Annotated in this window: 103 protein-coding genes and 1 tRNA gene (2 of these 104 cut by a window edge); 41 read left to right on the top strand and 63 right to left on the bottom strand. The window is 62.1% G+C overall.

Features of this window, described 5'->3' with window-relative positions:
* From ACLRDN_RS11570 to rpsB, 6 genes are all read right to left on the bottom strand, one after another.
* A protein-coding gene (locus tag ACLRDN_RS11570) for a phosphatidate cytidylyltransferase (protein WP_413460132.1) crosses the window boundary here: on the bottom strand, window positions 1-495 show its 5' portion. 333 nt of this gene lie to the left of the window's left edge; the window shows 495 of its 828 coding nt (coding positions 1-495); its start codon is at window positions 493-495; the stop codon falls past the left edge of the window.
* Window positions 495-1253 (bottom strand): polyprenyl diphosphate synthase, encoded by a 759-nt coding sequence (uppS, locus tag ACLRDN_RS11565; RefSeq protein WP_413460131.1) that lies wholly within the window; start codon window positions 1251-1253, stop codon window positions 495-497. Before uppS ends, ACLRDN_RS11570 begins: the two co-directional genes overlap by 1 nt.
* 192 nt (window positions 1254-1445) lie before the next feature.
* Window positions 1446-2006 carry a ribosome recycling factor gene (gene frr, locus ACLRDN_RS11560; RefSeq protein ID WP_039788280.1) on the bottom strand — a complete coding sequence of 187 codons (561 nt, stop codon included), beginning with the start codon at window positions 2004-2006 and terminating at the stop codon, window positions 1446-1448.
* 127 nt (window positions 2007-2133) lie between these two features.
* Complete coding sequence (gene pyrH, locus ACLRDN_RS11555; protein WP_088753856.1) at window positions 2134-2850, bottom strand: UMP kinase; 717 nt, start codon at window positions 2848-2850, stop codon at window positions 2134-2136.
* A gap of 292 nt (window positions 2851-3142) precedes the next feature.
* Complete coding sequence (gene tsf, locus ACLRDN_RS11550) at window positions 3143-4030, bottom strand: translation elongation factor Ts (protein WP_413460130.1); 888 nt, start codon at window positions 4028-4030, stop codon at window positions 3143-3145.
* 136 nt (window positions 4031-4166) lie between these two features.
* Window positions 4167-4907: a 30S ribosomal protein S2 gene (gene rpsB, locus ACLRDN_RS11545; RefSeq protein WP_088753854.1), complete on the bottom strand. Its 741-nt coding sequence runs from the start codon at window positions 4905-4907 to the stop codon at window positions 4167-4169.
* Window positions 4908-5248: 341 nt separating this feature from the next.
* Between rpsB and map the strand changes: the two genes are divergently transcribed.
* The 3 genes from map (at window position 5249) to ACLRDN_RS11530 (ending at window position 9627) form a co-directional block, all read left to right on the top strand.
* Entirely contained in the window at window positions 5249-6073 is an 825-nt protein-coding gene (gene map, locus ACLRDN_RS11540; RefSeq protein WP_034332956.1) for a type I methionyl aminopeptidase, read from the top strand.
* Between the two features lie 144 nt (window positions 6074-6217).
* Window positions 6218-8770 carry a [protein-PII] uridylyltransferase gene (locus ACLRDN_RS11535; RefSeq protein WP_413460129.1) on the top strand — a complete coding sequence of 851 codons (2553 nt, stop codon included), beginning with the start codon at window positions 6218-6220 and terminating at the stop codon, window positions 8768-8770.
* Between the two features lie 110 nt (window positions 8771-8880).
* Window positions 8881-9627: a pseudouridine synthase gene (locus ACLRDN_RS11530; RefSeq protein WP_034332946.1), complete on the top strand. Its 747-nt coding sequence runs from the start codon at window positions 8881-8883 to the stop codon at window positions 9625-9627.
* A 74-nt stretch (window positions 9628-9701) separates the two neighbouring features.
* Here the strand turns inward: ACLRDN_RS11530 and ACLRDN_RS11525 are convergent, their stop codons facing one another.
* Both ACLRDN_RS11525 and ACLRDN_RS11520 read right to left on the bottom strand, forming a co-directional pair.
* Entirely contained in the window at window positions 9702-10187 is a 486-nt protein-coding gene (locus ACLRDN_RS11525; protein WP_413460128.1) for a DUF1854 domain-containing protein, read from the bottom strand.
* A 3-nt stretch (window positions 10188-10190) separates the two neighbouring features.
* Complete coding sequence (locus ACLRDN_RS11520) at window positions 10191-12467, bottom strand: ABC transporter ATP-binding protein (protein WP_413460127.1); 2277 nt, start codon at window positions 12465-12467, stop codon at window positions 10191-10193.
* 224 nt (window positions 12468-12691) lie between these two features.
* On the opposite strand from ACLRDN_RS11520, the gene ACLRDN_RS11515 reads away from it, so the two are divergent.
* The 3 genes from ACLRDN_RS11515 to cphA (ACLRDN_RS11505) all read left to right on the top strand — a co-directional run bounded on the left by ACLRDN_RS11515 (window position 12692) and on the right by cphA (ACLRDN_RS11505) (window position 17935).
* Window positions 12692-12964, top strand: a complete 273-nt coding sequence (locus ACLRDN_RS11515) for a hypothetical protein (protein ID WP_413460126.1) — start codon at window positions 12692-12694, stop codon at window positions 12962-12964.
* Window positions 12965-13101: 137 nt separating this feature from the next.
* Window positions 13102-15300 carry a cyanophycin synthetase gene (gene cphA / locus ACLRDN_RS11510; protein WP_413460125.1) on the top strand — a complete coding sequence of 733 codons (2199 nt, stop codon included), beginning with the start codon at window positions 13102-13104 and terminating at the stop codon, window positions 15298-15300.
* 61 nt (window positions 15301-15361) lie between these two features.
* The gene (cphA, locus tag ACLRDN_RS11505; RefSeq protein ID WP_413460124.1) at window positions 15362-17935 is read left to right on the top strand and encodes a cyanophycin synthetase; all 2574 of its coding nucleotides are present in this window, start codon (window positions 15362-15364) and stop codon (window positions 17933-17935) included.
* 78 nt (window positions 17936-18013) lie between these two features.
* Here the strand turns inward: cphA (ACLRDN_RS11505) and def are convergent, their stop codons facing one another.
* The 6 genes from def to ACLRDN_RS11475 all read right to left on the bottom strand — a co-directional run bounded on the left by def (window position 18014) and on the right by ACLRDN_RS11475 (window position 28997).
* The gene (gene def, locus ACLRDN_RS11500; protein WP_413460123.1) at window positions 18014-18550 is read right to left on the bottom strand and encodes a peptide deformylase; all 537 of its coding nucleotides are present in this window, start codon (window positions 18548-18550) and stop codon (window positions 18014-18016) included.
* 93 nt (window positions 18551-18643) lie between these two features.
* Window positions 18644-19534 carry a UTP--glucose-1-phosphate uridylyltransferase GalU gene (gene galU, locus ACLRDN_RS11495; RefSeq protein WP_413460122.1) on the bottom strand — a complete coding sequence of 297 codons (891 nt, stop codon included), beginning with the start codon at window positions 19532-19534 and terminating at the stop codon, window positions 18644-18646.
* Window positions 19535-19659: 125 nt separating this feature from the next.
* Complete coding sequence (ligA, locus tag ACLRDN_RS11490) at window positions 19660-21732, bottom strand: NAD-dependent DNA ligase LigA (protein ID WP_413460121.1); 2073 nt, start codon at window positions 21730-21732, stop codon at window positions 19660-19662.
* Between the two features lie 24 nt (window positions 21733-21756).
* A complete protein-coding gene (locus tag ACLRDN_RS11485; RefSeq protein ID WP_413460120.1) occupies window positions 21757-23085 on the bottom strand; it encodes a cell division protein ZipA C-terminal FtsZ-binding domain-containing protein in 1329 nt (442 codons plus the stop codon).
* 400 nt (window positions 23086-23485) lie between these two features.
* Window positions 23486-27016, bottom strand: a complete 3531-nt coding sequence (smc, locus tag ACLRDN_RS11480) for a chromosome segregation protein SMC (protein WP_413460119.1) — start codon at window positions 27014-27016, stop codon at window positions 23486-23488.
* Window positions 27017-27224: 208 nt separating this feature from the next.
* Complete coding sequence (locus ACLRDN_RS11475; RefSeq protein ID WP_413460118.1) at window positions 27225-28997, bottom strand: methyl-accepting chemotaxis protein; 1773 nt, start codon at window positions 28995-28997, stop codon at window positions 27225-27227.
* Window positions 28998-29362: 365 nt separating this feature from the next.
* Here ACLRDN_RS11475 and dapC point away from each other — a divergent pair, with 365 nt between their 5' ends.
* The 8 genes from dapC (at window position 29363) to ACLRDN_RS11435 (ending at window position 37711) form a co-directional block, all read left to right on the top strand.
* Window positions 29363-30574 carry a succinyldiaminopimelate transaminase gene (gene dapC / locus ACLRDN_RS11470; protein ID WP_413460117.1) on the top strand — a complete coding sequence of 404 codons (1212 nt, stop codon included), beginning with the start codon at window positions 29363-29365 and terminating at the stop codon, window positions 30572-30574.
* 59 nt (window positions 30575-30633) lie between these two features.
* A complete protein-coding gene (dapD, locus tag ACLRDN_RS11465) occupies window positions 30634-31467 on the top strand; it encodes a 2,3,4,5-tetrahydropyridine-2,6-dicarboxylate N-succinyltransferase (RefSeq protein ID WP_198982090.1) in 834 nt (277 codons plus the stop codon).
* 106 nt (window positions 31468-31573) lie between these two features.
* On the top strand, window positions 31574-31933 hold the full coding sequence (locus ACLRDN_RS11460) for an ArsC family reductase (RefSeq protein ID WP_413460116.1): 360 nt from the start codon (window positions 31574-31576) through the stop codon (window positions 31931-31933).
* Between the two features lie 2 nt (window positions 31934-31935).
* Entirely contained in the window at window positions 31936-33063 is a 1128-nt protein-coding gene (dapE, locus tag ACLRDN_RS11455) for a succinyl-diaminopimelate desuccinylase (protein WP_154133527.1), read from the top strand.
* Between the two features lie 29 nt (window positions 33064-33092).
* Window positions 33093-33983 carry a 50S ribosomal protein L3 N(5)-glutamine methyltransferase gene (gene prmB / locus ACLRDN_RS11450; RefSeq protein WP_088753840.1) on the top strand — a complete coding sequence of 297 codons (891 nt, stop codon included), beginning with the start codon at window positions 33093-33095 and terminating at the stop codon, window positions 33981-33983.
* Between the two features lie 51 nt (window positions 33984-34034).
* Window positions 34035-36017 carry an ATP-binding cassette domain-containing protein gene (locus ACLRDN_RS11445; RefSeq protein WP_413460115.1) on the top strand — a complete coding sequence of 661 codons (1983 nt, stop codon included), beginning with the start codon at window positions 34035-34037 and terminating at the stop codon, window positions 36015-36017.
* Between the two features lie 135 nt (window positions 36018-36152).
* Window positions 36153-36956: a cystine ABC transporter substrate-binding protein gene (locus tag ACLRDN_RS11440; protein ID WP_413460114.1), complete on the top strand. Its 804-nt coding sequence runs from the start codon at window positions 36153-36155 to the stop codon at window positions 36954-36956.
* 95 nt (window positions 36957-37051) lie between these two features.
* Window positions 37052-37711 carry an amino acid ABC transporter permease gene (locus ACLRDN_RS11435; protein ID WP_413460113.1) on the top strand — a complete coding sequence of 220 codons (660 nt, stop codon included), beginning with the start codon at window positions 37052-37054 and terminating at the stop codon, window positions 37709-37711.
* Between the two features lie 113 nt (window positions 37712-37824).
* On the opposite strand, the gene ACLRDN_RS11430 is transcribed toward ACLRDN_RS11435, so the two are convergent.
* The gene (locus tag ACLRDN_RS11430; protein ID WP_413460112.1) at window positions 37825-38106 is read right to left on the bottom strand and encodes a hypothetical protein; all 282 of its coding nucleotides are present in this window, start codon (window positions 38104-38106) and stop codon (window positions 37825-37827) included.
* Window positions 38107-38295: 189 nt separating this feature from the next.
* On the opposite strand from ACLRDN_RS11430, the gene ompR reads away from it, so the two are divergent.
* The 3 genes from ompR to ACLRDN_RS11415 are packed head-to-tail and all read left to right on the top strand — an operon-like array spanning window position 38296 to window position 41018.
* Window positions 38296-39057 carry a two-component system response regulator OmpR gene (gene ompR, locus ACLRDN_RS11425; protein WP_413460111.1) on the top strand — a complete coding sequence of 254 codons (762 nt, stop codon included), beginning with the start codon at window positions 38296-38298 and terminating at the stop codon, window positions 39055-39057.
* Window positions 39058-39094: 37 nt separating this feature from the next.
* Complete coding sequence (locus ACLRDN_RS11420) at window positions 39095-40456, top strand: ATP-binding protein (protein WP_413460110.1); 1362 nt, start codon at window positions 39095-39097, stop codon at window positions 40454-40456.
* Window positions 40449-41018, top strand: a complete 570-nt coding sequence (locus ACLRDN_RS11415) for a flagellar protein FlhE (protein ID WP_413460109.1) — start codon at window positions 40449-40451, stop codon at window positions 41016-41018. Before ACLRDN_RS11420 ends, ACLRDN_RS11415 begins: the two co-directional genes overlap by 8 nt.
* Before the next feature lie 12 nt (window positions 41019-41030).
* On the opposite strand, the gene radA is transcribed toward ACLRDN_RS11415, so the two are convergent.
* On the bottom strand, window positions 41031-42416 hold the full coding sequence (gene radA, locus ACLRDN_RS11410; RefSeq protein WP_413460108.1) for a DNA repair protein RadA: 1386 nt from the start codon (window positions 42414-42416) through the stop codon (window positions 41031-41033).
* An 83-nt stretch (window positions 42417-42499) separates the two neighbouring features.
* Entirely contained in the window at window positions 42500-43579 is a 1080-nt protein-coding gene (alr, locus tag ACLRDN_RS11405; protein ID WP_413460107.1) for an alanine racemase, read from the bottom strand.
* 268 nt (window positions 43580-43847) lie between these two features.
* On the opposite strand from alr, the gene lplT reads away from it, so the two are divergent.
* A complete protein-coding gene (lplT, locus tag ACLRDN_RS11400) occupies window positions 43848-45119 on the top strand; it encodes a lysophospholipid transporter LplT (RefSeq protein WP_413460106.1) in 1272 nt (423 codons plus the stop codon).
* A gap of 33 nt (window positions 45120-45152) precedes the next feature.
* On the opposite strand, the gene ACLRDN_RS11395 is transcribed toward lplT, so the two are convergent.
* Genes ACLRDN_RS11395 through tsaB form a run of 4 tightly spaced genes read right to left on the bottom strand, consistent with a single transcriptional unit; the run spans window position 45153 to window position 48421 of the window.
* A complete protein-coding gene (locus ACLRDN_RS11395) occupies window positions 45153-46169 on the bottom strand; it encodes a DUF1853 family protein (protein WP_413460105.1) in 1017 nt (338 codons plus the stop codon).
* 13 nt (window positions 46170-46182) lie between these two features.
* A complete protein-coding gene (locus ACLRDN_RS11390) occupies window positions 46183-47211 on the bottom strand; it encodes a uracil-DNA glycosylase (RefSeq protein WP_413460104.1) in 1029 nt (342 codons plus the stop codon).
* Window positions 47208-47705: a ribosomal protein S18-alanine N-acetyltransferase gene (gene rimI, locus ACLRDN_RS11385; protein WP_413460103.1), complete on the bottom strand. Its 498-nt coding sequence runs from the start codon at window positions 47703-47705 to the stop codon at window positions 47208-47210. The genes ACLRDN_RS11390 and rimI overlap by 4 nt, the downstream gene beginning before the upstream one ends.
* Window positions 47702-48421 (bottom strand): tRNA (adenosine(37)-N6)-threonylcarbamoyltransferase complex dimerization subunit type 1 TsaB, encoded by a 720-nt coding sequence (tsaB, locus tag ACLRDN_RS11380; RefSeq protein ID WP_413460102.1) that lies wholly within the window; start codon window positions 48419-48421, stop codon window positions 47702-47704. The genes rimI and tsaB overlap by 4 nt, the downstream gene beginning before the upstream one ends.
* A 111-nt stretch (window positions 48422-48532) precedes the next feature.
* Here tsaB and ACLRDN_RS11375 point away from each other — a divergent pair, with 111 nt between their 5' ends.
* Window positions 48533-48961 carry a thioredoxin family protein gene (locus ACLRDN_RS11375; RefSeq protein WP_413460101.1) on the top strand — a complete coding sequence of 143 codons (429 nt, stop codon included), beginning with the start codon at window positions 48533-48535 and terminating at the stop codon, window positions 48959-48961.
* Between the two features lie 22 nt (window positions 48962-48983).
* Here ACLRDN_RS11375 and ACLRDN_RS11370 read toward each other — a convergent pair whose 3' ends face one another.
* Complete coding sequence (locus tag ACLRDN_RS11370; protein WP_413460100.1) at window positions 48984-49895, bottom strand: LysR family transcriptional regulator; 912 nt, start codon at window positions 49893-49895, stop codon at window positions 48984-48986.
* A gap of 256 nt (window positions 49896-50151) precedes the next feature.
* Between ACLRDN_RS11370 and ACLRDN_RS11365 the strand changes: the two genes are divergently transcribed.
* The 3 genes from ACLRDN_RS11365 (at window position 50152) to ACLRDN_RS11355 (ending at window position 52448) form a co-directional block, all read left to right on the top strand.
* A complete protein-coding gene (locus ACLRDN_RS11365; RefSeq protein WP_413460099.1) occupies window positions 50152-50430 on the top strand; it encodes a DUF4148 domain-containing protein in 279 nt (92 codons plus the stop codon).
* A 527-nt stretch (window positions 50431-50957) separates the two neighbouring features.
* Window positions 50958-52211, top strand: coding sequence for an aspartate kinase (locus ACLRDN_RS11360; RefSeq protein ID WP_088753824.1), 1254 nt, complete (start codon window positions 50958-50960; stop codon window positions 52209-52211).
* A gap of 143 nt (window positions 52212-52354) precedes the next feature.
* Window positions 52355-52448: transfer RNA gene (locus tag ACLRDN_RS11355), tRNA-Ser, on the top strand.
* 76 nt (window positions 52449-52524) lie between these two features.
* Here the strand turns inward: ACLRDN_RS11355 and ACLRDN_RS11350 are convergent.
* The 3 genes from ACLRDN_RS11350 to ACLRDN_RS11340 form a co-directional block, all read right to left on the bottom strand.
* Window positions 52525-52737 carry a helix-turn-helix transcriptional regulator gene (locus ACLRDN_RS11350; protein WP_413460098.1) on the bottom strand — a complete coding sequence of 71 codons (213 nt, stop codon included), beginning with the start codon at window positions 52735-52737 and terminating at the stop codon, window positions 52525-52527.
* Between the two features lie 311 nt (window positions 52738-53048).
* Window positions 53049-53597: a recombinase family protein gene (locus ACLRDN_RS11345; protein WP_413460097.1), complete on the bottom strand. Its 549-nt coding sequence runs from the start codon at window positions 53595-53597 to the stop codon at window positions 53049-53051.
* Window positions 53598-53892: 295 nt separating this feature from the next.
* Window positions 53893-54129: a helix-turn-helix domain-containing protein gene (locus ACLRDN_RS11340; RefSeq protein ID WP_413460096.1), complete on the bottom strand. Its 237-nt coding sequence runs from the start codon at window positions 54127-54129 to the stop codon at window positions 53893-53895.
* Between the two features lie 101 nt (window positions 54130-54230).
* Between ACLRDN_RS11340 and ACLRDN_RS11335 the strand changes: the two genes are divergently transcribed.
* Both ACLRDN_RS11335 and ACLRDN_RS11330 read left to right on the top strand, forming a co-directional pair.
* Window positions 54231-54695, top strand: coding sequence for a superinfection immunity protein (locus ACLRDN_RS11335; RefSeq protein ID WP_413460095.1), 465 nt, complete (start codon window positions 54231-54233; stop codon window positions 54693-54695).
* A gap of 70 nt (window positions 54696-54765) precedes the next feature.
* Complete coding sequence (locus ACLRDN_RS11330; protein WP_413460094.1) at window positions 54766-55239, top strand: hypothetical protein; 474 nt, start codon at window positions 54766-54768, stop codon at window positions 55237-55239.
* 1 nt (window position 55240) lies between these two features.
* On the opposite strand, the gene ACLRDN_RS11325 is transcribed toward ACLRDN_RS11330, so the two are convergent.
* The 10 genes from ACLRDN_RS11325 to ACLRDN_RS11280 form a co-directional block, all read right to left on the bottom strand.
* On the bottom strand, window positions 55241-55786 hold the full coding sequence (locus ACLRDN_RS11325) for a hypothetical protein (RefSeq protein ID WP_413460093.1): 546 nt from the start codon (window positions 55784-55786) through the stop codon (window positions 55241-55243).
* A 192-nt stretch (window positions 55787-55978) separates the two neighbouring features.
* Window positions 55979-57214: a primase-helicase family protein gene (locus ACLRDN_RS11320; protein ID WP_413460092.1), complete on the bottom strand. Its 1236-nt coding sequence runs from the start codon at window positions 57212-57214 to the stop codon at window positions 55979-55981.
* 160 nt (window positions 57215-57374) lie between these two features.
* Window positions 57375-57836, bottom strand: coding sequence for a hypothetical protein (locus ACLRDN_RS11315; RefSeq protein WP_413460091.1), 462 nt, complete (start codon window positions 57834-57836; stop codon window positions 57375-57377).
* A gap of 10 nt (window positions 57837-57846) precedes the next feature.
* Window positions 57847-58104, bottom strand: coding sequence for a hypothetical protein (locus ACLRDN_RS11310; protein WP_413460090.1), 258 nt, complete (start codon window positions 58102-58104; stop codon window positions 57847-57849).
* Between the two features lie 2 nt (window positions 58105-58106).
* Window positions 58107-58424, bottom strand: coding sequence for a hypothetical protein (locus ACLRDN_RS11305; protein ID WP_413460089.1), 318 nt, complete (start codon window positions 58422-58424; stop codon window positions 58107-58109).
* 197 nt (window positions 58425-58621) lie between these two features.
* The gene (locus ACLRDN_RS11300) at window positions 58622-59782 is read right to left on the bottom strand and encodes a tyrosine-type recombinase/integrase (protein ID WP_413460088.1); all 1161 of its coding nucleotides are present in this window, start codon (window positions 59780-59782) and stop codon (window positions 58622-58624) included.
* A gap of 262 nt (window positions 59783-60044) precedes the next feature.
* Entirely contained in the window at window positions 60045-61010 is a 966-nt protein-coding gene (locus ACLRDN_RS11295; RefSeq protein ID WP_413460087.1) for an XdhC family protein, read from the bottom strand.
* 13 nt (window positions 61011-61023) lie between these two features.
* Window positions 61024-61575: a hypothetical protein gene (locus tag ACLRDN_RS11290; RefSeq protein WP_413460086.1), complete on the bottom strand. Its 552-nt coding sequence runs from the start codon at window positions 61573-61575 to the stop codon at window positions 61024-61026.
* Window positions 61572-62027, bottom strand: coding sequence for a (2Fe-2S)-binding protein (locus ACLRDN_RS11285; RefSeq protein WP_413460085.1), 456 nt, complete (start codon window positions 62025-62027; stop codon window positions 61572-61574). The genes ACLRDN_RS11290 and ACLRDN_RS11285 overlap by 4 nt, the downstream gene beginning before the upstream one ends.
* Before the next feature lie 11 nt (window positions 62028-62038).
* On the bottom strand, window positions 62039-64189 hold the full coding sequence (locus ACLRDN_RS11280) for a molybdopterin cofactor-binding domain-containing protein (protein WP_413460084.1): 2151 nt from the start codon (window positions 64187-64189) through the stop codon (window positions 62039-62041).
* Between the two features lie 522 nt (window positions 64190-64711).
* Between ACLRDN_RS11280 and ACLRDN_RS11275 the strand changes: the two genes are divergently transcribed.
* Complete coding sequence (locus ACLRDN_RS11275; protein ID WP_413460083.1) at window positions 64712-65656, top strand: GlxA family transcriptional regulator; 945 nt, start codon at window positions 64712-64714, stop codon at window positions 65654-65656.
* A gap of 63 nt (window positions 65657-65719) precedes the next feature.
* Here the strand turns inward: ACLRDN_RS11275 and sodC are convergent, their stop codons facing one another.
* The 6 genes from sodC to rph all read right to left on the bottom strand — a co-directional run bounded on the left by sodC (window position 65720) and on the right by rph (window position 72656).
* Window positions 65720-66256, bottom strand: a complete 537-nt coding sequence (gene sodC, locus ACLRDN_RS11270) for a superoxide dismutase [Cu-Zn] SodC (RefSeq protein WP_413460082.1) — start codon at window positions 66254-66256, stop codon at window positions 65720-65722.
* A 257-nt stretch (window positions 66257-66513) separates the two neighbouring features.
* Window positions 66514-68595 (bottom strand): putative bifunctional diguanylate cyclase/phosphodiesterase, encoded by a 2082-nt coding sequence (locus ACLRDN_RS11265; protein ID WP_413460384.1) that lies wholly within the window; start codon window positions 68593-68595, stop codon window positions 66514-66516.
* 5 nt (window positions 68596-68600) lie between these two features.
* A complete protein-coding gene (locus tag ACLRDN_RS11260; RefSeq protein WP_413460081.1) occupies window positions 68601-69800 on the bottom strand; it encodes an EAL and HDOD domain-containing protein in 1200 nt (399 codons plus the stop codon).
* 142 nt (window positions 69801-69942) lie between these two features.
* Complete coding sequence (gene hemW / locus ACLRDN_RS11255; protein WP_413460080.1) at window positions 69943-71187, bottom strand: radical SAM family heme chaperone HemW; 1245 nt, start codon at window positions 71185-71187, stop codon at window positions 69943-69945.
* Complete coding sequence (rdgB, locus tag ACLRDN_RS11250; protein ID WP_413460079.1) at window positions 71184-71774, bottom strand: RdgB/HAM1 family non-canonical purine NTP pyrophosphatase; 591 nt, start codon at window positions 71772-71774, stop codon at window positions 71184-71186. The genes hemW and rdgB overlap by 4 nt, the downstream gene beginning before the upstream one ends.
* A 153-nt stretch (window positions 71775-71927) precedes the next feature.
* Window positions 71928-72656 (bottom strand): ribonuclease PH, encoded by a 729-nt coding sequence (rph, locus tag ACLRDN_RS11245; protein ID WP_413460078.1) that lies wholly within the window; start codon window positions 72654-72656, stop codon window positions 71928-71930.
* A gap of 315 nt (window positions 72657-72971) precedes the next feature.
* On the opposite strand from rph, the gene ACLRDN_RS11240 reads away from it, so the two are divergent.
* The 5 genes from ACLRDN_RS11240 to ACLRDN_RS11220 all read left to right on the top strand — a co-directional run bounded on the left by ACLRDN_RS11240 (window position 72972) and on the right by ACLRDN_RS11220 (window position 78603).
* Window positions 72972-73886 carry a YicC/YloC family endoribonuclease gene (locus tag ACLRDN_RS11240; RefSeq protein ID WP_084320194.1) on the top strand — a complete coding sequence of 305 codons (915 nt, stop codon included), beginning with the start codon at window positions 72972-72974 and terminating at the stop codon, window positions 73884-73886.
* 74 nt (window positions 73887-73960) lie between these two features.
* Window positions 73961-74599, top strand: a complete 639-nt coding sequence (gene gmk / locus ACLRDN_RS11235; protein ID WP_039788345.1) for a guanylate kinase — start codon at window positions 73961-73963, stop codon at window positions 74597-74599.
* Window positions 74600-74674: 75 nt separating this feature from the next.
* A complete protein-coding gene (gene rpoZ / locus ACLRDN_RS11230) occupies window positions 74675-74878 on the top strand; it encodes a DNA-directed RNA polymerase subunit omega (protein WP_008328299.1) in 204 nt (67 codons plus the stop codon).
* Between the two features lie 35 nt (window positions 74879-74913).
* A complete protein-coding gene (locus ACLRDN_RS11225; protein WP_121039895.1) occupies window positions 74914-77175 on the top strand; it encodes a RelA/SpoT family protein in 2262 nt (753 codons plus the stop codon).
* A 201-nt stretch (window positions 77176-77376) separates the two neighbouring features.
* The gene (locus ACLRDN_RS11220; RefSeq protein ID WP_413460077.1) at window positions 77377-78603 is read left to right on the top strand and encodes a DUF2252 family protein; all 1227 of its coding nucleotides are present in this window, start codon (window positions 77377-77379) and stop codon (window positions 78601-78603) included.
* A 7-nt stretch (window positions 78604-78610) separates the two neighbouring features.
* On the opposite strand, the gene ACLRDN_RS11215 is transcribed toward ACLRDN_RS11220, so the two are convergent.
* Window positions 78611-79579 (bottom strand): LysR family transcriptional regulator, encoded by a 969-nt coding sequence (locus tag ACLRDN_RS11215; RefSeq protein ID WP_413460076.1) that lies wholly within the window; start codon window positions 79577-79579, stop codon window positions 78611-78613.
* A 143-nt stretch (window positions 79580-79722) separates the two neighbouring features.
* Here ACLRDN_RS11215 and ACLRDN_RS11210 point away from each other — a divergent pair, with 143 nt between their 5' ends.
* Window positions 79723-80331 (top strand): FMN-dependent NADH-azoreductase, encoded by a 609-nt coding sequence (locus ACLRDN_RS11210; protein WP_413460075.1) that lies wholly within the window; start codon window positions 79723-79725, stop codon window positions 80329-80331.
* Between the two features lie 72 nt (window positions 80332-80403).
* On the opposite strand, the gene ACLRDN_RS11205 is transcribed toward ACLRDN_RS11210, so the two are convergent.
* Together ACLRDN_RS11205 and greB are read right to left on the bottom strand one after the other, a co-directional pair.
* Complete coding sequence (locus tag ACLRDN_RS11205) at window positions 80404-81744, bottom strand: DUF3422 family protein (protein ID WP_413460074.1); 1341 nt, start codon at window positions 81742-81744, stop codon at window positions 80404-80406.
* Window positions 81745-81865: 121 nt separating this feature from the next.
* Window positions 81866-82423, bottom strand: coding sequence for a transcription elongation factor GreB (gene greB, locus ACLRDN_RS11200; protein WP_413460073.1), 558 nt, complete (start codon window positions 82421-82423; stop codon window positions 81866-81868).
* A gap of 191 nt (window positions 82424-82614) precedes the next feature.
* On the opposite strand from greB, the gene ACLRDN_RS11195 reads away from it, so the two are divergent.
* Both ACLRDN_RS11195 and ACLRDN_RS11190 read left to right on the top strand, forming a co-directional pair.
* On the top strand, window positions 82615-83502 hold the full coding sequence (locus tag ACLRDN_RS11195) for a methylglyoxal synthase (protein WP_039788358.1): 888 nt from the start codon (window positions 82615-82617) through the stop codon (window positions 83500-83502).
* Window positions 83503-83509: 7 nt separating this feature from the next.
* A complete protein-coding gene (locus ACLRDN_RS11190) occupies window positions 83510-84124 on the top strand; it encodes a hypothetical protein (RefSeq protein WP_413460072.1) in 615 nt (204 codons plus the stop codon).
* A 90-nt stretch (window positions 84125-84214) separates the two neighbouring features.
* Here the strand turns inward: ACLRDN_RS11190 and ACLRDN_RS11185 are convergent, their stop codons facing one another.
* The 4 genes from ACLRDN_RS11185 to ACLRDN_RS11170 form a co-directional block, all read right to left on the bottom strand.
* Window positions 84215-85576, bottom strand: coding sequence for an EAL and HDOD domain-containing protein (locus ACLRDN_RS11185; RefSeq protein WP_413460071.1), 1362 nt, complete (start codon window positions 85574-85576; stop codon window positions 84215-84217).
* 150 nt (window positions 85577-85726) lie between these two features.
* On the bottom strand, window positions 85727-86614 hold the full coding sequence (locus ACLRDN_RS11180) for a 23S rRNA (adenine(2030)-N(6))-methyltransferase RlmJ (protein WP_413460070.1): 888 nt from the start codon (window positions 86612-86614) through the stop codon (window positions 85727-85729).
* 200 nt (window positions 86615-86814) lie between these two features.
* Window positions 86815-88551: a ClcB-like voltage-gated chloride channel protein gene (locus ACLRDN_RS11175; RefSeq protein ID WP_413460069.1), complete on the bottom strand. Its 1737-nt coding sequence runs from the start codon at window positions 88549-88551 to the stop codon at window positions 86815-86817.
* A complete protein-coding gene (locus ACLRDN_RS11170) occupies window positions 88544-88921 on the bottom strand; it encodes a winged helix-turn-helix domain-containing protein (RefSeq protein WP_413460068.1) in 378 nt (125 codons plus the stop codon). The genes ACLRDN_RS11175 and ACLRDN_RS11170 overlap by 8 nt, the downstream gene beginning before the upstream one ends.
* Before the next feature lie 415 nt (window positions 88922-89336).
* Here ACLRDN_RS11170 and modA point away from each other — a divergent pair, with 415 nt between their 5' ends.
* From modA to ACLRDN_RS11155, 3 genes are read left to right on the top strand one after another with little or no spacing between them, the layout of a single operon-like run.
* Window positions 89337-90107, top strand: a complete 771-nt coding sequence (gene modA / locus ACLRDN_RS11165; RefSeq protein ID WP_413460067.1) for a molybdate ABC transporter substrate-binding protein — start codon at window positions 89337-89339, stop codon at window positions 90105-90107.
* Window positions 90108-90128: 21 nt separating this feature from the next.
* Window positions 90129-90803: a molybdate ABC transporter permease subunit gene (gene modB / locus ACLRDN_RS11160; RefSeq protein WP_413460066.1), complete on the top strand. Its 675-nt coding sequence runs from the start codon at window positions 90129-90131 to the stop codon at window positions 90801-90803.
* Between the two features lie 46 nt (window positions 90804-90849).
* Window positions 90850-91518 (top strand): ATP-binding cassette domain-containing protein, encoded by a 669-nt coding sequence (locus ACLRDN_RS11155; protein WP_413460065.1) that lies wholly within the window; start codon window positions 90850-90852, stop codon window positions 91516-91518.
* 153 nt (window positions 91519-91671) lie between these two features.
* Here the strand turns inward: ACLRDN_RS11155 and aceA are convergent, their stop codons facing one another.
* Both aceA and ACLRDN_RS11145 read right to left on the bottom strand, forming a co-directional pair.
* The gene (aceA, locus tag ACLRDN_RS11150; protein WP_413460064.1) at window positions 91672-92976 is read right to left on the bottom strand and encodes an isocitrate lyase; all 1305 of its coding nucleotides are present in this window, start codon (window positions 92974-92976) and stop codon (window positions 91672-91674) included.
* A gap of 146 nt (window positions 92977-93122) precedes the next feature.
* A complete protein-coding gene (locus ACLRDN_RS11145) occupies window positions 93123-93350 on the bottom strand; it encodes a hypothetical protein (RefSeq protein WP_413460063.1) in 228 nt (75 codons plus the stop codon).
* A gap of 122 nt (window positions 93351-93472) precedes the next feature.
* Between ACLRDN_RS11145 and ACLRDN_RS11140 the strand changes: the two genes are divergently transcribed.
* The gene (locus tag ACLRDN_RS11140; RefSeq protein ID WP_413460062.1) at window positions 93473-95704 is read left to right on the top strand and encodes an FUSC family membrane protein; all 2232 of its coding nucleotides are present in this window, start codon (window positions 93473-93475) and stop codon (window positions 95702-95704) included.
* Window positions 95705-95779: 75 nt separating this feature from the next.
* On the opposite strand, the gene rraA is transcribed toward ACLRDN_RS11140, so the two are convergent.
* The 5 genes from rraA to ACLRDN_RS11115 all read right to left on the bottom strand — a co-directional run bounded on the left by rraA (window position 95780) and on the right by ACLRDN_RS11115 (window position 102606).
* Window positions 95780-96280: a ribonuclease E activity regulator RraA gene (rraA, locus tag ACLRDN_RS11135; RefSeq protein ID WP_413460061.1), complete on the bottom strand. Its 501-nt coding sequence runs from the start codon at window positions 96278-96280 to the stop codon at window positions 95780-95782.
* 51 nt (window positions 96281-96331) lie between these two features.
* Window positions 96332-98017 carry a diguanylate cyclase gene (locus ACLRDN_RS11130; RefSeq protein ID WP_413460383.1) on the bottom strand — a complete coding sequence of 562 codons (1686 nt, stop codon included), beginning with the start codon at window positions 98015-98017 and terminating at the stop codon, window positions 96332-96334.
* A 521-nt stretch (window positions 98018-98538) separates the two neighbouring features.
* Window positions 98539-101127 (bottom strand): ATP-dependent chaperone ClpB, encoded by a 2589-nt coding sequence (gene clpB, locus ACLRDN_RS11125; protein WP_413460060.1) that lies wholly within the window; start codon window positions 101125-101127, stop codon window positions 98539-98541.
* Between the two features lie 105 nt (window positions 101128-101232).
* Entirely contained in the window at window positions 101233-101607 is a 375-nt protein-coding gene (gene crcB, locus ACLRDN_RS11120) for a fluoride efflux transporter CrcB (RefSeq protein WP_413460059.1), read from the bottom strand.
* A gap of 18 nt (window positions 101608-101625) precedes the next feature.
* On the bottom strand, window positions 101626-102606 hold the full coding sequence (locus ACLRDN_RS11115; protein WP_413460058.1) for a LysR family transcriptional regulator: 981 nt from the start codon (window positions 102604-102606) through the stop codon (window positions 101626-101628).
* A 211-nt stretch (window positions 102607-102817) separates the two neighbouring features.
* Between ACLRDN_RS11115 and ACLRDN_RS11110 the strand changes: the two genes are divergently transcribed.
* The 4 genes from ACLRDN_RS11110 to ACLRDN_RS11095 all read left to right on the top strand — a co-directional run bounded on the left by ACLRDN_RS11110 (window position 102818) and on the right by ACLRDN_RS11095 (window position 107714).
* A complete protein-coding gene (locus tag ACLRDN_RS11110; RefSeq protein ID WP_413460057.1) occupies window positions 102818-104281 on the top strand; it encodes an efflux transporter outer membrane subunit in 1464 nt (487 codons plus the stop codon).
* Window positions 104278-106482, top strand: a complete 2205-nt coding sequence (locus ACLRDN_RS11105; RefSeq protein ID WP_413460056.1) for an FUSC family protein — start codon at window positions 104278-104280, stop codon at window positions 106480-106482. The genes ACLRDN_RS11110 and ACLRDN_RS11105 overlap by 4 nt, the downstream gene beginning before the upstream one ends.
* Window positions 106472-106672, top strand: coding sequence for a DUF1656 domain-containing protein (locus ACLRDN_RS11100; protein WP_088753796.1), 201 nt, complete (start codon window positions 106472-106474; stop codon window positions 106670-106672). Before ACLRDN_RS11105 ends, ACLRDN_RS11100 begins: the two co-directional genes overlap by 11 nt.
* A gap of 67 nt (window positions 106673-106739) precedes the next feature.
* Complete coding sequence (locus ACLRDN_RS11095) at window positions 106740-107714, top strand: HlyD family secretion protein (protein ID WP_134222228.1); 975 nt, start codon at window positions 106740-106742, stop codon at window positions 107712-107714.
* A gap of 55 nt (window positions 107715-107769) precedes the next feature.
* On the opposite strand, the gene ACLRDN_RS11090 is transcribed toward ACLRDN_RS11095, so the two are convergent.
* From ACLRDN_RS11090 to glp, 8 genes are all read right to left on the bottom strand, one after another.
* Window positions 107770-107955: a helix-turn-helix domain-containing protein gene (locus ACLRDN_RS11090; RefSeq protein ID WP_413460055.1), complete on the bottom strand. Its 186-nt coding sequence runs from the start codon at window positions 107953-107955 to the stop codon at window positions 107770-107772.
* A gap of 263 nt (window positions 107956-108218) precedes the next feature.
* Complete coding sequence (locus ACLRDN_RS11085; RefSeq protein ID WP_039788388.1) at window positions 108219-109565, bottom strand: Nramp family divalent metal transporter; 1347 nt, start codon at window positions 109563-109565, stop codon at window positions 108219-108221.
* A gap of 64 nt (window positions 109566-109629) precedes the next feature.
* Window positions 109630-110082 (bottom strand): molybdopterin synthase catalytic subunit MoaE, encoded by a 453-nt coding sequence (moaE, locus tag ACLRDN_RS11080; RefSeq protein ID WP_121039821.1) that lies wholly within the window; start codon window positions 110080-110082, stop codon window positions 109630-109632.
* Between the two features lie 67 nt (window positions 110083-110149).
* Entirely contained in the window at window positions 110150-111520 is a 1371-nt protein-coding gene (locus ACLRDN_RS11075) for a gluconate:H+ symporter (RefSeq protein ID WP_287019655.1), read from the bottom strand.
* A 131-nt stretch (window positions 111521-111651) separates the two neighbouring features.
* The gene (locus ACLRDN_RS11070) at window positions 111652-112305 is read right to left on the bottom strand and encodes a class I SAM-dependent methyltransferase (protein ID WP_413460054.1); all 654 of its coding nucleotides are present in this window, start codon (window positions 112303-112305) and stop codon (window positions 111652-111654) included.
* Window position 112306: 1 nt separating this feature from the next.
* Entirely contained in the window at window positions 112307-112564 is a 258-nt protein-coding gene (gene moaD, locus ACLRDN_RS11065; RefSeq protein WP_413460053.1) for a molybdopterin converting factor subunit 1, read from the bottom strand.
* Window positions 112565-112593: 29 nt separating this feature from the next.
* Window positions 112594-113436, bottom strand: a complete 843-nt coding sequence (locus ACLRDN_RS11060) for a DUF817 domain-containing protein (protein WP_413460052.1) — start codon at window positions 113434-113436, stop codon at window positions 112594-112596.
* 16 nt (window positions 113437-113452) lie between these two features.
* A protein-coding gene (glp, locus tag ACLRDN_RS11055; RefSeq protein ID WP_413460051.1) for a gephyrin-like molybdotransferase Glp crosses the window boundary here: on the bottom strand, window positions 113453-113945 show its 3' end. The gene runs 797 nt beyond the window's last position; the window shows 493 of its 1290 coding nt (coding positions 798-1290); the start codon falls outside the window, past its right edge; its stop codon occupies window positions 113453-113455.

Raw genomic sequence — 113945 nt, 5'->3', positions numbered from 1 at the left:
AATGGTCGGCGCCAGCTTGTGGCGGCCGAAGCCCTTGCCTGAGAAGTAGGCGCCGATATCAGCCACCCACACCACGGCCATCACCGAGAGCAGGTACAGCGGCGAATGCTGGAACAGGTCCACGATGGCCACAAAGCAGCCGAGGATGGAGAGCATGTAGGTGCCGTTGAGCAGGCGATTGCCGAAGGCCTCGATCTTGGGCAAGCCCAGCCCGAGCGCCGGAACGAAGCGCAGTGCCCACAGCAGCACGCACAGCACGTAGAGGGCGCGCACGCTGGGCAGGCCCGAAAAGAACAGGATCACACTGAAAACCAGCGTCCAACCCAGTGCCCACACCGTGGGACGCGGGCTCTTGAAAAGGCGGAAGCATTCCCAGGCGCCAGCTGCAAAGAACACCAGCACCGCCATGGCAAAGGCCGGGAAATAACCGAAATAAAGGATGGGCAACAGGATTGCCAGGAGGATCAACGCCGTGATGACACGCGTCTTGAGCATCAGGAAACCTTTTTCTGGTCCAGCACCTGGGCACTGGTGCGCCCGAAGCGGCGCTCGCGTTGTTGGTAGGAGCCGATGGCCTGGTCCAGCGCCTTGGCGTCGAAATCAGGCCAGAAGGTCTCGGTGAAATACAGTTCGCTGTACGCGAGCTGCCACAACAGGAAATTGGAGATGCGCTGCTCGCCGCCGGTGCGGATGAAGAGGTCTGGCTCGGGGGCGTAAGCCATGGCGAGATAAGGGGCCAGCTCTTCCTCGGTGTAGTCGGTCGCGCCCGGCTTGTCCTTGACCATTCTGGAGACGGCCTGCATGACATCCCAGCGGCCGCCATAGTTGGCGCAGACGGTCAGGGTCAGGCGGTTGTTGCCGGCGGTCTGCTCTTCTGCCTTGGCGGCCATCTCCTGCAGCTTGGGATCGAAGCGGCTCATGTCGCCGACGATGCGCAGGCGGATGCCGTTGTTGGCCATCTTGCCGACTTCACGTTCCAGTACCGTCATGAACAGGCGCATCAGGACCGAGACCTCGTCGGCCGGCCGGCGCCAGTTCTCGGAACTGAAGGCAAACAGCGTGAGGAATTCGATGCCGCGTTCGGCGCTGGCCTCGACGATGGAGCGCACCGCATCCACGCCCTTGGCATGCCCCGCCACGCGCGGCAGGAAACGTTTGGTCGCCCAACGACCGTTGCCGTCCATGATGATGGCAACATGGCGCGGAACCGCGGAAGTCTCCGGAACCGCCTGAGTTGAGCTTTGGTGCTTCATGTAAATGATTTATTACTTTTCCGTGCACGGGACGCGAAGCGCAACATGGTAACGGGCCGCAGCCGCTTTGACAAACCGGCACGTCTGCTTCTCCCTTGCCTCTCCCGCTCCCTGCCTGCACTTTTGCTGTCTTGGACTTGTTCGTGCAGCGCGGCCGCCATGGGCAGCCGCGCCTGGGACCTGCTGGACGGCTTACACCGTCATCACTTCCTTTTCCTTGTCGGTGACCATCTTGTCGATGTCGGCCACGAACTTGTCGGTCAGCTTCTGGATCTCGTCCTGGCCACGACGCTCGTCATCTTCCGAGGCAATCTTGTCCTTGACCAGTTTCTTCAAGCCTTCATTGCCTTCGCGGCGGATGTTGCGCACCGCGATCTTGGCGTCTTCAGCTTCGCTCTTGACCAGCTTGACCATTTCCTTGCGGCGCTCTTCGGTCAGCGCGGGCATCGGCACGCGGATCAGGTCGCCGTGGGTGGCTGGATTCAGGCCCAGATCGGCTTCACGGATGGCCTTCTCGATGACGGCAGCCATTTTCTTCTCGAAAGGCTGCACACCGATGGTGCGGGCATCAATCAGGGTCAGGTTGGCGACCTGCGACAGGCCGGTGGGCGAACCATAGTATTCGACCATCACTTGATCCAGCAGGCCGGTGTGGGCACGGCCGGTACGGACCTTGGCCAGGTTGGCCTTCAGGGTTTCGATGGACTTGGCCATCTTCTGCTCGGTATTTTTCTTGACGTCAGCGACACTCATGCTGCTCTCCTAACTTTGGTGCAATAACTTGGCTTGTCTTGATGGCAAATGCCTGAAAGACGGGCATTGTAAACGGGAATCCCGGCCTGCGGCCGGTTTCTGCACTGCAATATCGCAGCGCCCTGCTTCAGACGTGGACCAGGGTCCCTTCGTCGGCGCCCATGACCACGCTCTTCAACGCGCCCGGCTTGACGATGGAAAACACCTTGATCGGCAGTTTCTGGTCGCGGCACAGCGCAAAGGCGGTCGCATCCATCACCTGCAGGTGCTTGGCGATGGCTTCATCGAAGGAAATCGACTGGTAGCGGGTAGCTGCAGGATCCTTCTTGGGGTCGGCGGTGTAGACACCATCCACCTTGGTGGCCTTCAGCACGATCTGGGCGCCGATTTCCGAGCCACGCAGGGCGGCAGCGGTATCGGTGGTGAAGAAGGGGTTGCCGGTACCGGCGGCGAAGACCACGATCTTGCCTTCCTCCAGGTATTGCAGCGCCTTGGGGCGCACATAGGGCTCGACCACCTGTTCGATGCCGATGGCCGACATCACGCGGGCCGTCAGGCCGGCCTGGCGCATGGCATCGGCCAGGGCCAGCGAGTTCATGACGGTGGCCAGCATGCCCATGTAGTCGGCGGTCGCGCGATCCATGCCCTGGGCGCCCGGCGCCACGCCGCGGAAGATGTTGCCGCCACCGATCACGATGGCCAGTTCCACGCCCAGTTTGCTGATTTCTGCTACATCCGCGACCATGCGTTCGATGGTCGCGCGATTGATACCGTAGGCGTCGTCGCCCATGAGTGCTTCGCCGGAGAGTTTGAGGAGTACGCGCTTGTAAGCTGGTGTTGTCATTGCAGGGCTCCGTGTTCTGTCCGAGGTTGAATTACGTATTGACGCGCCGGCACTGGCCATCACCCGACGAAATGGCGCTGTTTCGTCATCAGGAGGTTGTCCGAACGCATGAGGGGATTGTGTTGCTGCGCCCTGTTGTTTCTTGCTGCTACTGCATGCTGTGCTGCTTGCCGGCGGCTGCACGTCAGCATTCATCCGACGGACGATCCTGACTGTAGATGCAGGCGACTCCGAAAGTTCCCGGAGCCCGGCTTAAAAAAACGGGCCTCTCGGCCCGTTTTTCCTGCGACGCTTACTGAGCTTGTTTCGCTGCAGCCACTTGCGCTGCCACTTCAGCTGCGAAGTCGTCCTGCTTCTTCTCGATGCCTTCGCCGACCACGTACATGGCGAACGACTTGACGGTGGTATTGGCCGCCTTGAGCATCTGTTCGACGCTTTGCTTGTCGTTCTTCACGAAAGCCTGGTTGAACAGGGACACTTCCTTGAGGTACTTCTGCACCGAACCGTCCACCATCTTGGCGACGATGTCAGCCGGCTTGCCGGATTCGGCAGCCTTCAGGGCGGCGACCGAGCGTTCCTTCTCGATCAGGTCGGCCGGCACTTGCTCAGCCGACAGGGCGACCGGCTTCATGGCGGCGATGTGCATGGCCACGTCCTTGCCGACTTGCTCTTCTGCGCCGTCGAACTCGACGATCACGCCGATACGGGTGCCGTGCAGGTAGGCAGCCAGCTTGCCGGTGGTTTCGAAACGCTGGAAGCGACGGAACGACATGTTCTCGCCGATGCGGCCGATCAGTTCGGTGCGCACTTCTTCCAGGGTCTTGCCGTCGGCCAGCTTGCAGGCGCCCAGGGCAGCCACGTCAGCCGGATTCTGCTCGACCACCAGCTTGGCAGCGGCTTCGACCAGACCGATGAACTCGTCGTTCTTGGTCACGAAGTCGGTTTCACAGTTCACTTCGACCAGGGCGCCGACGTTGCCAGCGATGTAGGCCGAGATCACGCCTTCTGCGGTGATGCGGGAAGAGGCCTTGGAAGCCTTGCTGCCCAGCTTGACGCGCAGGATTTCTTCAGCCTTGGCCATGTCGCCATCGGCTTCGGTCAGCGCCTTCTTGCATTCCATCATCGGCGCGTCGGTCTTCGCGCGCAGATCGCCCACCATTGCTGCGGTAATTGCCGCCATACTTTTCTCCTGACTTGGAGGCATCCCGCGCATGCGGCATGCCTGAAACTCGAAAATTGAATCAAAAAAAAGGGGCCACTGCGTCACTACCCGCTGTCACCCCTTTTTGGACTACCGTACTACCGGAAGAGCAGAATCAAGCCTGCTCGACCTCGACGAATTCATCGCCCTTGACTGCTTCGACGACGTCGTTGACGGCGTTGGCGCGGCCTTCCAGCACGGCGTCAGCCATGCCGCGAGCGTACAGAGCGATCGCCTTGGCGGAGTCGTCGTTACCCGGGATCACGTAGGTGACGCCTTCGGGCGAGTGGTTGGTATCGACCACGCCGATGACCGGAATGCCCAGCTTGGCGGCTTCGGTGATGGCGCCCTTGTGGTAGCCGACGTCGATGACGAAGATGGCGTCAGGAATGCCGCCCATGTCCTTGATGCCGCCGATGGCCTTCTGCAGCTTTTCTTGCTCGCGGCTGAACAGCAGGGCTTCCTTCTTGGACAGCTTCTCGACCGAACCGTCTTCCAGCGCAGCTTCCATATCCTTCAGGCGCTTGATGGAGGTCTTGATGGTCTTGAAGTTGGTCAGCATGCCGCCCAGCCAGCGCTGGTCAACGTAGGGCACGCCAGCGCGCTGCGCTTCGGTGGCCAGGATTTCGCGGGCTTGACGCTTGGTACCGACGAACAGGATGGTGCCGCGGTTGGCCGACAGCTGGCGCACGTACTTGACGGCTTCCTGGTACATGCCCAGGGTCTTTTCCAGGTTGACGATGTGAATCTTGTTGCGATGGCCGAAAATGAAGGGGGCCATCTTGGGGTTCCAGAAGCGGGTTTGGTGACCGAAGTGGACACCGGCTTCCAGCATTTCGCGCATGGTAACGGACATGAATTTCTCCAGGGTTAGGTCTGGAATCCGCTCGGTCATCCGGCTCATGCAGCCGGACACCCTTTTAGCGAACGGATTCGCGTTTCAAAAGATAATTTACGACATTTATTGCCAAAGAGACATGAAGAATCATTCCGCACACCGCATTCGACAACCGACCTGAGGTTTTCAGATCAGCCCGGCATTCTACTCGACCCATCACTTTTGTTCAAGTAGCACATGAAGATAAGCGATACAGCCATACTCAAGCCCCGGCAAGTCGGCCGGAGCCGGCAAAACAGAAAGCACCCCTGTCGTCTATAATCCGGACTTGACGATTTTCTAGCGAATTGCGATTCATCATGGGCAACATCACCATCAAGACCGCCGAAGACATCGAAGGCATGCGCGTGGCCGGCCGCCTGGCCGCCGAGGTGCTGGACTACATCACCCCCTTCGTGAAACCGGGCGTGACCACCGGCGAGATCGACCGCCTCTGCCACGAGTACATGACCAACGTGCAAGGCAGCATCCCGGCCCCGCTGAACTACTGCCCGCCGGGCTACACGCCCTACCCCAAGGCCATCTGCACCTCCCTCAATGACGTGATCTGCCACGGCATCCCGGGCGACAAGGTGATGAAGAACGGCGACGTGCTCAACATCGACGTCACCATCATCAAGAATGGCTACCACGGCGACACCAGCCGCATGTTCTTCCTGGGTGAGCCGTCCATCCTGGCGCGCCGCCTGACCGAAATCACCTATGAATGCATGTGGCTGGGCATCTCCAGGATCAAGCCGGGCGCCCACCTGGGCGATATCGGCCACGTGATCCAGCAGCACGCCGAAAAAGCCGGCTACAGCGTGGTGCGCGAGTTCTGCGGCCACGGCATCGGCAAGGTCTTCCACGAAGAACCGCAGGTCTTGCACTACGGCCGCCCCGGCACGCTGGAGAAGCTGGAAGCCGGCATGATCTTCACGGTGGAACCGATGATCAACGCCGGCCGCCGCGAAATCCGCGAAATGGGCGACGGCTGGACCATCAAGACCAAGGACCGCAGCCTGTCGGCCCAGTGGGAACACACCGTGCTGGTCACCGAGACCGGCTTCGAAGTGCTGACCGTCTCCCCGGGCATGCCGGCACCACCGGCCTTCATCCAGAACCAGGTCGCCACCCCGGCGTGATCCTGGCTGCCGGAACCATGTGCCCTCCACCCTGCGCACAGTTTCCGGCACGAAACCTGCTTGGGGCGCAAAGCCGCATGGGGATGCGGCTTTGTTCATATAGGCGCCGCCCCGCCGCCCTGCTTGCTCTGATTGCCTACCACGATGCCCACACTCGCCATCACGCTCAAGAAACAGCTCAAGGCCGCGCGCCAGCAAGCCATCGAGGTGTTCCAGTCCAACCACAAGACCGAGCAGTTGCTGGCCCAGTTGCGCCGCAACGTGGATGAGGCACTGACTACCGCCTGGGAAGAGCTGGGCATGTCCGGCAACGCCGCCCTGGTGGCCGTAGGCGGCTATGGCCGGGGCGAGCTGTTCCCGCATTCGGACGTGGATGTGCTGATCCTGCTGGACCAGGCCCCGGATGCCGCCAAGAAGGAAAAGCTGGAATCGCTGGTGCAGCTGTTCTGGGACATCGGCCTTGAAATCGGCCACAGCATCCGCACCATCGACGAATGCCTGGATGAATCGGCCGCCGACATCACGGTGCAGACCAGCCTCCTGGAAGCCCGCCTGGTGACCGGCAACCGCGCCCTCTTCAAGAAATTGCAGGAGCGCTACCAGGCCGCGCTGGACCCGCTGGCCTTCTTCCAGGCCAAGACCCTGGAAATGCGCCAGCGCCACGTCAAATATGAAGATACGCCCTACAGCCTCGAACCCAACTGCAAGGAAAGCCCCGGTGGCCTGCGCGACCTGCAGGTGATCCTGTGGGTGGCCAAGGCGGCGGGGCTGGGCAATTCCTGGGGGGAATTGGCCGAGCACGGCATGCTGACCTCCACCGAGGCGCGCCAGCTGCGCCAGAAGGAACGCGCCTTCAAGGACATTCGCATCCGCCTGCACATCCTGACCGACCGCCGTGAAGACCGGCTGGTCTTCGACATCCAGACCCAGATCGCCGAGACCTTCGGCTTCAAGACCACCGATACCCGCCGCGCCAGCGAATACCTGATGCAGCGCTACTACTGGGCGGCCAAGGCAGTCACGCAGCTCAACACCATCCTGCTGCAGAACATCGAAGCCCACCTTTTCCCCCAGCAGGCGGTACCGCGCCCGCTCAACGAGCGTTTCAACGAGGTCAACGGTTTCGTCGACATTGCCCACGACAAGGTCTTCGAGGAGACACCGTCGGCCATGCTGGAGGTTTTCCTGGTACTGGCAGAACATCCGGAATTGAAGGACATGTCGGCGCGCACCCTGCGTGCGCTGTGGCACGCGCGCTTCAAGATCGACAACGCGTTCCGCGCCGATCCGGGCAACCACCGCCTGTTCATGCAGATCATCCAGAGCAAGCGCGGCATCATCCACGCCCTGCGCGGAATGAACAGCAGCAGCGTGCTCGGACGCTACCTGCCGAACTTCCGCCAGATCGTCGGCCAGATGCAGCACGACCTGTTCCACGTCTACACGGTAGACCAGCACATCCTGATGGTGGTGCGCAACGTACGCCGCTTCACGATGAGCGAACATGCGCATGAATATCCGTTCTGCAGCCAGCTCATGGCCAACTTCGGCCAGCCCTGGGTGCTGTATGTCGCGGCGCTGTTCCACGACATCGCCAAGGGCCGGGGTGGCGACCACTCCAAGCTGGGCATGGCCGACGCCCGCGCCTTCTGCGAGCAGCACGGCATCTCGCCGGACAATACCGAGCTCATCGTGTTCCTGGTGGAGCAGCACCTGGCCATGTCGCACGTGGCGCAAAAGCAGGACATGTCGGACCCCGACGTCATCACCGCCTTCGCCCAGCTGGTCAAGGACGAGCGCCACCTCACCGCGCTCTACCTGCTGACGGTGGCCGATATCCGCGGCACCAGCCCCAAGGTCTGGAACGCCTGGAAGGGCAAGCTGCTGGAAGACCTGTACCGCATGACCCTGCGCGTGCTGGGTGGCGAAGCCCCCTCGGCCGACCGCGAACTGAAGAATACCCAGCAGGAAGCCATCAAGACCCTGCGCCTGTACGGCCTGCCGGCCGACGCCCACGAAGCGCTGTGGAAGCAGCTGGACGTGGCCTACTTCCTGCGCCACGACGCCTCCGACATCGCCTGGCAGACGCGCTGCTTCTACGACAAGGTCGACACCGGTGTGCCGCTGGTGCGCTGCCGCCTGGCACCCATTGGCGAAGGTGTTCAGGTGGCGGTCTACACGCCCGACCGCCCTGACCTGTTTGCGCGCATCTGCAGCTATTTCGATGAAAAAAGCTTCAGTATCTTCGACGCCAAGATCCACACCACCCGCAACGATTACGCGCTGGATGCCTTCCTCATCAATGCCCCGGTCTTCGCCAAGAACTACCGCGACATCATCAACCTGATCGAGCACGAACTGGGTGCCCTGCTGCAGTCCGACGCGCCGCTGCCGGCCCCGTCCAAGGCCCGCCTGTCGCGGCTGTCGCGCACCTTCCCGGTCAATCCCTCGGTGGACCTGCGCCCGGATGAACGCGGCCAGTACTACCTGCTGTCGGTCTCGGCCAATGACCGCGCGGGGCTGCTGTATTCGATCTCCAATGTGCTGGCCAAGTACCGCATCAACCTGCATACCGCCAAGGTAATGACCCTGGGCGAGCGGGTCGAAGACGTGTTCCTCATCGACGGCCCGGGCCTGTCCCAGCCGCGCAACCAGATCATGCTGGAAACCGAACTGCTGCAGACCCTGCGCATCTGACCCGCATTACCCTGTCCGCGCTGCCGCCCATGTCTGGCGCGGCGGCGCGGCTGGCCGTACAATCTCACCCTCGCCGCTGGCCGGCCTCCGTTTTTCGCAAGGCAATCCCCATGACTGAACCTGTAAGACTTTCCAAACGCATGTCCGAACTCGGCCTGTGCTCGCGCCGCGAAGCCGACGAATGGATAGAAAAAGGCTGGGTGCGCGTGGACGGCCAGGTGGTGTCGGTGCTGGGCAGCAAGGTGCTGCCGCACCAGAAAGTCACCGTGGAACGCCAGGCCAGCGCCGAGCAGGCCCAGCGCGTGACCATCCTGATCAACAAGCCCATGGGCTACGTCAGCGGCCAGGCCGAGGATGGCTACAAGCCGGCCATGGTGCTGGTCAACGAACAGTCGCGCTGGGCCGAAGACCAGACCGAGATGCGCTTCCACCCGCGCCAGTTGAAGAGCCTGGTGCCGGCCGGACGGCTGGACATCGATTCGGTGGGCCTGCTGGTGCTGACCCAGGATGGCCGCATCGCCAAGCAACTGATCGGCGAGGATTCGGCGGTCGACAAGGAATACCTGGTGCGCGTGCAATACACCCGTCCCGGCAAGCTGCCTGAATCCGATCTCAAGCGCCTGAACCACGGCCTCATCATGGATGGCAAGCCGCTGCGCCCGGCCAAGGTGGTGTGGCAGAACGAGGACCAATTGCGCTTTACCCTGCGCGAAGGCAAGAAGCGCCAGATCCGCCGCATGTGCGACATGGTCGGGCTGAAGGTGATCGGCTTGAAGCGCGTGCGTATCGGTGGCGTGAAGCTGGGCGAGCTGCCCACGGGCCAGTGGCGCTACCTGCGGCCGGACGAGAAGTTCTGAACGCGATTTCCTGAATGAAAAAACGGCCCTGACTCACCATCAGGGCCGTTCTTTTTTGCCGCAGGCAAAAAGGATCAGAGGAAACGATCCAGGATCTTGCGACTGTGCTTGTCCAGCGCCTTCTGGTCGCGGATCAGGAACTGGATGCCGTGGCTGTCGGCAATGAGCAGCGCCGGCGCGGCCAGGCGGCGGATATCTTCCTCGCCCTTGAGCGTGAAGGTGGTGGTGCCGCGCGTGGTCTGCACGGTCCAGTCGCTGGGCGTGGCGAAGGTCGACACGCTGACGATGCGCTGGATCTCCGGCATGAACTCGCGGCTGGCCAGTTCTTCCTCGATCAGGCGGCGCGTGGGCGCATCCACTTCCTCCAGGGTATCGATCCAGGCCAGCTCGTGGCCGTCGCTGCTGACCAGGGACAGGCCGCGATCGGGCGAGGTGACCGGAAATGCACGTACCGGAATCACGTGCTCGTGCAGGCCGCCCTGGGCGTCGGTCAACACCAGGCGTCCAAAAGCGTTGCGCTCCAGCGTGAAGCTTTGGGCTGAATGGTTGGTGGTGCTCATGGCTTATTCGCCCTTCTCTTCTTCGCTCACCGAGACCTCGGCATCGCCATCAGGGTTACGCGCCTGGGCCTGGTAGAGCTTGTAGTAATGCCCTTCCCGGGCCATCAGTTCCTCGTGGTTGCCGACCTCGACCACCTGGCCGCGATCCAGCACCACCAGGCGATCGGCCTTGCGCAGGGTCGACAGGCGGTGCGCGATGGCAATCGTGGTGCGGCCCTGGACCAGGTTGTCCAGCGCCTTCTGGATTTCCTTTTCGGTGGTGGTATCGACCGAGGAAGTGGCCTCGTCCAGGATCAGGATGCGCGGGTCGATCAGCAGCGCGCGCGCAATCGAGATGCGCTGGCGCTCACCGCCCGACAAGGCCTGGCCGCGCTCACCGACCAGCGAGTCATAGCCTTGCGGCAGGCGCAGGATGAACTCATGCGCATGGGCCGCACGGGCCGCGGCGATGATTTCCTCGCGGGTGGCTTCCGGCTTGCCGTAGGCGATGTTCTCGGCAATGGTGCCGAAGAACAGGAAGGGTTCCTGCAGCACCAGGCCGATGTTGCGGCGGTATTCGGAAATGGGCAGCGAACGGATGTCCACGCCATCGATGCGGATCGCCCCTTCGGAGACATCGTAGAAGCGGCAGATCAGGTTGACCATGGTGGACTTGCCCGAACCGCTGTGACCGACCAGGCCGATCATCTCGCCCGGCGCAATGGACAGGCTCATGTTGCGGATCACCGCGCGGTTGCCGTAGCGGAAGCCGATGTTGCGCACTTCGATGGCGCCCTTGACGTTTTCCAGGTGCACCGGGTTGGCCGGTTCTGGCACGCTGGAGACGTGGTCCAGGATGTCGAAGATGCGCTTGGCACCGGCGGCGGCCTTTTGGGTCACCGAGACGATGCGGCTCATCGAATCCAGACGGGTATAGAAGCGGCTGATGTAGGCCAGGAAGGCGGTCAGCACACCAACCGTGATCTGGTTGCTGGAGACCTGCCAGATCCCGAACACCCACACCACCAGCAAGCCCACTTCGGTCAGGAAGGTGACCGTGGGCGTGAAGAGCGACCAGATCTTGTTGACCCGGTCATTGACCATCAGGTTGTGGCGGTTGGCTTCGCGGAAACGCGCCACTTCGCGCTTTTCCTGCGCAAAAGCCTTCACCACGCGGATGCCGGGGATGGTATCGGCCAGCACATTGGTCACCTCCGACCAGATGCGGTCGATCTTCTCGAAACCGTGGCGCAGGCGATCGCGTACCACGTGAATCATCCAGGCGATGAACGGCAGCGGCAACAAGGTCACCAGCGCCAGCCAGGGATTGATCGAGATGAGGATGGCCGCCGTCATGATGATCATCAGCACGTCGATGGCGAAATCGAGCAGGTGCAGCGACAGGAACACGCAGATGCGGTCGGTTTCCGAGCCGATGCGCGCCATCAGGTCGCCGGTGCGCTTGCCGCCGAAATATTCCTGCGACAGCCGCAGCAGGTGCGCATAGGTGGTCGTGCGCAGGTCCGCGCCGATGCGCTCGGACACCAGCGCCAGGATGTAGGTGCGCGCCCAGCCCAGCCCCCAGGCCAGCACCGCCGCGCCCAGCAGGCCCGACAGGTACAGCGTGGCCAGGTGGGTATCGATGGGGGTGCCGTTCTGGAATGGGATCAGCACATTGTCCATCAGCGGCATGGTCATGTAGGGCGGCACCAGCGTGGCGGCGGTGGAGGCCAGCGTCAGCAGGAAGCCCAGCAGCAGCGAGCCCTTGTAGGGCTTGGCGAAGCGCGAGAGGCGGAACAGCGCCCAAGTCGACGGTGGCGCTTCCTTGGTTTCCGGGCAGATGGCACAGGTTTCCTGGCCTTCGGGCAGCACGGCCTTGCAGGTCGGGCAGACGTCGCCCTCCTCTTCGGCCTGCACCCCCGAGGCCAGCAGGTCGCGCTGCTGCTCGAAGAGCTTGATCAGGCGCAGCGCCTGCGGATTCTGGGCCAGGGTATAGCGCCAGGCGGCCAGCCGGCTGGCAGCGTCGCACAACTCCAGGGTACCCACACCGGCGTGGTCGACATGCTTCAGTTGCAGGTCGGGGCGATAGGCCCACTCTTGCCATTGCTGGCCGTCCGGGGACAGGGACAGCAGGCGGCGGTCGGTGGCCAGCACCAATGAAGGCTTGAATTGCAGCTGGGCGTCCAGGTCCAGTTCCAGCCAGGCCAGCACGGATTCCCCCTGGGCCAGGCGGGCAGCAGTTTCCGTTTGCCAGCGCTCGGGCAGGCTGGCGGTCGCGGAAGGAGTTGAGTCAGTAGTCATGTAACGGCAGCGTTGAGGCCCGAAGTGAGCAGTTTGGCTATTGTTTTAGGAGGTGCAGGTCTCGCCGGACCTGTTGTCTTGATGCCTGCAAGGATGTGCCAGCGGGCAGCGCGCGATTATAGCGCAGCGTCCCCCGCTGCCAATCCACGATCTGCCCACCCAAACGCCAGCGGCCTTGCGATAACGCGAGAGGTGGTCAAATGGTGTACCGGAGGTTTCACTTGATGGAACATCGAGGTGATCTTTCCCGCATGATGCGAATGGCTGATCTGCCAAAGGGTTCATCTCATGCGCAGGCCGCCGGATTTTTCGGCCGCATGGCCACGGCAGCGGGACAGTCTGCGACAATATCGTTCATCTCCATCCCAGCCTGCCCGCATGCATCCAGCCTTCCTCCCGTTGCGCCCTGCCCGTCTTTGCCGGTTCAAAGCGTTCATTTGATTGCCGCAGGACAACATCATTTTTCATTCAGTTCTGCCATCTGGCAAATGCAGTAAACCAAAAACCATCCTGCGCGTTAGTGAACCATGCGTTATTCTGACAGAGCGCTGACCGGCGTGCGCAGGGCGGCACGAGCGATGCAGCCAGCATCGGCATCCTGGCTTGGGCAATTACAGCGGACTATCCACCACACATGAAAAACATCGAATTCCTCCGTTTTCTGAACCTCAAGGGTCCCAACATCTGGACCTACCGCTCCGCCCTCGAAGTGTGGATCGATATCGGGGAACTGGAAGATTTTCCCTCCAATACCATTCCCGGCTTCGTCGACCGCCTCACCACCTGGTTGCCCACCCTGATCGAACACCGCTGCAGCTACGAAGAGCGCGGCGGCTTCGTGCGCCGTCTGCACGAAGGCACCTGGCCCGGCCACATCCTGGAACACGTCACCCTCGAACTGCAGAATCTGGCCGGCCTGCCCGGCGGCTTCGGCAAGGCGCGCGAGACCAATGTGCGCGGCGTCTACAAGGTGGTGGTGCGTGCCCGCCATGAAACGGTCACCCGCGCAGCGCTCTTTGCCGCCCGCGACCTGGTGATGGCCGCCATGGAAAACCAGCCCTTCGACCTCGACACCACCCTGCGCAAGCTGCGCCGCATGGTCGACCGCCTGTGCCTGGGCCCCAGCACCGCTTGCATCGTGGACGCCGCCGACGAGCGCCGCATCCCCACCATCCGGCTGTCCGAAGGCAACCTGGTGCAGCTGGGCCACGGCTGCAAGTCGCGCCGCATCTGGACTGCCGAATCCGACCAGACCGGCGCGATTGCCGAAGGCATCTCCCGTGACAAGGATCTCACCAAGTCGCTGCTGGAAACCTGTGGCGTGCCGGTGCCCGAAGGCCGTCTGGTGGACAGCCCCGCAGACGCCTGGGATGCCGCCCAGGACATCGGCCTGCCGGTGGTGGTCAAGCCCTGCGATGCCAATCATGGCCGCGGCGTGTTCATCGACCTGAACACCCAGGAAGAAATCGAGACCGCCTACAAGGTCGCGCTGGAAGAAGGCAGCGGCGTGCTGGTCGAGCGCTTCGTGCCGGGCCTGGAACACCGCCTGCTGATCGTCGGCGGCAAGCTGGCCGCCGCCGCCCGTGGTGAACCGATCTTCATCGTCGGCGATGGCAAGTCCACCGTGCAGGACCTGCTGGATGAACTGAACCGCGACCCGCGCCGCGGCCTGCTGGAAGAACACCTGCTGGACCCGGTGCTGCTGGACCGCGAACCGGCCGCCGTGCTGGAACTGCAGCGCCAGAACCTGACCACCGAGTCGGTCCCCGCCGCCGGCCGCCGCATCCTGCTGCTGCGCAATGGCAACGTCTCCTCCGACATCACCGACCTGGTCCACCCCAGCGTGGCAGCCGCCGCTTCCCTGGCCGCCCGCATCGTCGGCCTGGATATCGCCGGTGTCGACATCGTGGCCGAAGATATCTCGCGCCCGCTGCAGGACCAGGGCGGTGCCATCGTCGAGGTCAATGCCGGTCCCGGCCTGCTGATGCACTTGAAGCCCTCGGACGGCAAGCCGCGTCCGGTCGGCGAGGCCATCATCGACAACCTGTTCGGCCCGGAAGAAAACGGCCGCATCCCCGTCGTCGGCGTCACCGGCACCCATGGCAAGACCACCATTTCGCGCCTGATCGCACGCATCGTGCACCTGTCGGGCAAGCACGTGGGCCTGGCCTGCGGTGAAGGCCTGTACTTCGGCGAACGCCAGATTGAGCGCGGCAACCGCGCCACCTGGGACGCCGCCCATCGCGTACTGTTGAACCGTGCGGTGGAAGCTGCCGTGTTCGAGAACGGCAGCGCCGCCATCCTGGCCGAAGGCCTGGCTTATGACCGCTGCCTGGTCGGCGTGGTCGCCAATATCGATCCCAACGACAGCCTGCCCGAGTTCTACATCGAGAACGCCGAGCAGATCGCCACCAAGGTCAAGCGCACCCAGGTCGACCTGGTGCTGCCGGAAGGCGCTGCCGTGCTCAATGCCGACGACCCGCTGGTGGCCGACATGGCCCAGCTGTGCGATGGCGAAGTCATCTTCTTCAGCACCGATCCGGCGTCCGAACTGCTGGCCAGCCACCTGAAGGAAGGCGGCCGTGCCGTGTTCCTGCGCGGTGGCGACCTGATCCAGGCCGAAGGCGAGCGCCAGTGCAAGGTCAGCTCGGTGGATGCCATCCCCCTGACTGAAAACGGCGCGGTGGCCTACCAGGTCGAGAACGTGCTGGCCGCCGTCGGCGCCGCCTGGGCCCTGGGCATCGGCCCCGAAGTGATCCGTGCCGGCATCGAGCTCTTCGGCACCGAGCGCGCCGAGGAGCAAGGCCTGAAGTTCAAGAGCCAGGCCGCCTGAACCGGCGTGACCTGCAAGACCGACTGAATCAAGATCAAGAGACATCTAGGAAAACGAGTCCATGGACGTATCCCGCATTCGCGCCCTGCGCGGCCCCAATCTCTGGAGCAGACACACTGCCATCGAGGCCATCGTTTCCTGCCCGGAAAACGAGCGCGTCATCGATGACATGCCCGGCTTCGAACTGCGCCTGCGCGCCCGCTTCCCGCAGATCGGCTTCCTCGAACCCGATGGCGGCAAGCAGGTCGTCTCCATGGCGCACGCCCTGGCCGCTGCCGCCCTGGCGCTGCAGAACCAGGCCGGCTGCCCGGTGACCTTCAGCCGTACCGTCTCCACCGTCGAGACCGGCATCTACCAGGTGGTGGTGGAATACAGCGAAGAAGAAGTCGGCCGCCTGGCCTTCGACCTGGCACTGGAACTGGTGCGCGCCGCCCAGGCCGACACCCCCTTCGACCTCACCGGTGCGCTGGCCCGCATTCGAGAACTGGATGAAGATGTGCGCCTGGGCCCCTCCACCGGCTCCATCGTCAATGCGGCCATCAAGCGCGGCATCCCCTATCGCCGCCTGACCCAGGGCAGCATGGTGCAGTTCGGCTGGGGCAGCCGCCAGAAGCGCATCCAGGCTGCCGAGACCAGCAACACCAGCGCCATCGCCGAATCGATTGCCCAAGACAAGGACCTGACCAAGATGCTGCTGCATGCCGCTGGCGTGCCGGTCCCCAACGGCCGCGTGGTCGAGACCGTGGAAGATGCCTTGAAGGCCGCCGAGGAAATCGGCTCGGCGGTGGTCATCAAGCCGCTGGACGGCAACCAGGGCAAGGGCGTGGCCGTCAACATCAGCACCCCCGAACAGATCACCCGCGCCTTCAACAACGCCGCCCTGATCAGCGATGAAGTCATCGTCGAGCGCTACCTGCCCGGCCACGACTTCCGCCTGCTGGTCATCGGCAAGACCCTGGTGGCTGCGGCCCGCCGCGATCCGCCGCAAGTCATCGGCGACGGCGTGCACACCATCCGTCAATTGATCGACCAGGTCAACGCCGATCCGCTGCGCGGCGACGGCCACGCCACCTCGCTGACCAAGATCCGCCTGGACGATATCGCCCTGTCGGTGCTGTCCGGCCAGAACCTGGACCCGGAAGCCATTCCCGCCCAGGGCGTGCGCGTGGTCCTGCGCAACAACGCCAACCTCTCTACCGGCGGCACCGCCACCGATGTCACCGACGACGTGCATCCGGACGTGGCCGCACGCGCGATTGCGGCCGCGCAGATGGTCGGGCTCGACATCTGCGGCGTGGACGTGGTCTGCAATTCGGTGCACATGTCGATGGAAGAACAAGGCGGCGGCATCGTCGAAGTCAACGCCGCGCCCGGCCTGCGCATGCACCTCTCGCCGTCCTACGGCAAGGCGCGCGATGTCGGCGAAGCCATCATCTCGACGATGTACGACGATGGCGACGATGGCCGCATCCCCGTGGTGGCCGTGGCCGGCACCAACGGCAAGACCACTACCGTGCGCCTGATCACGCACCTGCTGGCCAAGACCGGCCTGCGCGTGGGCATGACCAATACCGATGGCGTCTACATCGACGGCCAGCGCACCGACACCGGCGACTGCAGCGGTCCGCGCAGCGCCCGCAATGTGCTGTTCCACCCGGATGTGGATGCCGCCGTGCTGGAAACCGCCCGTGGCGGCGTGCTGCGCGAAGGGCTGGGCTTTGACCGCTGCGCCGTGGCCGTGGTCACCAACATCGGCATGGGCGACCACCTGGGCCTGTCCTACATCAGCACCGTGGAAGACCTGGCCGTGGTCAAGCGCGTCATCGTCGAGAACGTGGCGCCGACCGGCACTGCCGTGTTGAATGCGGCGGACCCGATGGTGTCCAAGATGGCCTCCTCCTGCCCCGGCTCGGTGACCTTCTTCGCACTGGACCCGACCCACCCCATCATGGCCACCCACCGCGCGCAGGGCCACCGTATCGTCTATCAAGACGGCGACGCCATCGTGGCCGCGCAAGGTACGTTCGAAAAACGCCTGAAGCTGTCCGGCATTCCCCTGACCCGCAGCGGCGCCATCGGCTTCCAGGTCGAGAACGTGATGGCTTCCGTGGGTGCAGCCTGGGCCCTGAACCTGGACTGGGAACAGATCACCGGCGCCCTGGCCAGCTTCATCAGCGACAGCGGCACCGCCCCGGGCCGCTTCAACCTGTTCGACTACAAGGGTGCCACCCTGATCGCCGACTACGGCCACAATCCGGATGCCATCCAGGCCCTCATCAAGGCCGTCGACAGCCTGCCCGCCAAGCGCCGCTCGGTGGTCATCAGCGGTGCCGGTGACCGCCGCGACGTCGACATCACCCGCCAGACTGAACTGCTGGGCGATGCCTTCGATGAAGTGGTGCTGTACCAGGATCAGTGCCAGCGCGGCCGTGAAGACGGCGAAGTCATTGCGCTGCTGCGCCAGGGCCTCGAAGGAGCCAAGCGTACGAAGGATGTGAAGGAAATCAACGGCGAATTCGTCGCCATCGACACGGCCCTCGCTACCCTGCAGCCAGGCGACCTGTGCCTGATCCTGATCGACCAGGTGGAAGAGGCGCTGGCGCACATCGACCAGCGGGTGAAGGAAAACGCCTGATGGCCGATACGCGGTTTCATCGGTCCTGAAAAAAACATCCCGGCCTGGTGCCGGGATGTTTTTTTGCAGCGTCGTTGTTCAGTCGTCCTGGTTGGGATCCAGGTCCGGGAACAGCACTTCCGTGAAGCCGAACTGGCGGAAGTCGCGGATGCGCATCGGATACAGGATGCCCTGCAGGTGATCGCATTCATGCTGCACCACGCGGGCGTGGAAACCGTCGACGGTGCGGTCAATCTCGTTACCGTGCAAGTCCAGTCCCTGATAGCGCAAGCGGCTCCAGCGCGGCACCACGCCGCGCATGCCGGGCACCGACAGGCAGCCTTCCCAGCCCTCTTCTTGCTCGTCCGACAAGGGCGTGAGCACCGGATTGATGAGCACCGTCTCCGGTACCGCCGGCGCCTCCGGATAACGCTGGTTGTGGCCGAAGCCAAAGATCACCAGCTGCAGGTCTACCCCGATCTGGGGCGCAGCCAGCCCGGCACCGTTGACGGCACGCATGGTCTCGAACATGTCGTCCACCAGCTGCGCCAGTTCAGGGGTACCGAATTGCGTGACCGGCTGCGCCTGGCGCAGCAGGCGCGGGTCGCCCATTTTGAGGATCTCGCGTATTGCCATTGAAGCTCTCCATGAAAGACGCCCGGCAGGAACCGGGCGTCATTGTGCAAGCGGTGCGCCGCGCAACATGCCGGCGCCGGACAGCAGCGGCGATCAGCGCGCCTTGCTGGCCATGTCCTGCAGGTATTCCGAGAAGGCCGGACCGGTTTCCGGGTGCTTCAGGCCCATGGCCACCATGGCCTTGAGGTAACCCAGCTTGGAACCGCAATCATAACGCTGGCCCTGGTAACGGTATGCCAGCACGGATTCGGCCTGCATCAGCTTGGCGATGCCGTCGGTGAGCTGGATCTCGCCACCGGCGCCGCGCGGGATGTTTTCCAGGTAGTGGAAGATGCGGCTGTTCAACACGTAGCGACCCACCACGGCCAGCGTGGACGGGGCTTCTTCGGGAGCCGGCTTTTCGACGATGGCGTTGATGCGCTCCAGGTCCGGCTGGTAAGGCGTGGCGCTGACGATGCCGTATTGGCGGGTATCGTTCTTGGGCACTTCCTGCACGGCCAAGAGGCTCATGCCTTCACGTGCGTAGATGTCGGTCATCTGTGCCAGCACCGGCTTGACGCCCTCGTCGGTATCCATGAAGTCATCAGCCAGCAGGATGGCGAAGGGTTCTTCACCCACCACCGGACGCGCGCACAGCACGGCATGGCCCAGGCCCAGCGGCTCGGACTGGCGGATGAAAATGCAATTGACGTTCTTGGGCACCACGTTCTGCACGATCTCCAGCAGCTTCTTCTTGCCGGCAGCTTCCAGTTCGGCTTCCAGCTCGTAGGCCTTGTCGAAGTGGTCTTCGATGGCGCGCTTGTTGCGGCCGGTGATGAACACCATTTCCGTAATGCCGGCGGCGACCGCCTCTTCCACTGCATAGTGAATCAGCGGCTTGTCGACGATGGGCAGCATCTCCTTGGGCTGGGCCTTGGTGGCGGGCAGGAAGCGGCTACCGAGACCGGCGACAGGAAAAACGGCTTTCTTGATCTTCTTGATCATCATGACTCCGAGGTAAGGATGGGTCTTGTTATGTTGTTATGGTGTTATGCGGTGAATCCTGCTCCGCAGTCCGGGAACGGGACTGCTTACGGGCGGCATTCTATATGAATAAAAAGACAATGTGATTACGTTTCTGACGGATCCTGACCGGTGCAAAGTGCTTTCAATGCGTCCTCGTCGAGGATGGCGATGCCCAGCTCCTCAGCCTTGGCCAGCTTGCTGCCGGCTTCGGCCCCGGCGACCACGTAACTGGTCTTCTTCGAGACCGAACCGGAGACCTTGCCACCGGCTGCTTCGATGAGCTGCGAGGCTTCATCGCGGGACAGGTTGGGCAAGGTGCCGGTCAACACGAAGGTCTTGCCAGCCAGATGCTTGGCACCGGCCTCGACGCCCTCGCTTTCGGGCCAGTGCACGCCGACCGCGCGCAATTGCTCGACCAGCTCGACATTGATCGGATCATTGAAGAAGGCACGGATCGAGGCGGCGACCACCGGACCGATATCGGCCACTTCCAGCAGTTGTTCTTCGCTGGCGGCGAGCAGCTTGTCGATGCCGCCGAAATGGCGCGCCAGCTCCTTGGCCGTGGCCTCGCCCACGTGGCGGATGCCCAGCGCATAGATGAAACGTGCCAGCGTGGTGGTCTTGGACTTCTGCAGGGCGTCCAGCACGTTCTGCGCCGATTTCTCGGCCATGCGGTCCAGTTCGGCCAGGGCCGACAGCCCCAGGCGATACAGGTCAGCCGGCGTGTTGACCACCTGGCGATCCACCAGTTGCTCCACCAGCTGTTCGCCCAGGCCTTCGATGTCCATGGCGCGGCGTGAAGCAAAATGCTGCAGACCACCCTTGCGCTGAGCTGAACATTTCAGCCAGCCGCCCGAGCAGCGCGCCACTGCCTCATCTTCGGCCCGCACAATGGGCGAGCCGCACACCGGGCAGTTGGCCGGCATGACGAAGGCGCGCGCATCGGCCGGACGCTTCTCGGGCACGAAGGCCACCACTTCCGGAATCACGTCGCCGGCGCGGCGCACGATGACGGTGTCGCCGATCTGGATGTCCTTGCGGCGGACTTCATCTTCATTGTGCAGGGTGGCGTTGGTGACCGTGACCCCACCGACGAAGACAGGGTTCAGGCGCGCCACCGGGGTGATGGCGCCGGTGCGGCCGACCTGCACTTCAATGTCCTGCACCACGGTCAGGGCTTCCTGGGCCGGGAACTTGTGGGCCAGCGCAAAGCGCGGGGCGCGCGAGACGAAACCCAGGTGCTTCTGCTGGTCCAGCCGGTCCACCTTGTAGACCACGCCATCGATCTCGTAAGGCAGGCTCTCGCGCTTGGCACCGATGCTGCGGAAAAAGTCCAGCAGACCGGCAGCCCCCGTCACCACGGCGCGCTCCTTGCACACCGGCAGACCGAGTTGCTGGTACCAGTCCAGCAGGGCCGAGTGCGAAGCCGGCATCTCGGCCCCTTCCAGCACGCCGATGCCATAGGCGAAGAAGCGCAGCGTACGTTGCGCGGTGATGCGGGAATCCAGCTGGCGCAGGCTGCCGGCGGCGGCATTGCGGGGGTTGGCGAATTCCTTCTGCCCGGCATCGCGCTGGCGCTGGTTCAGGCGCGCGAAGTCATTTTTGTACATCAGCACTTCGCCGCGCACATCGATCACCTGCGGCAGGTTGTCCCCGTGCAGACGCAGGGGAATGGCGCGCACGGTACGGATGTTGGCGGTCACGTTCTCGCCCGTGGTGCCGTCGCCGCGCGTGGCAGCCTGCACCAGCACGCCGTTTTCGTAACGCAGGCTGATGGCAAGGCCATCGAACTTCAGTTCGGTGGCGTAGCGCACTTCCTGCAAGGTTTCCAGGCCATCACGCACGCGCTTGTCGAAGGCTTCGATGTCTTCGTCGGCAAAGCCGTTGCCCAGCGAGAGCATGGGGATGTCATGGCGCACCGGTTCGAACTGCGGCAGCGGACCGGCCCCCACGCGCTGTGTCGGCGAATCGGGCGTGAGCAATTCGGGATGCGCGGTTTCCAGTGCCTGGAGTTCCTGGAACAGGCGGTCATACTCGGCGTCCGGAATGCTGGGCTGGTCGAGTACGTAATAGCTGTGGTTGTGGCGGTTCAGTTCGTCGCGCAGCACACGGGCGCGCGACAGCCAGTCCGGCTCCCCTTGCGGGGGCCGTCCGGCGGAAAACAAGTCGTCTTGCATCGTAGGGGGAGTAAAAACGCGGCCTTAGCTGAACAAGCGCAAGGCACGGGTGGAGCCGGCGGGGATCTCGGCCGATTCCATGGCGCTGTAGAACGCGGCCACCTGTTCGGCGATATCGGAGAGGGCTTCATCGGTCAGGGGCTGGTCGCTGTCATCGACGATGACGCCACCCAGGCGGGCCGACAGCGACTTGGCGCAGGCCACCAGAGCACCGTAGCCATCGCGCGACGGGGCCACGCGGGGCACGTCCAGCAAGAGCGTGAGGCGATCGGTGGTTTCATCGGTCGGCGTGGCATTGGTGGAGAGGGCGAAGAGCACTTCACCTTCGCCATCCTGCATCACCAGATAGCCTTCAGTGCGGCGATCGAAGCCCTGGCGGGTCAGCGCAGCCAGCAAGGTCGCCAGGCTCCAGGGCGCGCCTTGCGAGCGCACGTTCACCGACAGTTGCGCATCATGGTCGATGATGAACTGATGCAGCGCCTGGGCGGTGCGGATGACGTCCGGCATGTCCGGCAGTTCCGGCTCGCCCGAGAGCGAATCGGTCAGGTCGCGCAGGCGCATGACCAGTTCCGAATACTCGATCTCGTTGATGGCATTGCTGCGGTTGGCCAGTTGCGCACCGGCCAGCAAGGCGTTGTAGATGCTGCCGTGGGCGATGGCTTCCCAGTCGCCGTCGGTGGTGCGGCCGATGAAGTGCACCGGCTTGTTGCCGACATGGCGCAGGCCTTGCAGCATGGGCAGCAGCTTTTCGCCGCGCAGCGGATTGTCCAGGGCGATGGGGATGTTGCAGTCGATCAGTTCATCCACCGGCAGTTCGCGCTTGGGGGCCAGGCGGGCCTGCATCTCAGGCGGGGGCGTGAAGGCCGGGACGGCATCGCCCTGCTCTTCGGCACCGGCGATGACCTGGGCCACGGTCGATTGCGGCGCCTGCGCCAGGGCCTCACCCAACACGGCGTCCTCGGCTGCCGCCGTGGCAGGCGCGGCCGACACCGGCGGCTCGCCCAGGAAGGGTTCACGCGGCTCGAACTCGGCCTGCTCCTGATAGGCCTTCACCGGAGCCGGTACCGGCTTGCGTTCGGGCAGGTCATACAGGGACGGCTCGGTGCGCTCGGCACCGGGGTCGAGCACGGGCTCGGCCGTGCGCGGTACGGGCGCGCTGCGTTCGGCGGGCGGCACGAAGACGGGTTCGGCAGCCGGCTCGTCCGGCGACATCAATACGTCATCATGGGACGAAGAAAAGGCGCGCTCCACGGTCTTGCGCGCCTTGTGCTCCTGCCACTTGTTGTAAGTGATGACCCCGGCGACGAAGACGCCGCCCAGGATGATCAGGCTGGTCTGGAGATCCATCATCATGCTGCACGACCTTTCAGGCTGGCGGGCTGGAGGGCGCCATCATGGGCGCCGCGTGGCATGGTCGACTGGGAAAAGCTGCTCATCGAAGAAATCCGAATCCTATCAATCCAAGAAAGCCTGGACCGCGCGGGCCGCTCACACGGCGCTCCGTCGATGCTGCCACAGCGCTGGCAGCCGCCTGCACCGGCTCAGCGGAGCCATGCAGGGCAATCGGACGAATCGGGTACGGCAAGTGCGCGGTCAAGATATTGTTATTTTTCCATGGCCCGTGGGGGCCGAATCAGAACGGTTCCAGCTGGGGCTTGCGCCCGCTGCGGGCTGGCCGGCAAGGCTTTCAGGGTACGGTCACACCCCTTGCTTGTCAAGCCGACAAAGCCGCAGGCCGCTGCCGCACAAATCATCAGGCGGCCTGCTCGGCGCTGGAGAAGTTGGCGGCCGACTCCATGTCCACCGCCACGATGCGCGAGACGCCCTGTTCCTGCATGGTCACCCCGATCAACTGCTGCGCCATTTCCATGGCGATCTTGTTGTGGGAGATGAAGAGGAACTGGGTGTACTCCGACATGCGCTTGACCATGTTGGCGAAGCGTTCGGTGTTGGCATCGTCCAGCGGCGCGTCCACTTCGTCGAGCAAGCAGAACGGGGCCGGGTTCAGCTGGAACATGGAGAACACCAGGGCGGTAGCGGTCAGGGCCTTCTCGCCACCGGAGAGCAGGTGAATCGTGGCGTTCTTCTTGCCCGGCGGCTGCGCCATGACCTGCACCCCGGAATCGAGGATCTCGTCGCCGGTCATGATGAGCTTGGCCTGGCCACCACCGAAGAGCACCGGGAACAGTTCCGAGAAGTGGTGGTTGACCTTGTCGAAGGTGTCCTGCAGCAAATCCCGGGTTTCCATGTCGATCTTGTGGATCGCATCCTGCAGCGTGGTGATGGCTTCGTTCAGGTCGGCGTGCTGGGCATCGAGGAAGTGCTTGCGCTCGGAAGCCGTAGCCAGTTCGTCCAGCGCGGCCAGGTTGACCGCCCCCAGCGCCGCGATGGCATTGGTCAGTCGCGTCACTTCGCCTTGCAGGTAGGACGGACGCATGTCACTGGTCAGTTTTTCCGACAGCGCTGCCTCGTCGGCCTGGGTCTGCGCCAGCGCTTCGGAGAATTGCTCCTGGTTCAGGCGCGCGGCCTGTTCCTTCAGTTGCAGTTCGGTGATGCGGTCACGCTGGGGCTGCAGGCTGCGCTCGGCCTGCATGCGCGATTCTTCATGTGAACGAAGTTGCTGGGACAGCTGATCCAGCTCATGGCGGGCATCGGCCAGCGCACGCTCCTGTTCGCTGCGGCGGTCCAGCAATTCCTGCAGGCCGGCCTGCGCGGCCTGGTCATCCAGGCTTTCCAGTTCCAGCGAGCCTTGCTGCATGCTGGCAAACAGTTGCGCCGCCTGTTCCAGGGCGGTGGCGATGCCACGCTTCAATTCCTCGATCTTGTTACGGTGCGACTTCTCGGCGAACTCGGTTTCCTGGGCGGCGCGTTCCAGCTCGCGCAGGCGGGTGCGGGCGTCGTTGAGCTGCTGTTCCTTGTTCAGGTAGTCGGTCTGACCATTCTCGTGCTGCTCCTGCAGTTCGGCCAATTCGATGTCCAGCTCTTCGAAGCGAGCCTCGGATTCGGCTTGCACCTGCTGTTGTTCAGCCTCCTGCATGGAGATTTCTTCGAGGTCGGTGGCGATCTGGGTGCTGCGCTGGTTGAAGCGCTCCTGCACTTCGGACAGCTTCATCACCTCGATCTGAAGGCTGTGTGCCGATTGCGTGAGCGAATTGACGCGCTGGCGCAGTTCCTGCAGGCGCTGCGATGCGCCCGACAGGGCTGCCTCGGCGCGCACGGCGCGGCCCTTGGCCTCCTCGGCCAGCATCGACTGAGCACGTTGCTGCTTGGTGATGTTCTCGATTTCCTGCTGGCGCGCCAGCATGCCGTCCTGCTCCGAATCCGAGGCATAGAAACGCACGCTGGCATTGCTCACCACATGGCCCTGGCGGGTCACGAACAAGCCGCCCAGCGGCAGCTTGGAGCGCTCGGCAAAGGCGGTGGCCGTGTCGTCGGCGATGTAGATGTGATTGAGCCAGTCGTTCATCAGGGCGCGCAGGCCCGGATCATTCAACTGCAGGAGCGTGACGAAGGGCTTCAGGCCCGCCACCGGCTGGGCTTCGGGCTGGGCCAGGCCGGCATTGGGGGCGTACAGCGCCAGCTTGGCCGGCGGGGCATCGCTGAAGAAGGCCTTGGCCCAGTCCAGGTTGGACATTTCCAGGGCCGACATGCGCTCGCGCAGCACCGCTTCCAGCGCGGTTTCCCAGCCGGATTCGATGTGCAGCTTCTGCCACAGGCGCGGCAGCTCGGCCAGGCCGTGCTTTTCCAGCCAGGGCTGGACCTTGCCCTGGGCCTGCACACTTTCCTGCAATTGCTTCAGGGCGGAGAGACGGGCTTCCAGCTGGGCGTTGGCCGAGGTTTCCTTGCTGACCAGTTCCTGGGCGGCGCGGCGCTCTTCTTCCAGGCGCGGCAGTTGCTCCTGCGCCTCTTCCAGATACATGCTCGCCTCTTCCAGCGAGGCCTGCTTTTCTTCCAGCTGCATGCGCAGGTTGGACAGGTGGGTCTCGTCAGGCAGGGCCATGCCGCTCTTTTCCTGCAGCAGGCGTTCGCGGCGCACGGCCAGGCCCGAGAGGATGTTGGAGGCATTGCGCTGGTGCGTGGACTGCAGTTCGATCTGCTGCTGCACCTGCATGATCTTGCCGCGCGACTCGGTGGTCTTGACCTGCGATTCGCGCCAGGCCGATTCCAGCGAAGGCAGGCGGTCGCTGGTGTCCTGCACGGCGTGCTGGGCTTGCTCCACGCGCATGCCGAATTCTTCCAGCTGAATCTCGGCTTCGGCCAGTTCTTCCTGCTGCTGCGTGCCCTGGCGCTGCCACTGGTCGCGCTGCGCGCCCAGCGAGTTCAGCTGCGCCTGCAGGCGGTTGCGCGATTCGATGACGAACTTGATCTGCGCTTCCAGGCTGCCGATCTCGGAATTGGTCTGGTACAGGTGGCCCTGCGCCTGGTGCAGGCGGTCGCCGGCGGCGTAGTGCGCCTGGCGCATGTGCTCCAGTTCGGTTTCGACGTGGCGCAGCTTGGCGGTCTGCTCTTCCAGGTCGATCTGGGCGCGTTCGATTTCCTTGAAGAAGCGCTCCTGCTCGGCCTTGGCCTCGTTCTTGCGCAGCAGCCACAGCAGCTTCTGCTTTTCTTCCTGGTCGTTCTGCAGCTCGTGGAATTTCTTGGCCACGGCGGCTTGCGCTTCCAGCTTTTCCAGGTTGGCGTTCAGTTCACGCAGGATGTCTTCCAGGCGCGTGAGGTTTTCGGTGGTGTCGTGCAGGCGGTTTTCAGTCTCGCGGCGGCGCTCCTTGTACTTCGACACGCCAGCGGCTTCTTCCAGGAAGATGCGCAGCTCTTCAGGACGCGCCTCGATGATGCGCGAGATCATGCCCTGGCCGATGATGGCGTAAGCGCGCGGGCCCAGGCCGGTACCGAGGAAGATGTCCTGGATGTCGCGCCGGCGCACCGACTGGTTGTTGATGTAGTAGGAGGACGTGCCGTCGCGGGTCAGCGTGCGCTTGACGGCGATTTCGGCGTACTGGCCCCACTGGCCGGCCGCCTTGCCGGCGGAGTTGTCAAACACCAACTCGACCGAGGCGCGCCCGGCCGGCTTGCGGTGGGTGGAACCGTTGAAGATGACGTCCTGCATCGACTCGCCGCGCAGCTCGGAGGCCTTGGATTCACCCAGGACCCAGCGCACGGCGTCGATGATATTGGATTTGCCGCAGCCATTGGGCCCGACCACACCCACCAGCTGCCCCGGAACCTGGAAGTGCGTAGGCTCGACGAAGGACTTGAATCCAGATAATTTGATGGAAGTTAGACGCACGTTATCGACAAATTGAATCAGTTAAGAGGAAGCGGGATTTTTGCTTCCGGAACGGCCGGTATCATAACATCGCACAGGGCCGGACAGACCAAAAACCGCGCCAGAATGCCTGCTTCCGCCCTTTTATCCCATGCCCCCTGGCGCATGAAAAACGCCGCACCGAGCGCACCCGGTACGGCGTCCATTTCTTCATTTCAACAAGAGATAATCAGAAGGTTTCCCAATCCCCATCATCGTTTGCGGGCGATGGCCTGGCCGCAGAGGCCGGTTTGGCGGGGGCTGCAGGCTTGCCCGGTGGCGGGAGCGGCGCTGCCGCCTTGTCCAGGGGCTTGGCCGCAGGCTTGGGCAGCGGCTTGACCGGACCCGGCGCCTTGGCCGCCACGGTTGCCGCCTTGAAGGCTGCCATCGGCGCGGGCGCGGCTGCAGTCTCCTCGCCGTCGACGCGGAAAGTCGCCACGGCGGCCTTCAGGCGCCTTGCCTGCTCTTCCAGCGAACCGGCGGCAGCGGCCGCCTCTTCGACCAGGGCTGCGTTCTGCTGGGTGACCTGATCCATTTCACCGATGGCCAGGTTGACCTGCTCGATGCCCCGGCGCTGCTCTTCGGAGGCCGCCGAAATCTCGCTGACGATGTCGGTCAGGCGATGCACCGCCGACACCACCTCGCCCATGGTCTCGCCGGCGCGGGCGACCTGGTCCGAGCCATCGCCCACGCGCTGCACCGAATCCTCGATCAAGGCCTTGATTTCCTTGGCCGCCTGGGCGCTGCGCTGGGCCAGCGAGCGCACTTCCGAGGCCACCACCGCAAAGCCGCGCCCCTGCTCGCCGGCGCGGGCGGCTTCCACCGCCGCATTCAGGGCCAGGATATTGGTCTGGAAAGCAATGCCATCGATCACGCCGATGATGTCGGAGATCTTGCGCGAGCTTTCCGTGATGCCTTCCATGGTCTGCACCACCTGTCCCACCACTTCGCCGCCGCGCTTGGCGATTTCCGAGGCATTGTTGGCCAGTTGGCCGGCCTGGCGGGCGTTGTCGGCGTTCTGCTTGACGGTGGCGGTCAGGGTGTCCATGTTGGAGGCCGTGGTGGCCAGCGAACCGGCCTGCTCTTCGGTGCGCGAAGACAGGTCCAGATTGCCCGCTGCAATCTCGCGCGCGCCGATGTCGATGGCATCGGTACCCTGGCGGATGCCCTTGATGACGCCGCCCAGCCGCTCGCGCATGGTGGCCATCTCGAAGAGCAGGCTGCGGTTGTCGCCGGCACGGGTATCGACCCGCACCGTCAGGTCGCCGTTGGCAATACGCGTGGCGATGGCCACCGCATAGGCCGGCTCGCCGCCTAGGCTACCGGTGATGCGGCGGATGATGGCCAGCATCATCACCGACACCAGCACGCCGACGGCGACCAGGATGCCGAGCAGCTTGAAGAGGTCAGAGCGGAACTGGGCCTGCACATCGGAGAGGAACACACCGGTGACGATGAACCAGTCCCAGGTCTTGTTATGCACCACGTAGCTCATCTTGGGCGTGCGGTTGCTGTCATCGGTGCCGGGCAGGCGGCCCATGTATTGCACGAAGCCCTGCCCCTTCTCCTGGCCGACCTTCATCATCTCGACGTAATAAGCCTTGCCTTCGGAATCCTTGCGGTCGGCCACGTTCTTGCCGATCATCGACTTGTTGGACGGCAGCATCAGCACCACCGGGCGGGAGTCGAAGATGAAGAGATAGTTGTCGCCGTCGTAGCGCATGGCGGCGATGCGTTCCAGGGCGTTTTGCTGGGCCTCTTCCTTGGAAATCTTGCCGGCCGCGACATCGGCCACATAGCTGTTGACCACACCGTTGGCGGCCTCCACCACGCGGCGCAGGCCGTCCTTGCGTTCATCCATCATGTTTTCACGGGCGCTGAAGGCAGACCAGGCGGCCAGCGCCAGCAAACCGATCCACATCACGACCAGCGCAGACAATAGCTGCGCCTTGAGGCTTTTCATTCTTGTTCTCCGGGAATGGGTGGGCCGCCTGGTGAACGGTCCCGTTTTGGCGAGCGTCCACAATACTCCCTGACTCTCCCTGACAATCCCCTGAATACACCGCGTAACTGTCCCTGATTTTTCGGATTGCACCTTTTCTTTGCCGGCATGCGGGAAGATGAACACGCGCCCGTTCAGGATCACCACAGCCGTTTTCTTGTCAGCCAGGCATGTCAGGGACTCAACATCGGACCGACCGGGAGCGCGGCAATGCCTTCAAATGACGGTATAATCGCAAGCTTTCCCAGCCCTTTGCCGTGGCCGCCCGATCTCGCTGACGCCCTCGCGAGACGCTGGCCCGGAAAGCTTTACTCCAGCCCAGCGACGTGAATCCCCTACTCGACAAACTGCAGCCCTATCCCTTCGAAAAGCTCAAGAAGCTCTTCGCCGGCATCACGCCCGACCCTGCTTATCGCCCGATCAGCCTGGGCATCGGCGAGCCCAAGCACCCGACACCCGCGTTCATCCAGCAAGCGCTCACGGACAACCTGTCCGGCCTGGCCTCGTATCCGGCCACCCTGGGCAGCGACGCCCTGCGTGGGGCGATTGCCGACTGGCTGCAGAAACGTTATGACATCCCACGCCCGGACCCGGCCACCGAGATCCTGCCGGTGATCGGTTCGCGCGAGGCCCTGTTCTCGCTGACCCAGACCGTGGTCGATCCGACCCGGCCGGGTGCGCTGGTGATGTGCCCCAACCCGTTCTACCAGATCTATGAAGGCTCAGCCTACCTGGCCGGTGCCGAGCCCTACTTCGTCAATTCGGACCCGGCCCGCAACTTTGCGCCGGATTTCAGCCAGGTACCGCAAGAGGTGTGGGAACGCGTACAGCTGCTGTTCGTTTGCTCGCCCGGCAACCCCACCGGTGCCGTGCTGACGCTGGAAGACTGGAAGGAACTGTTTGCCCTGTCCGACCGCTACGGCTTCGTGATCGCCTCCGACGAGTGCTATTCCGAAATCTACTTCAAGCAGGATCCGCCGCTGGGCGGCATGCAGGCCGCGCGCCTGTTGGGCCGCGACTATTGCAACCTGGTTTCCTTCTCCAGCCTGTCCAAGCGCTCCAACGTGCCGGGCATGCGCTCGGGCTTCGTGGCCGGGGATGCGGCGATCCTCAAGAAATTCCTGCTCTACCGCACCTACCACGGCGCGGCCATGAGCCCGGTGATCCAGGCCGCCTCCGTGCTGGCCTGGCAGGACGAAACCCACGTCCAGGACAACATCGCCAAGTACGTCACCAAGTTCTCCCAGGTCACGCCGCTGCTGCAGGAAGTGATGGACGTCGCCCTGCCTGATGCCGCCTTCTACCTGTGGGCCAAGGTCGACAAGCTGACCAACATCAGCGACACCGAATTCGCCCGTCGCCTCTACGCCGAATATAATGTGACGGTGCTGCCCGGCAGCTACCTGGCGCGCGAGGCGCATGGCGTCAATCCGGGCGCCGGCCGCATCCGCATGGCGCTGGTGGCCGAAGTCGAAGAATGCCTGGAGGCGGCGCACCGCATCGTCGCCTTCACCAAAAAACTGGCCAGCCAGGCTTGAGCCCGGCGACAACAAGCCAGTTTTATCCCTCTTTCACCCAACCGTTCATAGATATCAACATGACACAGTCCATTCAGCAAATCATCGATCAGGCGTGGGAAGACCGCGCCAGCCTGTCCCCCAAGAGCGCCCCGGCCGACATCCGCAATGCGGTGGCCGAAGTGATCGCAGGCCTGAACGATGGCACCCTGCGCGTCGCCAACCGTCAAGGCGTCGGCCAGTGGGAAGTCAATCAATGGGTGAAGAAGGCCATCCTGCTGTCCTTCCGCCTGGAAGACAACGTGCCGATGTCGGCTGGCACCGGCTACCCGCAGTTCTACGACAAGGTTCCGACCAAGTTCGCCAACTACACCGCTGAAGATTTCGCCCGTGGTGGCTTCCGCGTGGTGCCGCCCGCAGTGGCCCGTCACGGCTCCTTCATCGGCCGCAACGTGGTGCTGATGCCCTCCTACGTCAACATCGGCGCCTATGTCGATGAAGGCACGATGGTCGATACCTGGGCCACCGTCGGCTCGGCTGCCCAGATCGGCAAGAATGTTCACCTGTCCGGCGGCGTCGGCATCGGCGGCGTGCTCGAGCCGGTGCAGGCCGGCCCCGTCATCATCGAAGACAATTGCTTCATCGGTGCCCGTTCGGAAGTCGTCGAAGGCGTCATCATCGAAGAAAACTCGGTGCTGTCCATGGGCGTCTACATCGGCCAGTCGACCAAGATCTATGACCGCGAAACCGGCGAAGTTCACTACGGCCGCGTGCCGGCGGGCTCGGTGGTGGTGCCGGGCAACCTGCCCTCCAAGGATGGCAAGTACAGCCTGTACGCCGCCATCATCGTCAAGAAGGTCGATGCCCAGACCCGCTCCAAGACTTCCATCAACGAACTGCTGCGCGGCGAGTAATTTCGCCCCGGCGGCTTGCCTGAAGTCCTGAAGCACCCACGCGCCGCGCCGGTCGTCCTGTCCGGCGCGGCGTCGTATTCTAGTGGCCTGTTTTGTGAGAATGAGCATGAGCGACAAGATCACCCTTTTCGGCATCCCCAACTGCGACACCGTCAAGAAAGCCCGCGTGTGGCTCGACGAGCAAGGGATCGCCTTTGACTTCCACGATTTCAAGAAGGCCGGCCTGACCGCCGAACAGGCACAAGCCTGGCTCAAGGACGTGGAGCGCGACGTGCTGGTCAACCGCAAGGGCACCACCTGGCGCGCCCTGCCCGACGAGCGCAAGGCCGCCATCAACGATGACGCCGCTGCGGTAGCCCTGATGGTCGAAAACCCCTCGGTGGTGAAACGCCCGGTGCTCTTCGATGGCAAGCAGTATCACGTCGGCTTCAAGGCCGATCAGTATCAACACATTTTCGAGAAATGATCATGAGCAAGACGCTGGCCCTGACCCAGGAATTGATGTCCCTTTCTTCCGTCACCCCCGAAGACAAAGGCTGCCAGGCCAGGCTGGCGGAATTGCTCACACCGCTGGGCTTCGTCTGCGAGACCATCCAGTCCGGCGACGTGACCAACCTGTGGGCGCGCAAGGGTACGGCACAGCCGCTGGTGGTCTTCGCCGGCCACACCGACGTGGTGCCCACCGGCCCGCTGGAGAAGTGGCAGTCGCATCCCTTCCAGCCGACCCTGCGCGACGGCCGCCTGTATGGCCGTGGCGCGTCCGACATGAAGACCTCGATTGCCGCCATGGTGGTGGCTTGCGAAGAGTTCACGGCGGCCCATCCCGAGCACAAGGGTTCGATCGGCTTCCTCATCACCAGCGATGAAGAAGGCCCGGCCATCGATGGTACGGTCGTCGTCTGCAATGCCCTCAAGGCGCGCGGCGAACAGCTGGATTACTGCATCGTGGGCGAACCGACCTCGGCCAAGACGTTGGGCGACATGATCAAGAACGGCCGCCGCGGCACCATGTCGGGCAAGCTGACCGTCAAGGGCATCCAGGGCCATATCGCCTATCCGCAACTGGCGCGCAACCCCATCCACCAGGCTGCGCCGGCACTGGCCGAACTGGTGGCCGAGCAGTGGGATGCGGGCAACGAATACTACCTTCCGACTTCCTGGCAGATTTCCAATATCCATGGCGGCACCGGTGCCTCCAACGTGATCCCGGGCGAAGTGGTGATCGACTTCAACTTCCGTTTCTCCACCGCCAGCACCGTGGAAGGTTTGCAGCAGCGCGTGCATGCCATCCTCGACAAGCACGGCCTGGAATATGACCTGAAGTGGACCGTTGGCGGCCTGCCCTTCCTGACCCCGCGCGGCGACCTGTCGGATGCGCTGTCCAAGGCCATCAAGGACGAGACCGGACTGGATACGGAACTGTCGACCACCGGTGGCACGTCGGATGGCCGCTTCATCGCCCAGATCTGCCCGCAGGTGATCGAGTTCGGTCCGCCCAATGACAGCATTCACAAGATCGATGAGCACATCGAAGTGCGCTACATCGATCCCCTGAAAAACATCTACCGCAAGACGCTGGAAAACCTGCTGGCCTGAGCGGCCAGCCTTGCATTGAAGAGAACATCATGACCCCCAACAATTTCTCCACCGTGCGCGACCTGCTGCGCTACGCCGTGACCCGCTTCAACACCGAGCAGCTGTTCTTCGGCCATGGCAGCAGCAATGCGCTGGACGAGGCGGCCTACCTGATCCTGCATACCCTGAAGCTGCCGCTGGATCAGCTCGATCCCTTCCTCGATGCACGCCTGCTACCAGAGGAAATCGCCTCCGTCATGCGCGTGATCGAACGCCGCAGCAAGGACCGCGTCCCGGCCGCCTACATCACCAATGAAGCCTGGCTGGGTGCGTATCGCTTCTACGTGGATGAACGCGTGATCGTGCCGCGTTCCTTCATCGCCGAATTGATTCCGCAGCATTTCTCGCCCTGGATCCAGGATCCGGAAGCCATCGTCAACGCGCTGGACCTGTGCACCGGTTCCGGTTGCCTGCCGATCCTGCTGGCCGATGCCTTCCCGAACGCGCAGATCGATGCCGTCGACATCTCCGCCGATGCGCTGGCCGTGGCACGCAAGAACGTGGACGACTACCAGCTGCAGGAGCGCATCAACCTGGTCGAGTCCGACCTGTACACGCAACTGCCGCTGCGCAAGTACGACCTCATCATCAGCAACCCGCCCTATGTGAATTCCGGTTCCATGAGCAAGCTGCCCCAGGAATACCTGCGCGAACCGCAGCTGGCCCTGGCCGGTGGCGAGGATGGCATGGACCTGGTGCGCAAGATCGTGGCCGGCGCTGCTGAGCGCTTGACCCCCGAAGGTGTGCTGGTGGTCGAGATCGGCAATGAACGCGCCTTCGCCGAAGCCGCCTTCCCGGAACTGGAACTGACCTGGCTGACCACCAGCGCCGGTGACGATATGGTGTTCCTGGTCACGGCCGAACAACTGCAACTGGCCTGAACCTGAGCGTCAGCATCCGCGTTAGCGCGCTCCAACGATTGTGAATCACCGATGATCCGTTTCCAGCAAGTTTCCCTCCAGCGCGGCGTGAAGCCGCTTCTGGAAAATGTCGACCTGACGCTCAATCCGGGCGACAAGATCGGCCTGATCGGCGCCAATGGCGCCGGCAAGTCCAGCCTGTTTGCCATGCTGCGCGGCGAGCTGCATGCCGACCAGGGCAATGTCGATTTCCCCGCGCGCTGGCGCATGGCCTATGTCGCGCAGGAAACCCCGGCGCTGGACCGTCCGGCCATCGAATACGCCATCGATGGCGACGCTCACCTGCGCCAGCTGGAAGCCGATCTGGCCCGCGCCGAAGCGCAGCCGGATGACAAGCACGACGGCAACCATATCGCCGAGCTGCATACCGCCTTGGCCGATGCCGATGCCTATACCGTGCGCTCGCGCGCCGAGCAATTGCTGCTGGGCCTGGGGTTTTCGCTGGAACAGATGGCGCGGCCGGTGGCCAGCTTCTCGGGTGGCTGGCGCATGCGCCTGAACCTGGCGCAGGCGCTGATGTGCCCGTCCGACCTGCTGCTGCTGGACGAACCGACCAACCACCTGGACCTGGATGCCATCATCTGGCTGGAAGACTGGTTGAAGCGCTACGAGGGCACCCTGCTCATCATTTCCCACGACCGCGATTTTCTGGATGGCGTGGTGAACGTGATCGTTCATATCGATGATCGAAAACTGAAGCGTTATTCCGGCAACTACAGCAGTTTCGAGCGCCAGCGCTCGGCCCAGCTGGAACTCATGGCGGGCATGATCGAGAAGCAGCAGCGCCAGCGTGCGCACCTGCAATCCTTCATCGACCGCTTCAAGGCCAAGGCGACCAAGGCCAGACAGGCGCAGAGCCGCATGAAAGCCCTGTCGAAGATGGAAGAGCTCGCACCCCTGCGGGCGGCCGCCGAATTCTCCTTCGAATTCCGCGAGCCCTTGTCGGCACCGAATCCGTTGCTGGTGATGGAAAAGGTCAACGCGGGTTATCACATCGAGGGCAAGAATGGCGCGCCCGATGAAGACAAGATCATCGTGCATGGCATCGATTTCTCGCTGCAGAACGGCCAGCGCATTGGCCTGCTGGGTGTCAACGGTGCGGGCAAGTCCACGCTGATCAAGACCGTGGCCGGCGAGATCGATCCGCTGTCCGGTACGGCCCGCCTGGGCAAGGGGCTGGTGATCGGCTACTTCGCCCAGCATCAGGTGGAAATGCTGCGCCATGACGAATCGCCGCTATGGCACCTCACCCGTCTGGCACCGGATGTGCGCGAGCAGGAATTGCGCAACTTCCTGGGCAGCTTCAACTTCAACGGCACCATGGCCACCTCGTCCATCGCCCCCTTCTCGGGCGGCGAAAAGGCGCGCCTGGCGCTGGCCCTGATCGTTTGGCAGCGCCCCAACCTGCTGCTGCTGGATGAACCGACCAACCACCTGGACCTGGAAACGCGCGAAGCGCTCACCATGGCGCTGGCGCAGTTCGAAGGCACGCTGGTGCTGGTCTCCCACGATCGCCACCTGCTGCGCGCCACGACCGACCAGTTCCTGATCGTGGCCGAAGGCAAGCTGCAACCCTTCGATGGCGACCTGGACGACTACAAGGACTGGCTCTTCAAGACCAAGCTGGCCGCCCGCAATGATGCGGCGGCCGCCGCACCTCTGCCCACGGCCAGCCAGCCGGTGGCCGAGTCCCCGGCCTCGCTGGTGGACCGCAAGGAGCAAAAGCGCCTGGAAGCCGAGCAGCGCCAGAAGATGTCGGCCCTGAAGAAGCCCATTGAAGCCCGGATCAAGCGCCTCGATGAACAGATCGCCAAGCTCAATGCGCGCAAGGGCGAGATCGATGCGCGTCTGGCCAGCCCGGATATCTACGACGCCGCCAACAAGGAAGAACTCAAAACGCTCATCACCGACCAGGCCTATTGCAGCAAGGAACTGGACCAGCTCGAAAATGAATGGCTGGAGCAGCAGGAAGCGCTGGAGCAATTGCAGGCCTGAGCTGCGGGAACCGCGTCGGGCATAAGCTTTCTACATCAAAGTATTAAGCCAGCCCTTGCAGTTCGGCAAAACGAAGGCATCATTGCGGCCTGGCTGCAGTTTTTGTGGCGAAAGTTTTTATAAGGACATGAACATATGAAGAAGAACATCAAGCAATGGCTGCTGGCCGGTGTTGGCGCTACCCTGCTGGCGTCCAGCCTGAGCGTGTCGGCGGCGGACCTGCTGGAATCGGTCAAGAGCAGCGGCACCCTGAAGGTGGCGCTGGAGGGCAACTATCCCCCGTTCAACTTCAAGGATGCCAAGACGGGCGAACTGACCGGCTTCGAAGTCGATGTGGCCAAGCTGCTGGCAGCCAAGCTGGGCGTCAAGCCGGTCTTCACCACCACCGAGTGGAGCGGCATCCTGGCGGGCCTGGGTGCGGGCAAGTATGACGTCATCATCAACCAGGTCGGCATCACCGACGAGCGCCAGAAGGCTTTCGACTTCTCCGAGCCGTACACCCTCTCCAGCGCCCAACTGATCGTGCGCAAGGATGAAAAGCGCGAGTTCAAGAGCCTGGACGACCTGAAGGGCAAGAAGCTGGGCCTGGGTCAAGGCACCAACTTCGAACAGAAGGCCAAGGCCGTGGCCGGCATCGACGTGCGCACCTATCCGGGCTCGCCCGAGTACCTGGCTGACCTGGCTGCCGGTCGCATCGACGCTGCCTTGAACGACAGCCTGCTGGTGGGCTACATCCTGAAGTCGACCAACCTGCCGCTGAAGGCTGGCAGCCCGATCGGCACCGTCGACAAGATCGGCATTCCCTTCCGCAAGGGCAATCCGGAGTTCAGGGCTGCGCTGAACAAGGCCCTGGCCGACATCAAGGCCGATGGCAGCTTCAAGGCCGCTTCTGAAAAGTGGTTCGGCATTGACGTGAGCCAGCCGCCGAAAGCACAATAAGGCGCGCTCAACACAGCGCTGCACCCCGCCCGGGATGATCCGGGCGGACCGACTTATCCCCGCATCGCGGGGATAATTTTTTTATTCGAATGCTTATGGAAATCCTCGAACTGCTGCAGCAAGCTGCCCCGACCCTGGCCAAGGGCGTGGGCTACACCCTGCTCTTCGCGCTGGCCTCCATGGTCGGTGGCCTGGTGCTGGGCTTCGTGCTGGCGGTGGCGCGCATCGTTCCCTGGCGCCCCATCCACTGGCCGGCCGCCGTGTACGTCAGCATGATGCGCGGTACGCCCCTGCTGGTGCAGATCTTCGTGGTCTATTACGGCTTGCCGGGGATCGGGATCGAATTCTCTCCGCTGACGGCGGGTGTACTGACCCTGAGTCTCAATGCCGGTGCTTACCTCTCGGAAAGCCTGCGCGGCGCCATCCTGGGCGTGACGCACGGGCAGTGGAATGCTTCCTACAGTGTCGGGCTGACCTATTTCCAGACCCTGCGCTACATCATCGTGCCCCAGGCGGTGCGCATCGCGGTGCCGTCAATGAGCAATACGCTCATCAGCCTCATCAAGGATACTTCGCTGGTGTCGGTCATCACAGTGACCGAACTGATGCTGGCCACCAAGGAAGTCATTGCGGTCACCTTCCGCCCGCTGCCACTGTACCTGGCCGCTGCCGCCATCTACTGGATGCTGAGCCTGTGCTTCGAGGCCCTGCAGCACCGGCTGGAGAAGCGGCTGGGCAAGGCGCACCAGCACTGATCGCCGCCCCTTCTGATCACCCGTCCCAAAGCAAAAAGCCCGAATGCGATGCACTCGGGCTTTTTCGTTGGCTTTTTGTTCACTTGAGCGGGAATCTTTCACCCGTAGCGAACTCAACGCTTGACGCGGTAGATATCCTGGCCGACTTCATTGATCTGGCGACGCAGTTCGCGGCGTTCATCGGCACTGAGCTTGCCGTTGCGGCGCTGGTCCTGGTCGCTGGCGATCTGGTTGCGGTGATCTTGCGGGCTGAAGTCACCGGCATGCTGCCTGAAGTCGCCCGGCTGCCCCGGCATCGGCCGGCCGCCCTGCGGGGGGCCAGCCAGCGCGGCCGCTCCCACACCGAGCGCCAGCATCGCTGCCAGACATAGCTTGTTGACGACTGCAATCTTCATAATGCGATTTTTTCCGGAGACAGAGAATCAGGGAAGAGAAAGCGGTACCGACGTTGCTTTCCCGACGTGATTCCAGTTTAGGCCGCAGGCCGCGATGGTATAAGATGATTAAGGTAAGGTATGTAACAGTTTGTAATGGATCAACCGCCCCGACTTGCTCAAAATCGCCAAGACGCTACCATAGGCAACATGAATACGACCCACGGCAACAATACTAATACGACAACATCCGCCAATCAATTCAAAGTGTTGGTGGTGGATGATGACATCCGCTTGCGCGACCTGCTGCGCCGCTACCTGACCGAGCAAGGTTTCAATGTAGTCACGGCGGAAAACGCCCAGGCCATGAACAAGCTCTGGATCCGCGAACGCTACGACCTGCTGGTGCTGGACCTGATGCTGCCCGGCGAAGACGGCCTGGCCATCTGCCGCCGCCTGCGTGGTGCCGGGGACCAGACGCCCATCATCATGCTCACCGCCAAGGGTGAAGATGTGGACCGCATCATCGGCCTGGAAATGGGCGCCGACGACTACCTGCCCAAGCCCTTCAACCCACGTGAACTGGTGGCCCGCATCAATGCGGTGCTGCGCCGCAAGGGTCCGGATGAACTGCCGGGTGCCCCTTCGGAAACCCCGGAAACCTTCGAATTCGGCGATTTCATCCTGGACCTGGGTACCCGTACCCTGAAGAAGAACGGCGACACCATTTCCCTGACCACCGGAGAATTCTCGGTACTGAAGGTGTTTGCACGCAATGCCCGCCAGCCGCTGTCGCGTGAAAAGCTGATGGAAATGGCCCGTGGCCGCGAATATGAAGTGTTCGACCGCAGCCTGGACGTGCAGATCTCGCGCCTGCGCAAGCTGATCGAACCCGATCCGGCCAATCCGCTGTACATCCAGACCGTCTGGGGCCTGGGCTATGTGTTCATCCCGGAAGGGAAACCGCGCTGATCTCCCGCTTCACCCCTGACCTGCAGGCCGTTTGCCGATGAAAACCCGCCCTCAATCCGGATGGTTCAGCAACGGCCTGTTCTGGCGCACCTTCTTCCTCCTGACCTTCCTGATCACCGCCAGCATGGTGGCCTGGGTGGCCAGCTTTCGCATGGTCGAACGCGGACCACGTGCGGAGCAGCTGGCCGCACAGATCGTCTCGGTGGTCACCATCACCCGTGCGGCGCTGACGCACTCGGCCCCCGAGATGCGCCGGGAACTGCTGTTCGACTTGGCCAGCAATGAAGGCATCCGCATCTATCCGCTGGAGAAGAGCGACCGCATCGTGCCGCCCGAGGACTCACCCATCGTCCCGGAACTGGAGTACTACGTGCGCCAGTCGCTGGACGAGAACACCATCTTCGCCTCCAGCGTCAATGAAGTGGAAGGCTTCTGGATCAGTTTCAATATCGACGATGACCAGTACTGGCTGATGCTCGACCGGGGCCGGCTGGACCGCACGTCCGGGCTGCAATGGCTGGGCTGGGGGTCGATTGCGCTGTTCCTGTCGCTCATCGGGGCGGTCTTCATCTCCACCCTCATCAACCAGCCGCTGGCGCGGCTGACGGCGGCCGCTCGGGCCATCGCCAAGGGCCGGCAACCCGAGCCGCTGCCTGAATCCGGCCCGACCGAGATCGAGGAAGCCAACCGCAGCTTCAACCAGATGGTGGCCGACCTCAATCGCATCGAATCGGACCGTGCCCTGATCCTGGCCGGCATCTCGCACGACCTGCGCACACCGCTGGCGCGCATGCAGCTGGAAGTGGAGATGGCCAACCTGTCCGATGAATCGCGCGACGGCATGCATTCGGACCTGGCGCAGATGGACAGCATCATCGGCCAGTTCCTGGACTACGCGAAACCCTTCGATGCCAACAGCCTCGAAAGCATCGACCTGGCCGGCGTACTGGACGATGTCGCCGCCAAGTCTGCCCGCCTGTCGGATGTGAAGCTTTCTACCGAGATCACGCCCGCCACCGAAGTTGCGGGCAATGGCACCGAGCTGGCGCGCGTATTCAGCAATCTGATCGAAAATGCACGCCGCTACGGCAAGACACCCGGCACCGATTGCGCCGAGATTGATGTACGCAGCCGTATCGAGGGCCATCAGGTGGTCGTGGACGTGTTTGACCATGGTCCGGGCGTACCCGAGAGCGAATGCGAACGCCTGCTGCGCCCCTTCACCCGTCTCGACACCGCCCGCGGCCAGGCCAACGGCTCCGGTCTGGGCCTGGCCATCGTCAACCGCATCGTGCTCAAGCACAACGGCAAGCTGCTGTTGAAGGGCCATGAAGACACCCATGGCGGACTGCTGGTGCAAATTTCCCTACCCTTGAAGGGCCATCGCCGCCATGCCTGAGCGGGCATTCAACTGGCGTCGGCTGCCCTGGCTGCTGGGCGCCGCCCTGCCAGCCCTGGCCTGCGCCCAGACCCACGCGGACCGCAACCTGAGCATCACCGCTGCCGGCAGTGACGGCAGCAAGCGTCCCATCGTGATCATTTCACCGGTCATTCCGAACGGTCCCTCACCGCTCGCCATCGCGCCGCCCCAGGGCGGTCCGGCAGGCGCCTATGCCTCCGACGAGCCAGGCCCGGACATTCGCGCCCGCAACGCCGACTACATCACGCAATTCAAGGTGGTGGGACAGATACCAACCGGCGCGATCATCCGCAAGGTCAGCTGGCGCTATACGCTGGCCAGCAAGCCGCCCGGTTTCGAGGCCAAACTGTGCTGGAAGGATGCAGGGGTATGCTGGGACGTGAGCCAGGCCAATGCCGGCAGTACTGAATTCTTCAATGGCCGCGACGCCAGCCAGCCCTTCCAGCTGCATTACGGCGTGCGCGGTACGGCCCGCACGGGCGAGTCCCCCATCAAGGGCGAAGTCAACCAGGTCATCGTCACCTTCGACACGCCCGGCTGATCCGGTACAGGTTCAGCCGGCGTAGTCGTCGATCTCGCGCGCTTTCTGCAAGGCGTCGTCGATGCGTTCCACCGCGATCACCTTCAAGCCCTCGATGGCTTGCTTGGGTGCATTGGCCTTCGGGATCACGGCAATGGAGAAGCCCAGCTTGGCGGCCTCGCGCAAGCGCTCCTGGCCCCGCGGCGCCGGACGGATCTCTCCGGCCAGACCGACTTCCCCGAACACCACCAGGCCACGCGGCAAGGGCTTGTTGCGCATCGAAGAATTGATCGCCAAGAGCACCGCCAGGTCGGCGGCGGGTTCAGTAATCTTCACACCGCCGACTGCATTGATGAAGACATCCTGGTCGAAAGCCGCCACCCCCGCATGACGGTGCAGTACCGCCAGCAGCATGGCCAGCCGGTTCTGCTCCAGGCCGACCGACAAGCGGCGCGCATTGGGCACATGCGAGCTGTCCACCAGGGCCTGGATTTCCACCAGCAGCGGGCGCGTGCCCTCCTGGGTCACCATGACGCAGGAGCCCGGCACCTGGTTTTCGTGCTGGGAAAGGAACAGGGCCGAAGGGTTGGAGACCCCTTTGAGCCCCTTCTCGGTCATCGCAAACACGCCCAGTTCGTTCACCGCCCCGAAGCGGTTCTTGAAGGCGCGCACCAGGCGGAAGCTGGAATGGGTATCGCCCTCGAAGTACAGCACCGTATCGACGATGTGCTCCAGCACGCGGGGCCCGGCCAGCGCGCCTTCCTTGGTCACGTGGCCGACCATGATGATGGTGATGCCGGAAGTCTTGGCCACCCGCGTCAGTTGCGCCGCGCATTCGCGCACCTGGGCCACCGAGCCGGGGGCCGAGGTCAGGGCATCCGAGTAGACGGTCTGGATCGAGTCGATCACGGCCACTTCCGGCTTGTGCTCGGCAAGGGTCGCCAGGATCTTTTCCAGCTGGATCTCGGCCTGCAACTGCAACTCACGCGCATCCACCGCCAGGCGCTTGGCGCGCAAGGCGATCTGCGAGCCGGACTCTTCGCCGCTCACATAAAGCACTTTCTTCAGTTTGGAGATATTGGCCAGCGCCTGCAGCAGCAGCGTGGACTTGCCGATGCCCGGGTCGCCGCCGATGAGGGCCACTCCGCCCGGCACCAGGCCACCGCCCAGCACGCGGTCGAATTCCTCGATGCCGGTGCCAAAGCGCGGCACGTCGATCGCTTCGATATCGGCCAGGCTCAGCACCGGCGCGGTCTGCGCCAGGCTTTGCGGGGTCGACGAATAGCGATTGCCGCCAGCGGTCTCTACCAGCGTCTCGACCAGGGTATTCCACTGGCCGCAGGCCGGACACTGGCCGGCCCATTTGTTGCTGATCCCGCCGCATTCGGTGCAGGTGTAATTGGTCTTGACCTTCGCCATCGTCGCCTTGCTGCTTTCTGCTCTACCTGGGGTTGCCTGCTGAAACTTCCCGGAAATTTGCCAGGAGGTTCATCTTTTTTCGTTCAGTCCACTTCACGCACCGCCACCCGTGAGGCCAGTGCGCACATCAGTTCATATCCGATGGTACCCGCCGCAAAGGCGACCTCATCGATGGGTAATTGCTGGCCCCACAACTCCACGCGGCTGCCCACGCCGGCGCCAGGAAGCTCGGTCAGGTCCACGCACAGCATGTCCATCGAGACCCGCCCGACGGTGCCAGTCTTGATACCGTCGACCAGCACGGGCGTGCCGTTCGGTGCATGGCGCGGATAGCCGTCGGCATAGCCGCAGGCGACCACACCGACACGCATGGGCTTATCCGCCACGAAGCGGCTGCCGTAGCCGATGGCTTCACCCGGGGGGATGTCCTGCACGCCGATGATCTGGCTTTCCAGCGTCATCGCCGCGCGCAGGCCGAAATCGGCGGCACTGCCACCGCCCGGGGTGCCACCGTACAGCATGATGCCGGGGCGGACCCAGTCATGGGCCAGCTCGCCATGCATCAGGTCGGCAGCAGAATTGCAAAGACTGCGCGCACCGGGCAGCCCTTCGGTACCGGCCTGGAAGCGGCGCACCTGCTCCGAGAGCGGCAAGGACGGGTTGAGCGCATCGTCGGCATTGGCGAAATGGGTCATCATGGTGATGCTGCGCACGCTGGCGATCTTGCTCACGCGCGCATGGGCAGCGTGGAAGGCCTCGGGCTTGAAACCCAGGCGGTTCATGCCGCTGTTCATCTTCAGGTGCACATGGAAGGCGGCTTCGGTGACGAATTGTTCCAGGAGCGCAATCTGCTCTTCGCAATGCACGGCAAACTGGATGTCATGGCGGGCCAGCACCGGCAAGTCATCGGCCTCAAAGAAACCTTCCAGCAGCAGGATGGGCTTGGTCCAGCCCAGCTCGCGCAGGCGGACTGCATAATCCGGCTCCACCAGCGCCAGGCCGTCGGCATCGGCGAAGCCGCGCATGGCGCGTTCCAGCCCGTGGCCATAGCCATTGGCCTTGAGCACGCCCCAGACGCGGGCGTTGGGCGCATGGGCGCGGGCGACGGCAAGATTGTGTTGAAGTGCGGAAATGCTGATGGAGGCGACGATCGGTCTTGGCATGATATCCAGTGGCAGTAACGAGGGCAGATGGCTCACAGAGGGCCTTCGCGGGTAGGCGAACGGCCGATCTCGGCTGGCAATGCGCACGGCGAGCAGCAAGGCCGCCATGGGCCTGCCTGTCGCGGTTCGCCCGGAAGTTTTTGTCCAGCGGGGAACAAGCGGGCATTTTACCGGACGAACATCTTTATGGTTGGACTTATGACGGAGCGTGCATGGTTTCATGGTATAAAGCTACCCGGACATCATTTGTTATACATCTTGGACAGGGATGAATCGCGGTTTCTATACCATCATGGCGGCGCAGTTCTTTTCGTCGCTCGCCGATAACGCGCTGCTGATCGCCGCCATCGCCCTACTTGCCGAAATGCATTCGCCAGCGTGGATGACCCCGCTGCTGAAGCTGTTTTTCGTGCTTTCCTATGTGCTGCTGGCGGCCTTCGTGGGCGCCTTCGCCGACGCCTTCCCCAAGGGCAAGGTCATGCTGATCACCAACATGATCAAGATCGTCGGTTGTTCCCTCATGTTCTTTACCGTGCATCCCCTGCTGGCCTATGCCGTGGTCGGCTTCGGTGCGGCAGCCTATTCGCCGGCCAAGTACGGGATCCTCACCGAACTGCTGCCGCCGGAAAAACTGGTCGCGGCCAATGGCTGGATCGAGGGACTGACGGTGGGCTCCATCATCATGGGCACGGTCCTGGGCGGGGCGCTGGTCAATCCCAAGATTTCAGCGGTGATCTTGAGCTTCGATTTCCCGATGATTGACCTGCCCATCGATACCCCCACCGAAGCGGCACTGTGCATCATCTCCTGCATCTACATCGTCGCCGCCCTCTTCAATTTCTACATTCCTGATACCGGTGCCCGCTACGAGCACCAGCAACGCAATCCCATCCGCCTCATCGTCGACTTCGCCGGCTGCTTCACCACCCTTTGGAAGGACAAGCTGGGCCAGATCTCGCTGGCCGTGACCACGCTCTTCTGGGGTGCCGGGGCGACGCTGCAGTTCATCGTCCTGAAATGGGCGGAAAAGTCGCTGCACATGCCGCTGGACAAGGCCGCCATCCTGCAGGGCATCGTCGCCGTGGGCGTAGCCCTGGGCGCGGTGGCCGCCGCCCGCTTCGTGCCGCTGAAAAAATCACTGACCGTCATGCCGCTGGGCATCATCATGGGCATCGTGGTGATGCTGATGACCACCACCACCTCGGTGTGGGTGGCCTATCCGCTGCTGGTGATCGTGGGCGCACTGTCGGGCTACTTCGTGGTGCCGATGAACGCCCTGCTGCAGCATCGCGGCCACGTGCTCATGAGCGCAGGCCATTCGATTGCCGTCCAGAACTTCAACGAGAACCTCTCGGTGCTGACCATGCTGGTGCTGTATGCCTTCATGGTGCGCATGAACCTGGATGTCAATACCGTCATCATCATCTTCGGCTCCTTCGTGGCCGGCATCATGTATCTCATCATGCGCCGCCATGCCGCCAACCAGCGCGAGCACGACTCGCTGGCGCTGATTGGCGAGGACAAGCATCCCCACCACTGATTTCACGATGGATTGAAGGTCTGGACCGGCGGTTCAGACCGAGACCGGCACGATGGCGTGCTGAACCGTTGCGGCTGCACGCGCTTGCCACTGCGGCGGTACGACAAAGCCGCGCATGACTTCCAGCCAATGCGGCTCTGAACCTTCCTTCAAGCGGCATTGCGCCACCATGACAGGGTTGTCGTCAGCAGTGAAGATTTCTTCCAGGCGGCCGAGCAGCTGCGCCAGTGGGAGGCACTGCCCTGCCGGCAGGCGAGCCGGCGCCAGCCAGGACAGGCGTGGCAGGACGGCATAGCCGGTGGTGCCATCATCGATCTCCTGCAGCGCGGCTGCATCACACCAGAAGCCCCGGCAATGGTCGGCGGCAATGCCCATGGTCGGCGGCAGGTTCAGTGCCGCACCCAGCGGATAGAACAGCCATCCCTTGACCAGGGCGCGCGCCGCCACTACGGGAGCCGGCAAGACTGCCTGGGCCGCCGGATGTTCGGACAGCTTCAACTGCTGATCCATGATCTTGCGCATCTTGCGGCCGAGCGAGTCGGCCAGGTTGGGACCGACGAAGGCATCGGCCTGCGTTGCCGCAGTCAGCTCCCGTGACTGCAAAAGATAGAACTTGGTGGCGAACTCCCAATGCACGACGCCGGCATCGCTTTCCGCCTCGGGCGAACGGACCAGGAAATCGAATTCGCCCAGCGTCTCCCGCGTCGGTCCCTGATTGCGGACCTGCAAATTGGCGGCGACCAGGCAGTCCTGCTGGCGCAGATAGAAACCGAGCAGTTTTTCGGCGTACCGGCCCAGGCGTCCTGAGGGCTGTTGCGCCAGGTGGGCGTGCAAGGCCGCATTCATGGCCGGATCGTATTGCAGGTCATGCAGCCAGCCGGCCACCTCGGGCGAAAGCTGGCCCAGCGTGGCGAGCCTTCCCGCCCAGCAGGCCGCCGCCGGCGCCAGCAGATCAGGGGCATACAGCAGCCAGGCCAGGGCGCGCACGTGCGGGTCCCGCAGATCGGGCCAGCGCTGGTGGAAGCGCGCCTGATGCGTGCTCAGGTCCATGCCGGGCATCGTTTCAGCGGGCTTGCGCAGCGTAGGTGCTCATGACCAGGCACAGGTCGGCCCAGGCCTTGCTCTTGTCGCTGAGCGTGCGCAGCAGATAGGCCGGATGGTAGGTCACCACCAGCGGCAAGTCCTGATAACGATGCACCGTGCCGCGCAGGCGCGAAACCGGCGTGGCCGGATCCATGCCCAACAGCGAAATGGCCGCCGTCTTGCCCAGCGCCACCAGTACGGTCGGCTGGATCAGTTCGATCTGGCGCTGCAGGTAAGGCAGGCAGGAGGCCACCTCCTGCGGCGAAGGGGGGCGGTCGCGCCCGTTGTCATCCGTGGGTCGGCATTTGACGATGTTGGCGATATAGGCGTTCTCACCGCGCTTGACACCCATGGACAGCAGCATGTTGTCCAGCAGCTTGCCGGCAGGACCGACGAAAGGTTCACCCTGTTGATCTTCATTGCGGCCGGGGCCTTCGCCGATGAAGAGCCATTTGGCCTTTTCATCACCTACACCGAAGACGGTATTCTTGCGCCCTTCGCACAGCCCGCAGCGGCGACATTCGGAAACCTGCTGCTTGAGCTGCGGCCAGTCCATGGACTTGATGCGGGCAATCATGGGGTCGACGGCGGGCGCGTCTTCCTCGTCGTCGCCGTCGGGGATCAGTACGGGTTCGAGCGAAGTGCCGAAGTCCATCTCGTCCAGCCAGGAAGGCGGGCCACCTACTTCCTCGACCGGAGCACGCGGGCGGGCGGGCGCAGCGGGAGCCGGACGCGCAGCAGGAGCAGCAGGCGTGGACGGTTGCGCCACCGGAGCGGCGACGGGCGGCTTGGATCGGGCCACGACGGGTTCAGGCGCGATGACCTTGGGCGCATCGACAGGGGCAGCGGGCACGGCCGCAGCCGCTTCCTGAGCAGGCACTTCCGCCTGCGCGGTCTGCACCTCTTCCACCGCCAGTTCACGCCGCACCCAGACCGGGCCGATGCCCAGCGCATCCAGCAGGGCCAGGGAGGAGCCGAAGCCCGGATCTTGTTTCAATTCTTCACTCATAAGGGCAGGCTCATGACGATAGCCCCTTCTCGGGTCTGGTTGGCGGCGGGATAGTAATTCTTGCGCCGCCCGATTTCGGTAAAGCCATACTGGCGGTACACCTTGGCCGCATGCACGTTGGATTCACGCACTTCCAGCAGCATGGTGCGCATGTGGTGCTGGCGTGCCAGCCCGGTCGCCTGGTCCAGCAGCATGCGGCCCAGGCCCTGATGCTGATGCAGGGCGGCCACGCTGATATTGAGCAGATGGGCTTCATCCACGGCCAGCATCACCAGGAAGTAGCCCAGCAACTCGCCGTGGGCATCCCGCAGGGTCTGCGCCTGGTAGCCGCTGTAAAGCGAGTCCTGAAAATTGCCGCGCGTCCAGGGATGGGAGTAGACGGCCTCTTCGATCCTGACCACCGCATCCAGATCGCTCGCGCCCATGGCCGCAAACTGCAGCCGCCCGTAACGCGGATGCGAGACCGGCAGCGGCATGGCCAACTGCTCGCTCATGCCGCGCCCTTGGCGGCATCGCGCACTTCGCGCTCGGCCGTGGTCAGGGCCACCTTGTTGCGCAGGTAAAGCGGCTGCGCCTGCTGTGCCGGCAAGGCCACTCCGGCGCTGAAATGAACCTGGCCCAGCGTCGCCACCTGGCGCGCATGCGGCATGGCCTGCGGATGCAGGCTGGCGAAGGCGGCCGAGCAGAAATCGGTACTGAAATGCCCGGCATAGACCGACAAGCCGTTGCCGCAAGCATGGGGCCTGCCTTCAACCGGTACCTGGGCGGCCGAGGACAAGGCCGGTTCGGCCAGCACATCCCAGCCACCGCCGGTGCGGGCGCGGTAGCGCGCCCAATAGACTTCCCCCATGCGGGCGTCGAGAATGGCCAGCACATCGCCGGCCTGCGGGTTTTCATCACGGCAGGCCTGGGCTGCCGCTTCCAGGGTCACCACCGGGACCACCGGACGCTCGCAGCCAAAGGCCAGCCCCTGCACCACGCCGCAGGCGGTGCGCACGCCGGTGAAGGAGCCCGGGCCCACGCCAAAGGCCAGCGCATCGCATTGCGACAGCGCCAGGCCGGCATCGGCCAGCAATTGCTGGATCATGGGGAGGATGGCGTCGGAGTGGGTCTGGGCGCCGACGGACTGGCGCGCAATCAGTTCGCCCCGGTAGAGCAAGGCCGCCGAGGCCAGCTCGGTGGATGTTTCAATGGCAAGAATCGTGGACATCCCGCTATTTTACCGTGCGGCGCGCAATTGTTCGGTACGTTTGCCGCTATCGTGAGCCTTTATGCGGCAGCGCAAAACCCTTCGCGCCGAAGGGGGTAAAATAAGCGCGCCATGTCCTACCAGAAATTAGACCAAACCAACCGCCGCCCCCTCGCCGAGGCGCTTCGCAACGACACCTGGGTCGTGGCTTGCCTGTGCGCGAACTGGTGCGGCAGCTGCCGCGAATATGAAGTCGCCTTCCAATCCTGGGCGGCCCGCTATCCGCAGCATCACTTCGTGTGGATCGATATCGAAGACCAGGCTGACCTGGTCGGCGATCTCGACATCGACAACTTTCCCACGCTTCTGATCGAACGCGGCGCCACGGTGGCCTTCTTCGGCCCGATGGAACCGGATACCCGTCTGGCCGAGCGCATCCTGCTGGCCCAGGTCGACAAGAGCGACGCCGACCTGCAGCGCGAGGCCGCCAGTTCCGCCGAACGCCGTACCTGGCAGGAAGAATGCAGCCTGCTGGACAAGCTGGCTGATGTAATCGGCTAGGGTTTCCCTAAAGTGCTGTTGTTCAGGTCAGCCAGGGATCGGTTTCCGGGTGCGGGAAACGCGCACTGATGAAATCGGCAAAACTGCGCACCTTGGCCGACAACAGCCGGCGGCTCGGATACACCATCGAAATGACCACCTGGCCCATGTCAAAGCCCGGCAGCACCTGCACCAGCTTGCCGCAGCGCAGGTCGTCCCCCAGCGAATAGGAGGGACGCAGCACGATGCCCATACCGGCCAGCGCCAGGTCGCGCAGCAGCACGCCGCTGTTGGAGACCACCTTGCTGACGATGGGCACATCCATCACGCCGGCCTCGGTATTGACATGCCAGTGATGGCGCAAATATTCATGCGAGAAATTCAGGCAGCTGTGGCGCGACAGGTCTTCGGGCTGTTCGGGCGCACCGGCGCGCTCCAGGTAGGCAGGTGAAGCACAAAGGATCACCCGGGCTACACCCAGCTGCCGCACGATCATGCTGGCATCGAACTTTTGCATGCTGCTGAAGAATCCGATATCGATGCCCTCTTCCACCAGGTCGATGGAGCGGTCCGAGAGATGGATGTCGAGCCCGACTTCGGGATAGGCCTGGGTGTAGGCGGCCAGCATCTCGCCCAGTTGCGACTGGCCGAAACCGGCGTTGGAATAGATCGCCAGCGTTCCGGCCGGGCGCTTGGTCTCCAGCGAGACCAGGGCCTCGGCATCGTCGACCTCGGCCAGGATCATGTGGACCCGCTCCAGATAAGCCTGCCCGGCCTCGGTGAGCGAAAGACGCCGGGTCGAGCGGTTGAGCAGACGCGTGCCCAGGTGCGCCTCCAGGTCCGCGATGAAGCGGGTCGCTACGGCATTGGAAATGTCGAGCAACTCGGCGGCACGCACGAAACTGCCCTGCTCCACCACCTTGGCAAACACCCGCATTGATTGCAGCCGATCCATTTTTCAAGCCCCTGATTGTTCCAGAAAGAGAAATAGTCAATTCCGATTAAACCTATTTTTCTTTGTCTTCGCAATATTTACACTGCAGTCATCGGTTAGCGCAATGCAACAAAGCAACAAAGCAACAAACACCGCGCAAGCCGGCTTCGCCAGGTCGCCCACGAGTGGGCTTTCCCACAAGGAGAGCATGGATCCGTCCCACGACTCGCCGGCCCCTGGAGAAGAAGACCCATCAACCCAAACAGAGGACCTTATCATGAACATCAAGAACATCATCGTTGCCGCCTCCCTGCTCGCCGCTGCCGGTGCTGCCATGGCTGAAGCTCCGTTCCCCCCGGAAACCCCGTTCCACTCGACCCAGACCCGTGCTGACGTGAAGGCCGAACTGCAACGCGCCCAAGCCAACCACGAAATCGCTTCGCGCAACGAGTACCCCATCATCCATCAAGCTCCCTCGCAACTGAGCCGCCAGGATGTTGCCAACCAGGTGCAGCAAGCCAAGAGCCCGGCACAGAGCCTCTACACCGGCGCCTGATCGGAACCGCTCTGCATCCGAACCCCGGATGGACCGATTCCACCCCGGCAGCGTTCCGCACCGGCGCATCCCCCGCGTTACCTTGCATGAACGCGAACGAGTGCCTGCCGCCTGCGTCTGAACCACCGCGTTGGAAGCGCGCAAGACCGTAGCAGCTTCAAAGCAGTACCGCAGCAACACGTACCGCAGCACCATCTGCCATGCCGCCAGCAACTACCGGGCGCATGACAGCTGGTGCACCCACGCTTGACTCCCCTCCTCCACACGATCCCCCACTTTCTTCACCGGCCGTGCATTTGATGCATGGAGTGCGCATTCTCATCGCCCGAGTCTGGCAAATCGTGCGCGCAACGCTTCGATCGCGCTCTTTTTTGCTGCGATGCGACATGCAAAAATCCCCGCAAATGCTTGCCAGATCACGCTTTCCCTTGAGATTTTGGCGCACCGCATGTAAAGTCAAGGGTTTGTTCCCTCCGGCCTAGCTAAGGGTTTTCTTGTCAAAGTCGGGCCACCTTTTTTTATCCCCTATGGCTTTATACGTTCACAAATACGGCGGCACCTCGATGGGCTCGATCGAGCGCATCCAGAATGTCGCAAAGCGCGTTGCCAAATGGCACGACGCCGGCCATCAGATCGTTGTCGTGCCTTCGGCGATGTCTGGTGAAACCAACCGTCTCCTGGGCATGGCCAAGGAAATCATGGCCCAGCCCGACGGCCGTGAGCTGGACATGCTGGCCTCGACCGGCGAACAGGTCTCGGTGGCACTGTTGGCCATCGCCCTACAGGCGCTGGGCAAGCAGGCCGTCTCCTACGCCGGCTGGCAAGTCCCCATCAAGACCGATTCGGCCTTCACCAAGGCGCGCATCCGCTCCATCGATGATGCCAAGGTCCGCAAGGATCTGAACGCCGGCAAGGTCGTCATCATCACCGGCTTCCAGGGTGTGGACGCCGACGGCAACATCACCACCCTGGGCCGTGGCGGCTCGGACACCTCGGCCGTGGCCGTGGCCGCAGCCATCAAGGCGGCGGAATGCCTGATCTATACCGACGTCGATGGCGTCTACACCACCGACCCGCGCGTGGTGAGCGATGCGCGCCGCCTGAAGACCGTGACCTTCGAGGAGATGCTGGAAATGGCCTCCCTGGGTTCCAAGGTCCTGCAGATCCGCTCCGTGGAATTCGCCGGCAACTACAAGATGCCGACCCGCGTGCTGTCGTCGCTGACCGACCCGCTCACGCCGCTGGCCGAAGAAGCCGCCTCCGGCACCCTGATTTCGTTTGAGGAAGACAAGAACATGGAACAAGCAACCATCACCGGCATCGCCTTCAGCCGCGACGAAGCCAAGATCACCGTGCTGGGCGTGCCCGACCGTCCGGGCATCGCCTACCAGATCCTGGGCCCGGTGGCCGACGCCAACATCGAAGTGGACATGATCATCCAGAACCAGTCGGTGGAAGGCAAGACCGACTTCACCTTCACGGTACCGCGCGGCGAATACGCCAAGGCCGTGGAAGTGTTGAACAACAGCGTCAAGGCGCACATCGGTGCGGCTGCCATCAATGGCGACACCAAGGTCTCCAAGGTCTCGGTGGTGGGCGTGGGCATGCGCAGCCACGTGGGCATCGCTTCGCAGATGTTCCGCACCCTGTCCGAAGAAGGCGTGAACATCCAGATGATCTCCACCTCGGAAATCAAGATCTCGGTGCTGATCGACGAGAAGTACATGGAACTGGCCGTGCGCGCCCTGCACAAGGCGTTTGACCTGGACAGCGCCAAGTAAATCACGCACCGCGCAAAGCGAAGACCGCAACGGTGAAAAAACAGTGTTTATTTGCAAGACGACTGTTGACCGGATGCAAATGAGAAGATATTATCTCGGTCTTCGCTGAGGCAACGCAGCAATGCGAAAACAGCCTTCAGTGTGGAGACGTGGCCGAGTGGTCGAAGGCACTTCCCTGCTAAGGAAGCATACGGGCTTAAACCTGTATCGAGGGTTCGAATCCCTCCGTCTCCGCCAAGAATATGTGGTAAGAAACTGATTAATAAGGACTTTCCAGATTATTCAGCTTTCTTACCCACATTTCTACCCATCTTTAGTGAATCAGATGCTTTTCATCTCGCTGATTCATCACCCGATTCAAATACTCCTCAATCTCGTCGCCACACCACCTAGTGCACCTCTTTGAGAGTTTCACCGGCTTGGGAAATGACTTTCCCGTTTGACTATTCCACGCCCACACCGTACTAACCCCAATACCAAATTTCTCTGCAACTTGCTTAACGCTAAGCAACACTCCTTTCGACATAGACCCTCCTCAGCAAAATCCAGACGCAAAAAAAGCCCCATCTTTGTTCGATTGGAGCTTCAGTGGTCTGGCCTAAATTGTGTAGCTGTTATTTAATCAATAAGCACGCACGTTTTAGATAGTTAATAAAATGCCACCCGTTTAAGGCGGCGACATAAATTTATCTCAGCCCTTACGTTATCGCAAGGCGTATATTATAAAGTTGCAATAATACTACACAAAGAAACCAGCCTGTCAGAGTTGCAAGGGGTGCTGAACCTAGCCCCATAACCCGAAAATGGCAATTGATTGCTTTTGGGAAATATCTTGAACTAGTTGTCAGCCAAGGCTTTGTATAAGGTTGCCCTTGATACCTTGAACTCTTTGGCAAGATCGCTCTTGCTGGCCCCCGCTGTAACCCGCTCCCTGATTACTGCTACATCCGACTCCGAGAGGCTTCTAGCACGGCCTAGATGCTTCCCTACGCGCTTCGCAGCATCAATCCCTTCTCTCTGCCTCTCCTTAATCAATTCACGCTCAAACTCGGCAAATGCCCCCATCATCGAAAGCATGAGGGTGTTCATAGGGTTGGCCTCTCCAGAGAAGGTTAATCCCTCTTTAACAAAGGTGACGGTAATACCTTTGCCGGTGAGCTGATTGATGAGTGTTCTTAAATCAACAAGGTTACGCGCCAGTCGATCAATGGAGTGAGTAAATACGTGATCACCCTCCCGGACAAACCCGAGCATTTCTTGTAGAGCTGGACGATTGGCATTTTTTGCAGATGCCTTGTCAGTAAACGTTTTGTCCAGTGCTACACCTTCTAACTGGCGATTAGTGTTCTGATCGACCGAAGACACTCTGATATAGCCAACCCGCATTTGCAGCCCTCAATATGATGGTGTCTTTAAATGATAACCGACCTTTTGAGAAAAGTGTAAATAAATCGAATAATTGAGCTTTTAAGACGGCTGGAACGTGCTATTTATGGCGCTCTTGCACCTGTATAGAAAGCTACACCTTTGTAGACACGGGGGTGTGGAGCTAATGGCGAGGAGTTCGCAGCTAAGACCAGGGAGATAGGCACACTGGTTTGTTGAGCATTACGGGCTGTGTGCAGCCTCAAACTCTGTATTTGCGAGTATTTGCTCTTATTGTGCGGTGCTAGTTATTACATCAAGGTTTGAGCATTTCCCATAACTCTAGATTGACAGCCCGAGCTAATCTTTCCATATTGTCTACAGAGATATTTCGCTCACCTCTCTCAACCTGTCCTATGTACGTTCTGTGGAGTTCCGCAGCTTCTGCTAGCGCCTCTTGGGAGATACCCAGTCGTTCGCGAGAAGCGCGTAATACCAGCCCAAATCTCGTTCGAGCTGACAGTTTCGCAGGTGATTTTTCTCTAGCTTGCACATGCTGGAGAATGGATTTATGTAGACTTTGTATCTACAGAGTTTAAGTAGCAATGATATGCTGCGGGGTAATTCGCACCAAAACACTTTTCGGGGGAAATTATGTTTTTGCTTAGGCTTGCTGTAATAGGATTTTTAGTTTTCTACGGTTGGAATATGGGCCAATTTTCTGACTTGAATGACTTTGGGAAGGTGGTGGCGGGAAGCTTTTTCGTAACCGCACCCATCCTCTATTTTTTGCCCTCCTACGAAGCATGGCTGAATCGACATCCGAAAATCTACGCAGTCTTTACTTTGAATCTATTGCTCGGGTGGACTTTGATCGGATGGGTTGCTGCCATTGTCTGGGCGCTCACCCACAATCCAGGGGATGGCAATAAAAGAGATGTATTTGATTTATTCAAGGCATTTTATGGCGTGGACGAGCCTCCACCCTCGGGCCAACATATTGGCAATACAAAATCCGAAGGTAATGGCCTAAAAAAATGCCCTTACTGCGCAGAGGACATAAAAATTGAAGCAATTAAGTGCAAGCATTGCCAAAGTGAATTGTCTACGTCGGTATAACTCATTTCTTTGGCATCCGAACCATGCCCAACCTAACCCTAGCAATCACCCTCAATGGGCGAATTTAAAATTGAAAAAACTTATTGTCTTGTTTGCGATATTTTTGGCTGGTTGTGCCAACATGGCGCAGCCGTTATCAACCCCATCCGGTAGGCCGGAAGTGACAATTACTGGCTCAAATACTTCGGAGGTGAAGTCAGTAATTTCTAATGCAATGATGAATCGAGGGTTCTCGGTCAAGAATGATAGCGAGTCTCTCATTACATATGAAAAAACGATTGATGACGTATTGACTGCATCATTATTTGGCACAAGATTTAATACCAAACCCGCATCTCGTATTAGTTTTAGTTTTGCTTCGAGCGCGGGAACCGTCAGAGTGCTTGGAAGTATTGCAGTTATTAGCAACCCTGGCAGCGGGTTTGAACAAGCAACCGATTTCAGTCAGGGAAGCAAGGATGCTGAAAATATTCAAGCAATGCTGGAGCAGGTTAAGCGGGTAATTGTCAGTACTAATCAGGCTAGTCAACGCATGAAGGATTAACCTAAACGTATGCTTGCAGCTCCCTGTTGTAGATTAGCGGGGAGTCGCCTATGAGCTTGAAGCTGACTGCCAAACCTTTCCTATAGAAATGCTGGTAGGCGAGCCAGCTAGGCAAAGATTTTAGAGTTACAGCTACGATCCCGCGTTTCCGATACCGCTCCATATCCGGCCCGGTGATGGCTCCCTTGAATACGATTATGAAGTTGTCCGGGCCAATCTTCTCTTGCACCAATCCTTGCTTGTATGCCGAGTGAGACCAACAGTATTTAAGCTCATCAATTCGCTCAAGTGCTCCGCCACGCCACCTGCTTTGCGCCTCCAGTCTGTTGGCCGATGTTCGTTTGGTGGTCGTGCTATTTAACGCAGCACTCTTATATTCGATGTGTATCCCGGTAGCCTGGTGATAAAAATCAGCTTTTGCGCAAAACTCGGCTCCTTCCTTATCGAGGAACGTGGCTGGTAGGTAATCGTTGTAGCGGATACAGCCATACTTCTCGAAAAGTGGTGCTGCCGATGCCTCCGCTTGTGAATCAAATTTCTTGGTCATTATTTTCTAGTCCTCCTGTAAGTTCGCCTCCGTCAACTTCAGTCCCACAACAAGTTGTTGTACTTCGTATTTAGAAATAACTTTGAAGCATGGTTGTCATGGGTGTCACAATGACGGAAAGGCTTGTGTGCATTGGGTTTTAAGCTGACAGGCATCCCCATTGAAACCCTGTCACATGGGTGTTATTGGATGTCACAGTACGCTGGGAGCTGCTTCAAACTTGGCAAGCGCCGTTTCCTTTGATAGTGATCTCGGATGCCACAACGTTATCGAATTGCGTTTGAATCTCCCGCTTACGTAGCCAGACTCATTGAGAAGCCGCTTTATGTATGTGTCCTTTTGTCGGTTATATCCTTCACTAGCCAATGCCTCCTGGATGCCGTTATACGTAAAAACAGGCTCGTCCTCTAAGTACGCAGATAAAAACCCTTCAATAGGACTCTCACTCATCCCAATCATCGCTTTAAGGGTCTCGGTCTGATGGACGTATTTCCTATTAAACCCTTCCATCGAATAGGTCTTAAAGTAGTTGTAGACCTTGCTAAGACTGTCCGGCTCCTCCAGCCATTTAGCGAGCTTGGCGATGAAATCAGCCGTTTCTTCTAGAGATGTGCGATGCTCGATCCGCTGAGGCACGTACCATCTGCGTTCGTCCTTATCCAAGCGTAACGGGCGCAGCTCATTGCTTGCTAAAATTACTCGGGCATACGTATCTACCATCCGTGGCATTTCGTGTTTCGGCTCGATTGCCACCCTTGGCTCGGACAATGCAGATTTAAGTTTGGTCTGCATGTGATCGCTACTCGTCTTTGCATCGTCAAGCAATATCAGTAGATTGTGAGCAAGGGCAACTGAGTGCTTTCCCATCAGCCCGTCGTAGTCCTTTACAAGGTGCGTATGCCGGATGATGGGCGAAAGGATGTTATGAAACAAAAATCCTTTGCCTGTGCCTGCCGCTGATGACAGAAGCAGATGCCAAGAGGGCCGGTGCTGCGGATTCTGCACAATGTCTGCCATCCATTGCACGCAAACATGCCTTTCCTCGTTTATAGGGAATAGGCGCTCAAAGAACTCCAGGAAGAGAGGCGAGACTTCGCACGATTCGCTGCTTGTTTGGAATGGCTTGTGAAGATTTACCCATGTGCTACCGTAAGAAGATATATACCTACCGCCATCGGGTAGGAATACCTCCCCAGATATCAGCTCAAGAGAACACTTGATATAGTCAGTGATTCCGGTGGCATCCGATTTGGTATCGTCCCATCTCTTGAAGCGCAATGGCAATACTGATAGCGGCTCCGTCGCGTTGCTGATCCAGTTGTACAGAACCAGTTCTTTGAATTTGGTATTCACAAGCAGGCAAAAACCTTCTTGCTCTAAATGCTTTCTAAACTTTTGGAATTGCTGGTTTGATGGTACTGCTGTCAAGCTGGTCTCCTGCCGTGGTGGCGATAGTTAATAGGTAATCGAACAGTTCTGATTGGGTCATGCCGTACTGAGCCATAAGCCCAAGAAAAATCCCCCAAGATGGGGGATTCATGTACAGATACTTTCGAGCGAGTGGTTTGGTGTGGGCAGTTGGCATGTCTTAATTTGTCGTAGATGGCGTCAGATTCACTGCAAAACACCCAGGCGCGAAATACTGGACGTTATTGAGATCGATCATGTAACCCTTCTTGATCCAAGCCTGTAGCTGGCTCAAGAAGATTACAGGCACGCTTTCTACAATTTCTACCAGCGGCGGAGAAGAGTCCATAAAATCCAATCGAGCCTGTTCTTGAGCTGCAAGGATCAATTCCTGCTCTCTATTTTTTCGCTGTTTCTCGGCCTCTCGTTCTAAAGAATACTGGTAGTACTCTTCATCCGTCATCAGCCGACTTGCTTCGTATTCTTCTCGTACTTGTTGAGCCTTATCCTCCTGCTCTTGCTTAATGGCTTCCTGAAGAATACTGTCGTTATGTTGTCGAATTGCTTGCAGTTCTGCTGGTGAATAAAGCCTGCTGATATCTACGTGGTAGGTTACACCGGGTGTAAATGTGATTGCGCTCATGTTGTCCCTTTCAAATGTTTTTATAAATTTTCTCCGCCCGCAGGAGGATGGATCGGTACAGCTCTTCGCCACGTTCTGTGATGATGATCGGCGATGCGGTAGCTGATAACTTAGATAACTCTTCCTTGACTGCCCTTTCATCCCATTTTTGAAAAAGGTGTGGTAGAGAGAGGAGATTGAGCGAGATTGCTATGATGCTGAGATTACTCGTCAACACACTTAGAATTTTTAGAACTCGCTCTTTGTGAGCATGGATAATTTGACTCATTTTCAGTACGAAACTTTACGGCCACGCTTTTGGGGCATTAGTAGTAGTGCTGCATCGGCTGAAGTGATGATGCCTGCATTTATCAGCCGCAAAACATCCTTGTAGATGGCCGTGGGAGACACAGAGTTACGCCGCAGGCGGCTGAGCAAGCCTTTCACATGATCTGCTGACCAGGCCTTACCTGTCGCTGTCAGCAGGTAATGAGCGTTAAGCAAACTGGCAATGTCCCTAAAATTAATACCTGCTTTTAGAGACTGGACTAGAACCAAGATTGCTTTGGTAGGATTGAAAGTACGGATTTGTTCAAAATCTTCAGGCATAGAAAACTCCTTCAAAATAAATTGAATAATTAGTAAGTAAAGTTTGGGGAATGGTGTAAACAAAAAAGCCACCCCGAGGACGTACTGAGGTGGCTTATGGTGTTTGCGAGAAATGTATTTCTCACATTTATAATTATACTCTACTGAAGCTTATTTGTCAATATATTTTTTACAAAGTCAAGGGAAATTTTAAATAATTAAAGACTCTGCGAACAATAAGCTGCCCAGTCTTCCATAAGTCCTCTACGCTGCTCAAGCAAGTCAGTCCTGTCATAGGCCGCAGCCACTTTATCCGGGTTTGAATGTGCCAAGGCCAATTCACTGACTTGGTATGTATAGGCCGTCTCAGAAGAGCACCAGTCCTTGAAGGCCGAGCGAAATCCATGCACAGTGAATGTATAGCCATGCCTACGAAGCATCTGAGTAAGAGTCATATTGCTGTATGGCATACCTTTGGCATTTGCAAAAATGAACTCTGATCCATTGTTGCGCTGCTCCTCCAGAATTTCCATACATCTGGATGACAATGGGATTCGATGCTCTTTTCGACCTTTCATTCGCGCAGCTGGAATAACCCTAACCTTCCTCTCGAAATCAATTTCTGACCAAAGTGCGTTCAAAACCTCCCCCGAGCGAGCCGCAGTCAAAATCAAGAATTCAAGGGCGTTCTTGGTAGTATCCTCCGCACCACTCGTTTTAATCGTCCTGATAACACTCGAAACTTTGTCATAAGGACAGGCATCATGATGAGTGACCTTCTGCCTACCAGACGGTAATGCTTTAGCAATCTGATCCCAAAGGTTTGCCTCCAGTTCTGTGCGATAGTCTTTTGCAGAAGCCCAATCCAAAACGCACTTGATACGTTGCCGAACCCTCGATGCAGTTTCGCGCTTTTCATTCCAAATAGGCTGAAGCGCTGTCAATATGTCAGCCTTGTTGACGTTGCTGACAGACTTATTTCCAAATACCGGATAGGCATATGTTTCTAGAGTGCTGCGCCACTGAGCAATGTGTTTCCGGTTACTCCATTCGACTTTATGGAGTTCAATATACTGGATAGCACAATCTCTAAAGGTTAGATTACTTACAAGCGACCTCTCGGCCTTTCTCTGCTCAATAGGGTCTTTACCGCTCTTCACCATTAATCGATAGCGGGTGGCGTCCTCTCGCGCCTGAGCCAAGCTAACATCAGGATATGATCCAAGGCCCATATCTCGACGCTTACTATTCAAAGCGAATCTGTATATCCATGATTTGGCAGTTGGACTACTGACCTGCAAGTACAGCCCCTTACCATCAAGATACAGACCTGAATTAACGAGTTTGTTAATCTTGAGCACCGTCAATCTACCCATCATTCTACCCATCTTTTATTATTAGATTCTAGTGTATATGCTTAGACAAAGGTAGACAACCGGAAAGACTCCACTCCTTTAAAATCAAATACTTGCGTACTTAAACAGGCCACCTTAGACACAAGATAATACGGACTCCGTCTCCGCCAAAGCTTCAAATGAAAAACGGGTCCTGATGGACCCGTTTTTCATTTCTGCCCTTCCTGCCCTCCCCCCACCCCCCTCATCCAAGACATGCGCTTCGATTGGAAGGCCGGACATTCCATCACTCGGACCTGCGCGCCCTCCCGGACCCACTGTTACGCACGCGAATCATCTCGGCCAGGATGGAAATGGCGATCTCATGGGGAGTGCGGCTGCCGATGTCCAGGCCAACCGGCCCATGCAGCTTGGCGATCTGATGTGCATCGAGGTCAAGCTGCAGCAGCCGTTCGCGGCGCCGCGACTGGTTCAGCCGCGAGCCGATGGCACCGATGTAGAAGGCATCAGTCTTCAGTGCTTCCATCAAGGCCATATCGTCCAGCCGAGGATCATGGGTCAGTGCGACCACGGCACTGCGCCGATCCAGCCGCATCTCCAGCACCAGGTCATCGGGCATGGCGTGTAACACCGATACGCCCGGCAATGACCAGGCGAGCCGGTGTTCTTCACGTGGATCGCAGACGGTGACTTGATAATCGAGGGCACTGGCGATCTGCGCCAGGAACTGCGAGAGCTGGCCTGCACCGATGATCAGGAGGCGCAAGCGGGGACCGTGAATGGTGGTCAGCGCATGCTCGTCCAGGCGCAACTGTTCGTCCTCCCCGGCCTCTTCCAGCGTGACCTCGCCACTGCCCAGATCCAGACGGCGGCGGGTCAAGGACCGCCGCTGCAGCCGCGCCAGCAGTGCCGGCATCTGGCTGTGGGCAGCAAGCGGCTCGACCAGCAGTTCAACCGTGCCGCCGCACGGCAGGCCGAAACGATGCGCGTCATCGGCAGAGATGCCGTAGACGAGCCGTTGCGGCAGTCGGCGCACCAGGCCGTCGGCGCGTGCGTACGCGATCAGGTCATCTTCGATGCAGCCGCCCGAGACCGAACCCACCACCACACCATCGCCACGGATGGCCATGGTGGAGCCAGCCGGCCGCGGACTGGAGCCCCAAGTCCGCACGACGGTGACGTACTCGCAGGCCTGTCCCTGCTGCAACCATTGCACGCAGGCTTGCAAGACCTGCAGATCGATACTCTCCATGCGGGGTCCCGACTCAGCCGGGACAAGGCATGCCAGCGGCGGCCCACATTTCCAGCATCTGCACGAACTGTTCATGCGACATCGGCGGGATGGTCCGGTCCGCACCGGGCGACCACGCCCACAGCACCAGCGGATCAGTCTTCATATGCTCGATGACCTGGGCGCCCGTCTTGCGATTGCCGTTGCGTGCCGGGTCGCGCATCTGCTCGCACACCGCCTTCTTGTCCAAGCCCTGCCAGCGCATGGACAGCGGTGCCAGATGCCAGTTGGGTGCACCAGGGACTTTGCCCTGCGCGGTATTGGTGGCCTGATGGCAGGCTGCGCATTGGAGCACGGCCGATCCATGTCCATCCTTGCCACGCACCACCTGCTGGGCATGCAGCACGCCCATGTCCTTTTGGTGCGGGGCTTCTGCCTGGTGGCAGTTCAGACAGCGTGGCGACATCACTACGCTGGAAATCGGTTCGAACAGCGCACCATCGTCCCGTCCCCGGTTGCCGGCGGCCTGCGCCTGACCAAGGGCGCACAGGCCCACCAACAGCATTGCCGCGAGCGAGCGCATCATGATTGCCCCGCTGCTTTGTGGATCGCCGCGCGAATGCGGGGATAGGTGCCGCAGCGGCAGAGGTTGCCCGACATGGCCTGATCAATGTCCTTGTCGCTGGGTTTGGGGATGGCGCGCAGCAATGCCACTGCCGCCATGATCTGGCCCGACTGGCAATAGCCGCACTGTGGCACGTCGATCTCGGCCCAGGCACGCTGCACGCGCTGGCCCACCGGCGTGGCACCGACAGCCTCGATGGTACCGAGCTTCTTGCCCACCGCTGCCGATACCGGCATGACGCAAGCGCGGGTTGGCTGGCCGTCGACATGGATGGTGCAGGCGCCACACAGTGCTGCGCCACAGCCATACTTGGTGCCGGCCATGCCCAGTTCGTCGCGCAAGACCCATAGCAGCGGCGTATCGGCTTCGGCCTCTACCTTGACCAGCTTGCCGTTGATGTTCAGAGAAATCATATGTGCTCCTGTCAGCTTGACTGCAACGCTGCCACGATTGGCAACTTGCGGATTCGTATTCCGGTGGCCGCATGCACGGCATTGGCCAGCGCTGGCATGACGCCGGAAGTCCCCGGTTCGCCCATGCCGCCAGGGGCTTCCTGGCTGGCCACGATATGGGTTTCGATGCGCGGGGTTTCGACCATGCGCATGACCCGGTAATCGTCGAAGTTGCCCTGCTCGACGCGGCCGTTGCGCAGCGTGATCTGGCCCCAGAGGGCGCCTGAAATACCGAAGATCACCGCGCCCTCCACCTGGGCCTGCACGGTATCGGGATTGATCACCACCCCGCAGTCCAGGGCACAGACAACCCGCTCCACCTTGACCTCCCCTTGCTCAACCTTTGCATCGACCACCATGGCCATGTAGGTGCCGAAAGCAAATTGCACCGACAAGCCGCGCCCGGTGTTGCCATCGCGCGGCCCTCGCCAGAGCGCTTCGCGGGCAGCCACTTCCAACACCTTGCGGGCACGCGGATTGTCCTGGAGCAGGGACAAGCGGTATTGCAGGGGATCGATACCGGCGGCAAAGGCCAGCTCGTCGATGAAGCTCTCTACGACAAACACGTTGTGAGTGGGGCCAACGCCGCGCCAGAAAGCGGTCGGCAGCGGCGGCTCATGGCGGGTGTAATCGACCCGGATGGCGGGGAAGGCATAAGGCGGACGCTCGGCGCCATCCAGCGATTCTTCATCGTAGCCATCCTTGAACGCCGGCGGCAGGAAACGGCCCAGCACTGAAGATCCGGTCAGGTGGTGGAACCATGCGACCGGCATGCCCCGGGCATCGATACCCGCGCGCAGGCGGTCGAACCAGTAAGGACGGTACATGTCGTGACGGATATCATCCTGACGGCTGTAGATCACCTTGACCGGATGCTTGACCTGGGTGGCAATGCGCACGGCACGCTCGACACCATCGATTTCGAGCCGGCGTCCGAAGCCGCCGCCCAGCAGGAAGTTGTGCACGGTCACCTGGTCCAGGGACAAGCCGGTGACCTTGGCCGCCACGGCCCGTGCCAGCGTCATCACTTGTGTGCCCGTCCACACCTCGCAATGGTCAGGCCTCACATGGACGGTACAGTTCATCGGCTCCATCGCGGCGTGTGCCAGGAACGGAAGTTCATAGGTGGCCTCCAGTACCTTGGCGGCGCCGGCAATGCGTGCCTCGGGATCGCCCTCGCTGCGCACGCGCGCCGCGCCCTCGCCACTGGCGCGACGCATGTCGGCAACGATGGTGTCGGTCGACAGGTGCGCACGCGGTCCTTCGCGCCAGGTCGGCCGCGCCGCCAGCAAGCCCTTCTGGGCCGCGCCGTAGTGGTCTGCCACCACGGCCACACAGTCATCGAGCCGCACCACCTGCCGCACGCCGCGCACGCGCAGTGCGGCGGCTTCGTCCACGCTCTCCAGGCGCCCGCCGAGTGTGGGGGTGATGGCCAGAGCCGCCACCTTCATCCCGGGCACTTGTACATCGATGCCATAGCGCGCCGAGCCATCGAGCTTGCCGGCCGTATCCAGGCGACGCACCGGCTTGCCGATCAGGCGAAAATCGGCCGGCTGCTTCAGCGTGATGGCCTGCGGCGCTGGCAAGGGCAAGGCTGATGCTGCATCGACCAGGGAACCGTAAGCAAGCTTGCGGCCACTTGCCGGATGCAACACGGCCCCGCTGCGGGCCAGGCAGCCAGCAGGATCCACCTGCCAGCGCTGGGCAGCCGCCTGGACCAGCAGCATGCGGGCCGCCGCGCCGGCCTGGCGCATCGGCATCCAGGCCGCGCGCATGGTGGTGGACCCACCAGTCACCTGAAAACCCAGCGCCGGATTCATGTAGCGTTTATCGTCGGCACCGGCATGCTCCAGCACGACGTCATGCAGTTCGACTTCGAGTTCTTCGGCGATCAGCATGGGCACGGAAGTGTAAGTACCTTGCCCCATCTCCACGTACGGCATGGTCATGGTGATGCGGCCATCGGAGTCGATACGCAGCACTGCACTGGGTTCCCAGCTGCTGGCGGCGTGCGCAGGCAGTGCGGCACTTTCGCGCGCGCCAGCCTGGGGCAACAGCACGCCCAGCATGAGGCCGCCGCTGCCGGCTGCCAGGGTTTTGAGGAAAAGTCGACGGTCAGTCATGGGCGGTCCTGGCGTGTCCGTGCTGCGGCCGTCCCGATTACGGGAGGGCCACGTCAAGGCAAGTAGAAAAGAAGTCCAGAGGCAACCAGCGTGGTGAGGAGCCGCAGCGGGTGCCAATGGCGGATGAAAGACGGTCCAGGCGACACCGAAGCATCACATCGGCGTGTTGGCTCGCGTTTTGGACAAGCCAGATTATACGGAGCCGAACAAGCTGCAACTGCCAGGATCAACGCAAATCCGGCCATCCCGCCGAGCTTGCCTTGGCGATGCAAATGGACTGGTCGATGGCAGGAATGTGCAGGCTTCCTGTCCCTCCCTACCTGCTTGGGGATGCTATATTCCGGCGTCCCGTTCCGTTGGACCCTGCCCTGCTTGACTGCAGGCGGTCCCGGTGCGGATGACTTTGCGCTGCTTGCTCCATCGAAAGAACGCTGCTCCGTGCGCGGCCCATTGATGAGGTCTTGTAGTGGAAAGTTGGCACTTGTATGCTGGCGGGACCGAATTTTTCTTCTGTGAGGTCCCTTGGTCGCCCGTGTCGCATTGCTTGTCTATCCCGGATTCCACATCGTGGATCTGTCCGTTCTTTCCATCCTTGGAATTGCCAATCACTTTTCCCCGGGCAGCTACGCCGTGGAACTGGTCTCCATGGGCGGAGGATACGTCAACAGCAGATCCGGAGTGCCCATCGGCACGCAGGCCATCGACGATTCCCGCTACGACACCCTGGTCGTGGCCAGCACCCCCGGCGTGCCCACTGCCTGCCCCGGCATGCTGGAACACTTGCGCCATGCCAATGAAGACTGCCGCCGCATCGCCGGGATCTGCACCGCAGCCTTCCTGCTGGCCGAAGCCGGTTTGCTGGACGGCCGTGCCGTCACCACCCACTGGAGCTTCGCCGAAACCCTGGCCACGCGCTTTCCCCGGCTAAACGTGCGGCCAGACCAGATCTATGTGCGCGACGGCAAATTCTGGAGTTCGGCAGGCATGACGGCCGGCACTGACATGGTGCTGGCCATGGTGGAATCCGACCTGGGCCATGAGATCACGCGTGCCATCTGCAAGACGATGGTACTGAGTCACCGCCGCCCGGGCGGCACCAGCCAGTTCTCCATCCTGGCCGAGATCGACCCCAAGCAGGAACGTATCCAGCGCGTGCTCAGTTTCATCCGGGAAAATTTGCGGGAGCCACTGACCATCCAGCAATTGGCAGACCACGTGAATTGGAGCGCACGCCATTTCAGCCGGACTTTCCAGGCCGAGACCGGCCTGTCACCGGCCAAGGCGATCGAGAAACTGCGCGTACAAGCGGCGCAGTCACTGATGGAAAGTGGCCATTCGACGCCCTCCCGCATCGCCATGCAAACCGGTTTCGGTGACGACGAGCGGATGCGGCGTGCCTTTGCCAGGGTGCTGGGCGAATCCCCGCAAAAGATCCTGCGCGACATTCGTACCCGCAAGCAAGCCTGAGTCTGCCCGCGTTGAGCTGACGAACATGCTTCACGTCGCACAGGATGAGACCGCGCAGTTTCCTTACTGAATCACCCCGCACGCCAAGCGCACGCCCCCGCCACCGAGCGCAGCTGGATGATCCGAGTGATTATCCCCGCCCACGTGCACCATCAGCGCATGGCCTCGCACTTCAGCCAGCGTCTTCAGGCGCGGCGCCAGCACCGGGTACTCGGCCTTGCCGTCGGCATTCACGTACAGGGCCGGCAAATCGCCCAGATGGCCCTCGCCGTAAGGCCCTTCATGCTTGCCCGTCTTCTGTGGATCCCAATGGCCGCCGGCGGCCAGGGCAGGCTCCATCTTTCCATCCTTCTCCAGTGGTGCACAGGAAGCGTTCTGGTGCACGTGGAAGCCATGCACGCCCGCAGGCAAGCCCGTCAATGCCGGCTGGAACACCAATCCATAAGGAGTCTCGCTGATGGTCACCTCGCCCGCCAGCGCGGCTACTCCCTGGCCATTGACCAGGTTCAGCGCCACCTTGATGGGCGGCTCCGCCGCCACGGCCAGCGATGCTGCAGTGGCGCAGGCCGCCAGGGCCAGCTGTGCAATACGTCGTTTCATGATCGTTCTCCTTCGTGGGTTGAAAGGTGAAGAATAGGCACTGACACGGCCGTCGGCTGAAAAACAGCGAAATACGCGATGAAATCTGGACAACATTCTCTGGCCGGACCGAAATACTTCGAGAGAATGCCCGAAAGTATTACATTTCTCGCAATCTGGCCTCCAGCTCAGGACCGGATCCGGCACAGGACAACACGGAAATCGGGGAGAAACAGCAGGCGACCGGGCAGCGCGAAGGCACTTGCCGGCCAGCGTCATCATTGCTCGGGCAGACCTGCCGCAGGCAAGGCGGGCGATACCGCTTCCTGCATCACGTTGAGCTTGCGCCCTTCCAGCAGCATGGCATGGAAGTCCGCTGCCGGAATCGGGCGCGAGAAGAGGAAGCCCTGCAACTCGTTGCAGCCGGCTTCGCGCAGGAAATTGAATTGCTTTTCGGTCTCCACCCCTTCGGCGATGACCTTGTGGCGCAATTGCTTGGCGATGCCGATGATGGCGCTGGCGATGGCGCAGTCATTGGTATCGTCAGGGATGCCCATGGTGAAGGAGCGGTCGATCTTGAGCGTATTGATGGGGAAGCGCTTCAGGTAGGACAGGCTCGAATAGCCGGTCCCGAAGTCATCCAGCGAAATCGTGATGCCCAGGCTGCAGATCTTTTCCATGATGGAAATGACGCGATCGGTGCTGTGCATGAGCATGCTCTCGGTGATTTCCAGCTCCAGCCAGTCGCCGCTGAGCGAATGCCGGTTCAAGGCCGCCCGCACGCGGTCCGGCAGGGAGCGGGTGAATTCGCGCGCCGTCACGTTCAGGGCAATGCGGATCGGCGCCAGGCCGGCTTCTTTCCACGAGCGCGCCTGGCGGCACACGGCGTCCAGCACCCAATCGCTCAACTGCACGATCAGACCCGTTTCTTCAGCAATCGGGATGAATTCGCCCGGCAGCAGCAGTCCGCGCTCCGGATGCTGCCAGCGCACCAGCGCCTCGCCACCGGTGATGGCCAGGGTGTTCATATCCACCTTGGGCTGGTAGTACAGCAGCAATTCGTTGTATTCGAAGGCGTGCAGCAAACCGGTTTCGATGCGCAACAGGTCCAGCGTGTTGCGGTTCATCTCTTCGCTGTAATAAACGTAGCCGTTTTCGTTGTTGTCGCCGCCCTGCTTGGCCCGGTACATGGCGATGTCGGCCAGGCGCAGCAGGGTTTCGGTGTCGCCGGCGTCTTCCGGATACATGCTCACGCCGATGCTGGCGCCCACGCGCAGCTCGTGGCCATCGATGAAGAACGGATCATCGAAGACGGCCAGCAGCTTCTGGGCCACGAAGCCGGGATGGTAATCCTTGTCGATGTCGAACAGGGCCACAGCGAATTCATCGGCACCCAGGCGTGCCACCACATCCTGCTCGCGCAAGGCGCGGCGCAAGCGCAGGGCCACTTCCACCAGCAGCATGTCACCGGCCACGTGGCCCAGCGTATCGTTGATGGGTTTGAAGCGGTTCAAGTCGATGAACATCACGCAACCGTGCATGCTTTCATGGCGGGCTTCGGTGAGCGCCTGATCCACGGTGCGGGTGAGCAAGGTGCGGTTGGGCAGGCCCGTCAAGGCATCGTAGTAGGCCAGGTGATGGATCAGCTTCTCGGCGTTCTTGCGTTCGGTGATGTCGTTCAGATAACCGATCAAACCGATCGGATGGCCGCTCTGGTCGCGCATGACCGACAGCGACAGGCTGGCCCAGAACACCTCGCCGGACTTCTTGCGCCGGCGTACCTCCATCTCGCGCCCGCCCTGCTCCAGGAACAGGTCGTGCAGGGAATCTTCTTCCTCTTCGTTCTCGTAGAGGAAGAGCACGTTGCGGCCGATGGCCTCCAGCGCGCTGTAGCCGAAGAGCTGCTCGGCGCCGCGGTTCCAGCTGGTGATGAAACCGGCCGGGTCCATGGTGATGACCGACTCGTGCATCTGGTTCAGGATCTGGGCCTGCTGCTCCAGCTTGGCTTCGATCTGGTCCAGCGAACGGGCGCGCTTGTCGGTCTCGGCGCGGCGCTGCATCAGGCGGCCGAGGAAGGTCGCCAGCATGGCCAGGCGCGTACGCTCCAGTTCAGTGTAAGGACGGGTCAGGGCCGGGAAGACGAAATACCCGAACTGCGCGCCCTCATGCTCCACCACCTGGCACAGCCCATCGGGCGTGGCCGCTGGCAGGCTGACCACGTAGCGTCCGCCGGGACGCTTGAGCAAGCCGGATGCAATCCCTCCGAGCGCGGCGTGCAAGGCCATGCCCTGCAGGTTCTGCATGGCGTCCAGCAGTGCCGAACAGCATGCCAGATCGTCAGTGCCCACGGAGGAGATCATTGTAATCACGCCTCGCTGCTGACGCGTGTGGCCCAATTGAAGGCCTCGATGAGACAACGGCAATACACCTCGGCATCCAGGCCTGCGGCATCCAGATCGACATGGCGCAGGGGAATGCGGCCGTCTTCGGAGCGCTCTACCACGTCCAGCAGCTTGCCCAGGCGGCCGGTGCGGCGCACCAGCGCATTGACGATGTCTACCGGCAGCTTGAGCGGCTCGATGATATCGTTCAGGGGCATGCCCAAGAGGATGTCCAGCAGCGAGAACATGCCGATGATGAAGGCGCGGTCCAGCTCTTCCTGGGTGCAATCCACCTTCTGTGCCATCGCTTCCATCATCGCGGCACGGGCGGCTGCGCGCGGCAGCAGCGGATTGGCTGACTCGTCGCCGGGGAAGCGGGCATACAGCAGCAGTTGCAGCCAGCGCTGCAGCTGGCGGCGGCCCAGCAGGTTGATGGCCTGGGTGAAATTGGTGATGTGCGCCGAGAAACCGAAGGCAGCCGAACTGACCAGCTTGAAGAGCTGATAGGACAAGGCCGGGTCCTGCTTGAGCAGGGATTCCAGTTCGTTGGCATCGGCGTCGCGTGCTACCAGCTCCAGGAGCTTCAGCAGGCGGGCACGGGAAATCGAATTCTTCTGCGACAGGCGGCTATCCGGGTGCAGCGCATAATCGCCCGAGAACCAGCGGAAACCTTCAGCCCGGCAGGCATCAAACTGAATGGCGTCCCCGACGTTCTCCGCCAGATGCGGGCCGCGCAGGCGTTGCAGCCATTGTCCGGTTTCAGGCAGGTGGCCCACGCCGGCATCCAGCGCCATCGATTCGACAAAGGGGAACACGCTCGCGCCCTGCGCCGGCAAGCCGTCGGCGATGATGGCAAAGCCCCGGCTGTAGAGCCAGTCCAGCGCATCGATCTTGCCGGGGTCCACGCAATGTTCGACCGGCACCCGCAAAGCGAGCTGGCCCTGCGGAATCTCCTGCCGGAATTCCGGCGCGAAGACGGCCGGGTCGCGCACCGGGATGATGCAGCTCAGTCCGCCCAGTGCATCGTGCAGATCAAATTCGTTGAACAAGCGAGACAACAAGGCATTGTCATCTTCGACCGCAGGTGAAATATGCAGCGACAGCGCAGTCCAGACGTGGTGGACGTCCGCGACCGGCTGCAAAAACACGAGTGGGAATGGAACGCTTTTATCCTGAACAGCCATATTTTTATCGTGGCGCGTCGCATTGATTTGCTGAGACGCTCTGCAATGTTAAAAGAATATTAACAAGTTTCCCAGCAGAATACTTAATTAAAATTAAATTTTTTCTAAATATACCCGATAAAGAGCCGCTTGCAACACGGCTTTACTCTGACAAGAAAATTTCCTGCAAATCATTGAGGAAACGGCGTCCGAGATCGGTCGGCCGGATCAAAGCGTGATCGCGATACAACATGCCTTTTTGCTCTGCCAGATTCAGTGATTTTTCGATCTGGTTCAGGCTCATGCCGGTGCGTTCAGCAAAGAGATTTGGTGAGAATCCTTCCGTCAGGCGCAGGGCATTGAGCATGAATTCGAAGCCCAGGGCATCGCGGCCGATCTCGGCTTCCTCCTGGACGGGCGTACCGGCCTTGGCATGCTCCAGATAAGACTGGGGATGCTTGTAACGCATCTGGCGCACGATGCGGTGCGGGAACGAAAGCTTAGAATGCGCCCCGGCACCGATGCCGAGGTAGTCGCCGAATTGCCAGTAATTCAGGTTGTGGCGGGCGCGCCGCTTGGGCTGGGCGTAGGCCGACACTTCATAGTTGAGGTAACCGGCGGCCGTGGTCAGCTCGGCGATCATGTCCTGCATGTCGGCGCTGGCATCGTCATCCGGCACCGGCGGCGGATACTTGGCGAAGAGCGTATTGGGCTCCAGCGTCAGGTGATACAGCGACAGGTGCGGCGGCGCGAAGGCGATGGCCGTTTCGATGTCGTACCGTGCCTCTGCCAGGGTCTGCTGCGGCAGCGCATACATCAGGTCGAGGTTGAAATTGTCGAAGTTGGCCTGCGCGATCTCGACTGCCTTGCGCGCCTGGTCGCCATCATGGATGCGGCCCAGGGCGTGCAGGTGCTGGCCGTTGAAGCTCTGGATGCCGATGGACAGGCGGCTGATGCCGCTATCCCGGTAGGAACGGAACTTGTCGGCTTCAAAGGTGCCAGGGTTGGCTTCCATGGTGATCTCGATGTCGCCATCGAAGGGCAGCAAGGTACGGAGGTCCGACAGCAGGCGGTCCAGCCCGGCGGCCGACAGCAGGCTGGGCGTGCCGCCGCCGATAAAGATCGTATGGATCTTGCGGCCCCAGATCAGCGGCAGCGACTGCTCCAGGTCGCTGCGCAGTGCCTCCAGGTAGGCTTCTTCCGGGAAACTGCCCTTGACCTCATGGGAATTGAAGTCGCAATACGGGCACTTGCGCACGCACCACGGGAAATGCACGTACAGCGACAGCGGCGGCAAGGCCGTCAGTTGCAGGCTGCCGGGCTTCAGGAAGGCCAGCGCGGCCTGGGCCGGGCCGCTGGCCGCCTGGCCGGCAGGGAGGTCGGCCGGGATCGGCTTGATAGGGATCATGCCAGCTTCTCGACCAAGGCACGCAAGGCCTGGCCACGGTGCGAGATGGCATTCTTTTCGGCGGCCGTCAGTTCAGCGGCCGTCTTGCCCAGGGAGGGCAGCAGGAAATACGGGTCATAGCCGAAGCCGCCCTGCCCGCGCGGCTGGTCGATGATCTCGCCCTTCCAGACGCCATCGGCGATGACCGGTTGCGGATCATCGGCATGGCGCACGTAGACCAGTACGCAGTAGTAGTAAGCGGACTTGTCGGCATGGGCCGCCAGATCGGCGATGAGCTTGGCGTTGTTGTTGGCGTCCGACTTGGGTTCGCCGGCGTAGCGGGCGGAATAGACGCCGGGCGCACCGCCCAGGGCATTCACGCACACGCCCGAATCATCGGCCAGCGCCGGCAGCCCGGTGAGGCGGGCAGCATGGCGGGCCTTGGCCAGGGCGTTCTCGACGAAAGTGCCGAAGGGTTCTTCCGCTTCGGGCACGTCGAATTCGCCTTGCGGGCGCACGTCCAGTCCGATGTCGCCCAGGAGACTGGCGAATTCCTTCAGTTTGCCGGCGTTGTTGGACGCCATCACGATCTTTTGCTTGGGTTGCATGTCTGGTCCTGATCTTGGCGGGGCGCGCGGGATGGGCATGACAGCCGCTGCGCCCCAATGAAAAACGCCATGTCGGTGCGGCACATGGCGTTTTTGTTCATATCGCTTCTAGGCGGCATTGTACGGCGATTTGCGCCGGGACGTGGCCGCCGATTACAGGCCCAGGGCCTGCTTCTGCAAGCCGTTGAGCGTGGCGATGCCTTGCTGGGCCAGGTCCAGCAGGCTGTTGAGGGTGGCGCGGTCGAAGGCAGCGCCTTCAGCGGTGCCCTGCACTTCGACGAAATGGCCGCCATCGGTCATGACCACGTTCATGTCGGTATCGCAATCCGAGTCTTCCAGATAATCCAGATCGAGCACCGGGACGCCCTGGTAGACGCCTACCGAGATCGCCGCCACGAACTGCTTGACGGGGATGGTTTCGATCAGGCCGCGCGACTTCAGCACGCTGAAGGCGTCATAGGCCGCCACCATGGCACCGGTAATGGCAGCGGTGCGGGTGCCGCCATCGGCTTGCAGCACGTCGCAGTCCAGCTGCAGGGTGCGCTCGCCGAAGGCTTCCAGATCGAAGGCGGCGCGCAGGGCGCGGCCGATCAGGCGCTGGATCTCCTGGGTACGGCCGGACTGCTTGCCCTTGGCGGCTTCACGGTCCATGCGGGTATGCGTGGAGCGCGGCAGCATGCCGTATTCGGCGGTCAGCCAGCCCTGGCCCTTGCCTTTAAGGAAGCCAGGGACCTTTTCCTCGATGGAGGCGGTGCAGAGCACGCGGGTATCACCGAACTCGACCAGCACCGAGCCTTCGGCGTGCTTGGTGTACTGGCGGGTCAGGCGCACGTCGCGCAATTGCGAAACGCTGCGGCCGCTGGGGCGATGGGAAGCTGTCATGGTGATCCTTGTCTTGGTCTGGGCGAGGCTGGGCGGATGGCGGGCGGCCAATTGGCCCCCAAAACCGCCGGTTTGATGTTTTTGATAGCGCGGCGCCGCCAAACTTCATTAAAATGCGGGCTCCGACCGGGTGGCACCCGGGCAGGCCGCACAGGCGGTGCCGGAACGTTCAAGTCCGGCATTGTAAAGGAACACGATGTCCGCCGTCGCGGCATCCTCCATTTACCTCCCTGGCCACCCTGCCCGCCCCGCCCTCAACCCTGATTCGCCGGCGCGCCCTGCTGCGCCGCCCGCCCGCTTTATGGAGTCCCGACCTTGACCATCTACAGCATGACCGGCTATGCCGTCACCACCCGTGAAACCACTGCCGGCACGGTCACCCTGGAAATGAAGAGCGTCAATTCGCGCTTCCTCGACCTGCAGTTCCGCATCAACGATGACCTGCGCGCGGTCGAACCGATGCTGCGCGAAGCCATCATGGGCCGCCTGGTACGCGGCAAGGTGGAATGCCGCCTGTCCTTCGGCCGCAAGGTCGCCAGTGGCAACAGCCAGGCCCTGAACCACACCCTGGTAGGCCAGTTGGCCAGCCTGCAAGACCAGTTGCGCGCCCAGTTCCCCGACGCCGCGCCGCTGTCGATCAATGAACTGCTGCGCTGGCCGGGCGTGATGGAAGAAGCCGAAATCAGCCAGGACACCCTGCAAGCCGACATCCTGGCCACGATGCAGCAGACCCTGGACGCCTTCGTCGAATCCCGCGCCCGTGAAGGTGCGGCGCTGCAGGCCGTGATCCTGGCCCGGGTGGATGCGATGGAAGCCATCGTGGCCCGCATCACCCCGCTGGTGCCGCAACTGGTCGAGCAATTCCAGCAGAAGGCCACCGAACGCATGACCGAAGCCCTGGGCCTGGCCCTGCAGACGCAGAACGGTGCCGCGCCGGTGGCCACCCGGGAGGAGTCGCTGGAACGCATCCGCCAGGAAGTGACCCTCTATGGCATCCGCATCGACATCGCCGAGGAACTGGCGCGCCTGTCGGCCCACCTGGGCGAAACCCGCCACATCCTCAAAAAGGGCGGCCAGGTCGGCAAGCGCCTCGATTTCATGATGCAGGAGCTCAATCGCGAGGCCAACACGGTCGGCTCCAAGGCCGCCGTCAAGGAACTGGCCGATGCCTCCATGGAACTGAAGCTGCTCATCGACCAGATGCGCGAGCAGGTGCAGAATCTGGAATGATGCCGGCCGCACAGCCCCATTCCGACCGATATTGATTAGTTAATAGTTAAAAGACATTTTTCAGCGAGGACCCCATGCCCGTCCAAAAACCCACTTCCGGTAGCCTCTTCATGGTGGTTGCCCCGTCCGGCGCCGGCAAATCGACCCTGGTCAACGCCCTGCTCAAGCAGGAGCCGGCCATCAAGCTGTCCATCTCCTACACCACCCGCGCACCGCGCCCGGGCGAAGAGCATGGCCGTGAATATTATTTCACTGACGTGGAAGATTTCCTGAAGCGCCAAGCCGAAGGGGAATTCCTCGAATGGGCCGAAGTGCACGGCAACTACTACGGCACCTCGCGCCTGATGATTGCTGACCAGATCGCCAACGGCACCGACGTGCTGCTGGAGATCGACTGGCAAGGCGCGCAGCAGGTGAAGAAACAATTTACCAATGCGATCGGCATCTTCATCCTGCCGCCTTCCATTGCTGCGCTGGAAGAGCGCCTCAAGAAGCGCGGACAGGACGAACCGCACGTCATCACGCGCCGCATCCTGGCCGCCGGCGGCGAAATCGCTCACTCGCCGGAGTTCGAATATGTTATTATTAATCAAGAGTTTGCCGTCGCTTTGTCCGAACTGACGGCAATCGTCCAGGCCGCCCGCTGCCGCTTCCCGCAGCAAGCCGCCCGCAATGCCTACCTCTTCACCCAGCTGGGCATCCACGCGAGCTAAGCCGCACAAGCCAGACCAGCAACCCGGCGCCGGACCCATCAATCCACAAGCAAGACCGTCATTCAGGAGTATCACATGGCCCGCATTACCATCGAAGATTGCCTCAAGCAGATCCCCAACCGCTTCCAGTTGACCCTGTCGGCCACCTACCGTGCCCGCCAGCTGCTGCAAGGCCACACCCCGAAGGTGGAAGCCAAGGACAAGCCGACCGTGACCGCCCTGCGCGAAATCGCCGCTGGCAAAGTCGGTATCGAGATGCTCAAGAAGGTTCCGGCCTGATCCTGGTCCGTCCATGAAGCTGATAACGGACAAGTATGAGCCTCACCACTACCGACTCCACCTTATCAGCCGCTGCTAGCTCCAAACGTGCCGCCGGTTCCGGCCGCACCGCAACTCCCCTCGAAGTCGCCCCTGCCGCCCACAGCGGCGTGGCGACTTTCGCGCATCTGATCCCCAAGCTCGAAGAGTACCTGACCCCTTCCGAACTGAAGAAGGTCAAGGAAGCCTATCGCTTCGCCGACGAGATGCACCTGGGCCAGATGCGCAAGTCCGGCGAGCCCTACATCTCGCATCCGCTGGCAGTGGCCGAGATCTGCGCCGAATGGAAGCTCGACGCCCAGGCCATGATGGCGGCCTTCCTGCACGACGTCATGGAAGACCAAGGCGTCAAGAAGGAAGAACTGATCGAGCGTTTCGGCGCCTCCGTGGCCTCGCTGGTGGATGGCCTCTCCAAGCTGGACAAGATCGAATTCCAGAGCCAGGTCGAGGCACAGGCGGAAAACTTCCGCAAGATGCTGCTGGCCATGGCGCGCGACGTGCGGGTGATCCTGGTCAAGCTGGCCGACCGCCTGCACAACATGCGCACGCTGGGCTCCATGCCGCCCGAGAAGAAGCGCCGCATCTCGCGCGAGACCATGGAAGTCTACGTGCCCATCGCGCACCGCCTGGGCCTCAACAACATCTACCGCGAGCTGCAGGAGCTGTCCTTCGCCCACCTGCATCCGCTGCGCCATCGCACCCTGCTCAAGGCCGTCAAGGCGGCGCGCGGCAATCGCCGTGAAGTGGTGACCAAGATCATGGAATCGGTCACCAGCACCCTGATCGCCGCCGGCATCCCGGCCCAGGTCGATGGCCGCGAAAAGACCCTCTACGGCATCTACCGCAAGATGCGCAACAAGCACCTGAGCTTCTCGCAGGTGCTGGACGTGTACGGCTTCCGCGTGGTGGTGGACAGCTTCGCCAACTGCTATGTTGCGCTGGGCACCCTGCACTCGCTGTTCAAGCCCATGCCGGGCAAGTTCAAGGACTACATTGCCATTCCCAAGTTGAATGGCTACCAGTCGCTGCACACGACCCTGATCGGCCCCTACGGTACACCGGTCGAGTTCCAGATCCGCACCACCGACATGCACCGCGTGGCCGAATCCGGCGTGGCTGCGCACTGGCTCTACAAGGATGACGAAGGCAGCCTCACCGACCTGCAGCAGCGTACCCACGCCTGGCTGCAGTCGCTGCTGGACATCCAGAAGCAGACCGGCGATTCGGCGGAGTTCCTGGAGCACGTCAAGGTCGACCTGTTCCCCGATTCGGTCTACGTCTTCACGCCCAAATCGAAGATCATCGCCCTGCCCCGTGGTGCCACGGCGCTCGATTTCGCCTACAGCATCCACACCGACATCGGCGACCAGACCACTTCAGCCATCATCAACCACGAACCGGCCGCGCTGCGCTCGGAGCTGCACAACGGCGACATCGTCGAGATCATCACCTCGCCGACCTCGCGCCCCAGCCCCAACTGGCTGGGCTACGTGCGCACCGGCAAGGCCCGTTCGGCCATCCGCCACCGCCTGCGCACGGCCAACAAGGTCGAATCGCAAGCCGTCGGACGCCGCTTGTTGGGCAATGCTCTTCATACGCTGGGCATCGAACCTGAACTTCCTTCCCATATCGTCGAGCGCTTGCTGAACGAATCCAGCGCCAAGACCATGGATGACCTGTATGCCGAGATCGGCATCGGCACCCGCATGGCCCCGCTGGTAGCACGCCACATCATGACCATGATGGATACCGGCGTGAGCGTGCCGCAGCTCGATCCGGAAGGCCACATGCTGCCCAACAAGCCGGACCCGGTGGTCATCACCGGCAGCGAAGGGGCCTCGGCGCAGTTGTCGTCCTGCTGTATGCCGATCCCGGGCGATCGCCTGACCGGCTATTTGAAGCCGGACCAGACCCTGATCGTACATACCCAGGAATGCGAGACCGCCAAGCGCCTGCACGAGAAGGAACCGGACCGCTGGATCGACCTGGTCTGGGGCCATGACCTCAATCGCCGCTTCGATTGCCGCATCACCATCCTGATCCACAACGAGCGCGGCACGCTGGCGCGCATCGCTGCCGAGATCGGCGAGTCCGATGCCAACATCGTCTCGGTGGCCATGGATGACGAAGGCGGCAATGCTTCGATGAAGTATCTGCGCTTCACCATCCAGGTCGAAGATCGCGTGCACCTGGCGCGCCTCATGCGCGGCATCCGCAAGATCGACAGCGTCGCACGTATCCTGCGCGAACGCGGCTGATCCTGCCCCGCCCGCCTCTGCAAACGCCCGCTGATGCGGGCGTTTGTCTTTTCCGGCATTCGTTTTGAAGGCAGCGCATGGCCGGGAGTCTGACAAGGCAAGTCTCGCTTCTCTGATAGGCAAGCGACGAAGAGACGAGGAAACTCAACATTGGGCTTCATCCGCCTAAAAGAAAAATGAATATAAATAATATAAATCGCCATGCCAAAAAAACTGATCACGAGGACGCCTCGTCCCTCCGCGCGCCAGGACATCCTGAAAACCGCCCAGAACCTCAAAATGGCCCGCTCTGCCCACGCCTACGTGCGCGGCAGCACCCTGCGCTTCTACAACTGGCTCAATGAAACCCAGGCCAGCAGCTTGCCCGAAGGCCCGGCCATCTGGATCTGTGGTGACTGCCACATCGGCAACCTGGGCCCGGTGGCCAATGCCGAGGGCAAGATCGATATCCAGATCCGTGACTTCGACCAGACCGTCATCGGCAACCCATCGCACGACCTGATCCGCCTGGCGCTGTCGCTGGCCATGGCCGCGCGCAGTTCGGACCTGCCGGGCGTGATCACGGCCAAGATGATGGAGGTGCTGGTGGAGGGATATGAATCTGCCTTCCGCCCCGGTGACGACCTGCGCCTGGGCAAAAAACCGCAGTCCGTGCGCGTGGCCCTGAAGACTGCACATCGCCGCACCTGGAAGGAACTGGCACATGAACGCATGCAAGGCAAGACCGTGCATATCCCGTTGGGCAAACGCTTCTGGTCGGCCTCGCGACAGGAAAGAAAAGAGATCACGGCGCTGGTGGAGTCCGCTCCGGCCCGCGCATTGCTCACGGCCTTGCGGCATCGCGAGGACAACGCTGCCATCAAGATGCTCGATACCGCCTACTGGATGAAGGGATGCAGCTCGCTGGGCCTGCTGCGCTATGCCGTGCTGCTGGATGTGAACGAACAAGCCAGCGAAAGCAGCGACCTGTGCCTTTTCGATATCAAGGAAGCGGTCACCGCCGCCGCGCCCCGCTACCGCGATGCCGGCATGCCCCGCGACAACGCCGAACGGGTCGTCACCGGTGCACGCCATCTTGCACCGCACCTGGGTTCGCGCATGCTGGCCACGCGCCTGCTGGAGCGCCCGGTGTTCGTACGCGAACTGCTGCCGCAGGACCTGAAACTGGAGATCGATCACGTCAGCCAAGAGGAAGCCCTGCGCGCCGCCCGCTATCTGGCCCGCGTCGTCGGCCAGGCCCATGCCCGCCAGATGGATGAAGCAACTTGCCGCGCGTGGCACACCGAACTGGCGCGGCAACGGTCGAAGACGCTGGAAGTGCCGTCCTGGCTGTGGCGCAGCGTGGTCGACCTGGTCGCCAACCATGAGCGCGCCTATCTGGAGCATTGCCGGCGCTACGCCCTGGGCGAACAGGCGGTGGAATTCTGAGCCGCGCTCAGGCCGCTTTCTGCGGCAGGGAAAGCGCAGCAGTCTCGCGTTCCAGTTGCTCCTGGCAGGCCTGCGCGCCCTTGTCGGCAATGCCGCGCTCCAGCTTGTCGGCGAAGAATTCGATAAGCGCACTGACCGCACTGGGCAATTGCCGCCGGTGCACGTACACGGCATAAAAGCCCATGGTGTCGCGCTGGTAATCCGGGAGGATATTGATCAGGCTGCCATTGCGCAGGTCTTCGGAGGCCAGCATGGTCGGCAGCAGCGCAATGCCCAATCCTGCCCGCGCCGCACGCAACTGTCCTTGAGCGGTGTTGATGCACAGGCGCGGTACCACCCGCACGTTTTCCGGACCGTGCGGCCCTTCCAGTTTCCACACCGTATGCTGGGGTGCCTGCGACGTCGCCAGGCAGGCATGGCCCACCAGGTCGGCCAGCGCCTGGGGCGTGCCTTCGCGCTCGAGGTAGCGCGGACTGGCGATGAGAGCCATATGGCTCTGTACCAGCTTCCTGGCCACCAGGCTGGAGTCGGGCAGCACCCCGCCACGGAAGGCCAGGTCGATACCCTCGGCGATCAGGTCGGCGCGCCCGTCATTGAGCACGAACTCCAACTGCACCTTGGGATAGAGATGCATGAACTCATGCATCCACTCGATGGAGAAATTGTCGAAGAAGTCCACCGGCGCGGCCACGCGCAGGCTGCCGGACGGTTCGCCTTGGCTTTCCGTCAGGCTGGCGCTGGCGTGCTCGATGTCTTCCAGGCCCGGCGCGCAGCGCTCGAAGAATTCCCGCCCCGCCGCCGTCATGTTGAGCTGGCGCGTGGAGCGTTGCAGCAGCCGCACCCCCATGGCCGCCTCCAGCGCCTGCAGGCGGCGGCTGATGGTATTGGGCGGCATGGACAGCTTGCGCCCGGCGGCGGCGAAGCTGCCGGCCCGCACTACATGGACGAAGAGCCAGATATCGTTGAGGTCTAGCATGGCGATGTTCGATTCCCACCAAAAATGGATCAGTGAAATGCGATTCTCGCATCTATTGGAAGAAATGAAAACTGGGTATCGTTGACCCCAATGCAAAGGCGTTCACCGAAGGCCTTGCCCACCGAACAACGAAAGGACACACCATGAGCACTCTTCTGCATATCGACTCCAGCGCCCGCAACGGCGGTTCCATCTCCCGTCAGCTGACCGCTTCCTTCGCCCAGCAATGGCAAGCCAAGAACCCCGGCGGCAAGGTGGTGCACCGTGACCTGGCCGCCAACGCCCTGCCGCACCTGAGCGAATCGATGCTGGGTGCCTACTTTACTCCGGCTGATGCCCGCAGCGCCGAGCAGGCCGACGTCATCAAGCAATCCGACGCCCTGGTGGACGAACTGCTGGCTGCCGATACCATCGTCATCGGCGTGCCGATGTACAACTTCGCCCCGCCGTCCACCCTGAAGGCCTGGATCGACCACGTCTTCCGCGCCGACCGCACCTTCAGCTACACCGAAACCGGCCCGGTCGGCCTGGTCAAGGGCAAGAAGGCCGTCATCATCCTCTCGCGCGGCGGCAAGTATTCCGAAGGTCCGATGGAAGCACTGGACTTCCAGGGCAAGTACCTCAAGGGCGCACTGGGCTTCATCGGCATTACCGATGTGGAACTGGTGGTCGCAGAAGGCGTGTCGATGGGTGAAGAAGCCGCCAAGGCTGCTGTAGCCGGCGCTGAAGCCAAGATCAACGCCACCGTCTGATCCCCGCCTTCGCAACACTCTGCAACGGGGCGCGCCGCCAATGCGGTGCGCCCCGTTTGCTTTGCTGCGCCTTCAATGGTTGCCCAGGTCCTTGTGCATGCGGCGCAAGCCCAGCCAGACGCAGGCCGCCACCACCGGCACCACCAGCCCGGTGGCCAGGTCCGGATTGATGGGCAGGCCCGCCGCCTTGGCCGCCTTGCCGGCATAGCCCAGCAACCCGATCACGTAATACGAGATCGCCGCCACCGACAAGCCCTCCACGGCCTGCTGCAGCTTCAGTTGCTGGGCGGCGCGGGCATTCATGGATTCCAGGATCTGGCGGTTCTGGCGCTCCTGCACGATGCCGATGCGCGTACGCAACAGGTCGTTGGTATGGGCGATGCGCTCGGCCAGCGCTTCCTGGCGGCGGGCGATGGCCTGGCAGGTATTCATGGCCGGGGCCAGGCGACGTTCCATGAACTCGCCGATGGTCGGCACCCCTTCGATGCGCTGCTCGCGCAATTCCTCGATGCGCGCCTGCACCAGGCGGAAATAGGCTTGCGAGGCCGAGAAGCGATAGCTGTTCTCCAGCGACAGCTTTTCGATGCGCGCCGCCAGACCGGTGATCTTGCGCAGGATGCGCTCATCCTCGGCCATCTCTTCCGGGGTGCCGCTGGTGGATTGCTCGGACTGCACCATGGCGGCCGTCAGCGCGGCCAGGTCTCCTTCGATTTCGTTGAGCAGGGGGCCGGACTGCTGCGCATGCGGCAAGCCCAGCAGCGCCATCATGCGATAGGTCTCGATTTCAAGAATGCGCTGCGCCAGGCGTCCGCCCTGCAATTCGCGCAAGCCGATATCGCGCACCACGAAGCGCGAAAAGCCATCCGACTGGATCTGGAAATCGGTCCAGATCTCGCCTCCCTGCAAGACCTTGCTGGAACTCATCAGCTTGCCTTCGAAGATGTGCTGCATCTGGCGTGCAGTGGCAGCCGTATCGTCAGCGCCCGGCTCGACCACCACGTGCGCGGCCACCATCAGCTTGCCCTTCAGTCCCAGCAGCCACTGCTGCGGAATATGCGCCAGCGGCGCGCGGGCAAAGGCCTGGTCGGTGCCCAGCTCTTCCTCATGCGCCTGGGCGAAGGTGTAGGTGGCGAACTCGGTATGACATTCCCACTTCAGGCGGAAACGGCCGAAGTCATGATAGAAATGCTTGGCCTCGCCGCCCGGGGCGACCACGCCGAAGTGCGCGCACAGTTCGTCCAGCAGGACATGCTGGGCGCTGGCGTGACGGCCGCCGTTGCCGTCTTCGCGTACGTAGACGGCCAGGTGCGTCAAGGTTTCCGAGCGCGTGAGCTGCAGGAAGGGGCGCGAATGCACCTCGGCGGCCAGGACGACGCGCTGCGGGTGATTCAGGCTGGCAAAAACGATGGACATGAACGTTCTCGTGGAGGATTGAAATTCGGTTTGCCGGGCGCGGCGAGCGGCGCACGCGGCGTCAGCCTGCCCGCATGCAAATTGCACGCCGGGCCGCCGTCACAAGGGATAAGGAGGAGCGCTACTGCGGTGCCGGATACGTCACATCGAGGATGGTCAGCTGCTCTACCCCCGACGGTGTCTGCAGCACTACTTCATCGCCTTCACGGGCCTTGGTCAGCGCCCGCGCCACCGGCGAGATCCAGCTGATCAGTCCCTTGAGAGGATCGAGTTCATCGATGCCCACGATGGTGACGGTGTGCTCTTCGCCGCGCTGGTTTTCGTAGGTCACGGTCGCGCCGAAGAAGATCTGGTCACTGCCGTGGTGCACGGACGGATCGACCACCTCGGCATTGTCCAGCCGCTTGGTGAGGAAGCGGATGCGCCGGTCAATCTCGCGCAGGCGCTTCTTGCCGTAGAGGTAGTCGCCGTTTTCGGACCGGTCGCCATTGGAGGCGGCCCAGGACACCACGCGCACCACTTCCGGACGCTCTTCATCGATCAGGTGCAGCAGTTCATCCTTGATGCGCTGATGCCCCTGCGGGGTCATGTAGTTCTTGCTGCCGGCGGGGATGGCCGGCAAGGCGATGTCATCATCGTCGTCGGCACCGTCGGATTCCTTTACAAAAGCCTTGTTCATGCTGGAGTGGGGTTGGTATGCAGGTTGACGCTTATTGTAGCCGCATGCGAGCGCCTGCAACGGTACAGTTGCGGCGATTAATCCGCGGCGCACCTGCCGGGCTCGCCCTTTAAGGCGCACTCGGCGATAATCTGCACTCGCGCCTGCGCATGCCGTCCATGCCAGGTTCTCCAACTCGCCTGCTCGCGCCCATGTCTTCCATCGCTCCCCGCTATCGCATCGGTCTCATTGCCAACCGCGCCCATCAGGACGCCTCGGATTCCGCCCTGGTCCAGCTGCTGACCGGTTCGCGCCATCGCATCGAAAGCCTGCAACCCGAACTGATCGTGGTCGGCCGCACGCTCGATGCCATCGGACAAATGAATCTTCTGCCCGGCTATGAGCACCTGGTGCGCTTTCCCTATGGCCGCCATGGTGGCCTGATGAAGCTGGTCTCGCGCACGGTCGACCCTGATCCTGCCCGCACGCTCGATGCGGTGATCTACCTGATCGATCCGGTCGACCCCTCGTCCACCTTCCCGGAAGCGGTGGCCCTGAAGCGCCAGTGCGTGATCCATGGCAAGCCCTTCCTCTCGACCCTGGCCGGTGCCCAGGAGTGGTTCGAGCTGGAAGCCCTGGCCAACGGGGCCGCGCCCGACAGTTTCCTGGATGACCGTTTCCACCTGAAAGACGAGGGCATCGCCCTGATCGCCCACGACGCCATGAAGACACGCATGCTGGAGCTGGCCGAAAAGCATTTCGATGTGCTCGACCAGTTTGCCTTCCGCTGTGCCACCGGCACCACCGGCGGCCTGCTCAACCAGCTGGCCGTCAAAATGAAGGGTGAAGCCGGACGCAACTGGGTCAAGCCCTTCCTCTCCGGCCCCTTGGGCGGGGACGCGCAGATCGCCGAACTGATCCTGGAACGCCAGTGCCGCCGCGTACTGTTCCTGGAAGACCCGCACGTGGCACGCCAGCACGAGGCCGACATCCAGCTGCTGGAGCGCGCCGCCCGCACCGTCACCGGCTATGCCTCCTGCATGAGCGACGTGAAATGGGGCGACCGCTGGCTCTCGCTCATCAAGGCGCGCGCCGTCTGATCGCTGGATGACTGACCCGACCTTGCCGCCACGCCGGCCGCCGCGCTGGCGCCGGCGCCTGCTGGCGCCGCTCATCTACACCGCAGCCCTGCTGCTGATGCTGGAAGAGTGGCTGTGGGACGCCACCCAGGCGGTGCTGGCGCGCATCCCTGAATGGCCCTGGCTGGTACGGCTGCAAAGCTGGGTGGAACGGCTCTCGCCTTACGCCGCCCTGCTGATCTTCCTGGCACCGACCCTGCTGCTCTTGCCGGTGAAAATCCTGGCGCTGATGTCCATCGCGCACGGCCACCCTACCCTGGGTGTGATCATCGTGCTCACTGCCAAGGTACTGGGCACGGCGCTGGTGGCGCGTATCTATGCCCTCACGCGCCGCAGCCTGCTGTCGCTGGATTGGTTCCAGCGCTATCACACCCGGTTGTTGGACATCAAAGCCCGGCTCACGGCGCAGTTGCAGGCCACGGCCGGCTGGCAGCAGGTACAGCGTCTGCTCAAGGCGGTCAAGTCGGCCATCGGTGAGTTCAAGCGCAAACTGGCCGTCCGCCTGGCAAGCCACCCGGGCGCGCCGTCCTCTCGCCTGTTGCGGCTGCTGCGCCGGCTGGTGGCCCGCATGCGCAGCAAGTAAATTCAGATCCTTAATCGTCAAAATGAAAAGGGCTGCCAAAAAGCAGCCCTTTCTCATGGCGACGCGCCAGCAGCATCGGCACGAACGCGTTCAGTCATCGTCATCCTCATCGTCATCGATGTAGCCCTCCGGCGGTGGCGACATCTGCATGCTGGCCTGCTGTCCGATGTTGTTGTTGGCGATGCTGTTGCCCCATTCGAAGGCCTGCTTTTCGGCGGCAAAGAAATCGTCTGCCGACAGTTGCAGCTCTTCCAGCAGGCGCTGCATCTCCTCCTGGTCGGGCGCGCGCAGCTCGGTGCACTCCACCAGGCGCAGCACGGTGCCATAGAAACCGGTGCGGCGCAGCAGCGCTTCGCGGATCTCGGTACTGACGGTGATCTGGCGCAGCACGGTTTCCATGCTCATGCCGAAGAGCGCATCCACCAGCGACATGATGCCGACCGTAAAGGCCATCTCCGACATCTTGCGGCGGCCCGGCCGGATCTTGGCCGTGATCAGTTCCAGCATCTTGCCGCGCGTGGCCGCCAGGATCATCAACGGCGACATGGAATGGGCGCGATCCTTGTCGGTATTGGCAAACAGCAGGATCTGCAGCCAGCGCTTGAGCTGGCGGCGGCCCAGCACGATCAGCGCCTGGCCCAGCGAATCGATGAACTTCTGGAAACCGTAGACGGGCGTATTGACCAGTCGCAGCAGGGTGAGCGACAGGGCCACGTCGCGCTTGATGTAGCGCACGATCTCGGCGTTGTCGACATTGCGCACCAAAAGCGTAAGCAGGTGCATGATGATCATCTTCGAGGCTTCCAGCTTCTTGCCCTGGAGGATCATCGGCTTGGCGAAGTAATAGCCCTGGAAATAATCGAAGCCAAACGTCATGCAGTCATTGAACACCTGCAGGGTCTCGACCTTCTCGGCCAGCAGTTCCTTCTGCGCCCGCTTGAAATGCACCGACAGCTTGAGCAGCTTGCTGGGATCGACTTCCATCACGTCGATCTTGATGATCTTCACCAGCGGCAGCAGCTCTTCGATCTCCTGCGACTCGGCCACCACATCGTCCAGTGCAAATACGTAGCCGGCGGCCACCAGTTCACGCACCCGCGTCACCAGTTCGGGCGTGACGCGCACCGTCTCCAAAATCTCCAGCACCACCTTGTCGGCCGGCAGGAAATAGATGAAGTCGCTCATCAGCACGGCCGCATCGACATTGATGAAGCCGTGCAGGTTGCCGATGACATTGGACAAACCCAGCTCGGAAGCGTGGGCAATCACGGCCGCCGTGGCCGTGACATCATCCTTCACATTGGCCGGACCGAAGGCAGCACTGCGAAACAGCAGTTCGTAGCCGATCAGGTCCTGCTCGCGGCTCAGGATGGGCTGGCGCGCCAGGAAGAAATCCAGGGCCTGGTGCGCAGGAAGGGGCGAAGCGGTTGGATCGGCTGACTGGTCTGACATGGTTGGTTTTTTACGGGCCCCTGGCGTTGCGATCAATCTTGACGTGCAGCAATCCGCTTATTGTATGCCGATTTGGCATGGTTTCAGCGACATCACGACTATTCAAAGTGAAAAAATTCACAAATACTCACAAACCCGCTCTTGCCTGCCTCAATTTTCGCCGGATTCGAGCAAATACTCCGCAGTGTCGTCCACACCCAGCACCTCGATCAGGTAGGGCATGACTTCCTTCAACTGGGCTTCCAGCGTCCAGGGCGGGTTGAGGATGAACATGCCGCTGTTGTGCAGTCCAAAACCATCCGGCGCCGGGCCATGGATGGCCAGCGTGACGTTGAGCCAGCTCTTGGCGCCCAGGCGTTTGAGGCGTTCGGGCAGCTGGCGCGATTCGTTGCGATGCAGGACCGGGTACCACACCGCATAGGTGCCCGTCGGGAAGCGCGTGAGCGCATCGGCCAGCACCTGGGCCACGTGGGTGTAGTCGCGCTTGTCTTCGTAGGGCGGATCGATGAGCACCAGGCCGCGGCGCGACGGCGGCGGCAGCAAGGCCTTGAGGCCCTGGAAACCGTCGCCCCGGTACACCATCACCCGTTTGCCGCGTGCGGCCGGGCGCTGGCCCTGGGCGGCGGCGTGGGCTTCGAGCTTGCGGAAATTATCTTCCAGCACCTTCACTTCGCTGGGGTGCATTTCGAACAGGCGCAGGCGATCCTGCTCGCGCATGGTCTTCTCGGCGCAGTAGGGAGAGCCGGGGTAGTAACGCATCTTGCCGCTGGGATTGAGCGACCTGACCAGGTCGACATATTCCTTCACCATCGCCGGCAGGTCCTTGCGGTCCCACAGCTTGGCGATGCCGGTTTCATATTCGGCGTTCTTGCTGGCGTAATCTCCATCCAGCGCATAGACGCCTGCGCCGGCATGGGTGTCGATGACCATGTAGGCAGGGTCTTTCTGCCCGAGATAGCGCATCAACTGGATGATCACCATGTGCTTCAGGACATCGGCGTGGTTGCCGGCGTGGAAAGCGTGGCGATAACTCAGCATGGAAAATTCACTTCTAGGATGGGGGGTTGAAATCGGGTGGCACAGCCGCTCGCATGAACTTTGCGCCACGGCCACCGTTGAGGTGGAATGTTTCGCATTTTATCAAGGATAAGTGAGCAGTTGTCGGACACCTCCGCCATTGTTACAAACGACGGCGGCGCCAGCGCGTACAAAGAGCGAGTCTGCGGCCTTGCCTGCCCTCAGTTTCCGGCGCGATCCAGGCGGAAATAGGCATCCAGCAGCGAGGTCTTGAAGACCACCCCCAACAGGCGCGGGTCTTCTGCACTGGCGATGACGGGCAGGCGCTCCCCCTGGTGATCGAGGAACAGCTGCAGCGCCTCGCCCAGGGACATGTCGGGCGTGACTTCATGCAGGAAATGCGGCCGCAGGAAGTCCCGGGCGACCCGGCCTGCAGGTTCCTTCTTGTCCAGCAGCCAGGAAGTGATGTCCTGCAAGGCCACCACGCCCTGGTAGCGCTCATGGGCATCGACGATGTAGACGTACTTGACCGGGTATTTCAGGAACAGCGCGCTGACCTCCTCCAGGCTGGCCGTCTCGGTGAGTACCGTGTCGGCCGGGCGGATCAGGTCGCTCATGTGGGTGCCGCGCAGGCGCAGCCGTTCTTCGTTGTCGCGGTGGCGCTTGAGGGTGATCTCGTACATCGAGCGCCCGTCCGTACTGCGCGCCACCACATAGGCCACCACGCAGGACAGCATCAGCGGCAGCACCACCTGGTAGCTCAGGGTCATCTCGAAGATCATCAGGATCGCCATCAGCGGCGCATAGGAGGCGGCCGCCAGAAAGGCGCCCATGCCCACCATGGCATAGGCGAAGGGCTGCGACATGTGGAACGGCAGCAAGGCCTGCGCGGTATCGCCGAACAGGTAACCCACCGCCGCGCCGACGAAGAGCGTAGGCGTAAAGATCCCGCCCACTGCACCCGAACCGACCGTGATGGCGGTGGCCAGCACCTTGACCACCAGCACCATCAGCACGGCCTGCCACAGCCAGGTGGTATGGAGCAACGAATTGACCAGGCTGTAGCCATTGCCCCAGACCTCCGGCACTTCGATGGAAATCAGCCCCACCAGCAACCCGCCCACCCCCAGGCGCACCGGCAGCGGCAACCTGAACTTGCCGAAACCCTGCTTGCCCAGTTCCAGCACCCGCAGGAACTGCGGCGCCAGGATGCCGGCCAGCACGCCCAGCACCACGAACAGCAGCACTTCCCAGCCACCGATCTCGGGGAAATACGGCATCTCGTAGGCGGCGCGATAACCCGGCAGCTCGCGCATGGTGATGTTGGCCACCACCGAGGCCACCACCACCGGGCCGAAGCTTTCCATCACCAGCGAGCCGAGCACAATCTCCGTAATGAAGAAAGCGCCCGCAATGGGCGCGTTGTAGGCCGAGGTAATGCCGGCGGCGGCCCCGCAGGCCACCAGCAGCCGCAGGCGAGATGAAGGAAAGTGCGAAAACTTGCCCACCAGCGAGGCGCACAGTGCCGAGAGCTGCACCATCGGGCCCTCTCGCCCGATGGAGCCGCCCGAGGCAATCGAGGCCAGTGAAGAAATGCTGCGCAACAGCGTATTGCGCACCGGAATGGCCCCATCGCCGATGGCCACCGCTTCCATATAGTCGCCGCCGTTGCCGGCCGGGGTGCGCTTGGCCCACACCAGGAACAGGCCGGCGATCACGCCGCCGCAGGTCGGCAGCAGCACCCGCACCGGCCAGGACAAGCCCTTGGCGATATCGACGAAGCTGCCATCATGCCCGGTCAGCCAGATCTGCAGCAGGGCGATGCATTCGCGGAAGGCGATCGTGGCCAGCGCCCCGACGAAGCCGGCCAGCGCGCCCCACAGCAGCATGGAATGATTTTCGGAAACGCGGCAGGCATTGAGGACCCGCAGCCGGTACTTGATCCACAGCTCATGCATGGTCGTCTTCGCCCTCCGGATGGGCCGCGCTCATCAAGCCCTGCAGATGCCCGAGATCGGCGGCGATGCTGGCCGCCGCCTTTTTCTGCATGCGGCGATAGCGCGCCAGCACTTCCTGCCCCAGCTCGGTGACGGCGGCCCCGCCCCCGCGCGCGCCGCCCGTGGCCGTGGCCACCAGCGGGCTGGCGAAGCAGCGGTTCATCTCCTCCACCAGCAGCCAGGCGCGGCGATAGGACATCTCCATCTCGCGCGCCGCCCCGGAAATCGATCCGGTTTGTGCAATCGCCTGCAGCAGGTCGGCCTTCCCCGGGCCGAAGGCAATCGTCTCGCCCTGCATCACGCGCACTCGTAGGGTCTTGGAATCAGTCATGCGCGTGATTGTACAAGGGTCTGTTCACATTTAATCTGCGAGATGCGTTGCCCCCAGAAGGCGGGCTGGCAAGGCGCGCGTCAGGGCTGGTGGTGGTGCCACCAGCCCTGACGTGCAACGCGGCCAGCGCGCCTTCTGGGGGCAACCCTCCGGGAGAGGCCGCCAAGCGTCGCCTGCCGTTGTTGCAGCTCCTTGCCGTGGCACCACCACGGCGCGTCGCCGCGCCTAGGCAGACAACGCTTGGCGACCTCTCGCACTCGCAGATTAAATGTGAACAGGCCCTAGTGGGCAGTCCGCTGCGGCCAGACGGCTGCACGCAATTGACGTTCGTTATATCCTTGCGTATATTTCGCCGACCTGCCGGGCTTCTGCTTTTTTGCTCTTTTCTTCATTTATCGCGACCAAGGACTGCACGATGCTAAAGACCGCCCGCCTGAAAGCCGCTCTGGGTGCCGCTTGTGCCGCCACGATGCTGTTGGCCACTACCAGCGTGCAAGCCGCCGACCTGGTGGTGTCAGCCGCAGCCAGTCTCACCAATGCCTTCAAGGAACTGGCCCAAAACTTCGAGCAACAGCATCCGGGTGTGAAGGTCATTACCAACTTCGGCGCTTCTGACATCCTCATGCAGCAGATCGTGCGCGGCGCACCGGCCGATGTTTTCGCCTCGGCTGACCAGACCGCCATGGATAAAGCCGCCGCCGAAAAAGCCGTCGATTCCTCCACCCGCAAGAATTTCGCCGCCAACCAGATCGTGGTAATCGTGCCGCACGACGCCAAGTTGCAACCGGCAGCACTGGCGGACCTCACCGGCGCTGGCTACCAGCGCATCGCCCTGGGCAATCCGGCCTCCGTCCCCTTCGGCCGCTACACCAAGGCCGCGCTGGAGCAGGCCGGACTGTGGACGCAAGTGCAGGCCAAGGGTGTGATGGCCGAGAACGTCCGCACCAGCCTGGATTACGTGGCACGCGGCGAAGTCGATGCCGGCTTCGTCTTTGCCACCGATGCGGCGGTCATGCCGGAGAAGGTCAAGGTCGCCCTGCGCATCCCCTCCACCACCCCGGCTACCTATCCCATCGCGGTGACCGCCGGCACGAGGCAGCCGGCACTGGCCGCGCAGTTCGTGGCGCACGTACTGTCGGCCAGCGGGCAGGCGGTGCTGGCCCGCTATGGCTTCCAGAAGCCCTGATCGCTTGACGCGGCGCGCCTGATGCATCCGGTCTGGACTCCCCTGCTGCTCTCGCTCAAGGTCGCAGGGCTGGCGACCCTGCTCAACCTGCTGCTGGGCGTGGGCGCCGCCTGGGGGCTGTCGCGCTGGCGCTCGCCGCTGCGCGACTTCATCGATTCGATCCTCACTCTCCCGCTGGTGCTGCCGCCGACAGTGCTGGGCTATTACCTGCTGGTGCTGTTCGGCCGGCGCGGCACCTTCGGGGCCTGGCTGGAGAGCCTGGGCATCCAGCTGGTCTTCACCTGGCAGGGCGCGGTGCTGGCTTCTACCGTGGTGGCCTTTCCGCTGGTGCTCAAGGCGGCGCGGGCGGCCTTCGAGAGCGTGGATCATCAGCTGGAAGATGCCGCCCGCGTGCTGGGCGTGTCCGAAGCCGGGGTGTTCTTCCGGGTCAGCCTGCCGCTGGCCACGCGCGGGATCATGGCGGGTGTGCTTCTGGCCTTCGCCCGCGCCCTCGGGGAATTCGGTGCCACCCTGATGGTGGCCGGCAACCTGCCGGGACGCACGCAAACTTTGTCGGTGGCCATCTACGAAGCCGTGCAGGCGGGGGACGATGGGGCGGCTACCTTCCTGGTCGTGGTGACCTCGATCACCTGCATCGTGCTGCTGATGGTGGCCGGGCGCCTGATGCCGGATCGCGCACAGCTGCCGCTCCGGTAAGATTGCTTCACCTTCCCCTCCTGCCAACTGACACCTGAACGATTACGTGAGCGTCGAACTCCACCTCCAGAAAGAGCTGCGCGCTGCTGATCGCGTCTTTTCGCTCGACCTCACTCTGGCCTCCGACAGCCAGCGCATCGTGCTCTACGGCCCGTCGGGTTCGGGCAAGAGCCTGACCCTCAAGGCCATCGCAGGCTTGATGCGTCCTGACAGCGGCCACATCCGCATACAGGGCCGCACGCTCTTCGACAGCGCGCAAGGCATCGATGTCCGCGTGCAGGAGCGCAACGTCGCCTACCTGTTCCAGGACTACGCCCTCTTCCCGCATCTGACGGTGGCGCAGAACATCGCCTTCGGCCTGGCACGCGGCAGCGTCAACCTGCGCCGCCCGGCCGGACATCCGGCCGTGCGCCAGTGGCTGCAGGCCTTTGAACTGGAGGCCATCGCCCACAGCCGCCCGGCGCAGATTTCCGGCGGCCAGCGGCAGCGGGTGGCGCTGGCGCGCGCGCTGGTGGCCGAACCCGACATGCTCTTGCTGGATGAACCCTTCTCCGCACTGGATCTGTCCCTGCGCCAGCGCATGCGCAACGAGCTGGCCGAGCTGCAGAGCCGTCTGCAAGTACCGATGCTGCTCATCACCCATGACCCGGCCGATGTGGAAGCACTGGGGCAGACGGTGTTCGAACTGCGCGACGGCCGACTGCATCGTCCCTGATCCTGGCCGCCTGATGTCCGGGAGACGGACGAAAAAAAACCGCACTCTTGTGGAGTGCGGCATCAATTTCGGGGATCTCCCCGCCGGCCCGCGCAAGGATGCGGGCCGGCGTTACATCACACACATTCACTCGAACTTCGGCATGGTCCTGGCTCAGGCCGCCTTCTTGGCCTTGTCGTCGAAGAATTGTTCATCTTCGGTCGAACCGTGCAGGGCCGTGGTCGACGACTGGCCTTGCTGGATGGCCTGGGTCACGGCGTCGAAGTAGCCGGTGCCGACTTCGCGCTGGTGCTTGACCGCCGTGAAGCCCTTGGAGGCGGCGGCGAATTCGGCTTCCTGCAGTTCCACGAAGGCCGACATCTGGTTGCGGGCATAGCCGTGCGCCAGGTTGAACATCGAGTAGTTCAGCGCATGGAAACCGGCCAGCGTGATGAACTGGAACTTGTAGCCCATGGCGCCCAGTTCGCGCTGGAACTTGGCGATGGTGGCGTCGTCCAGGTTCTTCTTCCAGTTGAAGGACGGCGAGCAGTTGTAGGCCAGCAGCTTGCCAGGGAACTTGGCGTGGATGGCTTCGGCGAAGGTCTTGGCAAAGGCCAGGTCGGGCTTGCCGGTTTCGCACCAGACCATGTCCGCATACTCGGCATAGGCCAGGCCACGCGAGATCGCCTGGTCGATGCCCGGATGGGTCTTGAAGAAGCCTTCCACGGTGCGCTCACCCGACAGGAAGGGCTTGTCGTTGGCGTCCACGTCGGAGGTCAGCAGGTCGGCGGCTTCGGCATCGGTACGGGCGATCACCAGGGTCTTGGTGCCCATGACGTCGGCAGCCAGGCGAGCGGCGTTGAGCTTTTCACAGGCTTCGCGGGTCGGCACCAGCACCTTGCCCCCCATGTGGCCGCACTTCTTGACCGAGGCCAACTGGTCTTCGAAGTGCACGCCGGCCGCACCGGCTTCGATCATCGACTTCATCAGTTCGAAGGCATTCAGGACGCCACCGAAACCGGCTTCGGCGTCGGCCACGATGGGCGCGAAGAAGTCGATGTCGTCACGGCCTTCGGACCACTGGATCTGGTCGGCACGGGCGAAAGTGTTGTTGATGCGCTTGACCACCATCGGCACCGAGTTGGCCGGGTACAGCGACTGGTCGGGATACATTTCACCGGCCAGGTTGGCGTCGCCGGCGACTTGCCAGCCGGACAGGTAGATGGCCTTCAGGCCGGCCTTGACCTGCTGCATGGCCTGGTTGCCGGTCAGGGCGCCCAGGGCGTTGACGAAGGGCTCATCGTGGACCAGGTTCCAGAGCTTGTCGGCACCGCGCTTGGCGATGGTGTGCTCGACTTGCAGCGAGCCGCGCAGGCGGACCACGTCGGCAGCGCTGTAGTTGCGCTTGATGCCCTTCCAGCGGGGGTTCTCTGCCCAGTCGCGTTCCAGGGCCTGGATTTGCTGTTCACGTGTGCTCATGTGGATCTCCTTGTTGGTCAATATGAAGTGGCTTGAAACCGGATGAAATCGTTGATTCCATGACTTCATAGTAGGCCTGGCGAAGCGGAGCAACAATGTCTTATATAAGATATCTGTAAAATTTTTATATCAATAAAAACAGTTACTTACGAGCGTGATTTTGCGATACGAAACGAAAATCCGGAGAATGAAAAACAATTTTGATGCAGCGCACCGGCACTTTTCACCATACGAAATGAAGATTTCGTATCGTAAAAAATCGATGAAATGAAACCTCTTGCACGCACATCGTTCATAGGAAAGCGATCTTTGATGAAGGCATCTACAGCAACCGTTGCCGCGCCAAAGTCCCCGAAGCACGCTTTTTCCGTCATCTTGCCGCCGCCAGAACTGCTTTTGTCTTACCGATGCAGTCTGGTTGTCTAATTGCAAAAGAAGGCAGAGAATAAGCGCCTAACTCATTCCAAAGCGGCGATGCAACGCCGCCCCTGTCTACATGCATTACGCCCTGGACATTCGCACCTTCCTCTTCAGTCATTATTTCTATACGGGTGTGCGGATCGCGATCGGGGTGGTCGGCCTGACCCTGCTGGTGTTCAACGTGGCCGACATGCCGACCACGATGACGGTCTTCCTGGGGGCACTCTGTACCAGCCTGATGGACCTGCCCAGCCCGCTGCGCCACAAGTTCAACGAGATGCTGGCCGGGGTGCTGCTCTGCACGGTGGTGATGCTGGTCATTAGCCTCTGTGCGCCGGTGCCGTGGCTGGTCAGCGCGATGATGGTGGTGGTGAGCTTCTTCGCCAGCATGATGGTGGTCTACGGCAAGAAGACCATGCCGCTGCAGTTCGCCGCGCTCATGGTGATGACCCTGTCGATGGAAAACCAGGTCCCCATTGCCGACGCCTTCCTGCATGCTGGCCTGTTCCTGGGCGGCGGGCTGGGCTATCTGGCTTATTCGATGGCGGTGTCGTGGTTCCTGCGCCGCCGCATCAAGCAGCAGGTGCTGGCCGAGGCGCTCTTCGAGCTGGCGCGCTACCTGCGCATCAAGGCTGACTTCTACGACGTCAAGCACGACCTGGCCAGCCAGTTCAACCAGCTGGTGCGCCAGCAGATCGTGGTGGCCGACAAGCAGCAGGCCTCGCGCGACCTGATCCTGCGCGACCTGCATACCAAGCAGGATGGCCTGCTGGTGCAGGTGCACCTGTCGATGCTGGAACTGTATGAACAGGTGCTCTCCACCCACGCTGATTACGCCTTCCTGCGCCAGCACTTCGGCGAGACCGATGTGATGATCTTCCTGCGCGACCTGGCCACCAAGGCGGCGCAGGATATCGAATCGATCGCCTATGCGATCACCCGCAAGAAGGCCTCCGAACCCAGCGTGAACTACAAGGCCGAGCTGCGCGCGGTGCAGTTCGAGATGCAGGAACTGGCCCGGCCCGGTCCGCGCCAGGCCTCGCAGGAAGCGCTCACGCTGCTGCGCGTGACCTACAACAAGATCCGCGACATCATCGAATTCATCGGCCAGGTGCACCAGGCCACGCAGAACCCGGTCGATCCCCTACCCATCCTGCCGGGTTCGGACATGACCCCCTTCCTGACCCAGCAGAAATTCAAGTTCAACATGCTGCTGGTGAACCTGCGCTGGCAGTCGCCGATCTTCCGCTTTGCCATCCGGGTGGCACTGGCGGTGACCACGGGCCTGTGGATCGCCGGGCTGCTGCCCTACATGGCGCACGGCTACTGGATCGTGCTGACCATCGTCATCATCTTGAAGCCCAATTTCAGCGCCACCAAGCAGCGCATGGCGGACCGCCTGATCGGCACCGTGATCGGCTGCCTGATCACCATGCTGATCCTGCGCTTCGTGCACAACCCGCCGGGCCAGCTGGCGGTGCTGTTTGCCGCCAGCGTGGCGGCCCCCGCCTTCACCTACATCAAGTACCGCTACACGGCCATTGCAGCGTCGGTGCAGATCCTGATGCTGCTCAACCTGCTGGTACCGGCCGGTCACCAGGGCGTGATCGGCGAGCGGCTCATCGATACCCTCATCGGTGTGGCCATCGCCACCGTCTTCAGCTACGTGCTTCCGGCCTGGGAGTACCGCGACCTGCCCAAGCTGCTGCGCAATGTGCTCAAGTCCAGCCAGCGCTATCTCACGGCCAGCCGCGATCTGCTGGAAGGCAAGGTCAAGGATGATTTCTTCTACCGGGTCTGCCGCAAAGGTTTCATGGACAGCCTGGCCGCGCTCATCTCGGCGCTGGTGCGCATGATGGACGAACCGGCCACCAAGCAGCGTGCGGTGCGTGAGCTGAACCGCTTCATCGTGCAGAACTACCTGGTGGCCGCCCACATCGCCGCCCTGCGCCTGATGCTGCGCCGGCATCAGGAAAACATGCCGCAAAGTGCGGTGGCCAGGCTGATCGAGGAGACCTACCTGGAAGCCAGCCAGCACCTGGCCGAAGCCCAGCGCCTGCTGGCGCCCAAGCCGAGAAAGCGTGGCGGTGCCGTGGTGGTGTCGCCGGAGGCGGCCGAGGACAAGGCCCTGTCCGGCAAGATCGAACTGATCGGCCCGGTCACGCCGGAACCGATGCCGGCCGAGGCCAGCGCCTGGTCCGGCTGGGACAACCTGCGCCGCCGTACCAGCCTGCTGAACCAGGATTTGAAGGAAATTGTCAGCCAGACCGAGGCCATCGACCGGGTGCTGCGCAAGACCGCGGACTGAGCGGCTCTCCACGCCCAAACAAAAGCCCGCACGCGGCGGGCTGGAGTGCTTGCTAGCGAAGGTGAAGGAAAACGTTCAAAGCGCGGTGCGCGAGACCAGCACCCCATCCACGTCGGCGTAGATCCAGTCACCCGGATGCACGGCCACGCCAGCAATGCCGACCTTGATATCCGCATCCCCCGCACCCTTGCGGAAGCTGCGCTGCGGATGGGTCGCCAGCGCCCGGATGCCGACCTCGCAGGCATTGAGTTCGGCCGCATCGCGCACGCAGCCATTGACCAGGATACCGGCCCACCCATTGTCCTGCGCCAGCTGTGCCAGGTTGCCGCCGACCAGGGCGCAACGCAGGCTGCCACCCCCATCGACCACCAGTACGTGGCCGTTGCCCGGGGTTTCCAGGGTCTTGCGCACCAGCACGTTGTCTTCGAAGACCTTGAGCGTACGCGCCGGACCGGCAAAGACCTGCTTGCGGCCGAAGGAGGCGAAGATCGGCGGCAGCACATGCAGCGTGCCAGCGGCCAGCTTGTCTTCGTTGGCGTCGCACAGGTCGCAGGTGGCAAAGCTGGCAAGGGTCATGGGGTTCTCCGGGCGTTCGATGATGGGTCAGGGGGGCTGCTGAAGGAAACTTCACACCGACAGGATGCGATGCAGGCGCTTCTGGTCGAACATACGTGAATCGGCCACCCGCAGCAAGGTTTCCACATCCAGCCCGTCGTCCGGATAGAGCGATACCCCGACCGAGGCATCGACCGTGTACTGCTGGCCATCACGCCCCTCGATGGGCTTGTTGACCGCATGGCGGATCTTGTCGGCGATGCTGCGGGCCACCTCCATCTCGGTCACGCCATGCAGGTAGACCACGAACTCGTCACCGCCGAAACGCGCCACCGAATCATCGTGGCGCAGGCTGTGCTGCAAACGCTCGGCAATGGCGACGAGCACCTTGTCGCCCTCGTCATGGCCGTATTCGTCGTTGACCGCCTTGAAGCGATCCAGGTCGATGAAGAGCAAGGCGAAATGCAGCGGCACGGCTTGCGAACTGTTGCGGCGGCGGAAGTCGATCTGCGCGATCAGCGAATCGCGGTTCAGGACATTGGTGAGGCGGTCGGTGCGCAGGTTGCGCTCCATCTCCACGAAGCTTTGCGCGAGCTGGCCGATTTCATCGTTGCGATCGATATTGAGCGCCGGGAACGGGCTGCCATTGCCAATGCTCTTGGCCGCCAGGGTCAGCTTGCGGATATCGCGCAGCACCCAGCGCAGCAGCAGGAAACCGATCACGAAGGTCAGGCACACCGCCAGCAAGCCCAGGATCAGCGTCTGGTAGACGCCGCTGGTGACCGAGCCCAGGAAGTCCGAGCGCGGCGCCGTGCTGATGGCCAACCATTCGAGTCCGGCCGGGTCGCGATGCAGGCGGAACGCCACTTCAATCTTGCTGCCCTGGCTGCGCGAACCGAGCAGCACCAGCTTGTCGGGCTCGGCGCTGTGCGTGCCGAGATAGCGACGCACTTCGTCGAAGGCCTGCTGCACCATGGGCGACCGGCTCTGGGCGGCATTGAGCCGCAGCGGCTCGCTGCCCTGCTCGCCGGCCTGGTAGATGGGTTCATCCAGGGAGGTGGCCACCATGTCACCCTTCATCTCGGTGACGAAGGCCACGCCGTGGGCCGACAGCGGTACCTGGTGCAGCAGCGTGGTCAGCTGCTGCAGGCCGATGCTGCTGTTGGCCACGCCCAGCAGGGCGCCGTCAGCATCGAAGATGGGCTTGGAGAGATTTATGCCGACGATGTTCTTGACGCGGTAATCGATATAAACCGGGGACCAGGTCTCGCGGCCCTGCTGCACTGCCTGCACATACCATGGGCGCTTGCGCGGTTCGTAGTCCTGCTCGGCGACCAGCTTCATTTCGGTACCGGGCCCGCGCAGGTAATAGACGAAGTTTTTCTGCCCGGGCTCACGCACGCTGTACATGAAGACGCTGGGCTGCTCCTGCTTGATGCCCAGGAAGCTGCCGTCGGCGCCGCCAAAGTAGACGTAGCTGGGTTCATCGAAGAGCGAATTGGCCAACCACAGGCGCTCTTCAAGCTCCTTGCGGCCCTTCGGGAAAGGCAGGGTGGCCGGCGCCTGGCCGGCCTCGGCCGGCGGCACCGGCTGCGGCGCCACCACGTTCAAGGTTTCGCGGGCGCCCATGGTCTGGCGGGTGATGGCCTGGCTGACGCGCCCCATCACTTCGGTCAGGGCATTGCGCGCCAAGACCTCGGTGGCGTCATCGCCTGCGCGATAAAGAAACCAGCCGATGGTCAGCACCAGGCAAACCATCAGGAAAATGAACGGCAAAATGAATAGCCGTTGCAAGGACGATTGCTTCAGAATCGCCCCCTGCCGTGCCATGAGTCCCTGCTTCCTTGCGCCACGCGCTGACCCTTTATCACCGAATAGACCATGAATTCCTTGCTGCCAGGCAATGCAGTACCGCCTTGGGATTGCTGTCGGGGCTTGCGCCCCTTGTCGATGGCGCACCGGTCTTCTGTAGTTGTGGCGCGTCCCCCTTGGGTGAAGTAAATATCACATTCGCCCTCTCTTGGGGAGCGTTTTTTGCAATGCGGCGAAAGAAACCGCAGCCAGCAACCCTTCCAAGATCCGCGCTGGGCGCGGTTTAGTGAAAATTCGTCAATTATTTTAAATGTATTACAACTTTTGTGGACGAATGCACGCAAACCAGGCCGGGACCTGCACTTCCTCTCCACAAAGGACGTAAAAAAGCGGCGGGACATGAACACATGTTCCCGCCGCTTTCCCGGCCAGGCCTATCTCTGACCGGGATTTCACCTGCCCGCTGATCAGGCCTTGCTGAAGGCCAGCTGGCCGTTCTGCACTTCTACCTGCACCACATCCTTGGGACCGAACTTGCCCGCCAGGATCTGCTTGGACAGCGGATTCTCGATCTCCTGCTGGATGGCGCGCTTCAGCGGACGAGCGCCATAGACCGGATCGAAACCAGCCTCGGCGATCTTCTGCAAGCCGGCCTCGCTGATCTGCAGGCCGATATCGAGCTTGGCCAGGCGCTGCTCCAGGATGCGCAGCTGGATCTTGGCGATGGCGCCGATGTTCTTGGCGTCCAGCGCGTGGAAGACCACGATCTCGTCGACCCGGTTGACGAATTCCGGGCGGAAGTGCGTGCGCACCTCGGCCATCACCGCCAGCTTCACCAGTGCCGGATCACTGTCTTCCATGCTCTGGATCTTGTGCGAACCCAGGTTGGAAGTCATCACGATCACGGTGTTCTTGAAGTCCACGGTACGACCCTGGCCATCGGTCATGCGGCCATCATCGAGCACCTGCAGCAGCACGTTGAAGACATCCGGGTGCGCCTTCTCGATTTCATCGAGCAGGATCACGCTGTAGGGCTTGCGACGCACGGCCTCGGTCAGGTAACCGCCCTCTTCGTAACCGACATACCCCGGCGGCGCGCCGATGAGGCGCGCTACCGAGTGCTTCTCCATGAATTCGCTCATGTCGATGCGGATCATGGCTTCTTCGGTATCGAAGAGGTAAGAGGCCAGCGCCTTGCACAGCTCGGTCTTGCCCACGCCGGTCGGGCCCAGGAACATGAAGGATCCGTACGGCTTGCTGGGGTCGCCCAAACCGGCACGCGAACGGCGGATGGCGTCGGACACGGCCACGATGGCCTCTTCCTGGCCGACCACGCGTTCATGCAGCACGTCTTCCATGTGCAGCAGTTTTTCGCGCTCGCCCTGCATCATGCGCGAGACCGGGATGCCGGTGGCGCGCGCGACGATCTCGGCAATTTCCTCGGCACCCACCTGGGTACGGACCAGCTTGGGCTTCTCGCTCTTGACGCCGGCGGCATCCTTCTTGTTCTGCACCTCCAGGGCGGCTTCCAGCTCGGCCAGCTTGCCGTACTTCAGCTCGGACACCTTCTGCCAGTCACTCTTGCGGGTGGCCTCTTCCATCTGCAGGCGCACCTTCTCGATTTCTTCCTTCAACTGCTGGCCGCCCTGGGCGGTCGATTTTTCCGCTTTCCAGATTTCTTCCAGGTCGGCGTATTCACGCTCGAGCTTCTCGATTTCTTCCTCGATCAACTGCAGGCGCTTCTGCGAGGCTTCGTCCTTCTCGCGCTTGACGGCTTCGCGCTCGATCTTCAACTGGATCAGGCGGCGGTCGAGCTTGTCCATGACTTCCGGCTTGGAGTCGATCTCGATCTTGATCTTGGAAGCTGCTTCGTCGATCAGGTCGATGGCTTTGTCCGGCAGGAAGCGATCGGTGATGTAGCGGTGCGACAGCTCGGCAGCGGCCACGATGGCCGGGTCGGTGATGTCCACGCCGTGGTGCACTTCGTACTTTTCCTGCAGGCCGCGCAGGATGGCGATGGTGGCTTCCACGCTGGGCTCATCCACCAGAATCTTCTGGAAGCGGCGCTCCAGCGCCGCATCCTTCTCGATGTACTGGCGATATTCATCCAGGGTGGTCGCGCCCACGCAATGCAGTTCGCCGCGGGCCAGGGCCGGCTTCAACATGTTGCCGGCATCCATGGCACCTTCGGCCTTGCCGGCACCGACCATGGTGTGCAGCTCATCGATGAAGACGATGGTCTGGCCTTCATCCTGGGCGATTTCCTTGAGGACGGCCTTGAGCCGCTCCTCGAATTCGCCGCGGTACTTGGCACCGGCCAGCAAGGCGGCCATGTCCAGCGACAGGACACGCTTGGACTTGAGGCTGTCCGGCACTTCACCGTTGACGATGCGCTGGGCCAGGCCTTCGACGATGGCGGTCTTGCCCACGCCGGGTTCGCCGATGAGCACCGGATTGTTCTTGCTGCGGCGTTGCAATACCTGGATGGCGCGGCGGATTTCATCGTCGCGGCCGATCACCGGATCGAGCTTGCCGGCGCGGGCGCGCTCGGTCAGGTCCAGGGTGTACTTTTTGAGGGCTTCACGCTGGCCTTCGTCCTGCTGGGAGGACACGGAAGCGCCGCCGCGCACGGCCTTGATGGCCGCTTCCAGCGCCTTGCGGGTGAGGCCGTTGTCACGGGCAGCGCGGCCGGCGTCGGACTTGTCGTCGGCCAGGCCCAGCAGCACCATTTCGCTGGCGACGAACTGGTCGCCGTGCTTTTGCGCTTCCTTGTCGGCCAGGTTCAGCAGGGCCACCAGCTCGCGGCCGACCTGCACCTCGCCGCCATTGCCGGACACCTGTGGCAGGCGCTTGACGGCCGCCTGCAAGGCACTGGAAAGACCGTTCACATTCACGCCAGCGCGCTGCAACAGCGAGCGCGCGCCGCCGTCATCCTGGTTCAGCAGTGCCAGGATGAGGTGAACAGGTTCGATATATTGATTGTCGTGGCCGACGGCTTGGGATTGCGCATCGGCCAGCGCTTCCTGCAATTTGGTGGTGAGTTTGTCGAGACGCATGGTTCGCTCCAATTTTTCAATGAGATGAAAGTTGGGCCAGCGCCTGCGATTTTCAAGCAATGATCGTGCCGCCCGGTTTGATCTGCATCAGGTCACGCCAAGTGCTCATCCGGCCAAGGCGCGATAGCTTGCAAACCCGGCAACACAAAGGACGATGGAGCCCAGCAGATGCAGGCCCGAGTGCCCGATGGCCCACAGGTAGTCGCCCCGCTGCAAGAGGATCATGGCTTCGGCCGAGAAGGTCGAGAAGGTGGTCAGCCCGCCCAGGAACCCGGTGACGGCAAACAGGCGCCATTCCGGCGCCAGCGCCGGATGCTGCTCGAAATAGGCGACCAGCAATCCAATGACGTAAGCGCCGATCCAGTTGGCCGCCAGCGTACCGAGCGGGACGAAGTGCCCCTGGATATTCCACACTACGGAGATGCGCCAGCGCAGCCAGGCGCCCAGTGCTGCTCCCATTCCTACTGCCAGCCATCCCATGGCATTCCCCTTGATTGATCAGGCCAGCGGCCCGCTGCGTGCGGCCAGGCCCTGCATTTCCTCGCGCAGGCTGCCCAGGCGGGCCAGCGCCTGATGGTCTTCCTGCAAGGTCCGGTCCACTGTTTCGTGCATCCAGTCGACCCAGGTGCTGATCTTGGCATCCAGGTACTGGCGGGAAGGATACAGCGCATAGACCCCCATGGTCTGCAAGCGATGTTGCGGCAGCACCCGCGCGATGGTGCCGGCGCGCAAGGCATCTACAGCCGAATAGATGGGCAGCACACCGATGCCCATGCCCTCGCGGATGGCGGTGAGCATGGCCTCGGCCACGTTGACCTGGAAGTTGCTCCTGACGGCGACGACGGCCTCGCCTTCCGGCCCTTCCAGCACCCATTCGACCAGCGGTGAAATGGGACTGACCAATTGCAGGCAGGCGTGATTGAGCAGATCGGAGGGCTGCTGTGGCAGGCCGTATTTGTCCAGGTAAGCCGGCGAGGCGCACAGCAGGCTGAAGGTACTGCCGAGCTGACGGTAGATCAGCCCCGAGTCCGGCAGCTCGCGCGCCACCACCAGGGAGACGTCATAGCCTTCTTCGAGCATGTCCGGAATGCGCTGGGCCAGGGTCAGTTCCACGGCCACGTCCGGGTAGCGCTTGTGGTAGCCGGAAATGGACGGGATGACGTAGCGCTGGCCCAGGCTGGTCATGGCGTGGATGCGCAGGCGGCCCGAGGGTTTGACATAGGCGGCGCTGGCTTCGGCCTCGGCTTCATCGACATAGGCCATGATCTGCTGGCAACGCAGCAAATATCGCTCGCCCGCTTCGGTCAGGGCGATGCGGCGCGTGGTACGGTTCATCAACCGGGTGCGCAGATGCCGCTCCAGGTCGGCCACAGCCCGCGAGACGTGCGCCGTAGTCAGGCTCATTTGCTGGGCTGCCTGGGTAAAACTGCCGGCTTCCACCACGCGCGCGAAGACGCGCATGTTTTGCAGGGTATCCATCCTCTTCCTATCACTCTAACAAGGCACAGGCCTCCACCAACCACAACGGCCTGCAACAGACGCAATGCGCCATGCCAGCATTGTTACCCAGAACGAAGCAATGATTATTACCAAATCCGATATAAACCTTTGCGAAATACCGTATTTTTTTTGAAATAATTACAAAATAGAATACGTTACTTCTGATATTTGCACATTTTTGGGTAATTCCATGACACGTATCGCCTTCTCCAAGCTGCCCGCACTGACCGTCGTTGCGCTCTCGCTGACAATGGCCGGTTGTGCCGACCAGGGCGGCATCCAGCCGCAGGCGCAGGTGCGCGACGTGGCCGTGCTCGACGCCGGCCAGGCCATCCGCCAGGCGGCCAGCCAAGCCGGCTGGCCGCAGCGCGCCTGGTGGCAAGCGTATGGCGATGCGCAACTGAACCAGCTGGTGACCCGGGCCGTGGCCGGCAACCCGAGCATGGCGGTAGCCGCCGCCCGTGTGCGCCAGGCGCAGTCGATGGCCGTCGTCGCCCATGCCGGTGAATTGCCCAGTGCCCAGCTGGATGTGTCGGTGGGCCGCAAGGACTGGTCCGACAACGTCTATTACGGCGCGGCCTTCCGCGACAAGCTGACCTGGAACAATACCGCGACCCTGGGTCTTTCCTATAACGTCGACCTGTGGGACCGCAACAAGAACACCACCCTGCGTGCCGAGGATGAAATGCACGCCGTGGCCGCCGACGCCCGTGCCGCCCAGCTTGACCTGGAAGGCAATGTGGTGCGCACCTACGTGCAACTGGCGCTGCAGTACGGCCTGCTGGACAACACCGAGGCCATGCTCAAGGAAGAACAGAAGATCCTCGACCTGGCCCAGCGCCGCTTCAAGGGCGGCCTCGGTACCCAGCTGGAAATCACCCAGGCCGAATCCCCCCTGCCGGAAACCCGCCGCCAGATGGAAGCCCTGCAGGAAAACATTGCCCTGATCCGCAATCAGCTGGCCGCGCTGCTGGGCGCCGGCCCCGGTGCCGCCGACGGCATCACGCGGCCAGCCATGCAATTGCAGACCGCCCTGGGCCTGCCCAGCGCACTGCCGGCCGACCTGGTGGGCCGCCGCCCCGACATCAGCGCCGCTCGCTGGCGCGTGGAAGCGGCTGCCAAGGGGATCTCGGTGGCCAAGGCGGCCTTCTATCCCAACATCAACCTGCTGGCCGGCATTGGCCCGGCAGCGGCTGGCGGCGGGCTGTTCTCGTTCCTCTCCGCCCCCAACCTGCAAACCACCTATGGTCCGGCGATCTCGCTGCCCATTTTCGAGGGCGGACGCCTGCGTGGCCAGCTGGGTGCAGCCAGTGCCGGCTATGACATCGAGGTGGAGCACTACAACGCCCTGCTCTCGCAAGCCTTGAAAGGCATCTCCGACCAGGTCGTGACCCTGCAGTCGGTGGCGCGCCAGCAGAAGCAGGCACAGGAATCGGTGCAGGCGGCGCAGAAAAACGTCGACATCGCCACCCGCGCCTACCAGCGTGGCCTGACCGACTATCTCAACATCCTGCAGGCGCAGACCCAATGGCTGCGCCAGCAACAGATCGTGCAGCAATTGCAGGCACAGCGCCTGTCTGCCTTTGCCGCCCTGCAGACCGCACTGGGCGGCGGCATCGAGGATGAAGCACCGGCCAAGGTGGCGGCAAAATGAATACCCCTGCCCTTTCCATCAAAGCCCAGTTGCGCGAGGCCGCCACCGACTGGTGGCGCAGCGATGCGCCGACCTGGGTCTATGTCTTCAAAATGGTCTTTGCCGGCTTGCTGGCGCTGGGCATCGGTTATGGCCTGGACCTGGAGTCGCCGCGCTCGGCGCTCATTACCGTGTTCATCGTCATGCAGCCGCAAAGCGGCATGATCCTGGCCAAGAGCTTCTATCGCGTCATCGGTACGCTGGTCGGTTCGGCCGCCGTGGTGGTCTTCGTCGGCCTGTTTGCCCAGACCCCGGAACTGTTCCTGCTGGCCTCGGCGCTGTGGATCGGGCTGTGTACCGTGGGCTCGGCCCATAACCGAAATTTCCGTTCCTATGGCTTCGTGCTCTCCGGCTATACGGTGGCCCTGATCGGCCTGCCCTCGGCCCTGCACCCTGCCGTCACCTTCGATTCGGTGATGACGCGGGTCAGCGAGATCATGGTCGGCATCGTCTGCGTGGGCCTGGTCAGCGCATTGGTGTTGCCGCAGGCCAGCGCCCCCGGGCTGGTGCGCATCATCCGCGGCCGCTTCACCGCCTTCGTCGACCTGATCAGCGCGACGCTGGGCGGCACCGCCGACCGCAAGCAGCTCGAAGCCACCAATGCCCGCTTCGTGGGCGACATCATCGGCCTGGAGGCCATGCGCAGCTCGGCCATCTTCGAGGATCCCGAAGTGCGCCTGCGCAGTGGCCGTCTCTCCCGCATGAACAGCGAGTTCATGGCCTTGTCGACCCGCGTGCATGCGCTGCACCAGCTGATGAACCGCTTGCACGACAATCCGGCGCCGAGTGCCCGGGTGGTGATCGAAGCCATTTCTCCCTACTACCGCGAAGTGCAGCCCCTGCTCACCCGCGCCAGCGGCGAGCCGGTCATGAGTGCGCTGGACGCCGCCGACGCGGCCCTGAAGCTGGATGCCTACAAGCTTGAACTGCCGCGCCGCGTGCGGGCCACGCGCAATACGCTCTCCGAGCAGTGCCAGAGCGACAGCGCCATGCTGGACTTCGATACGGCCTCTGAACTGCTCTATCGCGTCATTGAGGAACTGCACGCCTACACGCTGACCTATGCCTCGCTGACCCAGCGCCACCACGAGCGCGAGCAATGGGAGCACTCCTATGCGCCCAAGACCAGCATGACCACCGCCTTGATCGCCGGTGCCCGCGCCGCCATCGTGATGCTGGCCCTGGCCGCGTTCTGGATCGTCAGCGGCTGGCCCAGCGGCGACGTGGCCGTGCTCAATGCAGCGGCCTTCTGCGCCATTACCTCGGCCGCGCCCGATCCGGCCAAGGCGACCCGCACGGTAGCCATCGGCGTGCTGTTTGCGGCGGTAGCCGGCTACTTCTATACCTTCCATATCCTGCCGCGCCTGGATGGCTACTGGATGCTGGCCAGCGCGCTGATGCCGGTACTGATGCTGGCCGTCTACCTGACGACCCGTCCCGCTTATGCAGGTTACGGCCTGGGAATCTGCATTTTCTTCCCCTTCCTGGCGGTGCCGGACAATTTTGCACACTTCAATGCGGCCGGTTATCTGAACGAGTCCGTGGCGCTGGTGGTGTCGCTGATCGTGACAGCGGTCGCCTTCATGCTGCTCTTGCCGCCGACCACCGACTGGACCGTGCGCGTGCTGGAAAAGCAGTTGCGCAAACAAGTGGTCGATGCCTGCTTCGGCAAGCTGGCTCATCTGGCCTTGAAGTTCGAAAGCGGCACCCGCGACCTGATGCACCAGATCACCATGTTCACCAGCAGCCGCCCGCTGCTGCGCCAGAAGGCGCTGGGCTGGATGTTTGCCACGCTGGAAGTGGGCCACGCCATCATCGAACTGCGCAGCGAATTGCACGGCATCCGCACCGAAACGCCGGATCTGTTGCCGCCCCCGGCCTACGCCGCCCTGGACCGGCTGCGCGAGGCCATCCCGGCACTCTTTGCCCGGCCTTCGGCGGCCACCCTGGCCACTGCGCTGGCCGCCAACGATGCCACCATCGCCGAAGTCCAGGCCGCCATCGGCCCGCATTACCGCGAGCGCAGCGAACGCCATCGCCTGCAGCGCACCTTGAGTTACCTGCATTTCATCCGTACCGCCCTGCTGGACGAGCAATCACCGCTGCACACCATGCGCGCCGGGGGCCAGAACAACACAACGGGAGCCCGCCATGCCACGTGAGATTTCCTTCTTCGACGCCTATATTCCGACCGTCCTGCTGCTGGCGGTGGTAGCCGCCGTGCTGGCCATGCTGGCCGACCGCGTGCTGGTGCGCTTCGGCTTCTACGAGCTGACCTGGCACCCTGCCTTGTTCCGGGTCAGCCTGTTCGTCTGCCTGGCGGCCTTGCTGGGGCTAGCGGTGTATCGCTAGCGCACCGCCATTGCTTGCGTACTCATCCCTTACGAAAAGATAAAGAAACAATCAGGAGTAGTTCATCATGCCGGTCAAATCGATCTTCCGCGTTCTCATCACCACGGCCATCTTCCTGCTGGCCATCCTGCTGGCCTGGAGCCTGTGGCAGCACTACATGCATTCGCCCTGGACCCGTGACGGCCGCGTGCGCGCCGACGTGGTCAATATCGCCCCCGATGTCTCGGGCCAGGTGGTGGCCTTGCCGGTACGTGACAACCAGCTGGTCAAGAAAGGCGACCTGCTGATGGAAATCGACCCGGCCCGCTACACGCTGGCGCTGCAGCAGGCGGAGGCTGCCGTCACGGCCCGCAAGGCCGATCTGGATGTGCGCAAGGCGGAAGTGGAAGCGCGCCGTGCCGACCTGAACATGCGCCGTGCGCAAGCCCGCCGCCGTGCCGATGTGGATGCGCTGGTGGTTTCGCGCGAAGCCCGCGAAGATGCCGGCAGCCAGGTCACCGCCTCGCAAGCCCAGCTGGAAGCCGCCCAGGCCCAATTCCAGGGAGCGCAGGCGCAATACCAGGCCGCGTTGTCGCAGCGGGACACGGCCAAGCTGAACCTGGAACGCACCAAGGTCTTCTCGCCCGTGGATGGCTACATCACCAACCTGAGCGTGCGCCGGGGCGACTATGCGGCCGCCGGTGCAGCCAAGATCGCGGTGATCGACAGCCATTCCTTCTGGGTCTATGCCTACTTCGAAGAAACCAAGCTGCCGCTCCTGTCCATCGGCGACCGCGCCAAGATCCAGCTGATCAACGGCGCCTCCATGGAAGGCCACGTCGACAGCATCGCCCGCGGCATCTATGACCGCGACAACCCGCAGAGCCGCGAACTGACGGCCGACGTCAACCCGACCTTCAACTGGGTACGCCTGGCCCAGCGCATCCCGGTGCGCATTCACCTGGACAAGGTGCCGGAAAACGTCTTGCTGGCCTCGGGGCTGACCTGCACGGTGGTGCTGGAGCCGGGCAGCGGCAAGCAGCAGGCGGTGGCAAAGAATTGATGACGTTGCAATGAGATGAAACGATGAGGCGACCTGGTGACAGGTCGCCTTTTTTTTACGGACGCTTGCGCATGACGGCGCCGACGCACATGCCGACCGGCTTGAGCAGCTTGTCGGCCGTGGCCAGGGTGGGACTGGACGCACCCCGTTCGATGTCCTGCAGGGTGCGGGCCGATACGCCGCATACCTTGGCATATTCGGCGATGGTCAGACGCAAGGTGGTGCGGATCTTGCGAACCACGGCCGGCACCGGCAACGTGGGATCGGCAGCCAGTTCATCGCGCGGCGCTTTTCCATCTGCTCGATGGCGCTCAGGGGCTTGAAGCGTTTGTCCATTCAGAGCGCTTTTGGGTTGATGGCAGCCCAGTCAATGCGCACAGGGGAATTCTGCCAAACAGCCTCAATTGAAATTGAGCGGAAAATCATCATTTCCTCACTTTAATATCACTATTAGCGACGAAAAATTGACTAATAGTGATAGTTTGGTGTGGAAGTAGACCTTTTTCAGTCCGCAAACACCTGCCACACCAGCCACACATTGGCCGCCGAAATGGTCACGAAGAGCAGCCAGGCCAATGCGCTCACCCACCAGCGGTTGACCAGGTCGCCCATCAGATCGCGGCGGCTGGTGAGGCGGATCAGCGGATACATGGCAAAGGGCAGCTGCAGCGACAGCACCACCTGGCTGGCGACCAGCAGCTTGCCTACCGAGTGCGGTCCCAGCGTGAGCACGCCGATCAGCGCCGGCACCAGGGCCAGCGCGCGGGTGATGACGCGGCGCTGCCAGCAAGGAATCTTCAGTTTCAGGAAACCTTCCATGATGACCTGTCCGGCAATGGTGCCGGTGAAAGTCGAACTCTGTCCGGAAGCGAACAAGCCCACGCCAAACAGAATGGCCGCCATGGCCGACCCGGTGATCGGGTCCAGCAGGTGGTAGGCCTGATCGAGCTCGGCAACCTGCGTATTGCCGCTCTTGTGGAAGGCCGAGGCCGCCAGGATCAGGATGGTGGCGTTGATGACCATGGCGATCAGCAGCGACACCGTGGTATCGACCCGCGTATAGCGCACCGCCTCCAGCAGCGAGGCCGGATCGCGCTGCACGCTGCGGGTCTGGACGATGGAGGAATGCAGGTAGAGATTGTGCGGCATCACCGTGGCCCCGATGATGCCGATGGCCAGATACAGCGGTTCGCGGCTGGAAATGGCCTGCAGCGAGGGGACGAAACCCTGCATCACCTCATGCCAGTCCGCCTTGACGAAAGCCAGTTGCGCCAGCAGGCAGGCAGCGATGGTGATGACCAGGCCCAGGATGATGGCTTCGACCTGACGGAATCCCCTGCCCTTCAAGCCCAGCACGATCAGCGTATCCAGCGCGGTCAGCAGCACGCCCACCGGCAACGACACCCCCAGCAGCAGGTTGAAGGCCAGCGCGCAGCCCAGCACCTCGGCCAGGTCGCAGGCGATGATGGAAAGTTCGGCCAGCACCCACATGCCCTTGCCCACGGCCGGCGGATAGTGCTCGCGCGAATGCACCGCCAGATCCTTGCCGGTAGCGATGCCCAGCCGCGCGCACAGGCATTGCAGCACGATGGCAGCCAGGCTGGAGAGCATCACAACGAACAGCAGCTGATAACCGAACTGCGAACCCGCCTGGATGGACGTGGCCCAGTTGCCCGGATCCATGTAGCCGATCGACACCAGCAGCCCGGGGCCGACGTAGATGCGCAGCTTCTGCCAAACAGAAGCACCACGCGGCACGTTGACGGTACCGGCAACTTCGGAAGGACAGAACGGTGCCGTGGCCGTCGTGGGCAGACCCGGGATACGGGGAAAGCGGAAAGTGAATGGCAAGACGAAAATCCCCCTGTGTGCCGTTGATGGCGTCGCCGGGATCAGTGTCCCGGGCGATGCTGACTTATTGCGCCCACTTGGCCAGCGCCGTGTCGTCGCTCTCGCGGGCATCGACCCAGCGGGCACCGTCAGGCGTTTGTTCTTTCTTCCAGAACGGGGCCTGGGTCTTGAGGTAATCCATGATGAATTCGCAGGCGGCAAAGGCTTCGCCCCGATGCGGTGAAGTCACCGCCACCAGCACGATCTGCTCGCGCGGCTGCATCGGGCCGACGCGATGAATCACCAGCGCATCGAAGATGGGCCAGCGTGCCTTGGCTTGTTCCACGATCTGCTCCAGGGCACGCTCGGTCATGGCCGGATAATGTTCCAGTTCCATCTCCGAGACCGCCGCGCCATCGTTGAGATCGCGCACGGTGCCCACGAAACTGACTACGGCGCCGACGCGCGGATTGGCCAGGCGCAACTGGGCCACTTCAGTGGAAAGATCGAAATCGGCAGTCTGGACGCGGACGGGCATGGTTCAACAGGAAATGAATGCAGGCTGCGATTCTACCAGCGCCAGCCCGCCCGCGAGTGCAGCGGCATTACACCAGCAGTCCCCACAGCAGCAGCGTCATGCCCAGCCCGATCACCGAAACCAGGGTCTGGATCACCGACCAGGTAGCCAGGGTCTGCTTCAGGTTCAGGCCGAAGTATTCCTTGACCATCCAGAAGCCGGCGTCATTGACGTGGCAGAAGAACACCGAGCCGGCACCAATGGCCAGCGCCATGAGCGAATTGTGGGTGGCAGAGAGGCCCGCCACCAAGGGCGCTACGATACCGGCCGTAGCTGTCGTTGCGACAGTGGCCGAACCGGTGGCCTGGCGCAGCGCCACGGCAATGATCCAGGCCAGCAGGATCAGCGGCATGTGGGTGCCATCGGCGATCTTGGTGATGGTGTCGCTGATGCCAGCCGACAGCAGGGTCTGCTTCAGTCCGCCACCCGCGCCGATGGTCAGCAACAGACCTGCGATGGGCGGCAAGGCGCGGCGCAGCGTGGCACCGACTTCAAAGCGGCTGCTGCCCTGCCCCCAGCCCAGTACCACCACGGCAAACAGCACCGTCACGGTCAGCGCGATGATGGGTTCGCCGAAGAAATTGAGCATCTCAAACAGCTCGGTCTTGGGCGTGACCCAGATGCGCGCCACGGTGCGGCCCAGCATCAGCACCACCGGCAGCAGGATGGTCACCAGCGCCACCAGGAAGCTGGGCTGCGACTGGCCTTCACGGGCGCTGAACAGTTTGCCGATCTGGTCCGGTTCGGCCAGGTTCAGGCGCGGCGCGATGAAGTTGCCGTACAGGGGACCGGCGATGATCACGGCCGGGATGGCCACGATGAAGCCCAGCAGCATGGTCGTGCCCAGGTCGGCATGCAGGGCGGACACGGCGATCAGCGGGCCCGGATGCGGCGGCAGCAGCGCGTGCAGCGTGGTCATGCCGGCCAGTGCAGGAATGGCCACGCGCAGGATGGGCAGTTCGGAACGGCGTGCCATGACGAAGATGATCGGGGCCATCATCACCAGCCCCACCTCGAAGAACAGCGGCAGGCCGACCACCAGCGCCACCAGCGCCATCATCCAGGGGATGATGCTGCCGCGCGCATAGCGCAGCAGGGTATTGACGATGCGGTCGGCTGCGCCCGATTCGGCCATGAGCGCACCCAGCATGGCCCCCAGGGCGATGATGATGCCGGCTTCGCCGAGCAGGCTGCCGGCCCCTTTGCTGAAGGCTTTGGCGATGTCTTCCAGCGGCAAGCCGGCACCGATGCCGGCCACGAAGGTACCGATGAGGATGGACAGGAAAGGTGCGATGGACAGGAAACTGATCAGCACCACGATGGTGACCAGTGCCGCCAGCGTCACCAGCAGCAACTGCGTGTCCTGGGCCGCCCAGGCGGCCAGATGGGTCGAAATCAAGATAGATCCTTCTACAGGTGTGGATGAATGCGCATCGCTTCATTGAACGATGTCTTTTGCACCCCCTCCGCAGACCTGTTTGGCGCAGGCCTGGTCTCCTCCCAAAGAATCGGGATTCCGAATGTCCGATCTCAGCCCGCTGGATGCGGGTCTTCCGTCTTTTGCCAGACGCTGGCCAGCCACGGCTGCTGCTCGCGCGGCAAACCGTCAGGGCGGTAATAATGCCGCAATTCAACGAAGCCTGCTGGCAGCAGGTAGCCACGCCAGCCTTCCAGGCTATGCCAGACGCCATAACGCGGACCGCTCCAGCCCTCCAGATCATTGCCGCGCGGATTGGAACTGAAGAGGATGCCGCCCGGCTTCAGGCTGGCGTGCAACTGTCCCAGCACGCGCGGCAAATGGGCCGCCGGCACATGGAACAGCGAGGCATTGGCAAAGATGCCGTCGAAGCGCGCCACCGGCAGATCCAGTTGCAGGAAGTCCTGGTGCAGGACTTCGCAGCCGCTGGCCGCTCGTGCCATGTCGACGAACTCGGCAGTGCCGTCCAGGCCCACTGCCACGTGGCCGCGCCGGGTAAATTCGATCAGGTCGCGGCCCGGGCCACAGCCGACATCGAGGATCGTGAACGGTCCCTGCCCGGCCTCTCCCGCCCTGGCGTGCAATGCATCGAGCAGGGCCGCCATGTTCTGGCTGACGTCATGGTCCCAGGTCCCTTCGCGAAAGCTTTCGGCATGGCTGCTGTAATGCGCAATCGTGCCGGCTACGGGATCGCGGCGGGGGCTCACCTCAGCCTCCAGTGACGGGCGGGAAGAAGGCCACTTCGCCGCCATCGACGATTTCGGTATCGGCCTCGGTCATTTCATGGTCGTAGGCCATGCGCAGGTTCTTTTCCGGTCCGAGCACCTCGGCCCAGATGCCGCCCCGCTCCATCAGGAAGGCACGCACGTCGCCGACGGTCTTGACGCTGTCGGGCAGTTCGATGATTTCCTGCGAGGTCTGCAGGGCTTCGCGCACGCTGGCGAAGAAACGAAGTTCGATTTTCATGGAATTTCCTTGAGGGTGGCAGCAGCCCCTTAGTGGGCGATATGAATCTTGCTGCGGATATGCTTGAGGTGCACCACGATGGTAAAGGTCATCATGACCAAAAGCGACCAGGCACTCCACTTGCCCAGGTGCACGGTGGACCAGGCCCCCATCTGGTTGGGGTAGCGCCAGATGCCGAAGAAGGTACTGATGTTCTCGGCCAGCCAGATGAAGAATCCGATCAGCAGGAACGCCAGCAGCAGCGGCATCTTGCGATCGCGGTCCAGCGGACGGAACAGCACCGTGGAGCGCGCATACAGGCCCAGCGCGCAGGCCGCCAGGTACCAGCGGTAGTCACCGATGTAGTGATGGGTGAAGAAATTGACGTAAATCAGCAAGGCGATCAGGGTCGCCATCCAGTAAGGCGGATGATGCTGGATGCGCAGGTCGAACAGCCGCCAGGCCTGGATGATGTAGCTGCCAACGGCGGCATACATGAAGCCGGAGAACAGCGGCACCCCGAACAGCTTGGTATAGGCGAAGTCAGGATAGCTCCACGACTGGATCGCCCCCGAGGTCTTGAACACCTCCAGCGCAAAACCGACCACGTGGAAGACGCTGATCGCCTTGAGTTCGGCGATGGTCTCGATGCGGGTCGATACCATCCAGACCTGCACCAGCAAAGCGAAGAGCAATAAGGCGTCATAGCGCGGAATGCCGAACAGACCGGCGCGCGGCATCAGGAACACGGCCGCAAAGAACAGCCCCGCGAACAGGCAGCAGCGCGCCTCCTTGAGGCCGAACATGAGGAACTCCAGCACGAAGCGCCGCCAGCCGGTGGCTTCCCTGGGAATGCTGCTGCTCAGGTACTGATCGATTTTCGCCAGTCTCATCGATGCTCCGCTGCGTTCAGTTCAGCAGGTGATCGAAGGCCAGGAACTGCACCGTGTCGCCGACGGCAATGGTCTGCCCCGGCGGATTGTCAATCAGGCCATCCGCCCAGGCAGTCGAGGTCAGCACTGCCGACCCTTGGCTGGGGAACAGATCCAGTCCGCCCTGGGCATTGCGGCGCACGCGCAGGAATTCCTGGCGGCGGTCAGCGCGCGGCCAGTCGAAGTCGGCGCGCATGGCCACCGGTTGGGGCAGCACCGCTTCGCGCGGCAAGCCTTGCAGACGCAAGATGAAGGGCCGCACGAAGAGCAGGAAGGTCACGAAAGAGGACACCGGATTGCCCGGCAACCCCAGGAAGAAAGCTTCACTTGCCTGTTCTCCCGCCCCTGGCCCGCGGCGCACCTGGCCGAAGGCCAGCGGCTTGCCAGGCTTCATGGCGATCTGCCACATGTTGATGCGGCCCTCGGCTTCGACAGCAGGCTTCACATGGTCTTCTTCCCCCACCGAGACG

This window comes from Herbaspirillum huttiense (assembly GCF_047300815.1).
GTDB lineage: Bacteria > Pseudomonadota > Gammaproteobacteria > Burkholderiales > Burkholderiaceae_D > Herbaspirillum > Herbaspirillum huttiense_A.
Note: the sequence above shows the minus strand (reverse complement) of the source record. Positions and strands in the feature narration are given on the sequence as shown.

Excerpts from the sequence above, each read along its gene's own strand:
- aceA (WP_413460064.1), bottom strand. The coding sequence starts at position 92,976 with ATGAGCACACGTGAACAGCAAATCCAGGCCCTGGAACGCGACTGGGCA.
- ACLRDN_RS11305 (WP_413460089.1), bottom strand. The coding sequence starts at position 58,424 with ATGCCTGAAGATTTTGAACAAATCCGTACTTTCAATCCTACCAAAGCA.
- sodC (WP_413460082.1), bottom strand. The coding sequence starts at position 66,256 with ATGAAACGACGTATTGCACAGCTGGCCCTGGCGGCCTGCGCCACTGCA.
- map (WP_034332956.1), top strand. The coding sequence starts at position 5,249 with ATGGGCAACATCACCATCAAGACCGCCGAAGACATCGAAGGCATGCGC.
- ACLRDN_RS11420 (WP_413460110.1), top strand. The coding sequence starts at position 39,095 with ATGAAAACCCGCCCTCAATCCGGATGGTTCAGCAACGGCCTGTTCTGG.
- ACLRDN_RS11310 (WP_413460090.1), bottom strand. The coding sequence starts at position 58,104 with ATGAGTCAAATTATCCATGCTCACAAAGAGCGAGTTCTAAAAATTCTA.
- ACLRDN_RS11345 (WP_413460097.1), bottom strand. The coding sequence starts at position 53,597 with ATGCGGGTTGGCTATATCAGAGTGTCTTCGGTCGATCAGAACACTAAT.
- ACLRDN_RS11445 (WP_413460115.1), top strand. The coding sequence starts at position 34,035 with ATGATCCGTTTCCAGCAAGTTTCCCTCCAGCGCGGCGTGAAGCCGCTT.
- crcB (WP_413460059.1), bottom strand. The coding sequence starts at position 101,607 with ATGGGATGGCTGGCAGTAGGAATGGGAGCAGCACTGGGCGCCTGGCTG.
- ACLRDN_RS11205 (WP_413460074.1), bottom strand. The coding sequence starts at position 81,744 with ATGTCCATCGTTTTTGCCAGCCTGAATCACCCGCAGCGCGTCGTCCTG.
- ompR (WP_413460111.1), top strand. The coding sequence starts at position 38,296 with ATGAATACGACCCACGGCAACAATACTAATACGACAACATCCGCCAAT.
- ACLRDN_RS11215 (WP_413460076.1), bottom strand. The coding sequence starts at position 79,579 with ATGCTAGACCTCAACGATATCTGGCTCTTCGTCCATGTAGTGCGGGCC.
- clpB (WP_413460060.1), bottom strand. The coding sequence starts at position 101,127 with ATGCGTCTCGACAAACTCACCACCAAATTGCAGGAAGCGCTGGCCGAT.
- ACLRDN_RS11100 (WP_088753796.1), top strand. The coding sequence starts at position 106,472 with ATGCCACGTGAGATTTCCTTCTTCGACGCCTATATTCCGACCGTCCTG.
- ACLRDN_RS11285 (WP_413460085.1), bottom strand. The coding sequence starts at position 62,027 with ATGATTTCTCTGAACATCAACGGCAAGCTGGTCAAGGTAGAGGCCGAA.
- greB (WP_413460073.1), bottom strand. The coding sequence starts at position 82,423 with ATGAACAAGGCTTTTGTAAAGGAATCCGACGGTGCCGACGACGATGAT.
- ACLRDN_RS11110 (WP_413460057.1), top strand. The coding sequence starts at position 102,818 with ATGACACGTATCGCCTTCTCCAAGCTGCCCGCACTGACCGTCGTTGCG.
- cphA (WP_413460125.1), top strand. The coding sequence starts at position 13,102 with ATGAAAAACATCGAATTCCTCCGTTTTCTGAACCTCAAGGGTCCCAAC.
- ACLRDN_RS11195 (WP_039788358.1), top strand. The coding sequence starts at position 82,615 with ATGTCTTCCATCGCTCCCCGCTATCGCATCGGTCTCATTGCCAACCGC.
- prmB (WP_088753840.1), top strand. The coding sequence starts at position 33,093 with ATGACCCCCAACAATTTCTCCACCGTGCGCGACCTGCTGCGCTACGCC.
- frr (WP_039788280.1), bottom strand. The coding sequence starts at position 2,006 with ATGAGTGTCGCTGACGTCAAGAAAAATACCGAGCAGAAGATGGCCAAG.
- ACLRDN_RS11095 (WP_134222228.1), top strand. The coding sequence starts at position 106,740 with ATGCCGGTCAAATCGATCTTCCGCGTTCTCATCACCACGGCCATCTTC.
- ACLRDN_RS11430 (WP_413460112.1), bottom strand. The coding sequence starts at position 38,106 with ATGAAGATTGCAGTCGTCAACAAGCTATGTCTGGCAGCGATGCTGGCG.
- ACLRDN_RS11440 (WP_413460114.1), top strand. The coding sequence starts at position 36,153 with ATGAAGAAGAACATCAAGCAATGGCTGCTGGCCGGTGTTGGCGCTACC.
- ACLRDN_RS11325 (WP_413460093.1), bottom strand. The coding sequence starts at position 55,786 with ATGACCAAGAAATTTGATTCACAAGCGGAGGCATCGGCAGCACCACTT.
- ACLRDN_RS11370 (WP_413460100.1), bottom strand. The coding sequence starts at position 49,895 with ATGGATCGGCTGCAATCAATGCGGGTGTTTGCCAAGGTGGTGGAGCAG.
- ACLRDN_RS11060 (WP_413460052.1), bottom strand. The coding sequence starts at position 113,436 with ATGAGACTGGCGAAAATCGATCAGTACCTGAGCAGCAGCATTCCCAGG.
- ACLRDN_RS11115 (WP_413460058.1), bottom strand. The coding sequence starts at position 102,606 with ATGGATACCCTGCAAAACATGCGCGTCTTCGCGCGCGTGGTGGAAGCC.
- rraA (WP_413460061.1), bottom strand. The coding sequence starts at position 96,280 with ATGACCCTTGCCAGCTTTGCCACCTGCGACCTGTGCGACGCCAACGAA.
- ACLRDN_RS11190 (WP_413460072.1), top strand. The coding sequence starts at position 83,510 with ATGACTGACCCGACCTTGCCGCCACGCCGGCCGCCGCGCTGGCGCCGG.
- ACLRDN_RS11395 (WP_413460105.1), bottom strand. The coding sequence starts at position 46,169 with ATGGACCTGAGCACGCATCAGGCGCGCTTCCACCAGCGCTGGCCCGAT.
- ACLRDN_RS11295 (WP_413460087.1), bottom strand. The coding sequence starts at position 61,010 with ATGGAGAGTATCGATCTGCAGGTCTTGCAAGCCTGCGTGCAATGGTTG.
- ACLRDN_RS11435 (WP_413460113.1), top strand. The coding sequence starts at position 37,052 with ATGGAAATCCTCGAACTGCTGCAGCAAGCTGCCCCGACCCTGGCCAAG.
- ACLRDN_RS11280 (WP_413460084.1), bottom strand. The coding sequence starts at position 64,189 with ATGACTGACCGTCGACTTTTCCTCAAAACCCTGGCAGCCGGCAGCGGC.
- ACLRDN_RS11350 (WP_413460098.1), bottom strand. The coding sequence starts at position 52,737 with ATGTCGAAAGGAGTGTTGCTTAGCGTTAAGCAAGTTGCAGAGAAATTT.
- rpoZ (WP_008328299.1), top strand. The coding sequence starts at position 74,675 with ATGGCCCGCATTACCATCGAAGATTGCCTCAAGCAGATCCCCAACCGC.
- ACLRDN_RS11460 (WP_413460116.1), top strand. The coding sequence starts at position 31,574 with ATGAGCGACAAGATCACCCTTTTCGGCATCCCCAACTGCGACACCGTC.
- ACLRDN_RS11145 (WP_413460063.1), bottom strand. The coding sequence starts at position 93,350 with ATGACGGAAAAAGCGTGCTTCGGGGACTTTGGCGCGGCAACGGTTGCT.
- ACLRDN_RS11170 (WP_413460068.1), bottom strand. The coding sequence starts at position 88,921 with ATGACTGATTCCAAGACCCTACGAGTGCGCGTGATGCAGGGCGAGACG.
- dapD (WP_198982090.1), top strand. The coding sequence starts at position 30,634 with ATGACACAGTCCATTCAGCAAATCATCGATCAGGCGTGGGAAGACCGC.
- lplT (WP_413460106.1), top strand. The coding sequence starts at position 43,848 with ATGAATCGCGGTTTCTATACCATCATGGCGGCGCAGTTCTTTTCGTCG.
- ACLRDN_RS11185 (WP_413460071.1), bottom strand. The coding sequence starts at position 85,576 with ATGTCAGACCAGTCAGCCGATCCAACCGCTTCGCCCCTTCCTGCGCAC.
- ACLRDN_RS11180 (WP_413460070.1), bottom strand. The coding sequence starts at position 86,614 with ATGCTGAGTTATCGCCACGCTTTCCACGCCGGCAACCACGCCGATGTC.
- ACLRDN_RS11515 (WP_413460126.1), top strand. The coding sequence starts at position 12,692 with ATGGAACATCGAGGTGATCTTTCCCGCATGATGCGAATGGCTGATCTG.
- pyrH (WP_088753856.1), bottom strand. The coding sequence starts at position 2,850 with ATGACAACACCAGCTTACAAGCGCGTACTCCTCAAACTCTCCGGCGAA.
- def (WP_413460123.1), bottom strand. The coding sequence starts at position 18,550 with ATGGCAATACGCGAGATCCTCAAAATGGGCGACCCGCGCCTGCTGCGC.
- ACLRDN_RS11290 (WP_413460086.1), bottom strand. The coding sequence starts at position 61,575 with ATGATGCGCTCGCTCGCGGCAATGCTGTTGGTGGGCCTGTGCGCCCTT.
- ACLRDN_RS11530 (WP_034332946.1), top strand. The coding sequence starts at position 8,881 with ATGACTGAACCTGTAAGACTTTCCAAACGCATGTCCGAACTCGGCCTG.
- ACLRDN_RS11130 (WP_413460383.1), bottom strand. The coding sequence starts at position 98,017 with ATGGTTTGCCTGGTGCTGACCATCGGCTGGTTTCTTTATCGCGCAGGC.
- ACLRDN_RS11225 (WP_121039895.1), top strand. The coding sequence starts at position 74,914 with ATGAGCCTCACCACTACCGACTCCACCTTATCAGCCGCTGCTAGCTCC.
- ACLRDN_RS11210 (WP_413460075.1), top strand. The coding sequence starts at position 79,723 with ATGAGCACTCTTCTGCATATCGACTCCAGCGCCCGCAACGGCGGTTCC.
- ACLRDN_RS11140 (WP_413460062.1), top strand. The coding sequence starts at position 93,473 with ATGCATTACGCCCTGGACATTCGCACCTTCCTCTTCAGTCATTATTTC.
- gmk (WP_039788345.1), top strand. The coding sequence starts at position 73,961 with ATGCCCGTCCAAAAACCCACTTCCGGTAGCCTCTTCATGGTGGTTGCC.
- modB (WP_413460066.1), top strand. The coding sequence starts at position 90,129 with ATGCATCCGGTCTGGACTCCCCTGCTGCTCTCGCTCAAGGTCGCAGGG.
- ACLRDN_RS11520 (WP_413460127.1), bottom strand. The coding sequence starts at position 12,467 with ATGACTACTGACTCAACTCCTTCCGCGACCGCCAGCCTGCCCGAGCGC.
- tsf (WP_413460130.1), bottom strand. The coding sequence starts at position 4,030 with ATGGCGGCAATTACCGCAGCAATGGTGGGCGATCTGCGCGCGAAGACC.
- moaD (WP_413460053.1), bottom strand. The coding sequence starts at position 112,564 with ATGAAAATCGAACTTCGTTTCTTCGCCAGCGTGCGCGAAGCCCTGCAG.
- rdgB (WP_413460079.1), bottom strand. The coding sequence starts at position 71,774 with ATGCAACCCAAGCAAAAGATCGTGATGGCGTCCAACAACGCCGGCAAA.
- modA (WP_413460067.1), top strand. The coding sequence starts at position 89,337 with ATGCTAAAGACCGCCCGCCTGAAAGCCGCTCTGGGTGCCGCTTGTGCC.
- ACLRDN_RS11485 (WP_413460120.1), bottom strand. The coding sequence starts at position 23,085 with ATGATGATGGATCTCCAGACCAGCCTGATCATCCTGGGCGGCGTCTTC.
- dapE (WP_154133527.1), top strand. The coding sequence starts at position 31,936 with ATGAGCAAGACGCTGGCCCTGACCCAGGAATTGATGTCCCTTTCTTCC.
- galU (WP_413460122.1), bottom strand. The coding sequence starts at position 19,534 with ATGATCAAGAAGATCAAGAAAGCCGTTTTTCCTGTCGCCGGTCTCGGT.
- ACLRDN_RS11375 (WP_413460101.1), top strand. The coding sequence starts at position 48,533 with ATGTCCTACCAGAAATTAGACCAAACCAACCGCCGCCCCCTCGCCGAG.
- ACLRDN_RS11315 (WP_413460091.1), bottom strand. The coding sequence starts at position 57,836 with ATGAGCGCAATCACATTTACACCCGGTGTAACCTACCACGTAGATATC.
- ACLRDN_RS11335 (WP_413460095.1), top strand. The coding sequence starts at position 54,231 with ATGTTTTTGCTTAGGCTTGCTGTAATAGGATTTTTAGTTTTCTACGGT.
- uppS (WP_413460131.1), bottom strand. The coding sequence starts at position 1,253 with ATGAAGCACCAAAGCTCAACTCAGGCGGTTCCGGAGACTTCCGCGGTT.
- rimI (WP_413460103.1), bottom strand. The coding sequence starts at position 47,705 with ATGAGCGAGCAGTTGGCCATGCCGCTGCCGGTCTCGCATCCGCGTTAC.
- ACLRDN_RS11365 (WP_413460099.1), top strand. The coding sequence starts at position 50,152 with ATGAACATCAAGAACATCATCGTTGCCGCCTCCCTGCTCGCCGCTGCC.
- ACLRDN_RS11525 (WP_413460128.1), bottom strand. The coding sequence starts at position 10,187 with ATGAGCACCACCAACCATTCAGCCCAAAGCTTCACGCTGGAGCGCAAC.
- ACLRDN_RS11390 (WP_413460104.1), bottom strand. The coding sequence starts at position 47,211 with ATGAGTGAAGAATTGAAACAAGATCCGGGCTTCGGCTCCTCCCTGGCC.
- ACLRDN_RS11475 (WP_413460118.1), bottom strand. The coding sequence starts at position 28,997 with ATGAAAAGCCTCAAGGCGCAGCTATTGTCTGCGCTGGTCGTGATGTGG.
- moaE (WP_121039821.1), bottom strand. The coding sequence starts at position 110,082 with ATGCCCGTCCGCGTCCAGACTGCCGATTTCGATCTTTCCACTGAAGTG.
- tsaB (WP_413460102.1), bottom strand. The coding sequence starts at position 48,421 with ATGTCCACGATTCTTGCCATTGAAACATCCACCGAGCTGGCCTCGGCG.
- ligA (WP_413460121.1), bottom strand. The coding sequence starts at position 21,732 with ATGCAAGACGACTTGTTTTCCGCCGGACGGCCCCCGCAAGGGGAGCCG.
- hemW (WP_413460080.1), bottom strand. The coding sequence starts at position 71,187 with ATGATCCCTATCAAGCCGATCCCGGCCGACCTCCCTGCCGGCCAGGCG.
- ACLRDN_RS11105 (WP_413460056.1), top strand. The coding sequence starts at position 104,278 with ATGAATACCCCTGCCCTTTCCATCAAAGCCCAGTTGCGCGAGGCCGCC.
- ACLRDN_RS11265 (WP_413460384.1), bottom strand. The coding sequence starts at position 68,595 with ATGATCTCCTCCGTGGGCACTGACGATCTGGCATGCTGTTCGGCACTG.
- rph (WP_413460078.1), bottom strand. The coding sequence starts at position 72,656 with ATGACAGCTTCCCATCGCCCCAGCGGCCGCAGCGTTTCGCAATTGCGC.
- ACLRDN_RS11415 (WP_413460109.1), top strand. The coding sequence starts at position 40,449 with ATGCCTGAGCGGGCATTCAACTGGCGTCGGCTGCCCTGGCTGCTGGGC.
- ACLRDN_RS11260 (WP_413460081.1), bottom strand. The coding sequence starts at position 69,800 with ATGGCTGTTCAGGATAAAAGCGTTCCATTCCCACTCGTGTTTTTGCAG.
- ACLRDN_RS11360 (WP_088753824.1), top strand. The coding sequence starts at position 50,958 with ATGGCTTTATACGTTCACAAATACGGCGGCACCTCGATGGGCTCGATC.
- ACLRDN_RS11535 (WP_413460129.1), top strand. The coding sequence starts at position 6,218 with ATGCCCACACTCGCCATCACGCTCAAGAAACAGCTCAAGGCCGCGCGC.
- cphA (WP_413460124.1), top strand. The coding sequence starts at position 15,362 with ATGGACGTATCCCGCATTCGCGCCCTGCGCGGCCCCAATCTCTGGAGC.
- alr (WP_413460107.1), bottom strand. The coding sequence starts at position 43,579 with ATGCCAAGACCGATCGTCGCCTCCATCAGCATTTCCGCACTTCAACAC.
- ACLRDN_RS11300 (WP_413460088.1), bottom strand. The coding sequence starts at position 59,782 with ATGATGGGTAGATTGACGGTGCTCAAGATTAACAAACTCGTTAATTCA.
- ACLRDN_RS11175 (WP_413460069.1), bottom strand. The coding sequence starts at position 88,551 with ATGCATGAGCTGTGGATCAAGTACCGGCTGCGGGTCCTCAATGCCTGC.
- rpsB (WP_088753854.1), bottom strand. The coding sequence starts at position 4,907 with ATGTCCGTTACCATGCGCGAAATGCTGGAAGCCGGTGTCCACTTCGGT.
- ACLRDN_RS11220 (WP_413460077.1), top strand. The coding sequence starts at position 77,377 with ATGCCAAAAAAACTGATCACGAGGACGCCTCGTCCCTCCGCGCGCCAG.
- radA (WP_413460108.1), bottom strand. The coding sequence starts at position 42,416 with ATGGCGAAGGTCAAGACCAATTACACCTGCACCGAATGCGGCGGGATC.